92 protein-coding genes and 1 riboswitch (2 of these 93 running past the window's edge) are annotated in these 115,343 nt (G+C 66.6%); of the genes, 30 read left to right on the plus strand and 62 right to left on the minus strand.

All coding sequences use genetic code 11. From position 1 onward, the window contains the following. The 7 genes from pglX to G7Y50_RS02160 form a co-directional block, all read right to left on the minus strand. Positions 1 to 386: the beginning of a BREX-1 system adenine-specific DNA-methyltransferase PglX gene (pglX, locus tag G7Y50_RS02130; RefSeq protein ID WP_165048976.1), read on the minus strand. 2,182 nt of this gene lie to the left of the window's left edge; only the first 386 of its 2,568 coding nucleotides appear in the window; the start codon lies at positions 384 to 386; the stop codon falls past the left edge of the window. Between the two features lie 12 nt (positions 387 to 398). After that, on the minus strand, positions 399 to 3,965 hold the full coding sequence (brxC, locus tag G7Y50_RS02135) for a BREX system P-loop protein BrxC (RefSeq protein WP_165048948.1): 3,567 nt from the start codon (positions 3,963 to 3,965) through the stop codon (positions 399 to 401). Between the two features lie 9 nt (positions 3,966 to 3,974). Next, positions 3,975 to 4,643: a DUF1788 domain-containing protein gene (locus G7Y50_RS02140; protein ID WP_165048918.1), complete on the minus strand. Its 669-nt coding sequence runs from the start codon at positions 4,641 to 4,643 to the stop codon at positions 3,975 to 3,977. 2 nt (positions 4,644 to 4,645) lie between these two features. Then, the gene (locus G7Y50_RS02145) at positions 4,646 to 5,332 is read right to left on the minus strand and encodes a DUF1819 family protein (RefSeq protein ID WP_370457958.1); all 687 of its coding nucleotides are present in this window, start codon (positions 5,330 to 5,332) and stop codon (positions 4,646 to 4,648) included. Between the two features lie 445 nt (positions 5,333 to 5,777). Next, entirely contained in the window at positions 5,778 to 6,803 is a 1,026-nt protein-coding gene (locus G7Y50_RS02150; protein WP_165048900.1) for a DUF5662 family protein, read from the minus strand. Between the two features lie 279 nt (positions 6,804 to 7,082). Beyond that, on the minus strand, positions 7,083 to 7,418 hold the full coding sequence (locus tag G7Y50_RS02155; RefSeq protein ID WP_165048890.1) for a hypothetical protein: 336 nt from the start codon (positions 7,416 to 7,418) through the stop codon (positions 7,083 to 7,085). Next, the gene (locus G7Y50_RS02160) at positions 7,418 to 9,598 is read right to left on the minus strand and encodes a molybdopterin-dependent oxidoreductase (RefSeq protein ID WP_165048877.1); all 2,181 of its coding nucleotides are present in this window, start codon (positions 9,596 to 9,598) and stop codon (positions 7,418 to 7,420) included. Before G7Y50_RS02160 ends, G7Y50_RS02155 begins: the two co-directional genes overlap by 1 nt. A 154-nt stretch (positions 9,599 to 9,752) precedes the next feature. Here G7Y50_RS02160 and G7Y50_RS02165 point away from each other — a divergent pair, with 154 nt between their 5' ends. Further along, entirely contained in the window at positions 9,753 to 10,724 is a 972-nt protein-coding gene (locus G7Y50_RS02165) for a LysR family transcriptional regulator (RefSeq protein ID WP_165048850.1), read from the plus strand. A gap of 112 nt (positions 10,725 to 10,836) precedes the next feature. Here G7Y50_RS02165 and G7Y50_RS02170 read toward each other — a convergent pair whose 3' ends face one another. Then, positions 10,837 to 11,358 (minus strand): HD domain-containing protein, encoded by a 522-nt coding sequence (locus G7Y50_RS02170; RefSeq protein ID WP_165048843.1) that lies wholly within the window; start codon positions 11,356 to 11,358, stop codon positions 10,837 to 10,839. A 239-nt stretch (positions 11,359 to 11,597) separates the two neighbouring features. Here G7Y50_RS02170 and G7Y50_RS02175 point away from each other — a divergent pair, with 239 nt between their 5' ends. Both G7Y50_RS02175 and brnA read left to right on the plus strand, forming a co-directional pair. Then, complete coding sequence (locus tag G7Y50_RS02175; RefSeq protein ID WP_206214732.1) at positions 11,598 to 11,867, plus strand: BrnT family toxin; 270 nt, start codon at positions 11,598 to 11,600, stop codon at positions 11,865 to 11,867. After that, positions 11,848 to 12,096, plus strand: a complete 249-nt coding sequence (brnA, locus tag G7Y50_RS02180; RefSeq protein ID WP_165048832.1) for a type II toxin-antitoxin system BrnA family antitoxin — start codon at positions 11,848 to 11,850, stop codon at positions 12,094 to 12,096. Before G7Y50_RS02175 ends, brnA begins: the two co-directional genes overlap by 20 nt. 75 nt (positions 12,097 to 12,171) lie before the next feature. Here brnA and G7Y50_RS02185 read toward each other — a convergent pair whose 3' ends face one another. The 9 genes from G7Y50_RS02185 to G7Y50_RS02225 all read right to left on the minus strand — a co-directional run bounded on the left by G7Y50_RS02185 (position 12,172) and on the right by G7Y50_RS02225 (position 32,004). Continuing rightward, entirely contained in the window at positions 12,172 to 13,902 is a 1,731-nt protein-coding gene (locus G7Y50_RS02185) for a nuclease-related domain-containing DEAD/DEAH box helicase (RefSeq protein WP_165048823.1), read from the minus strand. A 12-nt stretch (positions 13,903 to 13,914) separates the two neighbouring features. Beyond that, positions 13,915 to 18,984, minus strand: a complete 5,070-nt coding sequence (locus G7Y50_RS02190; RefSeq protein ID WP_165048811.1) for a DEAD/DEAH box helicase — start codon at positions 18,982 to 18,984, stop codon at positions 13,915 to 13,917. Positions 18,985 to 18,994: 10 nt separating this feature from the next. Continuing rightward, positions 18,995 to 20,413 (minus strand): hypothetical protein, encoded by a 1,419-nt coding sequence (locus tag G7Y50_RS02195; RefSeq protein WP_165048782.1) that lies wholly within the window; start codon positions 20,411 to 20,413, stop codon positions 18,995 to 18,997. A 14-nt stretch (positions 20,414 to 20,427) separates the two neighbouring features. Beyond that, positions 20,428 to 22,176 carry a hypothetical protein gene (locus tag G7Y50_RS02200; RefSeq protein ID WP_165048773.1) on the minus strand — a complete coding sequence of 583 codons (1,749 nt, stop codon included), beginning with the start codon at positions 22,174 to 22,176 and terminating at the stop codon, positions 20,428 to 20,430. A gap of 147 nt (positions 22,177 to 22,323) precedes the next feature. Next, the gene (locus G7Y50_RS02205; protein ID WP_165048767.1) at positions 22,324 to 23,859 is read right to left on the minus strand and encodes a DUF2779 domain-containing protein; all 1,536 of its coding nucleotides are present in this window, start codon (positions 23,857 to 23,859) and stop codon (positions 22,324 to 22,326) included. After that, on the minus strand, positions 23,856 to 27,605 hold the full coding sequence (locus tag G7Y50_RS02210) for a UvrD-helicase domain-containing protein (RefSeq protein WP_165048760.1): 3,750 nt from the start codon (positions 27,603 to 27,605) through the stop codon (positions 23,856 to 23,858). Before G7Y50_RS02210 ends, G7Y50_RS02205 begins: the two co-directional genes overlap by 4 nt. Next, positions 27,602 to 30,529: a PD-(D/E)XK nuclease family protein gene (locus tag G7Y50_RS02215; protein WP_165048734.1), complete on the minus strand. Its 2,928-nt coding sequence runs from the start codon at positions 30,527 to 30,529 to the stop codon at positions 27,602 to 27,604. Before G7Y50_RS02215 ends, G7Y50_RS02210 begins: the two co-directional genes overlap by 4 nt. A 142-nt stretch (positions 30,530 to 30,671) precedes the next feature. Next, complete coding sequence (locus G7Y50_RS02220; protein WP_165048726.1) at positions 30,672 to 31,667, minus strand: tetratricopeptide repeat protein; 996 nt, start codon at positions 31,665 to 31,667, stop codon at positions 30,672 to 30,674. Then, positions 31,660 to 32,004, minus strand: a complete 345-nt coding sequence (locus G7Y50_RS02225; RefSeq protein ID WP_165048715.1) for an HIRAN domain-containing protein — start codon at positions 32,002 to 32,004, stop codon at positions 31,660 to 31,662. The genes G7Y50_RS02220 and G7Y50_RS02225 overlap by 8 nt, the downstream gene beginning before the upstream one ends. A gap of 110 nt (positions 32,005 to 32,114) precedes the next feature. Here G7Y50_RS02225 and G7Y50_RS02230 point away from each other — a divergent pair, with 110 nt between their 5' ends. Further along, a complete protein-coding gene (locus tag G7Y50_RS02230; RefSeq protein ID WP_165048707.1) occupies positions 32,115 to 33,269 on the plus strand; it encodes a YafY family protein in 1,155 nt (384 codons plus the stop codon). On the opposite strand, the gene G7Y50_RS02235 is transcribed toward G7Y50_RS02230, so the two are convergent. Next, on the minus strand, positions 33,266 to 35,302 hold the full coding sequence (locus G7Y50_RS02235) for a RecQ family ATP-dependent DNA helicase (protein WP_370457965.1): 2,037 nt from the start codon (positions 35,300 to 35,302) through the stop codon (positions 33,266 to 33,268). The genes G7Y50_RS02230 and G7Y50_RS02235 overlap by 4 nt on opposite strands. Before the next feature lie 567 nt (positions 35,303 to 35,869). Between G7Y50_RS02235 and G7Y50_RS02240 the strand changes: the two genes are divergently transcribed. Together G7Y50_RS02240 and G7Y50_RS02245 are read left to right on the plus strand one after the other, a co-directional pair. After that, positions 35,870 to 37,057 (plus strand): aldo/keto reductase, encoded by a 1,188-nt coding sequence (locus tag G7Y50_RS02240; protein WP_165048697.1) that lies wholly within the window; start codon positions 35,870 to 35,872, stop codon positions 37,055 to 37,057. 139 nt (positions 37,058 to 37,196) lie between these two features. After that, positions 37,197 to 37,646 (plus strand): hypothetical protein, encoded by a 450-nt coding sequence (locus G7Y50_RS02245; protein WP_165048688.1) that lies wholly within the window; start codon positions 37,197 to 37,199, stop codon positions 37,644 to 37,646. Positions 37,647 to 38,214: 568 nt separating this feature from the next. Here the strand turns inward: G7Y50_RS02245 and G7Y50_RS02250 are convergent. Further along, the gene (locus tag G7Y50_RS02250; RefSeq protein ID WP_165048679.1) at positions 38,215 to 39,459 is read right to left on the minus strand and encodes a hypothetical protein; all 1,245 of its coding nucleotides are present in this window, start codon (positions 39,457 to 39,459) and stop codon (positions 38,215 to 38,217) included. Between the two features lie 581 nt (positions 39,460 to 40,040). On the opposite strand from G7Y50_RS02250, the gene amaP reads away from it, so the two are divergent. From amaP to G7Y50_RS02270, 4 genes are all read left to right on the plus strand, one after another. Beyond that, positions 40,041 to 40,634: an alkaline shock response membrane anchor protein AmaP gene (gene amaP, locus G7Y50_RS02255; RefSeq protein WP_165048668.1), complete on the plus strand. Its 594-nt coding sequence runs from the start codon at positions 40,041 to 40,043 to the stop codon at positions 40,632 to 40,634. A gap of 10 nt (positions 40,635 to 40,644) precedes the next feature. Then, positions 40,645 to 41,223, plus strand: coding sequence for a DUF2273 domain-containing protein (locus G7Y50_RS11880; protein ID WP_206214733.1), 579 nt, complete (start codon positions 40,645 to 40,647; stop codon positions 41,221 to 41,223). Further along, positions 41,220 to 41,981: an Asp23/Gls24 family envelope stress response protein gene (locus G7Y50_RS02265; RefSeq protein WP_206214734.1), complete on the plus strand. Its 762-nt coding sequence runs from the start codon at positions 41,220 to 41,222 to the stop codon at positions 41,979 to 41,981. The genes G7Y50_RS11880 and G7Y50_RS02265 overlap by 4 nt, the downstream gene beginning before the upstream one ends. A gap of 186 nt (positions 41,982 to 42,167) precedes the next feature. Further along, entirely contained in the window at positions 42,168 to 42,548 is a 381-nt protein-coding gene (locus G7Y50_RS02270; protein WP_165048646.1) for a hypothetical protein, read from the plus strand. 236 nt (positions 42,549 to 42,784) lie between these two features. Here the strand turns inward: G7Y50_RS02270 and G7Y50_RS02275 are convergent, their stop codons facing one another. From G7Y50_RS02275 to G7Y50_RS02290, 4 genes are all read right to left on the minus strand, one after another. Beyond that, positions 42,785 to 43,975, minus strand: coding sequence for a CynX/NimT family MFS transporter (locus G7Y50_RS02275; RefSeq protein ID WP_165048635.1), 1,191 nt, complete (start codon positions 43,973 to 43,975; stop codon positions 42,785 to 42,787). Positions 43,976 to 44,064: 89 nt separating this feature from the next. Continuing rightward, positions 44,065 to 44,529 carry a VOC family protein gene (locus G7Y50_RS02280; RefSeq protein ID WP_165048624.1) on the minus strand — a complete coding sequence of 155 codons (465 nt, stop codon included), beginning with the start codon at positions 44,527 to 44,529 and terminating at the stop codon, positions 44,065 to 44,067. Positions 44,530 to 44,604: 75 nt separating this feature from the next. Beyond that, positions 44,605 to 45,348, minus strand: coding sequence for a 4Fe-4S dicluster domain-containing protein (locus tag G7Y50_RS02285; protein WP_165048615.1), 744 nt, complete (start codon positions 45,346 to 45,348; stop codon positions 44,605 to 44,607). Further along, on the minus strand, positions 45,345 to 47,849 hold the full coding sequence (locus tag G7Y50_RS02290) for a molybdopterin-dependent oxidoreductase (protein WP_165049309.1): 2,505 nt from the start codon (positions 47,847 to 47,849) through the stop codon (positions 45,345 to 45,347). Before G7Y50_RS02290 ends, G7Y50_RS02285 begins: the two co-directional genes overlap by 4 nt. A 265-nt stretch (positions 47,850 to 48,114) precedes the next feature. Here G7Y50_RS02290 and G7Y50_RS02295 point away from each other — a divergent pair, with 265 nt between their 5' ends. Beyond that, positions 48,115 to 49,335: a Fic family protein gene (locus tag G7Y50_RS02295; RefSeq protein ID WP_165048610.1), complete on the plus strand. Its 1,221-nt coding sequence runs from the start codon at positions 48,115 to 48,117 to the stop codon at positions 49,333 to 49,335. Positions 49,336 to 49,532: 197 nt separating this feature from the next. Here G7Y50_RS02295 and G7Y50_RS02300 read toward each other — a convergent pair whose 3' ends face one another. After that, positions 49,533 to 49,766, minus strand: coding sequence for a hypothetical protein (locus G7Y50_RS02300; RefSeq protein WP_165048605.1), 234 nt, complete (start codon positions 49,764 to 49,766; stop codon positions 49,533 to 49,535). Between the two features lie 373 nt (positions 49,767 to 50,139). Here G7Y50_RS02300 and bilQ point away from each other — a divergent pair, with 373 nt between their 5' ends. Further along, positions 50,140 to 50,592 carry a bilirubin utilization transcriptional regulator BilQ gene (bilQ, locus tag G7Y50_RS02305; RefSeq protein WP_165048598.1) on the plus strand — a complete coding sequence of 151 codons (453 nt, stop codon included), beginning with the start codon at positions 50,140 to 50,142 and terminating at the stop codon, positions 50,590 to 50,592. Continuing rightward, complete coding sequence (locus tag G7Y50_RS02310; RefSeq protein WP_165048575.1) at positions 50,576 to 51,127, plus strand: hypothetical protein; 552 nt, start codon at positions 50,576 to 50,578, stop codon at positions 51,125 to 51,127. The genes bilQ and G7Y50_RS02310 overlap by 17 nt, the downstream gene beginning before the upstream one ends. Positions 51,128 to 51,313: 186 nt before the next feature. On the opposite strand, the gene G7Y50_RS02315 is transcribed toward G7Y50_RS02310, so the two are convergent. Further along, a complete protein-coding gene (locus tag G7Y50_RS02315; protein ID WP_165048570.1) occupies positions 51,314 to 51,565 on the minus strand; it encodes a GlsB/YeaQ/YmgE family stress response membrane protein in 252 nt (83 codons plus the stop codon). Between the two features lie 338 nt (positions 51,566 to 51,903). Here G7Y50_RS02315 and G7Y50_RS02320 point away from each other — a divergent pair, with 338 nt between their 5' ends. Continuing rightward, positions 51,904 to 52,077: a type II toxin-antitoxin system HicA family toxin gene (locus G7Y50_RS02320; protein ID WP_165048563.1), complete on the plus strand. Its 174-nt coding sequence runs from the start codon at positions 51,904 to 51,906 to the stop codon at positions 52,075 to 52,077. A gap of 28 nt (positions 52,078 to 52,105) precedes the next feature. Further along, positions 52,106 to 52,549 (plus strand): helix-turn-helix domain-containing protein, encoded by a 444-nt coding sequence (locus G7Y50_RS02325; protein WP_165048554.1) that lies wholly within the window; start codon positions 52,106 to 52,108, stop codon positions 52,547 to 52,549. Between the two features lie 94 nt (positions 52,550 to 52,643). Here G7Y50_RS02325 and G7Y50_RS02330 read toward each other — a convergent pair whose 3' ends face one another. Further along, on the minus strand, positions 52,644 to 53,327 hold the full coding sequence (locus G7Y50_RS02330) for an NADPH-dependent FMN reductase (RefSeq protein WP_206214735.1): 684 nt from the start codon (positions 53,325 to 53,327) through the stop codon (positions 52,644 to 52,646). Positions 53,328 to 53,481: 154 nt separating this feature from the next. Here G7Y50_RS02330 and G7Y50_RS02335 point away from each other — a divergent pair, with 154 nt between their 5' ends. The 4 genes from G7Y50_RS02335 to G7Y50_RS12235 all read left to right on the plus strand — a co-directional run bounded on the left by G7Y50_RS02335 (position 53,482) and on the right by G7Y50_RS12235 (position 62,317). Next, positions 53,482 to 54,165: an ABC transporter ATP-binding protein gene (locus tag G7Y50_RS02335; protein ID WP_165048548.1), complete on the plus strand. Its 684-nt coding sequence runs from the start codon at positions 53,482 to 53,484 to the stop codon at positions 54,163 to 54,165. After that, a complete protein-coding gene (locus tag G7Y50_RS02340) occupies positions 54,162 to 57,266 on the plus strand; it encodes an ABC transporter permease (protein WP_165048537.1) in 3,105 nt (1,034 codons plus the stop codon). The genes G7Y50_RS02335 and G7Y50_RS02340 overlap by 4 nt, the downstream gene beginning before the upstream one ends. Positions 57,267 to 57,491: 225 nt before the next feature. Continuing rightward, positions 57,492 to 59,051, plus strand: coding sequence for a sodium-dependent transporter (locus tag G7Y50_RS02345; RefSeq protein ID WP_241156411.1), 1,560 nt, complete (start codon positions 57,492 to 57,494; stop codon positions 59,049 to 59,051). A gap of 746 nt (positions 59,052 to 59,797) precedes the next feature. Continuing rightward, the gene (locus tag G7Y50_RS12235) at positions 59,798 to 62,317 is read left to right on the plus strand and encodes a DEAD/DEAH box helicase (RefSeq protein ID WP_165048508.1); all 2,520 of its coding nucleotides are present in this window, start codon (positions 59,798 to 59,800) and stop codon (positions 62,315 to 62,317) included. Positions 62,318 to 62,360: 43 nt separating this feature from the next. Here G7Y50_RS12235 and G7Y50_RS02355 read toward each other — a convergent pair whose 3' ends face one another. Further along, positions 62,361 to 62,591: a hypothetical protein gene (locus tag G7Y50_RS02355; protein ID WP_165048480.1), complete on the minus strand. Its 231-nt coding sequence runs from the start codon at positions 62,589 to 62,591 to the stop codon at positions 62,361 to 62,363. 296 nt (positions 62,592 to 62,887) lie between these two features. On the opposite strand from G7Y50_RS02355, the gene G7Y50_RS02360 reads away from it, so the two are divergent. From G7Y50_RS02360 to G7Y50_RS02375, 4 genes are all read left to right on the plus strand, one after another. Beyond that, on the plus strand, positions 62,888 to 63,508 hold the full coding sequence (locus G7Y50_RS02360; RefSeq protein ID WP_165048469.1) for a TetR/AcrR family transcriptional regulator: 621 nt from the start codon (positions 62,888 to 62,890) through the stop codon (positions 63,506 to 63,508). A 265-nt stretch (positions 63,509 to 63,773) separates the two neighbouring features. Next, a complete protein-coding gene (locus G7Y50_RS02365; protein WP_165048460.1) occupies positions 63,774 to 64,247 on the plus strand; it encodes a zinc ribbon domain-containing protein in 474 nt (157 codons plus the stop codon). A gap of 972 nt (positions 64,248 to 65,219) precedes the next feature. Beyond that, complete coding sequence (locus G7Y50_RS02370; protein ID WP_165048431.1) at positions 65,220 to 65,444, plus strand: helix-turn-helix transcriptional regulator; 225 nt, start codon at positions 65,220 to 65,222, stop codon at positions 65,442 to 65,444. Between the two features lie 77 nt (positions 65,445 to 65,521). Beyond that, the gene (locus tag G7Y50_RS02375) at positions 65,522 to 66,055 is read left to right on the plus strand and encodes a hypothetical protein (protein ID WP_165048420.1); all 534 of its coding nucleotides are present in this window, start codon (positions 65,522 to 65,524) and stop codon (positions 66,053 to 66,055) included. A 208-nt stretch (positions 66,056 to 66,263) separates the two neighbouring features. On the opposite strand, the gene nrfD is transcribed toward G7Y50_RS02375, so the two are convergent. The 3 genes from nrfD to G7Y50_RS02390 are packed head-to-tail and all read right to left on the minus strand — an operon-like array spanning position 66,264 to position 69,872. After that, positions 66,264 to 67,130, minus strand: a complete 867-nt coding sequence (nrfD, locus tag G7Y50_RS02380; RefSeq protein WP_165048408.1) for an NrfD/PsrC family molybdoenzyme membrane anchor subunit — start codon at positions 67,128 to 67,130, stop codon at positions 66,264 to 66,266. A 5-nt stretch (positions 67,131 to 67,135) separates the two neighbouring features. Next, positions 67,136 to 67,672, minus strand: a complete 537-nt coding sequence (locus tag G7Y50_RS02385) for a 4Fe-4S dicluster domain-containing protein (protein ID WP_165048386.1) — start codon at positions 67,670 to 67,672, stop codon at positions 67,136 to 67,138. A 1-nt stretch (position 67,673) separates the two neighbouring features. Beyond that, positions 67,674 to 69,872, minus strand: coding sequence for a molybdopterin-dependent oxidoreductase (locus tag G7Y50_RS02390; RefSeq protein WP_165048374.1), 2,199 nt, complete (start codon positions 69,870 to 69,872; stop codon positions 67,674 to 67,676). 320 nt (positions 69,873 to 70,192) lie between these two features. Between G7Y50_RS02390 and G7Y50_RS02395 the strand changes: the two genes are divergently transcribed. Further along, on the plus strand, positions 70,193 to 71,710 hold the full coding sequence (locus tag G7Y50_RS02395; protein WP_241159487.1) for a helix-turn-helix transcriptional regulator: 1,518 nt from the start codon (positions 70,193 to 70,195) through the stop codon (positions 71,708 to 71,710). 251 nt (positions 71,711 to 71,961) lie between these two features. Further along, positions 71,962 to 72,813: a nitrilase-related carbon-nitrogen hydrolase gene (locus G7Y50_RS02400; protein WP_165048335.1), complete on the plus strand. Its 852-nt coding sequence runs from the start codon at positions 71,962 to 71,964 to the stop codon at positions 72,811 to 72,813. Positions 72,814 to 72,856: 43 nt separating this feature from the next. Here G7Y50_RS02400 and G7Y50_RS02405 read toward each other — a convergent pair whose 3' ends face one another. Next, positions 72,857 to 74,212, minus strand: coding sequence for a chloride channel protein (locus G7Y50_RS02405; protein WP_165048324.1), 1,356 nt, complete (start codon positions 74,210 to 74,212; stop codon positions 72,857 to 72,859). After that, on the minus strand, positions 74,209 to 75,198 hold the full coding sequence (locus tag G7Y50_RS02410; RefSeq protein WP_165048312.1) for an ion transporter: 990 nt from the start codon (positions 75,196 to 75,198) through the stop codon (positions 74,209 to 74,211). Before G7Y50_RS02410 ends, G7Y50_RS02405 begins: the two co-directional genes overlap by 4 nt. A gap of 276 nt (positions 75,199 to 75,474) precedes the next feature. Between G7Y50_RS02410 and G7Y50_RS02415 the strand changes: the two genes are divergently transcribed. From G7Y50_RS02415 to G7Y50_RS02435, 5 genes are all read left to right on the plus strand, one after another. Next, positions 75,475 to 77,085 carry a DUF2130 domain-containing protein gene (locus G7Y50_RS02415; protein ID WP_165048302.1) on the plus strand — a complete coding sequence of 537 codons (1,611 nt, stop codon included), beginning with the start codon at positions 75,475 to 75,477 and terminating at the stop codon, positions 77,083 to 77,085. A gap of 332 nt (positions 77,086 to 77,417) precedes the next feature. After that, positions 77,418 to 78,503: an Abi family protein gene (locus tag G7Y50_RS02420; RefSeq protein ID WP_165056923.1), complete on the plus strand. Its 1,086-nt coding sequence runs from the start codon at positions 77,418 to 77,420 to the stop codon at positions 78,501 to 78,503. A 37-nt stretch (positions 78,504 to 78,540) separates the two neighbouring features. Next, a complete protein-coding gene (locus G7Y50_RS02425; RefSeq protein WP_165048290.1) occupies positions 78,541 to 78,843 on the plus strand; it encodes a hypothetical protein in 303 nt (100 codons plus the stop codon). 158 nt (positions 78,844 to 79,001) lie between these two features. Beyond that, positions 79,002 to 80,333 (plus strand): NADP-specific glutamate dehydrogenase, encoded by a 1,332-nt coding sequence (gdhA, locus tag G7Y50_RS02430; protein ID WP_165048286.1) that lies wholly within the window; start codon positions 79,002 to 79,004, stop codon positions 80,331 to 80,333. A gap of 268 nt (positions 80,334 to 80,601) precedes the next feature. Beyond that, positions 80,602 to 81,345, plus strand: a complete 744-nt coding sequence (locus G7Y50_RS02435) for a glycoside hydrolase family 25 protein (RefSeq protein WP_370457961.1) — start codon at positions 80,602 to 80,604, stop codon at positions 81,343 to 81,345. A gap of 11 nt (positions 81,346 to 81,356) precedes the next feature. On the opposite strand, the gene G7Y50_RS02440 is transcribed toward G7Y50_RS02435, so the two are convergent. The 30 genes from G7Y50_RS02440 to trmD form a co-directional block, all read right to left on the minus strand. Next, positions 81,357 to 82,364: a hypothetical protein gene (locus G7Y50_RS02440; RefSeq protein ID WP_165048281.1), complete on the minus strand. Its 1,008-nt coding sequence runs from the start codon at positions 82,362 to 82,364 to the stop codon at positions 81,357 to 81,359. A 130-nt stretch (positions 82,365 to 82,494) separates the two neighbouring features. Beyond that, the gene (locus G7Y50_RS02445) at positions 82,495 to 83,373 is read right to left on the minus strand and encodes an ABC transporter ATP-binding protein (RefSeq protein WP_206214736.1); all 879 of its coding nucleotides are present in this window, start codon (positions 83,371 to 83,373) and stop codon (positions 82,495 to 82,497) included. Between the two features lie 3 nt (positions 83,374 to 83,376). Beyond that, positions 83,377 to 84,441: an ABC transporter substrate-binding protein gene (locus tag G7Y50_RS02450; protein ID WP_165048274.1), complete on the minus strand. Its 1,065-nt coding sequence runs from the start codon at positions 84,439 to 84,441 to the stop codon at positions 83,377 to 83,379. Continuing rightward, positions 84,441 to 85,211, minus strand: a complete 771-nt coding sequence (locus G7Y50_RS02455; protein ID WP_206214737.1) for an ABC transporter permease — start codon at positions 85,209 to 85,211, stop codon at positions 84,441 to 84,443. The genes G7Y50_RS02450 and G7Y50_RS02455 overlap by 1 nt, the downstream gene beginning before the upstream one ends. 182 nt (positions 85,212 to 85,393) lie before the next feature. After that, positions 85,394 to 85,696, minus strand: coding sequence for a thiamine-binding protein (locus tag G7Y50_RS02460; protein ID WP_165048264.1), 303 nt, complete (start codon positions 85,694 to 85,696; stop codon positions 85,394 to 85,396). 68 nt (positions 85,697 to 85,764) lie between these two features. Then, positions 85,765 to 85,873, minus strand: a riboswitch (TPP riboswitch). Positions 85,874 to 86,071: 198 nt separating this feature from the next. Beyond that, the gene (uvrA, locus tag G7Y50_RS02465) at positions 86,072 to 89,002 is read right to left on the minus strand and encodes an excinuclease ABC subunit UvrA (protein ID WP_165048251.1); all 2,931 of its coding nucleotides are present in this window, start codon (positions 89,000 to 89,002) and stop codon (positions 86,072 to 86,074) included. A 628-nt stretch (positions 89,003 to 89,630) separates the two neighbouring features. Next, complete coding sequence (locus G7Y50_RS02470; protein ID WP_165048219.1) at positions 89,631 to 90,674, minus strand: tyrosine recombinase; 1,044 nt, start codon at positions 90,672 to 90,674, stop codon at positions 89,631 to 89,633. Then, positions 90,671 to 92,113, minus strand: a complete 1,443-nt coding sequence (gene trmFO / locus G7Y50_RS02475; protein WP_165048198.1) for a methylenetetrahydrofolate--tRNA-(uracil(54)-C(5))-methyltransferase (FADH(2)-oxidizing) TrmFO — start codon at positions 92,111 to 92,113, stop codon at positions 90,671 to 90,673. Before trmFO ends, G7Y50_RS02470 begins: the two co-directional genes overlap by 4 nt. Before the next feature lie 36 nt (positions 92,114 to 92,149). Further along, positions 92,150 to 92,305 (minus strand): hypothetical protein, encoded by a 156-nt coding sequence (locus G7Y50_RS02480; RefSeq protein ID WP_165048172.1) that lies wholly within the window; start codon positions 92,303 to 92,305, stop codon positions 92,150 to 92,152. Then, positions 92,302 to 92,838 carry a hypothetical protein gene (locus G7Y50_RS02485; protein WP_165048166.1) on the minus strand — a complete coding sequence of 179 codons (537 nt, stop codon included), beginning with the start codon at positions 92,836 to 92,838 and terminating at the stop codon, positions 92,302 to 92,304. The genes G7Y50_RS02480 and G7Y50_RS02485 overlap by 4 nt, the downstream gene beginning before the upstream one ends. Before the next feature lie 61 nt (positions 92,839 to 92,899). Further along, positions 92,900 to 93,865 (minus strand): DNA-processing protein DprA, encoded by a 966-nt coding sequence (locus G7Y50_RS02490; RefSeq protein ID WP_165048159.1) that lies wholly within the window; start codon positions 93,863 to 93,865, stop codon positions 92,900 to 92,902. Between the two features lies 1 nt (position 93,866). Beyond that, positions 93,867 to 95,378 carry a YifB family Mg chelatase-like AAA ATPase gene (locus G7Y50_RS02495; RefSeq protein WP_165048150.1) on the minus strand — a complete coding sequence of 504 codons (1,512 nt, stop codon included), beginning with the start codon at positions 95,376 to 95,378 and terminating at the stop codon, positions 93,867 to 93,869. An 18-nt stretch (positions 95,379 to 95,396) separates the two neighbouring features. Next, positions 95,397 to 95,858, minus strand: a complete 462-nt coding sequence (locus G7Y50_RS02500; protein ID WP_241156409.1) for a YraN family protein — start codon at positions 95,856 to 95,858, stop codon at positions 95,397 to 95,399. A gap of 383 nt (positions 95,859 to 96,241) precedes the next feature. Then, positions 96,242 to 97,030, minus strand: a complete 789-nt coding sequence (locus G7Y50_RS02505; RefSeq protein ID WP_165049239.1) for a ribonuclease HII — start codon at positions 97,028 to 97,030, stop codon at positions 96,242 to 96,244. A gap of 165 nt (positions 97,031 to 97,195) precedes the next feature. Then, positions 97,196 to 97,543 carry a 50S ribosomal protein L19 gene (gene rplS, locus G7Y50_RS02510; RefSeq protein WP_165048132.1) on the minus strand — a complete coding sequence of 116 codons (348 nt, stop codon included), beginning with the start codon at positions 97,541 to 97,543 and terminating at the stop codon, positions 97,196 to 97,198. 227 nt (positions 97,544 to 97,770) lie between these two features. Then, a complete protein-coding gene (locus G7Y50_RS02515; RefSeq protein WP_165049228.1) occupies positions 97,771 to 98,379 on the minus strand; it encodes an ATP-binding cassette domain-containing protein in 609 nt (202 codons plus the stop codon). Positions 98,380 to 98,399: 20 nt separating this feature from the next. Then, complete coding sequence (locus G7Y50_RS02520; protein ID WP_165049207.1) at positions 98,400 to 99,512, minus strand: ATP-binding cassette domain-containing protein; 1,113 nt, start codon at positions 99,510 to 99,512, stop codon at positions 98,400 to 98,402. Positions 99,513 to 99,525: 13 nt separating this feature from the next. After that, positions 99,526 to 100,383 carry an ABC transporter permease gene (locus G7Y50_RS02525; protein ID WP_206214738.1) on the minus strand — a complete coding sequence of 286 codons (858 nt, stop codon included), beginning with the start codon at positions 100,381 to 100,383 and terminating at the stop codon, positions 99,526 to 99,528. After that, positions 100,380 to 101,363, minus strand: coding sequence for an ABC transporter permease (locus tag G7Y50_RS02530; protein ID WP_165048125.1), 984 nt, complete (start codon positions 101,361 to 101,363; stop codon positions 100,380 to 100,382). The genes G7Y50_RS02525 and G7Y50_RS02530 overlap by 4 nt, the downstream gene beginning before the upstream one ends. Before the next feature lie 23 nt (positions 101,364 to 101,386). Continuing rightward, a complete protein-coding gene (locus G7Y50_RS02535; protein ID WP_165048119.1) occupies positions 101,387 to 103,051 on the minus strand; it encodes an ABC transporter substrate-binding protein in 1,665 nt (554 codons plus the stop codon). 264 nt (positions 103,052 to 103,315) lie between these two features. Beyond that, a complete protein-coding gene (locus G7Y50_RS02540) occupies positions 103,316 to 103,618 on the minus strand; it encodes an AzlD domain-containing protein (protein WP_165049193.1) in 303 nt (100 codons plus the stop codon). 17 nt (positions 103,619 to 103,635) lie between these two features. Further along, the gene (locus G7Y50_RS02545; RefSeq protein ID WP_165048116.1) at positions 103,636 to 104,376 is read right to left on the minus strand and encodes an AzlC family ABC transporter permease; all 741 of its coding nucleotides are present in this window, start codon (positions 104,374 to 104,376) and stop codon (positions 103,636 to 103,638) included. 138 nt (positions 104,377 to 104,514) lie between these two features. After that, complete coding sequence (locus G7Y50_RS02550; RefSeq protein ID WP_165048113.1) at positions 104,515 to 105,558, minus strand: deoxyguanosinetriphosphate triphosphohydrolase; 1,044 nt, start codon at positions 105,556 to 105,558, stop codon at positions 104,515 to 104,517. 3 nt (positions 105,559 to 105,561) lie between these two features. Next, entirely contained in the window at positions 105,562 to 106,698 is a 1,137-nt protein-coding gene (gene mtnA / locus G7Y50_RS02555; protein WP_241159489.1) for an S-methyl-5-thioribose-1-phosphate isomerase, read from the minus strand. Between the two features lie 191 nt (positions 106,699 to 106,889). Continuing rightward, positions 106,890 to 109,607: a pyruvate, phosphate dikinase gene (ppdK, locus tag G7Y50_RS02560; RefSeq protein WP_165048108.1), complete on the minus strand. Its 2,718-nt coding sequence runs from the start codon at positions 109,605 to 109,607 to the stop codon at positions 106,890 to 106,892. A gap of 108 nt (positions 109,608 to 109,715) precedes the next feature. After that, on the minus strand, positions 109,716 to 110,606 hold the full coding sequence (locus G7Y50_RS02565; protein WP_165048103.1) for a pyruvate, water dikinase regulatory protein: 891 nt from the start codon (positions 110,604 to 110,606) through the stop codon (positions 109,716 to 109,718). A gap of 141 nt (positions 110,607 to 110,747) precedes the next feature. Next, positions 110,748 to 112,841 carry a glycine--tRNA ligase subunit beta gene (gene glyS, locus G7Y50_RS02570; RefSeq protein ID WP_165048099.1) on the minus strand — a complete coding sequence of 698 codons (2,094 nt, stop codon included), beginning with the start codon at positions 112,839 to 112,841 and terminating at the stop codon, positions 110,748 to 110,750. Between the two features lie 5 nt (positions 112,842 to 112,846). Then, positions 112,847 to 113,791 (minus strand): glycine--tRNA ligase subunit alpha, encoded by a 945-nt coding sequence (locus tag G7Y50_RS02575; protein ID WP_165048096.1) that lies wholly within the window; start codon positions 113,789 to 113,791, stop codon positions 112,847 to 112,849. Positions 113,792 to 113,854: 63 nt separating this feature from the next. Further along, positions 113,855 to 114,436 carry a signal peptidase I gene (lepB, locus tag G7Y50_RS02580; protein ID WP_165048091.1) on the minus strand — a complete coding sequence of 194 codons (582 nt, stop codon included), beginning with the start codon at positions 114,434 to 114,436 and terminating at the stop codon, positions 113,855 to 113,857. A 99-nt stretch (positions 114,437 to 114,535) separates the two neighbouring features. Then, positions 114,536 to 115,343 carry the 3' portion of a tRNA (guanosine(37)-N1)-methyltransferase TrmD gene (trmD, locus tag G7Y50_RS02585; protein ID WP_165048084.1) on the minus strand. It continues 143 nt past the right edge of the window, so the window shows 808 of its 951 coding nt (coding positions 144–951); its start codon lies off the right edge, out of view — the gene reads right to left on this strand; its stop codon occupies positions 114,536 to 114,538.

Below are 115,343 nucleotides of genomic sequence, written 5' to 3' on the forward strand. Positions count from 1 at the left end.
ATGCGCACGTCAAGCGCGCGTGTGAGCACCTGCGGGGAAAACGAGCCGTCCTCGCCCGACAGGATGCGCACGCGGCGCGGAATGCGGTCGTTCAGCTCCATGAAGCGGATGGCCGCCATGCGGTTGAACCACGTGTAAGCCGCCTCCTCCATGAGGCGCTCGAAGCTGTCCGCGTAGCCCGCGCCCGCGGCCGGCCCCAGCTTGTCGATGAGCAGGCCGCGCCGGCGCTTCTCGGCACCTGAGAGCACGCGGCCCTCTATGACGTCGGCGTCCTTCGGGTCGTGCCCGTCCTCGCGGATGCCCCAGTAAAGCGCCCGCTGCCTCACCTGGCGCAGAAGCTCGGCGCGCGCCCAGGTGCAGAAGTTCTTGACGGCGGTGTCGTTCATGATCTCCCCCTCCTAGCGCACGCTCACGGAATCGGCGTCGCGCAGGGCCTCCATGAGCTTGGCGCGGATGGCCTCCACGTACGCGTCCACGTCGTCCTCGCTGGTCAGGCGCTTGACCGGGCACAGTTCGGCGCGCGATACCGTCTTGGGCTTGCGCGGGCGCGGCGTCGGCTCCTTCGCTTCGCGCTCCTGCGGCTCGACCAGCCGGTTGTCAACGCTTCGCAGCTGCGCGATTCGCCACGCCTCAAGCTGCGACTTCAACGCGTCGAGGTCCTTGCAGAGCCGCGCAGCATGAACCTCGGACTCAAGGCGCTCCGCGCGCTCGCCCACGTCGGCGACGAGCGCGGAGGTTGCGGTGCCCACGGGGTCCGCCTCCTGCGCGTACTTCCTCACCTCGTCGCACACGGCGCCGACGAGCGAGAGCACGTCGCCGCGCTTGGCGCGGACGGCCTCGTCGTGCGCGCTTGAGATCGCCCGGGTGAGCTCGTTGAGCTTCGGAATGCGCTCATAGGGCGCGTCCATGCCCAAGATCTCGTCGAGGGCGCTGGCCGCTTCCTGCGCCGCGGCGTCGCCCGCCAAGTACACGGACTCCTGGCGCGCAAGCTCGCGCGCCGCGCGCGCCTCGTCGAACAGGCGCTGCTGGTTCGGGAAGAAGCCGCTCACCTTCTCCATGTCCTCCTGCCAGTCGAGCAGGTCGTCCTCCTTGGCGGTGAACTCCTTGAGCAGCGCCTTCTCGTCGGACGCGCACCCCAGGATCTCCTGCGCGAGACGGGCGCCCTGGGTCACCACGTCCTTGCCAGGGTACGGGGCGCGCGCGTACTCCTTCGCCAGAAGCCCGCGGCAGCCCTCCTCCTGATCCTGCAGCGCCTCGCGCACCGCACGCGTGAGCGAGTCGACGTCCTCAGGTGCCGCCTTGTGCGTGAGGTCTGACAGCAGGCCTCGCGCCTGGCTCACCAGCGCCGCCGAGGGGAGCTCGCGCTTCTGCACCGTCGCCTGGTCGGCCTCGCGTTCACGCAGGACCTTCAGCAGCCTGCGCTGGTCGGACAGGTCGCGCGGGTCGAGCAGCTTCCCCGCCTCCCGCACCACGGCCTTCTGGTCCGCCACCAGGCGCGCCACCGTCGCCGCGATGTCGAGCTCGCGCCAGCCGAAGGGCGCCGCGGCGAACTTGCGGTGGATGTCGCCCATGCTCGTGGGCTGGTGCGTGCGGTGCTGCAGCTCCAGGAACTTCGCCACCTCCTCCAAGGCGCGCTCGTTGCCGCCGCCCATGCCGGCAAGCCCCGGCTGCGCCTCGCCGCGCAAGGCCCGGATGAGGTCCTCGTCGCCCAAGGCGGGCGTGACAACGTAGTCGGCCTTCGTGAACGTGGAGGTCACCAGCTCGTCGAGCACGCCTTCCATGACCTGCTTCGCGGTGGTCGCGCGCGGGCGCACCGCGTGGCCGGCAACCGCGCAGCGCGCGTGCAGCAGCGCGTCCTCCAGCATGGCGCGCGCCTCCTTCTCGCTCGCGCGCGCCTGGCTCTGCTTGCCCCTGATGATGCTCTGCCGGCCCTCGGGCAGCTGCGCCACGTTGAGGCGCTTGACGTACTTGTCCACCTTGGCCGCGTACGAGAGCGCCTCGAAGTAGTCGGACTCGGTTGACAACACCACGAGCGCCTGACCCGCCTGCGCCGCCGACCTGAGCGCCAGCTGCCCATCGTCGGCCTGCGCGAGCGCGTGGGCCACCGTGATCACGTTGAGCTTCATGCCGTTGGAGGTCGGCCCATAGGGGCTATCGTCCACGAGGCGGTCGAAGGGGAAGTCGTTGGCGCCCTTGCGGTGCTTGCGGCTGTTGCAGATGTCCTCGAACAGGATGCGCTTCACGCGCTCGAGCACGAGTGCCACGTCCACCTCGGTGTCGTTGATCTCGCGCGTGACGTCCTGCTCCTCGTCCGTGAGGAAGCTGTATGCGTCGCCGTTGCGCGCCACGTAGTTCTCGCGCACCAAGCGCTCGAGCGACAGCTTCACCTGCTCGCGCAGGGAGATCTTGTCGGCGTTCACGTCGTCGACCATGAGGATGGCGATGTTGCCCACCGTGGGCTTCACGTCGTTGACGTAGCGGATGAGGTAGAGGGTCTTGAGCACCTCGACGTCCTGCAGCTGCAGTCCGTGCGACTCCTCCGCCGCGCGCTGGCAGCGGTCGATGACCTGGCGGATGCCGTGCTCGAGGAAGGTGGTGATGGTGTCGTAGAAGCGCCAGAACGGCACGAGCGCCGCGGTGTCGCGGTCCTGGACCTTCTGCGCGGCCTCCTGGAAGCCCGACAGCATGCTGCGCTCGCCGCCCGAGAGGTGCTTGCCCGCGTTGCCGTGCTTGCGGATCTCGGCCAGCACGTTGGGCATGAGCTTGAACTGGTAGCCCACGAACGGGTAGCTCTCCGCGAAGTCGGCCGCACTGGCGTATCCCCGCAGGTCGCTTTGGCTCTCGTCGAACGTGAACAGGTTCTTCAGCACGGCCGACAGGCCCGCGTAGTCAGCCTCGAGCTGCAGGCGCGCGGCGTCGGTCTTCTCCAGCACGCGGCGCCTGATCACCTCGTCAACGCTGCTCGACGAGAGCGACAGGCGCGTGTTGAAGCGCCCCTGGATCTTCGAGAAGTCGTTGCCCGCCACGCGGGTCACCTCGTCGATGGCCTCCTGGCTGGTGACCATCACCCACACGCGGCCTCTGCACTTCGTGCCGAGCTCCTCCACGATGGTCTGCAGGTTCAGCATGAGGTTCACGTCCGAGCCGATGAACTGCCCCACCTCGTCGGCCATGAACAGCAGGCGGAACTTACCGCCGCACGCCGCGGCGCGCGCGTCCACGTAGGCACGCACCTCGTCGGTGAGCTGGTCAACGCTGATGGCGTCGCTCTCCGTGCCGTCGAACCAGTGCTGCGCGGCCTCGCGGCTCATGCCCAGGACCTCCACGAGCGTCTCCACCACGTCGTCCTCGAAGAACACGTAGTCGCTGCGCGCCTCAAGCCAGCTTGCGCCGTTTATGCGTTCGAACGCAGCGCGGAACTCGCCCGTCTTGCGTGCGCGCTCCACGAACTGCTCGAGGCGCGCGAGCTTCAAGTCCTCGCCGTAGAAGCCGCGGTGCTCGTAGAACACGCGCGCGAACGAGCGCAGAAGCGCCGTCTTGGCCTCCGCGCCCTCCTTCCACTGGCCGCCCTTGTTGTCGATGTTGAACAGGATGGCCTCGGTGGGCACCGAGCATGCGCGCCTCATCTGGCTGTACACCAGCGGGTCGGCGACCTTGCCGTCGAAGTAGTCGATGGCCTGCCTGCCGCCCACCTCCTGGTTCGACAGCAGATACGAGAGCATCTTGAGGAAGTGCGACTTGCCGCTGCCGAAAAAGCCCGAGATCCACACGCCGATCTTGTCGGTCGGCACGTCGATGGCGCGCGTGTAGCTCTCGAAGAAGTCTGCGAAGTGGCGCTGGAGCTCGCGCGTGATGACGTACTCGGAAAGCTCCTGCCGCGTGGCTTCCTCGTCGGTTTGCGCGACCTTGACGACGCCGTTGATCGAGCGGTTGATGTCTTTGGAGAAGAGGGATTTAACCTGCATGGGAGCTCCTTACACCAGGTCGAAGGCCCGATAGTAGTTTCCGTCCGTCAGCTTGTTGAAGAGCACGAGCGACTGCCCGTCAAACGACCCGGGGTACATCAGCACCACCGGCATGTCCTCGAAGAGGTGCTGGATGTTGTCGAGCAGCACGTGCGCCCGCAGGAACGGGTACACCTCCCCCACCCCGGTGATGAGCAGCACGTCGCCGGGCTGGTGGTCGGGGTAGTTGACCTCGCTCACGAACGCCTCGGGCGTCGCGGTTTTCTGCAGCTGCTTGAGCAGGCCCTCCTGCCCGCGCTTCTGCTCCTGCTTGGGTATGGCGTCGAGGATGCGCTTCCTTCGGCAGATCTCGAGCAGCGCATCGTAGAGGTTGCGCTCGACGATGCGGCAGGGAAGGATGCCCGCGTCCGCCTCGTGCTTGAGGCGGACCACGAAAGCCCGCATCTGCAGCTCGAGGGCGGGGTCGTAGCAGAAGGTGAAGATGCCCACCTCGTTGCCGAGGCCGCGATTGCCCAGGAAGTCAGGCTGGGCGAGCCGCTCGCGCAGGACGGCGCAGCGGTGATCGAAGTCCGCCTGCGCCTTCTCGCGGCGCGTACGACAGGACGCGGGCTCAGAAGAGCGGCACGACGTGGATGAGCCTGCGGACGGACGGCGCGTGCCAGACACTTGACCTGCCATGCTCACGCCCCTTCCGTGCAGTTGAAGGCGGGCAGCAGGCAGGCGTCGCCGTTGGCGACCATGACGCGCTTGAGGTCAGGGTCGAGCAGGATGGGCTCGAGGGCGTGGTAGCGCACCTGGGAGAGCATGCCCGCCTGGAGCAGGCTGTTCGCCAGCGTGCTCGCGACGCGCTGCGCGGTCGACTCCGACAGGCGCGCCCCCGGCTCGCGCTCAGCCTGGTAGCGAGCGAGAAACGCGCTCATGTCAGCGCGCGTGAAGCGGTAGTCCAGCGTGCGGTAGCGCACGGCCACCTCGTCGAGCAGCAGGCGGTAGACGATGTCGAATACGCGCGCCATGCCGTAGAGGTTGGCCTGCGCGGCCTGGTCGTGCGCGCCACGCGCCACGAGCTCGACGAGTTCGTCCGACTGCAACGCGTCGAGCCGCCGCGCGCAGGCGCGTGCGATGCGCGGAACGGAGTTGACGGTGGGATATTGGAAGAGGTTCTCGCCCTTGGCGAGGGACACGATCTCGGGAGTGCTCTTGCCTTGCAGCCGCAGCTCGGCCACAAGCCTCATCTCCCTTAGGAGGAAATGCTCTCTACTGAGAGACCCCCCCCCATGACTGTTTCTTCGTTTAGCACCACAGCACCACTCCGCACGTGTTGAAGATGAGCATTCCTCACAATTATAGCGCACGAATCGGTTCCCCACCTAACAGCCTCCTGCTCAGTCTCGCCCGCGAAACCAACTCGCGTTCGCTCGATGCCCAAAGCAGCTTGACGGCGCAAGACGCCCCCTGCCCGCAGGCAGACTGACGCTACAGCCGAGAAGAAGCTGCGATTTGAACGTTTAGTTTTAGGTAGCATAACCCGAGAAACGCGAATAATGTTGCGCAACAAATCGTGGCGCACGCAGGCACATCGCGCTGAATCAAGGGCTTGTTTCAGCGCTGTTCACGGCAACGATAAGCGCAAAGAGGGGTCCTGGCTTCGCAAAAGAACGCGTATGCTTGCTTGGCGACTTTGGCGCGAAGGTCGCCTTCGCCCCGCGCGCCTCTTTCGCCCCGCGCGCTGCCTTCGCCTTGCGCGCCTCTTTCGCCCCGCGCGCCTCTTTCGCCCCGCGCGCCGGCTGCCTTCGCATCTTGCCCCTTCGCCGCTTAGAAGCGCCCCTGGGCGCCGCTCGTGTAGCGGGCGCGCACGATGTCATCGCGGATGATGCGGAACGCCTCGTCCTCGCCGCGGTCGGCGAGCAGGTGCAGCATGTACTCGAGCAGGTTCGCCGTCTCGGGATGCATGGTGTAGCGGGCGCGTCCCTCCTCGTAGTACGCGAGCGCGCTCGCGTCGGTGTAGGCGTCGCCCTGGTACACCTTGCAGGCGGCCACGCGGTCGCAGAACATCTCCACCACGTAGCGCGTGGGCATGGGCGCGCCCACGATGCGCCCGTCGCCCTTGCCGCGCACGTCGGTCCAGTACTCGTAGTGGTGGCGGTTGCGCCCCTTGTGGTGAAGCCACGCCTCGCAGAAGCCGCGCTCCTCGCGCTCGGCGGTGTTGGGGCTGCGCGTGCCCTGGTAATAGCGCATGCCCGTGCGAAACTCGGTGGGCGTGTACTTCGAGAGGTCGTGGAGGAGGCCCTGCTTGTAGAGCCCCACGCGGAAGCAGTGGCGCATGACCTGGATCTTGTGCGCGTTGATGGTGCGCAGGTGCCGGCGCGCCATGGAGAGGGTGCCGCGCGGCGGCTCATAGCGTTTTCCCAGATGGAGGGGGAGCTCCGCCTCGTCGATGACGAAGACGTTGCGGTCGCGCAGAAGCTTCGCGGTGACGCCGTAGCCGGGGCGCAGCGTGCCGGTGAACGTGCCGTCGTACACCTGGCGGCTGCCGCACGAGGGGCTCTTCGCCTTGAGGACGGCCATGCGGCACCCCTCGCGCCGCATGAGCGCGAGCGTGGCCTCGGCGCCGCGCACGAACGCGTCGGTGACGTCGGCGCCGTCGCGCGCCGTCACCTGCCAGCGCGCGCCCGCGTGCGTGATCTCGCTCGGCTCGCGCGGCGTGGGCAGGCCGCCCGCCACCTCGGGGCAGACGGGGATCACCTCGACGTCATCGCGGTCGAGGAGGGCGAGGGCGGCCTCGCATGGCTTGGAGGCGCCGTCGTAGCGGCACGCCTGCCCCAGCAGACACGCGCTCACCGCCACCTTCATGCGCGGCTTGCACGGCCTGCGCGGCCCCCCGTGCGATGCCGCCTCCCGTGATGTCACCTGACGCAACCCTCCGCCTTCCGCTCATCCGAAGCCCTGTCGTACCGTGCCGATGGTAGCACAAAGCGGGGGCGTGCGCTCCAGGCGCACGCCCCCGCCCTTGCCAGCGAAGTCATCGAAGGGGGCCGCTCGCACCCGCGCTCAAGTCGTAAGCCGCGAGCCGCAAGCTGCAAGCGCGGGCCGCAGGCTGCGGGCCGAGCGCTCGACGCGTCAGGCCGAGAAGATGGCCACGTGCTTGCCCTGCGCCTCCTGCGCCAGGTCAGCGAGCGCGCCGATGGCAAGCGCACCTGCGGGGCAGCCCCTCACGCACAGCGGGTCGGGGTCGACGGCGTAGCAGGCAGCGCATTTGTCCAGCTCAGGCGCTACCAGATGGTACTGGCGCAGCTTGCCGTCAACCAGGTAGGGCTCGCGGCGCACCACGCGCATCCAATCCTCGTCGTACGGATAGCGGTGCGTCTCGCGGCAAGCCGCCTCGCAGCCGAAGCAGCCCAGGCAGTCGTCGAGGTTGACCATCATGGCGATGTTGGATCCGGCAACGCTCTTCATTACATATCACCTCTTCCGGCTTCGATCTTGCACAGCGACGAGCGCATCGGCGTAGCGCCGTATCCCGGCTCAGCGGGCGTGGAGGGCACGAGGATGTTGCCGTTGGCTTTGTCCCAACCGTAGCCCGGAAGCCCGAGCTCGGGGCACGCGTCACGCCACCCGGGACGCGGAACCGCCACGACCCCCTTCTTCACCTCGCGGGACACCTGCGCCTTCGAGATGATCTTGCCACGCGGCGAAGTGATGGTGACCCACTCGCCGTCGGTGATGCCGTAGGTCTGCGCGTCCTCGGGATGAATGACCACGAACGGGTCGGGGTAGAACTTGCGCTGCGCAGGGACGTTCGTCCATGCCGAGTGGAAGAACGAGTACACGCGATGCCCCGTTATCACCGTGAGCGGGTACTCCTCGGCGAGCTCGGGCTGACTGATGGGGCTCTCGAAGGGCTCCGTGTAGTCAGGCAGAGGGTCATAGCCGAACGCCGCCATCGTGGGGCAGAGGAACTCGATCTTACCCGAGGGCGTGGGGAACCCAGGCTGGCCGTCGGGGCGCAGCATGCCCAGCTCGTACTTCTTGTACACCTTCTCGCCCGCGCCGCCGCCAGGCTCGGTGGAGCGCACCGGCACGGCCTGGAACTCGTCCCACGTGAGGTCGAAGCCGTAGAACTCGCGCAGGCGCCAGAGCACCATCTCCTTCTCGTCCTTCCACCACCAATGCTCGGGGTCGATGCGACGACCCCACTCCAGGAAGAACTTCCAGTCGTCCCAGCACTCGCCCGGCGCGGCCACGGCCTGGTCGAACGCAAGGATCACGTTGCCGTCGAGCTCCTCGTCGTACGTGCAGCGCTCAGACCAGTCGCAGCTCGGCAACACAATGTCGGCAAGCTGGGCCGTCGGCGAGAAGTAGAAGTCCTTCACCACCACCAGGTCGAGATTGGGGCTGGTCATGGCTTGGTACGTCAGGTTCGTGTTCTCGTAGCACAGAAGCGGGTCGTTCGCGATGGCAACGAACATCTTCACAGGACGCGGCTCGCCGGTGATGATGGCCTCGAACACCGCATGCGGATCGTTCGAGCGGCCGAACGACTTGTAGAGCGGATGCTCCTCGCCGCCGAAGGTGAAGAGCTCCGGGCGACCGGGGTCCTTCATCGAGTCCCACAGCGTGATCTTGTCATCGAGCATCACCGAGAACGACAGCGGCACGTTCACGCCGCCGGGCACGTCGATCCAGCCGAGCAAGCCCTGCAGGCAGGCGATGGCGCGGCCGTTCTGGATGGCGTTGGTGTGCATGCAGCCGGGCCCGAGCCCTACCATCATGCCCACGGGGCCCTCCTCGCCCATCAGGCACGCGGCCTCGCGGATGTCGTCGGCGTCGAGCTCGCACACCTCGGCAGCGCGCTCGCACGTCCAATCCTCCACACGCGCTGCCAGCTCGTCGAAGCCCTGCGTCCAGTTCTCCACCCACTCCTCGCTGTACCAGCCGTGCGCGATGACCTCGTGGATGAAGGCGAGCGCAAGCGCGCCGTCGGTGCCGGGACGAGGCTGCAGAGCCACGTCAGCGTGCTTGGACATGTCATGGAAGCGCGTGTCAATGACGATGAGGTTCGCACCGCGCTTCAGGTTCGCCAAGATGTGCTTCATGCCGCTTCGCTCCATGGCGGGGTTCTGCCCCCACAGCACGACGGTCTTCGACTGCGCGATGTCGCCGTCAGCTGGCGAGAAGATACCGAGCGAGATGGCGTTGGGCAGGATGTGGGGCATGAGGCAGACGTGCGTGGGCACGAGCGACCAGCCCTCCAAGCCCAGCGACGAGTTGAGGCGGCAGTGCCAATGGTTCGACGTGCGGCCCGTGCCCTGGCCGGTGACGATGGCCTCGGGGCCGTACTCGGCGATGATGCGCTCGCACTCCTTCGCGATGACGTCGAGCGCCTCGTCCCAGGTGATGCGCTCCCACTCCCCGCTTCCGCGCTCGCCGACGCGGCGCATGGGGTACAGGATGCGCCCCTCGGTGTTGTTGTGCACCTCGCGCTGCGACATGCCCGCGCCGCACACCACGCCCTGCGACTTCGGATTGCCCGGATCACCCTCTACCTTGAGGATCTTGTCGCCTTCGGAGTACACGAAGACGCCGCAGCGGGCGTGGCAGGTGGTGCACTGGGTTCTGGTCTTCTTGATGGCCATGCTTCCCCCTTCCGCGTTGTGGACTACTCCCCCTATTATGGAGGGGCGCGAGGCGCAGGGCATAGAACCGAATGGTTGCCGCGCCCTGCAACAAACCGCTGCTGCGACGCATGGTAGAATGAGGTCATCAGGCACGTCGACCACGGGGGATCTCATGCACATCGACGGATTCCGCTACTTCATCGCCCTGAGCCAGGCGGGGTCCTTCAACCGCGCCGCCGAGGAGCTGTTCATCTCGCAACAGGGACTCAACCGCGCCATAACCTCGCTTGAGAACGAGCTGGGAGCCAAGCTCGTCACACGGAGCCGCAAGGGCGCGCGCCTCACGCCACAAGGCGAGGCGTTCCTCGCGCACGCACGCGTGATCGTGAGCGAATACGATGCGCTGACCGCCGAGATCGGCGACAGCCTGCTTGACGAAGGCGAGGCCGCGAGCCCCCTGACGCTGGTCACCACATCGTACCTGTCTCAACTTGGACTTGCGCCCATCCGCGGGACGCAGCTGGCCAAGCGCGCCCAGACGCGCGAAATGCTGCTGAACCGCCTGCTCGAGCGCTTGGAAGCCGGCGCGTCTGACGAGCTGTACCTCGTGGACCTGTTTCCCGACACCATGGCGAAGCTCGCACGCAGCGGCGCGCTCGCCTTCGAGCCTTTGTTCTCCAGCACGCTCGGCGTGATCTGCCACGAGAGCTTCCCCTTGCAGCCCCGCGGGCCCGTGCACCGCGCCGATTTGGCGAAGGTGCCCATGGCCTACAACTGCGACAGCGCCGTCGACCGGTTCGTGAGCCGCATGTTCGCCGACGCACCGCTGACCAACGTACGCCTGACCTCGACGAACGGCACCTCGCTCATCGAGTACGTGGGAACGGGCGAGGTGATGAGCCTGTTCGACTCCTACGCGTATCACGTCGGCATGCGCAGCAGCGAGTTTCGCGCGCTGCATCTGCGCTTCACGCCGCTCGCCCACGAGGAGGCCGTCACGCGCGTGGGGTTCCTCTACCGCACCGACGCGCCTCCCTCGCCGCGCGAGCGCCGCCTGATCCGCGAGGCGAAGCGGTGCTTCGAGGCGGAGAACGCCGACTACCTTCGAGACCGCCGCCTGACCTGCGTGAGCCCGCTGGGGTGACGTGCGAGCTGGCTGGCCGAGGCTCGACGCGAAACAGGCGAAACGCCCGACTGACGACACACGGATGCTCCAGAATGCGGCTTAGATGCGAGGTGGAGACGCGCTGGAAACGCTAGCGCGTTGGCGGCTTGGGAGCTGCGGGAGCTGCGAGAGCCGTTGGCGCTGCGGGAGCTGCGGGAGCCGTTGGCGCTGCAGCCTCGCCCTTGCCGTCGAGGATGGCGAGCGCCTCGAGGTAGCGCGCGCGGCGCTTCATGTCCACCGCGGTGAGGCGGCGCTTCAGGCGCTTGGGGTCGAGGTTGTGCTCGAGGTCGGCGCGCTTCACCTTGACGGCCACGGGGTTCTTCCGCACCCCGCGCACGTAGTCCAGATAGTCCACGCGCTCGTCATGCGTGAGCAGCTCGACCGCCGCGATCACGCTCTCGGGCATGCCTGCCGCGCGCAGGTCTTCGGCCGTGAAGCCGGAGTCCTCGAGCACGTCGTGCAGAAGCGCCACGCACGTCTCCTCTTCGGTGTCCATAGCCTCCGCCACGTGCAGCGGATGGTTGATGTAGGGCTCGCCCGCCTTGTCGAGCTGCCCCTCGTGCGCGCGCCGGGCAATCCCCGCCGCAGCCGCCGTCAATGCCGTGCTTATCATAGACCGAGCTCCTTCCTGCCTTTTCCCTTGATGGTAGCACGATGAGGTTTTCTTGGTTTCCGTATTGAAATAAGAACATATGTTTTATATAATTGTGGTAACATCAATTTCGGTTGGAACAATCCTAACCTCACGGGACAGCCTCCTCTTCGAAAAGCGGTGATGTCCTATGTTGCTTCCCTTTTAATAGCATTTTCATACCTCAGTTATATTGAATCAGTATATTGGAGGAGCGTATAATGCTATTCGTGTTCGATCCGAAGAAGAACGCCACCAACATCGAGAAGCACGGCATGAGCTTCCTTGAGGCACAAGCACTGTGGAAAGACGATGATGCGATCCGCTTACCGGCAAAGGATCGGGGCGAACCGCGCTATCTGGTCGTCGGCATGATCAGCGGCAAGCATTGGACCGCCATCGCAACCAATCGGGGAGACGCCGTGAGGATCATATCCGTTCGTCGGTCACATGAAGAGGAGGTCAGGCTTTATGAGCGCCGTAAACGTTAACACTGCAAACTTAGAAGGACTCTTCGACGAGGGCGCGGACGTGCTCGACTACTTCGACACCGCAGCAATCGAGCACTTGAACTGCGAGGTGAAGCGCGTCAACGTCGACTTTCCGCAATGGGTCGTCAACGAGCTTGACAAAGAGGCCGCGCGCATCGGCGTAGGTCGGCAAGCCATCATCAAGACGTGGATCGTAGAGCGCCTTGACTCCATGGGAAAGCCCGCCTAGCAAGCATGCAGGAGGCAAAACCGGAAAGCGAATGGAGTGGGCAATCGGCCAAGCAGAATAGCGCAAAGCCGACGTCTACGACTCAATTGCCCCAAGCGCTTTGCAGAGACGCTTCACAGGATTATTTCGCGCCAAAACGCCCAGTCGCTCCAATACATCTATGCAACCGTCATCACCCATGCTCGCCGCTATGCGCAGCTCATGTTTCGCGCGAGAGGAAGCCGTGTAGAAAGCGAGACCAGGCTCAGTTCCGTACTCTGTCTCCGGAGGAAGCCACAGACGCTCGTCGACATCAATGAGGATGACAGCCTGAGCTTCCATTCCTTTGAATTGTCTATGTGTGTATACCTTCACGCCAGTGTTTTTCCAGCGAAACGTCTTGCTCTTCCTGCTGAAGCAGCGATCAAAGCGAGACTTATCAATGGTCGAGCATGTCAAGACAACGATGTCTTCCAGTCCAGACCGTACCAACGCGTCTATCTGCTCATCCACGAAAGACTCGAGGTTAGACACGTCAGTTGATACACGCATAAGAGGCGGTCTGCCCGTCTTCGTTCGACGCTCCTCACTCGGAACGAATTCCTCTCTGAGAGATCGCAACGAGCATCTGGCAATACTTTCAGTGTTGCGGCAGTTCACATAGAGGGTAAGCTTGCAGTCGGCTTCATTGATAAATTCCGGCATGTTCGTACCTTGGACGAACTGCCGCCTGTCGTAGAACATATAGAGCGTGGCGTCCTTACTTCTCACCACGTCGAGCAAGTAGCTTAAAAACCCCGCCTCTTCGATGTCTTTGAGCCCAAAGTCTTGTCCTTCGTCTATGACAACGTGGTCGTAGACGAATCGCTCGGGATGATCGCTCAACATCTCGCTGAGGACATAGTAGTCCGGCACGGGCGTATCACAGAAACGACAGGCGAAGCTGGCGATAGTCCGCACCTCGATGCGCGGCACCTTTGCGCATCGGCGTTTAATGTCCTCCGCAATAAGCGCATTGAAGCACAGAAACAAGACCTTACCGCTCCGCGCTGCTTGCTTTGCGCGCTCTATGGCGATTAGCGTCTTGCCTGTACCGGCAGCACCGGCGATTACCGCAATCTTCTGGTCCTGCAGAAATCCGAGCACACGCGCCTGCGAATCGAGCAGGCGCGCAAAGACGAACTCGCTGTAACCGTAATCCATCATGCCCGTTGGGACGATGTTGAAGGTTGGACAAAGAACCTTATCGAGAATCAACCCGACCTCTTCGTCAGACAGACGCGTGACGATGTCACCCTCGTCCCTGACCCTGAGGGAGAAAACCCTGTTGATAGGACGCTGCGGATCACCCAGATCAGACCGACTGAAAGTCAACCCTCTGCATGAGTTCATATCATAGCGAAGATCATCAAGATCACATGACGACAGACTCGGAAACCACACGGCGTGAACGAACTTACATCGCTTCTTCAGATGACTCAAGCCCATCTCATCGAAGCGGTCAGATAGCATCCACTTGTTCTGCTCAGCCTGATAATATGGGCCCCGGTGCTTCATGGGCCTGCCGTCGGCGTACACCCACTCACCGCCATCGCATCTGACCCGACCTGCCTTCACCTCAATGACAAGAATCCCGAGCTTTCTGTGAAACACGACGAAGTCAGCCTCCGACTCCTCCACCTTGTTGTTTTTCACCCGCGACTGCTTAAGCGAGTGGATGACGAGATACTCGTCATCAAGACCCCTCGCGAGAGCCTCGTAGATCTCGCCCTCCCTGCTTCTCTCATCGAATTCACCGGGACCGAAGCTCGGTATCATGCGCGCCATGGCCAGCCCTTCTCACAAGCTCGTGATTATTTCTTCGGCAGTACACTCCCCCGCAATGAACACCTTCCACCCGCAGCCTTGGCTCCATCCTTCGCCGAGTTCCTCGTCGAAACTGCGCGCGTCGTCCTCACTGAGCACCATCACCGCAGCATCAGCCCACGCGAGAGAAGCAAAAGCGGACTTCCCAGAGCCATCGCCCACCTCAATGTCAACACCTGGCACCTCAGTCTCCCTATCACCGATCTCGCCGAGCTTCATTGCAAGCGAAGCCCACTTGTCACTCGAAGCCGGACGAATAGACCTCTCACAAGCCTCGCGGAAACTGCAGGACCCCCAGTCTGCTCCGCCCTCAATTACGCGAAGCGGCTCCCGCGCTTCCGCAGGAGTGCTGATCTCAACGCACGCACACCCCCGTTCAACGGCAGGAAGGATGCCCTCGATGAGCTCTTTAGCATATCGGCGGCGCAACGAGGCATGATGCGCTTGGTTGTAGTAGCTGCGCAGACAGTTATAGCACGACGTATCCTCGTCACAGCAGCTTTGCGACACTTTCCGCAAAGCTGCCTGGAGCGAGGAGATAACAGCTTCCTTGTCCGTTAGCCTCTTCACCAGACCAGCGCCGCCGGGAACGTCATCGTACATAAGAATGTCGTAACTATCGGTCTTCAAGCTCATCTCAAGAAGCGCGCTCACATTGGTCCGCTCAATCTCAAGCGCCTCACAGACGCCTTCCAGCATCGCGTACATGAACGACAGCGCCTTGGGCTTCGCCCTCTCGACCGACAAGGACAGCGCCGGTATGCGGATGCGCGCAACGTCAGTTTGGAACCGATGGCCAAGATAGGCGCGATCCAGCGAAGCGTTCTTGCAGTCGAAGCCGCGACAGTCCTTGTGTTTTTCTTCCTTCTTGGGAACCCCGGAGAACGGATCGGCCACTTCCCCGTACCCGCATTCCTTGCAGAGGAAAAAGGATGAGCGGTTCATCACAAGCAACACGTCATTTGAGGATGTCTCAACTGACAGCACCCCCTCGATAGCAAGAGTTAAGCCTTCCTCGTCGCTCCTCTTGATGTAGGTCACTTCACCCGCATAGGATCGCTTTGGCTTGAGAAGAGCATCTTTTTTCGTCTCGCTGGCTTTAAACCCAAACACCGGCTCATAGAAGTAGTTTTTCTTGCCCTTCTTCATCTCGGTACCACAATGCTGACACGTGTTCAAGGACCCAGCAGTCGGAGAAATGCTCACCTTCTCGCATTTTGGACACGTGCAGTAATACTGGCGCGGCAGCTTTGCTATCCCCCCTCTTGGCAAGGAGACATATTGCGACACATATTTCTTCTTGTCGACAACGATCTCCGAGCCAGGAGCATATTCAGATATGGCTATCTTCAGATCGCGACTAAGCTTGTCATCCTGACCCCTAGCTGGTCTGCCCTTATCGTAAACGACAAGGCCGACCACGTCGATGGGGAAACCGTACTTCGGAATAACACAGTATTCCGAAAGCGCGTTGATGACCTTCCGATCATGAAGAGAATCAATCTGCGACTTGAAACACGCCGCCAAGTTATAGTCCTTCTCGCGCGCCGCACGCTTCTGGGCAGCATCATATTCCTTGTCAAGCTGGAGGATTGAGGCCTCAAAATGTTGGAGCTTCTCGTCGTTGCCCTTCACCTCATCAAACCACCTCAAATTGTGAAACGAAGCATACTCCCGCTCTGGAATTACTCTCTTGTCCAAATAGTCGACAAGCGCCGGAGGCTTCTCGCTAAGGTAGTGCTTAAACGCGTCAATGCCCCCGTCAAAGACCAAGCTGTGCACCGACTCGAAATAACCCGGATTCTCGCGAAAGAAGAACCCCAGGCACGCCGCCATCAAGTGGCGTACGATGATCTTCCGATTGAGAACATCGAAATAGGGTGGCTTTATGGCGCCTGATATCATCTTCTCTGGTGCAGCGAAGTAGGTATAGTCATGGGACACTGCGCCGCAGTACGTCAGAACAAACGCTGAGCTGTCAGCCCTTCTCCCGGCACGTCCAGCGCGCTGAACATAGTTCGCGGGTGTCGGCGGAACATTGCGCAGAAACACTGTCTCCAAGCTGCCAATGTCAATGCCCATCTCAAAAGTCGTTGAGCAGCTGAGTACGTTGATGCGCTTGCTCTTGAAGTCGTTCTGGTACCGCTTCGCCGTTTCCTTGTCGATCTGCGCGGTATGCTCCTGCACCACGAGCCGCTCAATGCGCTTCGTCTTGTACTGATTCCGGTAGTAGCTCTCCGCAAGCTCAACATCGGGATCAATGAGCTTCAAAGTGCCGTCGCACTTGTTCGCAACGCACACATCATGCAGGTTATGCGGGGTAATGCGCCCACATTTCGAACACCGGTAGTAACTCATATTGCGATAGTTCTTCAAGACGTATTGTTTGGCCGCAATGCGGTAGCCATCGCTTTTTGCATCGCGAGTAAAGAGCCCACTTTCTACCCCAAGATTAAATAGCATCTCAAGAATATTGCACGCCTCATCGGAGTTGCATCCGAATACCCGCTCAACATACCAAACGAGCAGGTTTTCCTTACCCTTGACGGGAAGGAAACTACGCACGCCCTTCACGGCCTTCGATCCTTTGAGCCTGACGGCGCTGAGTGCATCGCGATATGGCAGATGCTCCGCTCGCTCTTCAAATGAGAGGCCCGCCATGCTCGTATCGACGGAGAACGTTCTATAAACCGCTTGAAGAATCCTCGCCAAATCTTCTTTGGTGGTGAAGCCATACTGGCCAAAGACCTCTGAAACCGACTCGTCATCCACCTCATCGAGGATGGGAGACAGGTTGACCTCAAAGTGATACAAGCCGTTTCCCTCGCAGCTGTTCTGTCCGTCGATCTTCAGCAACTCAGACAGAATGGCTATCCACGCGTTTTTGAAAGGAGTGAGGCCGTTGTCGAAGAGGTTGTCGTTCTCTATGAGCGACTGAAGTGTCGCCTCAAGCTCCTCAACAGGCATCTCGCGATAGCCATTGTCTTCCAAGACTCGCCAGATAAGTCTCTTTCTTAGGATGCGAGAGTTATTCGCGTCGAAGTACATCGCGAAGTAGCTTGCCTGTGATCTACTGTCAGAGAACGCGAGAAACTGCTTCACCGCCTGGTTGTTATCCTCGGCTTTGTCTCTCTCGCTCTTTTTCAAGCTGAGCAAGAGCCTTCGCTTCTTCTTCGTAGACTCCGAGTGGTCCATCGATTCTAAGAGCATCTGAGCGAGAATGGCAGTTGACTCATCTTTGCCGAGGCTGAGATTCTTGACAACGCCCGCATTACGCGACCGACCACAGCACGGGCACATGCCAATGTTGTTGTGCCTCGTGGCACTCGCATCGTCTTTGCTTTGCCGGACACGATACGCGACGACCTCATCAGCTTCTGCGCATGTACACCACAATGCCGTAAGGCTATCGGCAGGACGAATTGCTCCACATCTTGAGCAAATGACGTGCTTCTCAAGAGACTCGACGTCCACCTCCTGCTCCTCGACAGTCTTTTCTAGCAAGAAATAGTCGACCTTCATATTAGAGTTGTCGCCATAGTTCTCATAAATATCCACCTCATCGTTTTGAAGCAAATAGACAATCCCGCTGCCGTCTATCTGACACATCCTCCCGATGAGGTACGGCGCGCTGCAATAACGGCAGTTGCCAACCTCGAACGCCTTGTCTTCTTCAATCTGGTTTGTCTTGATGAGACTAAGCGAGGAGCGTTTGCCTAGGGACACGAAAGCCCCCGCCAAGGGCCTCGCGAAGGAGTGATACTTCAAGCTAAACAATTCGATCCCATTGCGCTGGGCGATGTTAATCAAGTCGATCAGAGCCGTTATCTGAGCCTCATTCAAGCTCGGCAGGCATTCGACGACCTCCTGTATGTTCCTGCTTCCCAGCCGCAAAGCATCGTAGACCCGGTAGACGCTCTCATCGCTCGACAGTAGATCATACAGGATTCCCCTGAGGTCACGCTCTCCAACGGTGACGCCGAGCCGCAAACCAACATCGCGTATCGCCTCGCGATCGCGGCGCATTGAGATGTAATCATCACCTGTGAGGACAAGGGGTGACTGGGGTGTCTTGAAGGGAACCCTCTCGGCAAAGATGATGTCATCTTCACTGAACCGAGAGGATGTGAGCTTGTCCGCGAAGCTCACGATGCCTTCTTCGCTCGTTCCTTTCTCGCCCAGTGTCGCGCTGCTGAGGATGAATCGTGGCTTCTTCTCGGCCATGGCCGTGAGACGACGCATGAGATAGGAGATTTCAATGCCAAGCGTGCCGTTATAGGAGTGAGCTTCGTCCAGAACAACGAACTTCCAGTTTGCTAAGCGCTCAGGAGAAAATATCGCATAGTCGTTTGGCCTGATTAAGAGATATTCAAGCATCGAGAAGTTCGTGAACAAAAGATGAGGGGGATTGTTTCTTATCTCCTCGCGAGAGAGGATCTCGTTGGACGGCACCTCCGCGCCCATCCCCCTCTTGTATCTCTCACGATGGCTCTTGCTCGGCTTCTCCGGCGTGTCTCCCGTAAAGAAGCCAAAGGTGATTTGCGGAAAGGCTCGCACAATCTCGCGCACACGAGAAACCTGGTCGTTTACCAGGGCATTCATAGGATACAGGAACAAAGCACGAATACCCGTCTCCGTGTTTCCGCCCTCGATTTCACGCATCAGCTCATTGAGGATCGGATAGAGAAACGATTCTGTTTTGCCTGATCCCGTACCTGTCGTGATGATGGCATTTCGACCAGAGCATATACGGCGAACGCTTTTCTCTTGATGCGCGTAGAGAGGTCGGTCGAGATCCACTCCTTCGAGCGAGAGAAAAAGATCCGACACAATCCCCTCTTCGATGAGTCCGCGCAGCGTCTTTCCCCTCTCAAAGGGCAAACCCAAGTCAAGAAACGGGCCCTTAAACAGATCTTCGCTTTCCAGCTGATCCTCAAAGAGCCTTTGGAGGCGCTCACTACCAAACTTGAATGAGGAGCGGATGTACTCCTTATAATGCTCGTTGATGTAGCGAGAGCGATCAATGGGGCTTCTCTTCTCCATGGCATATCTCCTAATGCTCGGCAGACGTAAAATAGGTAACGACAAACGCGCTCGGGTTCGTTAGCGAATCAAGAACGCCAGTTTCGTCTTTGTCGAGGAGCAGCCCGTCTCCATCCTTCGTGATAAAGAGCTTCGGGAGCCCATCAGACGCGCAGCCGCAGATCTCAATGTCCACGAGTCCGATGTTTAGCGGATTCTTCATCCTTCCCTTTTGACGATAGATGTATCCTACGAATTTGTCGTTGTCGATCTGTCTTTCAAACATGACATAATCATGCTCAAGCAGCGTGCTCCGGGGAACGAAATGGTCTCGCCGGTACTGCATGAAATGAGCTGTCTTCAGTCTGAATGCACGACCAGGAAGACCCTCCCAAGAAAAAAATATTCGGGTTACCTCGCACATGGTTCTTTCCCTGCCGAGCATCAGCCCACGAGCCCGCTCGACAAATGAGAACGTATACCTCTCGAAAGGCATTACTCCAAGTATGTTGAGCTCCCCTTCGCTGTCGAGCCGATCGCTCCGATAGAACTCACGGCCCTCACTATCCTTGGCAACGAGAGCAACGTCGCCCTGACCCATATAGCGCCATCCGATACACAGCTTTCGATTGACGGCATCGAACGCAAAACCGACATCATCTGGCTTCATGCAGCTCTTGTTGCGAACGACGATCCGCCCAACCTGTCGGGAGCCTTTGACGGGACGCAACACGACGAAGTCGTTACCGGTCTTATAGGAAAGCAAGCTGCCGATTTCAATCGCCTGATGAAACGAATGAGCTGATCGGCAGCTCAGCTGATCGACTAGCCGTCCGCGACCGTCGACAACGTTGATGCCGTCATAGTTCGCATTGTATAATTCCAGCTTTCCCCGGTTAGCAACGTCACCGATCCAAATCTCCTTGGAGAAGCAGCGCCACGAGCGCTCGTCTATCCGATAGAGATCAAGATCGAGGGCGATCTTGTATGTATACCTTCTTCCACGACTCATAAAGTCGACACGCATCTCGCTGAACCCCTCCAAAGCAATTTCTGCACGAGAGGGAGCGCTGAACAAGGAACTCTTCATTACAACCGACACGAGCCCCTCGTCTTCCATGCTACCGCTTTGTTTTATACTCAATTCAGGGTCATATACAAACATCTCGGGCAGAAGCTTCTTTTTTGACGAGTCCGATAACTCGAACACGCACAAGTCATGCACGCCGGGACTGAGATGTCCCATATCGATAATGTACTTCCTAAATCCTCGGCGCTTTACTACGGTATATTCAAAGTCGTCTAGGCGAAGCGACTTCCCCGAAATGTTGATCTCGAAGTTCTCGACAGCATCGTCTGACTCGAACACATAAAGGCTCACATCCGTGTAAACCGGTATATTGGCCCCTCCGGACGCCTCAACCACACAGGAATCCGCAAGAACGCCCATTATCCCCGGCTTTGTTACTTTGACGAAGTGAACACTTCATCGCCAACTGTCAGCGCGTCGCCGATCTTCGCATCATAAGTCGCCAAAGCGTAGCCATCGCATTGATAATACGGCTGCAGATCCTTCGTCTCGCCGCGATAGCACACGATGACAGTCCCATCATAATCGGTGTTGTTCTTCACCTCGTTTCCGTCAAGGTCAAAGACGAGCAGGGGTCTCCGAAGCTTGCATGCGCTATCGAACAGAACGTCCGCTTTTGCCGTAATACGATAGCGAACGTTTCCCAGCGGATCGTCGAGGGGAAACTCGTCAATGATTAACCGATAGCCGCCGATAATCGATCTGATTTCCATCGGCACAGGTATAATGCGATCATCACCCAGAAGAACACACGCCCCAAGATCCCGATAGTCATAGCAATCCCCGACAAGGTGCTCGGGCGGCGCAAGGTGAACTATGTTCTCCTTTAATGTGAAACGCGGCTCCCATCGCGAGCTCCCTGCGAAACGCCCCTTAGCACGCGCTCGACGGGCGTTCTTCCCCGATATCGAAGACGCCCACCTCTCGTACCCATACCGAAAATAGGGATTATGGGGCCGAACATCGAACCCCCTCATATGACCGTCGATTATCCGAGCCACCATCACGCTCAGAGCTACGGCCTCATCAAGCGTATCCTCGTTGGCGATGACATCCTTGGTGGAGCGAACGAGCCTGTAGGTCCTCTTCGTAACCTCGACCTCTAGGTCATCCCCGCCATCAAGCAACTTCTCGTGCAGACCCTCGAAGGCGAACCGAAAATCCTCCTTTGGATCAGCAGAGAGCCTGCAGCCCAAATTCAAATCATAGATGTCGAAAACAAAATCAAAAAAGGCCGGAAGATAGTACTGCGGCACAATTGCGTTGCGCAAGGCAACGTTGATATACCGGCTCTCGCTGTATTCGCCCTGCTGCGTCTGAAAATGACTCAAGACGTCTCTGATGAGGCTCTCAACCTTGGCATCCGAGTAATTCTGATAAAGACTCGGATAGGCCTTCTCCACTCCTTCATAAAACGCAGAGTCATATTCGCAGAGACCGATGAGTACGAGAGATATAAAGACTATCTCCTTGTCCTTCACGATACCGGTAAACGACCTCAACGCAGAATTAAGCTGACGTTCGGCCTCAAGGTGCACCCTCTCGATCGAGCAATCGCCGTTCAGCGCATTGATGAGGTCAAGCCCTATGAGCTCTCCCCGTCGCACTTTTTTCTTGAGATGCTCAACTGCATACCGGTATCTCACATACCTCAACCGCTTGGAGAGGACACTGAACAGCCCCCTTGCCTCATCAGGTGTGTAGACGCCGTCTTCCAAAACAGCGCTTACCTGCTCCTCGACGAAATCATATGCTTCAATGCCTTTGAGATCTCGACCGTCCTCAAGCCATGCGCGAAGCGCGTGCACCTCTTTTTCATTGACCACGCCATCACAAAGTAATCCATCTACTATGCCAGCAAGCTTGAGAAGCCGAGGTTCGACATGGGACAAACTTTCGCAACTCGCGCACGCGAAAAACAGCTCTTCTTTCTCCTGCTCAGTGAGAAACCCATCCTCCAGAACCTCGTCCACAATCCTGACCAGCTCAACCTCACGCGGCTCGATTGCCACGTCACGATTTCTATCCGCCCACAAACGAAGCCGCGCGATCTCCTTTTCGTTGATCTCTCGATCCAAGTCGATGCCGTTGATTATTCCCTCAAGCTTTTCGACCTCGTACATAATCCGAGTCCTAACCTAGATATGCAGCCAAGCAAACAGCCCTCCCCATTCATAATGAGTATCTATGTATTTTAAATGAACATTTTCACATAGCATTGCGCAACATATTTTCGTAGCACGAAAGGATAGCCCCTTGGAGCTTTGTCGCTACGCGACGGCCTCTTGGAGCTTCTGCCAGATGCGCACCATGGCGAGCGTGTCGAGCTCGCAGTAGCGCAGGAGCGCCTCCCGGGTGCGGGCAGCCTCCTCAGGCGGCATGCGCACCAGGTCGGTGAACGCCGCCGACGCCTGCGCTCCGTTGTGCACGCCGTCGAGGGCGTGGTAGTCGAGCTCCGGGTCGTCCGGGAAGAGCGCTGGGAGCACGGACTTAATCGAGAACGAGCCGCCCTGCGCCGCCGCGTAGTACGCCCCGTTGCGGAAGGGGACCATGAGGTCACGCATGTTCTCGCGGATGGCGAGCAGGTGAGCGGCGAGGTCGGGGAACTGGCTGGCGAGGTCCTTGAGCACCATGCGCTCGAAGCTCATGTTGTAGGCCACGGTGCGCGCGTCGCGCGGGATGGCGCGCACGAGCGCCTCGGCCACTGCGCGGCGCGGGTCGGTCCCCTCGCGCGCGAGGAACTCGCGATGCTCGAAGGCGCCCTCCGCGTCGCTCACGACGTGCAGCGAGAACTGCGTGGGGATCTGCTGGTAGGGGCGCACGCCGTCGAAGGGCGGCACGGCAGGCTGGTACGTCTCGAAGTCGAGGAAGTACAGCGGCGGCGTGAGCTCGGCGAGAAACCTGCGCACGAACGCCACGTCGACAAGCGGGCTCCTTCCCGTACGATGTGCCTCGATCTGGCGCTGCGGGATCGCCTTGAGGCGCAGGCCCGAGGCCGCCACGTCGTCGAACGTGATGAGCCCCTGGTCGACGAGCTTGAACGCCTTGACGAGCCCGTAGCCGCCCAGGTCGAACACGCTCGGATGCGGCACGTAGCGCCAGCACCACCGCCGGTAGCCGCACGGGTAGGGACTTGTGCAGTGCGGGCCGATGGAGCAGCAGCCACGTGCGCCGGGCTCCATGCCGAGCGCCTGGGAGAGCGCGCCCGCCTCCCCGGGCTCGGCGGGATCGTCCGCCACCTCCTTGAGGAAGGCCACGCGCTTTCCCACCTGATCCCGCAAGCCGAGCACCACCTCGGTGCAGTCCTCCACCGTGAAGAGTCCGTGCAGGTCAAGCTCTCCCTCACGCACGTAAGAGCTGTTCACGTGCATGAGACCAGCGCTCTTCACCGCGTACCCGCACCGGTCCAGCAGCCAGCACTGGTAGGCCATGTCATGCAGGTAGATGTCGTGGAGGTGCGTGGAGGACTTCACCTCCACGAGGCGCACGCCATCAGGCTCGTTGAGCAGGATGTCCACCATGCACAGGTTGCCGTCGCTCTCGAAGGTGGCTTCGCAGATCACGGGCTCGCCCGCCTCCATGAGCTCGCGCGTGAGGCGCGCCATACCCGCGAAGTCGTGCGCGTCGAAGGGGATCTCCGTGAAGCGGCCGTAGTAGCCCATGGCGAGGTCGCCCACCTCGTTTCCCGTGGCGAGCACAGCTTGGTTCAACACCGTTTCGTCGAACTGCTCGGGCAGGTGCGCTTCCATCCAGAGCATCTTCGGGCACTGGACGCCGCGCGTGTAGCGGGACTTCGAGAGGTTCATGCATGCTTCCTTATGACGTCTTCGAGTGCTTCGACGTCCGACGCGTCGAAGCGGTAGGCTGCCACCTGCGGCTGCGCAGGGTTGTATCCGCTGCGGTGCTCCACGCGCACGAAGCACGCCTCAACCTCAGAGAGCCCTTCCTTGAGCAGGGCGTACGCGTAGCACTGGGCCTGCAGCTCGTGCTTCGCGCGCACGAACGCGTCCGTCTCGGCCGGCGAGCCGCCCGTCTTGTAGTCGACGACGAGCGCGCGCCCCGCATCGTCGAGCGCGAGCGCGTCGAGGGCGCCCTCGAGGTAGAGCGGAGGCGCGCCTGCGGGCCCGACCTCGACTATGAACGGGACCTCGGCGGCGATCTGAGCGCAGCTGCCGAACGCGCGCGCCACGTCGCTTCCCACCCAGAGGTCGAGCGCCTCGTCGAGGCGGCTTGTCTGGTCGGGGGTGAGGCCTGCGCGCTGCGCCTGCGCGCGCACGACTTCGGGCGCGGGCTTCTCGAGCACGCGCGGCGCCGGGCGAGCCGCCGCCTCGAGCACCATGCGCTGCGCGAGGCGGTGAAACGCCGTGCCGAGGGCCGTGGCGTCGTCGTCCTCCGCCGCGCAGGCGGCGACGTCCTGCGCGACAGGCGTGGCGGCGGATGCAGCCGACGCGGGATCGCCCTGCGCAGCAGGCGTGGTGGCGGACAGGGCAGGTGCGGCGGGCGCCTCCCCGAGCTGCGCGGCGCCGCCGAGCAGCTCCCAGGGCAGCGGGTCGTGCTCGAGCGAGGAGTAGGAGCGCACGTCCTCGCGCCCGAACGCATGGGACGCGGCAGAGGGCATGCGCGGCGCCGGGCGCTCGGGCACGCGGAAGACCGCGGACCTCGCGCCCTCCTCGCCTACAGAGGTGCCGTCGCCGACAGGCGCGACCGGCGTGCTTCCGGCAACACCCCCGTCCGCAGCGTCCCCGCCCGCAGGCGCATTCTTGCCGGCGGGAGCGTCCTCGCCCGCAGGTGCGCCTTCCCCACCAGGGGCTTCTCCTCCGTCAGGCGCGGTGAGATACTCGAGTGCCACGCGGGCGGGCGCGCTGCCCCCGTAGTCGACCATGCTGACCGACCTCTCGGACTCGACGTCCCACCCGAGCGCCGCGTGCAGGTCGCCGTAGATGCCCGCCTTCTCGTAGCCGTCCTGCGGCTTCGACCCGAACACGCCGCTCAGGAGCAGCGAGCGGCTCGCGCGCGTGAGCGCCACGTAGAGCAGCCGCTGCGCCTCGGCGAGCGACTGGGAGCGCGCGTAGGCGGAGAGCGCGGCGTAGAGCTCCCCGGGCGTGCGCGCCGCCGCGGCGTCCTCGCAGAGCGCGTCTTCGCGCTCGAAGCCGCGCAGCTTCGTGATGGCCTTCTCGCACTCCCCCGCGGCCGGCGCGCTTGCGGCGACGTAGGTGCGCTGCCCGACGTTCTCCACCACGAGCGACGAGCGCGACGCGACGCCCGACCCCAGCTCAGCGATGGCCACGTGCGGGAACTCGAGGCCCTTCGAGGCGTGCACCGTCATGATGCGCACGAAGTCCGACTCGACCGTGGCGAGCGCGCCGGGCGCCTCCTTCGCGCAGCGCAGGTGGTCGGCGTACGCGAGGCAGACCGACGATGCGCCCGAGCACGCGTCCTCGAAGCCGCGCACCAGACTGAGCGCCTTGGCGAGGTTCCCCGCCGCGGCCAGGCCGGGCGCGCCCGCCTCCTCCAGGCGGTCGAGCAGGCCCGTCTCCGCGAAGAGCCGGCGCAGCGCCTCGGCGACGCCTCCCTTGCGCGCCCGCGCCGCGAACCGCCCGAGATGCTCGCGCGCCATCCCGAGCGCCTGCTCGTCGGCAGGCGCAAGGCCTGAAACCGCGCCCTCGTGCGCATCGGCGAAGCCGCGCGAAAGCGCGCGCGGGCACGCCTCCCCCGCCTCGTCGCGCGCGGTGGCGAGCGCGAGCAGCACGTCGTCGGTGAGGGCGAACAGCGGTGAGGTGAGCACGGAGAACAGCGCCGGCTCGTCGCCCCCGTTGACCGCGACGCGCAGCAGGCTGGCGACGAGCTGGGCCTCCTGCGAGGACGAGAACACCGACCCGCCCGCGATCACGCTCTCGAGGCCGGCGCGGCGCAGCTCGCGCGCGTACACGCCCGCGTTGCCCATGCTGCCGAGCAGAAGTGCCATGTCGCCTGCATGCGCCCCGCGCTCGCGCAGGCGCGCGAAGTGCTGCGCCACGTGGCGCGCCGCCACGACGACCGCCTCGGCCTTCGAGACGCCCCGCGCCTTCGACGTCGAGCCCTTGTAGTGCACGAAGTCGAAGCTGATGCGCGGCTGGTCGGCGAAGACGGGGTCAGCTGCGGCGTTTACCGCCCCGCGCGGCTCGAGGTGCAGGAACTCGCGCCCGAACACGCGCTGCTGCGCGAACACCACGTCGACGAGCTTGAGCACGTCGGCGTGGCTGCGGAAGTTGTCCGGCAGCGACACGAACCGCACGTCCGGGCTCTTATGGCGCAGGCTGTCGCGATACGCGAAGAACACGTTCACGTCCGCCCCGCGGAAGCGGTAGATGCTCTGCTGGGCGTCGCCGACCGTGCACACGTTCGCGAGCCCCGGCGCGGCGAGCGCGCTGATGAGGGCGACCTGCAGCTTGTCGGTGTCCTGGAACTCGTCGACCATGATGAGCTTGAACTGGCGGCGGTAGCGCTCCGCGAGCGCCGGGCGCGTGACGAGCGCGCGGGCGCACTGCGCGAGCAGATCGGCGTTGTCGAGCCGCGACGGCCCCTTGAGCCGGGCGAACTCGTCGGATATCAGGCGGGCGAAGCCCACGAGGGCGCGCGCGGCCCGATACGCGCAGCACGCCTCGGCCTCCTCGCTCAGGCGCGCGTACTCGCTGCGGTAGCTCGCGAAGAAGCCGGCGTCGTCCTTCTTCGCGTGGAACTGGGGCGACGTGGGCGGGAACGCGTAGAACGCGCGGCGGAACGCCTCCGCGTCGAAGGCGGGGTCATCGAACGCCGCAGATGGCGCGTCTTCAAGCCACGCCTCGGCGCCTTCGAGGGCGCGCTCGAGCGCATCGAGCGCCTGCGATTCGGTCTTCGTCGGCTTCGCCCACGCCGCGGCGGTCGCGCGGAAGTCCTGCCCGAGCTCGTAGAGAGCGCGCATGAGGTCGGCGGGGCGCGCCTGCGGCCTTGCCAGGGCTATCCCGTCGAACCCCTCGGGCATGGCCTCCACGCGGCTCAGCACGCGCAGCGCCTGGCTCGTGGCGCTCGGGCCCCGCCCCTCGTCGGAAAGCGGCAGGCCGCTTGCCAGAAGATCGCGCACGAGCGGGTCGGACGACTCCCGCGCGCGGCGCACCACCGCGTCGACCGCCTGCGTGCGCAGAAGCTCGGCGTCGGCTTCGGGCAGGACCTCGAACGCCGGGTCGAGCCCGAGCTCGAGCGCGTGCTCGCGCAGGATGCGCGCGGCCATGCCGTGGATGGTGGAGATCCACGCGCCGTCCACGGCGAGCGCCTGGTCGCGCAGACCCTCGCTCACGAGCAGCGCCTTGATGCGCCCTTTGAGCTCGCTCGCCGCCTTCTTGGTGAACGTGATGGCGAGCACCTGGTCGATCGAGTCGAGGTAAGGCGCGCGCCCCTGCGCCGGCGCGAGCGCATGCACGACGCGCTGCGTGAGGGTGAAGGTCTTTCCCGAGCCGGCGCCCGCGGCCACCAGAAGCGGCGCGTCGAGCGTGGTCACGATCTCACGCTGGCCGGGCGTGCAGCGATCAAGGTTCACGAGAGCCTCCTCTCACAGGATGCGACGGGGCAGTACGCGCACGCCTCCTTGGAGGCGGGGTCGGCCTCGATGCGCCCCTCCATGAGCGCGCGCACGTGCGGGGCGATCTTCTCCTCCACCAGGTCGAGGAAGCGGGCGAAGCTCATGTGCACGCACGAGGAGTCCTTCCCGAACCCTCCCAGGTCAAGGGCTGCCTCGTCGAACGACCCCGCCGCGAACGCGCCGTCCGACCTCGCGCGGTAGCCGAGGTAGAGCGCGCCGGCGCACGCCAGGCCGTCGAAGCGCCCGCGCAGCGCCTGGGCGTAGACGAGCGCCTGCACCTTGCGCGGCAGCGCGAAGGCCGCCGGGTCGGCGTCGTCGGGAAAGCCCGCCGCGTGCCTCTCCGACGAGCCCTTGTAGTCGAGCACGAGGTAGCGGCCCGCCGCCGCGTCGACGTCGACGCGGTCAACCCGGCCGTTCAGGCGCGCGCCCGCGTAGTCGACGCCCTGGTCGGGCTTGATCTCGAGCTCATGGGCGCAAACCGCATAGGTCGGCGCGAAGCGCGCCTGCCGGCGCACGCTCTCGCGCAGAACCTCGCGCAGGCGCTCGACCGCAAGCGCCTCGGCCTCGGTGCGCGCAACGAGGCGCGAGGAGGCCGCGGGGTCCTGCGCGGGCTGCGCGGCGACCTGCGCGTCGAACACCTCGTCGAACAGGGCGCTCGCCTCCTGCCAGCCCGCGGCGTCGGCCGGCACGCGCGCGCAGCCGCGCGCGGCGAGCGCGTCGTAGAACGCGGCGAGGACCGCGTGCGCGAACGAGCCCGTCTCAAGCGCGCCGAACCCCTCGTCGAGCTCGTTCAGGCGGATGCGGCGCGTGACGAACCACTGGTACGGGCAGCCCAGGTACGCCTCGATGGCCGAGGGCGAGAGCACGGGCAGACGGCGCGTGCACTCGACGGCTGAGGGCAGGTGCTCGGCCAGGTCAAGCGTCGCGAGCACGCCGCGATGCGCAGGGGCAAGCTCGACCGCGCCCGCAGGCGCGGCGAACGCGCGCCCCATGCCGCGCGCAAGCACGTCCTCGCCGAAGCGGCACGCGGCACGCGCGAGAAAGCCCGGGAGCGTGGCGTTGCCCTCTTCGACCGGCTCGCCGCCGCCCCCGCGGGCGGCAGCAAGCGCCTCGACGTACTCGTCAAACGCGAAGGCGGGGTACGTCTCCTCCTGCGCCTCGTTGCGCAGCGGCAGCACGCAGGTGAAACGCCTGCGCGCCGCCGAGGAGGCCGCCGCGAACGCGCGGCGCTGACCGTCAAGCGGGTCAGGCGCACCTGGCAGGCCGAGCTTGCAGGCGAGCACATCGAGCGCGCCTGCGCCCGGCGCGGCGGGGAAGCTCGCGTCCGTCACGTCGGCGAGGATGACCGCGTCGGCGCTCTTCGGCGCGAGCGAGCCCGGCGTCGGCAGGCCCGTGAAGCGCACGGACGCGGGTTGGGCAAAGGACGGAGACACGGCCTGGACGGACTGCGGAGGCACGGCCTGCTGGCCGTCGCGCTGCCGCTGTTCGCCCGCACTTCCCGGCGCGGCGGTCGCGAGCGTCGAGAGGGGCACGCTCAGCGTGGGGGCCACGTCGCGCACCACGTCAGAGAACGCGTCCCCCGCAGCGAGGCTGCGCGCCGTCTCAAGCAGGCCTCGTAAGGCCGCCAACGCGCCGCGCTCCTCGGGGCGAGCAAGCGGCGAGCTTCCCCCCGCCTCCTTCGCAAGCGCCTCGATGGCGTCGAGCGCGCAGCGGGCCTCCTCGGAGCCGCCACACGCGAGCGCCTCGAAATGCGCGAAGGAAGGCGAGGCCGCGCGCAGGCGCTCCCGCGCGTCAGCGCAGGTGAGCAGGCGGTCTCTGCGCAGCTCCGCGTTGAGCCGCTGGGCCTCGAAGGCGCGCATGCCCGAGAACGCCCCGTAGGCGAAGTCGGTGGCCGCCGCGATCCAGCGCGCGTCGTCCTCGACCAGCGCGCGCGCGCTCGCCCAGGCGTGCCCGAGCGCCGTGGCGCCGAACGGGACGCGGCACTCAAGGCCGCATGCGATCCCCGCCTCCGCCAGGTGCGGCGAGAGCGCACGGTAGAGGTCGCGCGGGTCAGGCGCGCACACCACCACGTCGAGCACGCGGGGCGCCACAGCGTCACCCTCCTTCGCGCCGACGGTGGCGGCATCCGCTTCGCCTGGCAACGCGGCGACGGGGTCCGCGCCATCCTCCCCCGCTCCCCCGTCAGCTCTGCCTACGAGGCACATGATCTCGTCGAGCAGGGCCGCGGGCGTGGCCGTGGCACCGGCGGGGATGAGCAGCCCGGGCTCAACCCCCTCGTCGAGCGCGGGGATGGAAAACGGCGCACGCTCCTCGCGCTCCCATCCCAGCGCCGCCAGCAGCCGCTCCACGGCGGGAGCCATGTCGAGTCCGGGCGCGCACGTGATGCGATACGCCATGCCGGCCGCGCCCAACCCGTCGCCCAGCTCGCCGCCCAGCGCATCGCTCAGCACGCGCGCCGCCTGGCCCATCTCCACAAGCCCGCGCGCATCGAGCGCTGCCTGGTACGCGCGCACGAGGTCGAGCACGGCGCGCTCGTGCGGCGTGACGTCCTCGCCCGAAAACGTGCCGCGAAGCGCCTCGTCGAGCTCGTGCGTCCCTGCAGAGCGCCCGATGAACCGCGCGATCAGGCGCGCGGTGCCCAGCGTGCGCGCGAACGCGTCCTGCCGCGCGAGCGCGGCGCGCACCGCCACGAGCCGCTCCTGCGCGCTCACGATGCGGCGCGCATCGCCCCAGACCTCCCACAGGTCGGCGACGAACGCCTCAGGCGTGGTGAAAGTGGCTCCTAGAGAGCACGCATCCTCCGCGTGAGCGCACGACTTGCGCGCCGCCAGGGCGGCGTCAAAGCTGGGATGCAGGTAAACCCGCGCGCAAAGCTCTACCACGAAGCCCTCCTCACTCAACGATCACGCCTCGCCATTATAGTGGTTTGCCGGCGCGGCGCCGCCCGACGCGCGCTGACGGCGACCCGTCATCCAACTCGCACACCCGCGCCCGCGCCTGGCGCGGCGCCGCCCGGCATGGCGCTCAGTACGCCCCGCTGATCTCCTGGCGCATGCGACGAACGCCCGTCCTCGCCTCGTGCAGCTGCCGCTTGTAGCGCCAGCTGCCGTCCTCCACCGCCTGGCCGAGCAGGTCGGCCGCCATGCGGTACCACGAGAGCGCCACGTCGAAGCCGTGCGCGCATCCGCGGCCGAGCTCGTGGCAGCGCGCCAGGCGCAGCGCCGCCGCGCCTGCCTGCGCGAGCGCCAGATCTCCCTTGTGCGCGGACACGTCGAACGCGCGGCGGTAGAACCGGTAGGCGCGCGGCAGGTCAACCGCGCAGCCGCGGCCTTCGACCAGCAGGTCCCCGAGGGCGCAGCACGCCTCGGCGTGCCCGCGCAGCGCCGCCTGCATAAGCCACGCGAACGCGCGCTCCTCCGGCGCGGCGCAGGCCGCGTGGCGGGCGCGCTGCTCGAGCAGCCCCTTCCAGCGCGCGGCGTCACGCAGATCGCCCAAGTACAGCAGGCCGAGCTTCGCGCACGCCTCCACGTTGCCGCGCTGCGCCGCGTGCAGGTACAGGATCTCCGCCGCGCGGAAGCACTCCGTGCGCAAGGCCTCAGCCGCGGCGCCCTCGTACCCGCGGGCCTCGCCGCAGTAGCGTTCGGCCAGCTCAAGCGCACGCCAGCCGCCGCGGTCAGCGTCGCAGGGGTACACGCCCACGTACGCGCGCCCCAGATACGCGCCCGTCCGCTCGTCGAAGGCGGGCTCGGTCACCCAGATGCGCGGGAGGCGCTCGGACGCCTCGGCGCCCTTGCGGTCCACCTCAAACACCGGCGTGCTCGCGCGGCGGGCACGCCACGCCTTCGTGCGCAAGGCGCGCGGCGTGAAGCTCGCCTCCGCACCGCCGTTGGCGCGTCGCGCGCTCGGCGAGCCGAACACCGCCGCCGAGAGGCGCTCGGAGGCGCTCAAGTGGCTCGCGCGGCGGGCGCGGTAGGGCTGCACCGCATAGGGTGCCAGCGTGCAGGCAGCAGCGTTAGTCATCGAGATACACCCCTATCTCCACGCGCGTCCAGCTCTCGACCTGGCTTGCGCCCTCGAACACGCCGAACACGTGCTTCCCGCCGTCCATCAGGCGCGCCACCACCTCGTTGCACTCGCACGAGACGTACCCGATGCGGTTGCGCGCGCCGTCGAGCACGCGCACCGCCCACTCGTCGTAGAGGTTGTCGCGGTCGCGCTCGAAGGCGAGGCGCGTTCCCGCCTGCAAGCCGCCCACCAGGTCCCTCACGCCCGCCACGTGGCGTGTTCCTGCCACCGTCGTGCCTTTGACCAGGCATAGGGCGCGCGCGGTGCGCGCGGGTGCGAGAGTGGTGACCATGGCTGCTTCCTTTCCGCTGCGTTTTCGACGAGGACATGATATGATGCGAGCGTGAGCTTGCGTGTACCACCTGAGGTACACGCAAGGCAGAAGATGAGAAAGGTCGCGCCATGCCGAGAAAGCCGTCCGCGAGAAGCGCCGCCCCCACGTCGTCGAGAAAGCCGTCCCCGGGAAGCGCGGGCGCGTCCGCACCGCGTGCCGCCGCGTCCGCCCCGCCGCGCCCCGCCGAGCCGCAGAAGCTCAAGCTGCTCCACCTCGCGCGCATGTTCTTCCAGGAAACCGACGAGGACCACGGACTCACCATGCCGCAGATCCTCGAGTACCTGCAGGAGCGCGGCATCACCGCCGAGCGCAAGGCGATCTACCGCGACGTCGACGCGCTGCGCTCCTTCGGCCTCGACATCGTGACCCTGCCGCGTCGGCCCGTCGAGTACGCGCTGGCCACGCGCCGTTTCTCGAAGGCCGAGCTCTTGCTCGTGGCCGACGCCGTGCAGTCGTCCCGCTTCCTCACCAAGACGCAGGCGGCCTCGCTCATGCGCTCCATCAAGGCGCTCGCCTCGAAGTACGACGCCAAGGCGCTCTCCTCTCACGTGCACGTCGAAGGGCGCGTCAGGACGCAGAACGCGAGCGTCTTTCGCAACGTCGACGTGATCCAGGAGGCGCTGCGCACCCGCCGCAAGATCACCTTCCACTACGTCAAGTACGACGTGCACGCGAAGGAGCAGCTCCAGCACGGCGGCGACGCGTACGTTGAGACGCCCGTCGCGCTCATCTACAGCAACGACTTCTACTACCTGGTGGTGCACAACGAGAAGCACGCCGGATTCGCGCACTACCGCGTCGACCGCATGCGCTCGCTGATCTGCCTTGATGAGCGCGCCGTGAGCAACGAGGCCACGCGCGCCTTCGACGCAGGCGAGTACCTGAGCTGCGCGTTCGGCATGTACCACGGCAAGCGCCAGCCGATGACGCTGCTCGTGCACGAGCGGGCCGTAAGCGGCGTCATCGACCGCTTCGGCAAGGGCGTCGCCATCACGCCCGCCCGCGACGTAGGCGGGGGCGAGGGCGCGTGGGCACGCGTGAGCACGCCGGTCATGCAGAGCCCGGCGCTGTTCGGGTGGCTCGCGCAGTTCGGGGGCCTCGTGCGCGTGGAGGGGCCGCGCGAGCTGGCCCGCGCCTACGCGGCGCACCTCGAGGAGGCCCTCGCGGCGTACCGCGACCCCACGCAGCCCGAGCCGGCCCCGGACGCCGAGCCCGACCGCTAGCCCTCCTTCTCGAAGGCCCTGATCTCGGCGAGGAAGTCCTCGCCGTAGCGCTTGAGCTTGGCGAGGCCCACGCCCGACACCTCGAGGAGCTCCTCGTCGGTCGCAGGGCGCTTGGCGCACATATCGCGCAGGGTGGCGTCGGAGAACACCACGTAGGGCGGCTTGCCCATGGCGTCGGCCAGGCTCTTGCGCAGCGCCCGCAGACGCTCGAAGAGCTCGTCGTCGCCGAAGGACCCCGCGCCGAAGACGCGCCCGGCGCCCGTGCCGAAAGACGTGCCGAAGGCCGCGCCCGAACCGGCGCCTGCCGACCTCTCGCGCGCGCGGCGCCTGCGGTCGGCAGGTCGCAGCGCCTTCTTCATGGTGAGCGAGAAGTCGTCGCGCGCGGCCGCGCGCCCACGCGGCCCCAGCCCCACCGTGGGGTAGGTGCCCTCCGTGATGACGAGGTACTCGCCCGCGGCCAGAAGCTCGATGACCTCCTTGACGAGCGCCGCCGAGGCGTCGAGCGCGCCGTACGTGCGCGCGCCGTCGAGGCCCAGGCTGCGAATGCGCTTGGTGTCTGCGCCGCGCAGCACGTCGACCACCATGCCCTTGCCGAACCGCCCGCGCAGCTCGTGCACGCAGCGCATGACGGCGCGCGCCTCGTACGTGACGTCGACGGCTTCGAAGTCGCCGTCGCAGTTCGAGCAGTTGCCGCAGAAACGGCTCGCGACGGCAGCCGGATTGCCCGCAGCCGCCTCGCTTGCAGCCGCCTCGCCCGCTAGCGCCAGCTCGCTCGCCTCCCCTTCGCCGCCCGCCTCGGCGGGCTCCTTCTCCCCGAAGTAGCGCAGGATGTACTCACGCAGGCAGGAGGTGGTGTAGCAGTAGCCCACCATCACCTCGAGCATGCGGCGGCGCGTGGCGCGCACGGCCTCGGCCTCCTCGGGCGTGAGCTCGTCGTTTCCCGACTCCTGGTCGATGAAGAAGCGGCACGTGGACACGTCGCCGTCGCTCCAGAGCAGCAGGCAGCGCGCGGGCTCGCCGTCGCGCCCGGCGCGGCCGGCCTCCTGGTAGTACGCCTCAATGGAGCCGGGCATGTTGTGGTGGATGACGTAGCGCACGTTCGACTTGTCGATGCCCATGCCGAACGCGTTGGTGGCCACCATCACGGCCGCGTCGTCGGTGATGAACGCGCGCTGGTTGGCCTCGCGCTCGGCGGCGGGAAGCCCCGCGTGGTAGCGCACGGCCGCCACGCCTGCCCCCACGAGCGCGTCGCACACGCGCTCGGTGTCCTTGCGCGTGGAGCAGTACACGATGCCCGCGTCGGCCGGGTTCGCCAGCGCATGCGCCGCGATGCGCGCGAGCTTGCGCTTGGGCTCGAGCCGCTCCACGCCGAAGAAGAGGTTCGGGCGGTCGAACCCCGTGACCAGGACGAGCGGGTCACGCAGGCCGAGCAGGCGCACGATGTCGGCGCGCACGCGGTCGGTCGCCGTGGCGGTGAGCGCCGCCACGGCGGGGCGCATGGGCAGGCTCTCGATGAACGCGCCGATGGCCAGGTACGACGGGCGGAAGTCCTGCCCCCACTGGGACACGCAGTGCGCCTCGTCAACCGCCAGAAGCGGGATGGCGGCGCTCGCGGCGAACGCGCGGAAACGCGGGTCGGACAGCCGCTCGGGCGCCACGTACATGACGTCGTAGGCGCCCTCGAGCGCGCGGCGCATGACAGTGGACTGCTGCGCGGGCGTGAGCGTGGAGTTGAGGTACGCGCCGCGCACCCCCGCGTCGAGCAGCGAGCGCACCTGGTCGCCCATGAGCGACACAAGCGGGCTGATGACGAGCGTGACGCCCTCCATCACCACCCCCGGCACCTGGTAGCACACCGACTTGCCCGCGCCCGTGGGCATCACGCCGAGCACGTCGCGCCCCGCGAGCACCGCCTCCACGAGCGCGCGCTGCCCCGGCCGGAACTCCGCGTAGCCGAAATGGTCCCGCAGCGCCTGCTCAGCCGCCCGCACGCCAGACGCTTCGTCATGCATGCTCGCCGCGCCGCTGCGCATGTTCGCAGCGCCGCCGCGCGTGCTCGCCCCGCCGCTGCGCACGCTCGCCGCACCGCCGCGCGTGCCTTCCCCCCGCTCCTGCGCACGACGATCAATCCCCTCATCGGTCAGGGCATGCCCGCCAGCAAGCTCACGCTCAACCATCCGCGCTCCCCTCTCAGATTTTCTTGGCAGGTCTTCTCCTGCTCTATTCTACTACCGAGGCGGGCCTCGCCCGCGCACGCGCCGCATCACTTCGCGCAAGCTCTTCCCGCTGCTGGCCCAAGCTCTCCCCGTTGCCGGCTCAGGGTCCCGCCGCTGGCTCAGGGTCCCGCTGCCGGCCCGCTTTCCGCTGCCAGCCCAGGGTCCCGCTGCCAGTTCGTTTCCTGCTGCCGGCCCGTTCCCCGCTGCCGGCCCGCTTTCCGCTGCTGGCTCAGGGCCCCGCCCTTGGCGCCCTCTTCTGCGAAGATCATGCCGAAGGCCATGCCCATGGGCATGAAGGCGGCAAAGCCGACTATAGTGTTTGGCAATCGGCTGCGCATGGCAACGTGCTCTCAAGAAACGCATTCTCAAGAAAGGGCGAGCTCGGTGCAATTCAGAACTGACCAGAAGGGAAGCAAGGAGCTCTCGGCTTTGGGGTTTGGGTGCATGCGGCTTCCCACCGCCGGCGGGCGCATAGACGTCGACGCCGCCGAGAAGCTCATCGTCTCCGCGGTGCAACGCGGCGTCAACTACCTCGACACCGCTTACATCTACAACGGCAGCGAGGCCACGCTGGGCGAGATCTTCGCCCGCAATCCCGGCCTTCGCGACAAGGTCAACGTCGCCACCAAGCTGCCGATTTCCCGATGCCAGGCGCAGGAGGACTTCGACAAGTACCTCTCGCGCTCCCTCGAACGGCTCAAAGCCGACCACGTGGACTACTACCTGGTCCACAACGTGACGAGCGCAGGCGCTTGGGAGCGCCTGGAAGAACTCGGCATCGAAGAGTGGGTTTCTCGCCAGAAGGAGGCGGGGCGCATCGGCCAGATCGGGTTCTCGTACCATGGGCCCGAGGCGGACTTCCCCGTGCTGCTCGACTCCTATGACTGGGACTTTTGCCAGATTCAGTACAACTACCTGAACGAGCACTACCAGGCTGGAACGGCCGGGCTTGAAGCTGCGGCGAAGCGGGGTGTTCCCGTCGTCGTCATGGAGCCGCTGCTCGGCGGCAAGCTTGCAGGCGAGCTTCCGCGCGCGGCGAAAGCCGTTCTCGAGCGTGCGGGGATCAGCGCCGATCCCGTCCGCCTGGCCCTGCGTTGGGTGTGGAACCACCCGGAGGTCACCCTGGTTCTCTCGGGCATGAACACGATGGAGCAGCTCGACCAGAACATAGAGACAGCCGACGGCGCTTCGCCCTGCTCTCTTGCGGCGGAGGAGGTTCGCGCGATCGAGATGGCGCGCGAGTCCATAGCCAAGAGCTACCGGGTGCCCTGCACGGGCTGCGGGTACTGCCTGCCTTGCCCCAAGGGCGTGAACATCCCCATGTGCTTCGCCGCCTACAACGCGTCTTTCGCCCATGGCTGGTACCAGGGCATGCAGCAGTACATCACCGCATCGGGCGCCATGGAAGGCAAGGCGCGTTTCGCGGGCGACTGCGTGCAGTGCGGGGCATGCCTGCAGAAATGCCCCCAGCATATCGACATACCCCAGGAGCTCTTCCGCGTGAAGCGAAGGCTTCAAATCCCCGGGCTTCCGGCCATCGTTCGCATGGGCACGCGCGTGATAACGCGCTAGGCTGGTTGACTGCCCTTTCTGGTTCATAGGATATGCTACTAATTTAGTAGTATTTGTGGTGAGCGCAAAAGTTAACCAATGGTGAGTTTTCCCGATCGCCCAGCTGGTAGACTGGCCGAAAAAGCGAGAAAGGCTCATCATGACGAAGAAGAACGACGAGAAGCCCGGCAAGAAGAGCGCCGACGAGACGGCGGAGAAGGGCGCTGGCAAGGGCAAGAAGGGCGCGAAGCCCGGCAAGAAGAGCGCCGACGAGACGGTGGAGAAGAAAGCGAAGCCACAGAAGGCCGCAAAGGAGAAGAGCGGGGCGCTTGACAGCAAAGGTGTGGAGAAGGGCGCGAGCAAGGGCAAGAAGGGCGCCGGCAAAGACGCGAAGAGCACCGGCAAGGGAAAGAAAGATGCTGGCAAGAGCACAAAGGACACCAGCAGGGGCAAGAAGAGCGCGAAAACATCCGGCAAGGGCGGCAAAGGAGCAAAGAAAGGCGGCAAAGAGAAGGCAGCGCTCAGCGCGTGCCCCTGCTGCTCGAAGCACTGCCCACTTGCGAAGCCTCGCTGCTCGAAGGGCCGACGCCTCGTGGCGAAGATCGCATGAGGTTTGCCGACAACGCTGCTTTTGCAGACGCCCATCACCGACAACGAAGATTTTGCAGACGTCCATCACCGACAACGCCGGTTTTGCAGCCACCTTTTGGAAAACCTGGATGGAAAAGGGCCGTTGTCGGTGGTTTGAAGGGCTAAAGTGGATGGAAAAGCCGCGTTATCGGCGATTATGCTTGTGCAAACCACCGACAACGGCCCTTTTCCATCCAGAATCTCCCACCCTCAGCCTTCCGCTCCCCGACTTCCCGCTCCCCGACCTTCCGACCCTCTGACTCCCCATTCGCCTTAAAGGGAAGGAGCTCAGCTGGACTGCGCCCACATACTTGGACGGCCCGAATGGCGCCGAAGGTGGAGAGAGCACGCGAAGCTGGAAACCGAGTTGCGGACGAGAGGTTGAGAAGGCAGGGGTGAGCCCCATCCCGGAAGCCTCCCGTTTCTCGTGCCCGAGAAGCGGGAGGCAGCTCAGACGCGGGGGACGGCCCGCTTGGCTTACGACTGGCCTGCTGCGCAGCCAGTGGATGACGACTGATGCCCTAATCGAGACGAACGGACTGCCTGGCTTACGGCTGGCCTGCTGCGCCCTCGCCGGGAGCCTTGTGGGGCCTCGACTGCGCACCCGCCGAAGCTGACGATGAGGCCGCCACGTTCGCCGAGCTTGAGGCGCTGCTCGAAGCCGAGGAGCTCGCGCTCGACGAAGGCTTCTGACCCTCGCCATCGGCGGAACCCGCTGACGAGGAGCCTGCTGATGAGCTCGCCGAGCTCGAGGCGCTGCTTGACGCCGAGGACTCCTGGGCCGAAGAGCTCGAACTCGCGCTTGACGAGGACACCTTCGCGCCTTCGCCATCCTGCGCAGCGTCCTTCTTGCTGCTGGCATCAGAGGAAGCCGCCGACTGAGCCTGCGAAGGCGACCACGGGGGATGCGGCTTGGCACCGAGGCCCTCGCCGCCCGTCACGAGCATCACCACGCCCGCGGTCACGAGCACCGCCGCGAGCGAGGAGGCCACGGCGACGGCGAGGATGCGGCGGCGCTTGCGGTTCTCGCGCTCGATGCGCGCCCTGACCACCGTGGCCGCGGGCGTCACCTGCGCCTCGTCGCTCGTGACGTTCAGCGGGCCGAGCACGTCGGTCTTGCTGGGAGAGACGCCCTGCGTGGTGCCCGCCGAAGAGGCCGCTTCCGCACTCTTCGCCTGCCGCCCGCCTTCCGCGTCCATACGCGCACCCGTGAGCTCGCCTTCCGCGCCTGCGTCGGTGCCTGTGCCTGCGCCGACATCCGCACCGGTCACGTTCGCCTTTGCGTTCGCGCCTCTGTTTTCCGCATGCGCTGTCGCACTTGCGCCGGAGCCTACGCCCATCACACCTGTTTCTTCGTTCGCACGCTCCGCCGCGCCTGCATCCTCATTTGCGCGTGCCGTCGCTTTCGCGTTCGCGCCCGCGCCTTCCGCACGCTCCGCCGCGCCTGCATCCTCATCCGCTCGTGCCGTCGCCTTCGCGTCCGTTTCCACGCCTGCGTCTAATCCCACGCTCGCCGCAGCTGACGTCATGCCTGGCATCACGCCGACCGCCGCGGGGATCTCCTTGATCTTCTCCGCCGAGGCCGCGAGGAACTTCTTGTAGACCTGCGACGACACGGCCGACACCACCGAGCCCACCGCCACGCCGATGACCGATCCTGCGATGCCAATCTGCGACGAAAGCAGCATGGAGGTCACCGCCGCCAACGCACCGGCTCCCACTTGCGCAAACGACAGGTCGTCGAACAGCGCCCTCAGCGCCCGCGCCCTCTCGCCCCTGTTCGCGTCCGCCATGCGCTCACCCCTTCCGCTCGCTTCGCACCGCCGATTCCAACCGATCGGCCGTCAGCTGCTCATAACTCCAGTTGCGCGCATGTCAGCCATCCGCAGCCTGCATGCCAACTTGCATGCCAACAACCTGCGCGCATCAGCCACCTACTGCCAGCCACCCGAGGCTCGCACGCCAGCCACTTGGCCATCCAGCCGCCCAGCAGCCCGCAACCTGCATGCCAGCCGTCCGCAGCCCGCACGCTTGCAGCCCAGCTGCCAGCCGCCTGCAGCCTGCATGCCAGCTGCCAGCTAGCTGGCCGACGCGCCTTCATACCCTCCATTGTCCATGCCGCGCGCGCCACACGCGCAACCGACACCAAAACGTCACCACCCCCACACCCGCGCTCCACGTTTCCCGCGGCGGGCTACGGGACGGCCCCGCGTTCTCAACAGGGCGGTACAGAGGGTTCTCGCGCCGCGCGGCGCACCCTAGAGTGGGGCGTGTCATTCAGTGCACGCGTCGGGCAGCGGGCCGGGAGCAGGCGACGGGCGGCCCTCGCGCCCGCGCCCGACGCTCGACGCGTACGAAGAGAAAGGTGGCACCCATGCGAAAGATCACCCGCGCGGCCATGATCGTGTTTGCGCTGGCTACCTGCGTAGGCACGGGATTGCTCGCGACGCTGTGGTTCTCCTGGGACCCGCTGCTCCCCTTCGCCATCTGGCTCGCCCGCATGGGCTGGTTCGACGCGGCGCTGCTGGTGCTCCTGTCCGTCACGGCCCTCGGCGTGGCGGCGATGCTCGTGGCGGCCATCGCCGCGCCGGGCCGAGGCGCGCAGCTGAGCCTCGAGCAGGAGGGCGGGCACGTGGCGATCACGAAGGAGGCCATCAGTTCCACCGCCACGCGCACCATCGAGAGCCACCGCGGCATGACCTGCAAGAGCACGCGCGTGGACATCCGCGGGCGCCGCAACCCGCGCATCCGCATCCGCGCGAAGGTCGACCCCTCCTCCAACGTGGGCCTGACCACGCTCGGAACCGCGATGCAACGTGAGGTAGCCGAGAGCGTGGGCGCGCTGGCGGGCTACCCCGTCGAGAGCGTCGACATCACCTTCACTAGCACGTCCGGCGCCTCGATGGCCGCGCGCGACGCCCATGCCGCGCCCCATCCCGCGCGCATGACGACCCTGACCACCGCCTAGGAGGTGAACCATGTCCAGCACCAACGTGAAAGTGAAGATGCGCCCCTCCGCCGAGCGTGAGCGGAGCACCGGCGCGAAGCCCTACGTGACGAAGGCGGGCGAGGTGTGGCGCGCGACGCCGACCTCGTGCGACCTCGGGCCCGGCAACTCCTCGGCCCAGGACTTCGACGCGGGCGACCCCTGCGACGGCGAGCCCGGCGAAGCTGACGAGCCTACGGCCCGCGCCGGCCGCGGCAGCCCCGCATCGCGGACAGCGTCCTCCCCCGCAGCCGACGGACGCGCGGCCCGCGCGCAACACGGCTCCGCGCCGCCCGGAGGCTCCGCGCGCGACGTGCTCGAGGACGTGCGCGCCGCCGCCAAGCCGTTCCTGAGCAGGCACGAGCACGCCGTGGCCTACGGCCTCGTCGGCCTGGCGGCGGCGCTCCTCATCATCGGGATCGGGCTTCTGCCCACGCTGCTCATCGCGCTGTTCGCCGCCGTCGGCTTCGCCATCGGACGCTACCGCGACGGCGACGCGGGCATGCGCAGCGCAGTACGCGGCATCGCCGCCTCTCTCGGAAAGAAACCACAGGAAAGGAACTCCCTATGACCGACACCTTCACCACCCGCGACAAGCACGACAAGCACGCCGCCGGCAGCGGCGGCTCCGGCAGCCCCACCAGCGGCGGCCACGGCAGCCACGGCGGCCCCGCCGGCAGCGGCCCCACCAGCGGCCATGGCAGCCACGGCGGCCACGGCGGCACCGGCCCCACCGGCAACGGCGCTGGCGCTACCAGCACCGACCCCACCGGCGGCAACTCCGCCACCACCCCCGCCGGGGGCAAGGCCGAGGACGGCACCACGCTGCACGTCACCTCGCCCGCAACCGCCGCCGACAAGATCTCCGACGCCGTGACCTCGCTCACCTCCGACGCGGACGGCCCCACGGCGCGCGAGCCGAAGTACACCCTCACCATCGACGAGGGCGTGGTCGAGAAGATCTCGTCGCTGGCCGCCCAGAAGGTCGACGGCATCGTCGACATGAAGGGCAGCGTGTTCTCCATGATCCAGGAGGGCCTCGGCGGCAGCGCCGACAAGAAGGGCGTCGACGCCGACGTCGACGACGGCACGGCCACCGTCGAGCTCTCGATCATCCTGGAGTACGGCAGGTCGGCCATCGAGGTGTTCGACGCCATCAAGGAGACGGTCGTGAGCCAGGTGCACGACATGACCGGCCTCGAGGTGGTCGAGCTCATCGTGAACGTGGTGGACGTGGCCGACAAGGCCGCGTGGGATGCCGAGCACGCGCCCGCCGACGACGAGAAGAAGCCCGACCGCCGCTCCCACGTGACGCTCGCGCAGGACTAGCCCGAGCGGAGCCGGAGGCAACCCCGCCGAACCAGGCCAAGCCAAACCAAGCCTCGGCAAGCCCAGCCGAACCAAAACAGGCTCAGTCGAACCAAGCCGAACCGAGCCGAGCCGCGCTCCACCTGGCGCGCCGAATCCAGCAGAATCCAGCAGAATCCAACTGAACCCGACCGAAAGGAAGCCCACATGACCTCGCTCATCGACAACATCAAGGACACCGCGCATGCCGCCAAGGTGGCGGCGCAAGACGCCGCGCACGACGCGAAGAACGCCGTGGAGGACATGGCGCACGACGCGAAGAACGCGGCAAAGGACGCGAAAGCCGAAGCCGAGCTGAAGCGCACCGAGCACGAGCAGCACAAGGAGATCGCCCGCGAGGCGCGCGAGGAGGAGCGCGAGGCGAAGCATGCCGAACGCGAGGCCGAGCGCGACTTGAAGCACGCGCAGCGCGAGGCGAAGCGCGAGATCAAGCAGGAAGCGCGCGACGCGCGTGACGAGATCGACCAACTCGACGAGATCGAGAAAGTCACGGCCTGCAGCATGAGGGACGACTCGCTCGTCCTGTAGGCCAAACGCGCGGGACGACGGGACAACGGGGGCGGAGCCCTTTCCCGCACGCCTTTTCCGCACGAAGAGGGACGCGTCAGTCCCCTCACGTGAGATGAAGCACGTCGGCCTCATCGCAGCTCATACGGGCAAAAGGTTCCGTCCCCGTTGTCCCGCGCACACCCGAGAGGGGCCGGAGGCACTGCCTCCGGCCCCTCTGCGCGCACGCGCACGGCAAAAACGCTCGGAGCTCAAGCCTACTTGAACTTGCAGAGCGCGACGCACGCCGTGCCCGCAAGGCCTATGACGCACATGACGATGCCGAGCGTCATCCACTGGTCCATGTTGGCGCCGAGGATGAGCGGCGCCACGAAGGTGCCGAGGAACTGGCCGAGGCTCTGGATGAGCATGAGAAATCCCATGCCGATCGACATGAGCTCCGGCTTGCCCAGAACCTGGCCAAACGACGTCAACGCCATGACCGGAACGCCGAGGCCCAAAAGGCCCATGATGACGGCGCCGACCCACAGCGCGGGACCCGTACCCGTGAGCAGCAGAAACGCGCTCGGGCCCATGGCGAGCATGCCGATGATATAAAGCGGCTTGCAACGCCCTATCTTGTCGGACAGGGTGCCGAACAACGGGGACGAGATGACGGCCAGAAGCATCGGAAGCGTGCTCAAAAAGCCCGAGAGCGAGGCGTCCATGCCCTGGCTCTGCATCCAGGTCGGCGAGAAGCCGAGCATGGCGAGGAGCACGAGGTTGAAGAGCAGAAACGCCAGGAAGAACAGAAGCGTGTTGGGCTTGAGGAGCTCGGCGTAGCTCACCTTCTCCGCTGCCGCCTGCTCCTGCTGGGCCTCGGCCCCGTCAGCATCGTCGGCGAACCTCACGACAAAGGCGACGAGGACGGCGAAGATAGCGGCGAAGACCGCGTAGACCATCCACACGCCCACGAAGCCCAAAGTCGCCGAGACGGTCGGCGTCACGATGCCTCCGACCACGGAGCCCAGGCACACCCACAGCGCCCAGATGCCCGTCGCGGAGCCGATCTTGTCAGGAGCAACGTACTTCTGCACCGCAAGCGGGCCGCAGATGGTCACGAGGATGAACGCGACGCCCTCGATCGCGCGCGAGACGATGAGCATCGTGCCGTCGGTCGCGAAGACGCCGACGAGCGAGCCGACCAGCAGGATCCCGCCGGCGGCGAGCAGCAGCGCCTTGGGCCCGAACTTCTTGGCCAGCGCGCCCGTGGGGATTGCCAGGATGATGCCGACGAACGTGAAGATGGACATCAACCACGACGCGCTCCCGGCGTCCATGTTGAACTGCTCCATGAGGCCCGTCATGATGACAGGCACCTTGTACTGCGACGAAGCCACCGCCGTGCCGAAGAGCAGCAGGACGACGGCAATGAGCGCCCAGTTGCGATACTTTCTTACAACGCCCATGAATACCCCTCCTTATTCAGTTTTGAAGCTGCTTTGGTTGCTTGGTAGCGCTATTCGGTAGCGCCATTTGGTAGCGCTGTTCGGTAGCGTCAGGGCAGCGGCGCTATGTTGTCCTGGAGCACTTCGAAGCGCTCGCCCCCCGGCCCGCGGAAGAACATGATGCGCAGCTGCGTGCCGGCAGCGCCGTGCTTCACGAACAGGTCGGCGTCCTCCTCGGCGAGCGGCCGGTCGAACTCCAAGGGCGGGTCAAGCGGCCCGGCCTCCACGGCGATGCCCTTTCCCTCAAGGTGCGCGACGAACGCGTCCAGGTCGTCCACGCGCAAGGCGATGTGGTTGCTGTCCTGGGCAGCCGCATCGCAGCTCGCCTTGTCCTCCGCTTCGAGCAGCTCGAACGCCATGCCGAGCCCCTTGACCCAGGCCATCTTGAGCGGCTTGTCGCCCTCCATGGCATCCGCCCTGAACAGCAGGCGACAGCCGAGGACATCCTCGTAGAACGCGAGCGACTCCTCTATGTCGCGACAGTAGATCCCCGCATGCTGAAACTCAAGCTTCACGTCTGACACCCCCTCGCTTCTCTGGCGGGGGCGCGGCCCCGGTGCAGCCGCGCCCCCGCCGAACTCACTCTGCGTCTAGCCCTGGTCGCTCGCGGTTCTGGCCATGACCTCGGCCACCGTGGCGTTCTTCATGCACAGCTCGGTCTGGGCGATGACGTCGCCGTCGAAGTCGGTCAGGTTCTTGTAGTCCGAGTACACGTCACCGGCGGCGTTGCGCGGCTTCGTGAGCTTGATGGCCTTCTCGACGTCGTAGGGAATGAGCTGCTCCTTGGGAGGCTTCGCCTTCGCGAACCAGTTGGGAGCCGTCGTCTCGGGAGACGGCATGGTCTCGATCTGGCGGCAGTCGCCGTACTTCTCGATGAGCTCGTCAACGGGCCCGAAGTCGAGCGCGCGCATCGGGCAGCTCGCCACGCACTCGGGCAGCTTGCCCTTCTCGAGGCGGTCGATGCACATGGTGCACTTGCTCATCTTGGTGCCGGGCTCGTCGCTCGCGAACTTCGGGGCGCCGTACGGGCACGCGTTGAAGCAGTTGCGGTCGCCCTCGCACAAGTCGCGATCAACCAGCACCGCTCCGTACTTCTCCTCCTTGATGATGGCGGAGTGCTCGCATGCGGAGACGCACACCGGGTTGTCGCAGTGCCCGCAGTTGAACGCGAGCATGCCGATGGAGACGTTGGGGAACGCGCCGGTCTCCCACATATAGACGCTCATCCACTTCTCAGGCCCCGGCCCGATGTCGTTCCAGTCCTTGCAGGCAACTGAGCACGCCTTGCAGCCGTAGCAACGGCCCTGGTCGAAGAAGAATCCATACTGAGTCATCGCTCATCACCCACTTTCCTGACCTCAACAAGGCCCGCCGTCAGCAGCGCTCCCACGATGTGGGGAAGATGCGCGTCGCCGATGAGGAGGTTGCAGTTGCCCGCCGTGTCAATGCCGTAGCGCATCGTCTTCGACTTCCTCGTATGGTCGAACTTCGACCACTCGCCATGGCCGATGGAGACCGTGCCGGGAAGCAGCTTCGACGAGACGTACGCGGTGATCTCGATCTCGCCGAACTGGTTGTAGACCAGCACGCGGTCGCCCGACTTGATGCCGCGATCTGCCGCGTCCGCGGGAGACATCCTGATCATGTGCTCGTAGCAGTCGCCCTTGAGCCACGGGTTCTGGTCGTTGGCGGAGTGCTGGCGATACGAGGACACCGGGGTCACCATCGAGAGCGGGAAGAACTCCGTCCACGGATGGTAGTAGCTGTCGTTCGCCGTGGTGTCCTGGTAGGTCGGCTGCCAGCGCGGATACGAGTCGTAGTGCCCGCCGTAGCGCGTCTTCGTGAGGTCGGTCTCCTTGACGTAAGTGCTGTCGAACTCGATCTTCCCCGAAGGCGTCTTGAACGGGGACCTGCCGTACTCGACGGTGTTCTTGAAGGGATAGAACCACTCGCCCGGCTCGCCAGGGACGCGCACGATGGGCATCTTCTGGAACTCTTCCCAGGTGGGCGGCTCGTAGTCATAGTACGCGAGATAGCCGTACTCGTCCTTCGCCCACTCCTCGTACGCGGGCTTGTAGATGCGATCGATGACCTGCTCGTCCCAGTCGCGCCAGTCCGTGACGTCGAGCATCTTCGGGTTGAACTTGTCGGCGAAGCCGAGCCTGCGCGCGAGCTCCATCCAGACCCAGTCCTTCGAGCGAACCTCCCCGGGAGGGTTCACGCCCTTGCCGGCGAACAGGAAGTAGTTGCTCATGCCGGAAGGAGCGCCCCAGAACCGGTTGATCCCGAAGAAGTGCATGTCGGTGGACTCGAACTGGATGACCGGCGAGGGCAGCACGATGTCGAGGAACTCGATGGACGGCTGGTCGTGGAAGTACTGCCAGCCCCAGGAGAACTCCAGGTCAGCGAAGCCGGCCATGCGCTTGCTCACGTGGTGCTGGTTGTTGATGTAGTTGTTGGGCACGATGGCCATCTTGATGTGGGGCAGCGGGTTGCCCGGCGGGCAGCCGATGCGCCTGCGGAACTCCTCCTCGGTGATCTCGCCGGCAGCATAGAGCTTCTGGCAGTGCATGACCTCGGTGACCTTGTTGTTGTTGTTGGTGATCGGGTTCTCGACGTCCCCGAGGATCTGGCCGGTCTGGGGAACCGGCGCGAAGATGCGCGGCTGCGTGACGAGCAGAGCGCCGCCGCCCTCGCACCCGCCGGCGATGGAGAGGTTCCCCGTCATGGCCTGGAGCAACATCGCCACGGCAGCGGCGTAGTCGCCCAGGTTGCGCTTGGAGACGCTGTACATCTGGTGCAGGTGCACCGGCTTCATGCTGGCGTAGTACCGCGCGAACTCCGTGATGGTCTCGGCGGGAATGCCCGTGATGGGCTCGGCCCACTCAGGGTCGTGGACGACGCCGTCGACTTCGCCGACGACGTACTTGCGCCACTCCTCGAAGCCCTCCGGCTCAACCCACTTCTCCACGTACTCGTGGTCGTAGAGGTCCTCGGTGTAGAGGACGTAGGCGACCGCGAGGCCGAAGGCCGTGTCGGTGCCCGGCCTGATGGGGATCCACTGGGCGTTCAGGCACTCGGCGCTCACGTTGTAGACGGGGTCGATGAGGATGAACTTGCAGCCGCGCTCCTGGGCGAGCTTCATGTAGTAGGGCACGTGGCCGAACCAGCTCACCATCGGGTCGAAGCCCCAGAGGACGACGAGCTTGGAGTTGAGCAGGTCGGGGGCCTCGAAGCCCGGATAGGCGTCGCTCGTGCCCTTGATGAGGCAGTCCGTGAGGCGCACGCCGAGGTGGAAGTCCTCCGCCGCCGCGCCGCCCGAGGTCGAGTGGTCGCCCCAGCCGGTGATCGTGCCCTTCATGTACGAGGCGAACGGGAAGTCAGAGCTCTCGAACGCAACGTAGTAGCAGTAGTAGAGCCAGGGGCGGTCGGGGTTCTCCTCGGCCATCTTCCTCATCTTGTCGGCGATGGTGTCAAGCGCCTCGTCCCACGAGATGCGCTCGAAGTGGCCCTTCCCCGAGCCCTTCTCGCCCACGCGCTTCATGGGGTACAGCAGGCGGTTCTCGGAGTACAGCTCTTGGCGCCACGCATGGCCCATCGGGCAGGCGCGCGCCTGGATCATGCCAGTCTGGATGGCGTTCTCGTCGTCATCCTCGCGCGCGACGCCCGGGTTGACCGAGTCGTCCGGCTCGATGGAGACGACCTTCCCATCCTTGATACCGCACTTGATCAAGCACGTTGCGTCCCAGCACCCATTGTTGTGGCACGTCGTGTAGAAGTACTCGACCCCTTCATGTCGCGAGCTGAGCTCTTCAACAATCGACTCTCTGGACATCATGCCCCCTCTCTCGCTATGCAGTTGTCAGATGCGCGCTTTTGTCGACAAATCACGCTAGGCTTATTATTGGAAGGCAGGCGGCGAGCGGCAAGCTTGTTTCAGTTTCTGGACGACCCCGAAACCTGGGGCTTCCGCGAAATCGCCGTTCCCCGCCGATATTGAAATCTCCTCGCTTTTATCGGCTCAAAGCCTTATAACATAGATGGTTTGTGCATGTGATTGTCTCGTTGCGGAGATAATCACGGGGGAGAGGCGCAGCAACATGACATACCTTGACACGTATCACTACTCCGCGTCGACGCAGGCCGCTTTCTACAAGGCGGAGTCGGAGATCATTCGGCTTGACAGCAGGCTCGCGCGCAACGAGCTCGCCCAGTACATAAAGGAAGCCCTGCTCGCAATCGACGCCGTCTTCGCGATGCGCATCTCGCGGGACGCCGAGATCCCGATCGTCCCCCTCCTCGCCGCGTTCCAGCTGTCAAAGCGCAAGGGCGGCAGGAACAACCTGAGGAGATGCTACTGGAGCGCCTGCATCGGCTTCCAGCCGTCCGACGAGGAGCTCGAGCTCGCGGTGGAGGCGCTGCATTACATGCAGACCATCGAGTGGATATCGGACAACATACGCGCCGACACCACCGTGACCATCGAGACGGTCCTGCGGCTGCACGAGTACCTCATGAGCGGCTTCGAGAACGACGGGTACTTCCGGGGGTTCAGGAGCGAGCATCTGCCGAACATGAGGGGGGCGGACCCCTCGACCATCCCCTCCGCGATCAACGACCTGTGCAGCTTCATGAACAAGGAGGTGTTCTCCCCCTTGGGGCAGGCGTCGGCGATCAACCACAGCTTCGAGCGCATCGTCCCGTTCGACACCATGACGAACCTCTGCGGCCTCGTCCTCGCCTTCTCCGCGCTGTTCAAACGCGGCCTCTTCCTCAACGGGTTCATGGCGCCGATCTGCTGGGGCGCGTCGGCCAACCGGGAGGACCGGACGAAGATGCGCATCTCCTCCCGCGACGAGACCACGAGCGAGACATACGAGTCCTACCGCGAGGACTGGGCCATGTTCAACGCGCGCAACACCTACTACTCGGTGCACATAACGGAGTCGTTCCTCGATGCGACAGAGCTCCTGCATTCCGCCTGGAAGTCAAGCAGCCTGCGCATCCCGTCGAACTCGGCCATCGAGAAGCTCATCAACGTGATACTGGGGGCGCCGCAGCTCTCCATCAAGCATGCCGCCAGCATAATCGGAAAGAGCTACGGGGCGACGAGCGAGGCGATACACCAGCTGACGGTCGCGGGGATCACCCGGGAGGTCGCGCTCGACAACCGGGAGCGCGTCTTCGTCTGCGACCAGGCATCGGATCTGATCAACAGCTTCGTCGAGCACCTCACCGACATCTGCCAGCACTCCGAGCTCAACCCCGTGCAGATGACGCCCTTGGCGTGGAAGCTCACGGAGGACAAGCTGATGTCCTAGGCGCGCGCGGGCGGGCGGGCTCGCGCGAGCGGGTGCGGGGCCAGCGAACCGCCCGGATGCGCGCGTCACGTGGCCCGCGCGAGCCTGAAGGGGCAGGCTGCCCTGCGGCAAGCGCAAAGAGAAGGCGGCTGTCGGGATGCCGGCGGCCGCCTTCCTGCGAAGATCACGATATCCGAGCGACGCGCGGCTTGCAAACCTTACTTCGCGGAGTCAGCCGTGACGTCGCTGTGGAAGTTGGAGTATCCCCCAACTGCATTGGACTTGAACCGGCCGGCGGTCTTGTTGTAGAACACCTGGGCCCTCATGAGGTCCTTCTTCGTGATCCCGAACTCGGCCATAGCCTCGTCTTCGGTCTTGCCAGCATCCATGAGGGCATTCAGCGCATCAGCCTTCGCGGGTGATTCGAGCGCCATGAATTCGTCGCGAGTCATACAAGCTCCTCCTTGTCTGAGTGGTCTGACAAAGCTCGACGCTATTGTACGGACAGCCCCCTGCCTTCGCCAATATATGCCCGTATCGAAGAGCGCCCGAAGCATATCCGCGCCCGCACATGCCCGTATCTTGCGTTTTCCGCAATGTGCGCGCCCCTCCGAGCCGCACGCGCCGGCCGCGCCCATGCGCGCCCCTCCGAGCCGCACGCGCCGGCCGCGCCCATGCGCGCCCCTCCGAGCCGCACGCGCCGGCCGCGCCCATGCGCGCTCCTCCGAGCCGCACGACGCTACCTGAGCCACCCTAAAAGCACTTGACAAAGTCAAATGATCATTCAATAATTGACTTTGTCAAATAAGAAAGGAGGGTAGTCGCATGGATCACGGGTCATTTGCTTTCTATGTCGCAATGCTCCGGAAGAGCTTCGTATCGTATTGCACCGAGAGAATTCCCGATCTGGGTGTGACGTATGTTCAGTTGTTCGTCTTGATCTACATCAGCAAGAGAAGCAGCTGTTCTTCAAAGGAAATTGCGGAATACCTCAGATTAGACGCAGGGCAGTTGAATCGCATTCTGACGAAGCTCATAGCAAAAGACCTCGTTACCCAAAGGAAGAGCAGCACCGACAGAAGATTCAACGTTCTGAGCTTGACGAAGAACGGCGAGAGAACGGTCGAGGAAAGCCATGGCCTTTTTCATTCATGGGATGATCAGGTGTTATCCGACATGGATGATGACAGCCGCCAGGAACTGACAGATCTGATGAAAAAGCTGGTTCTCAAATCCAATGAAAACATGGGAGGAAGACGAGATGGGCAAACTGAATGACTTCATGGATCTGCTGACAGGAAGCTTCGACAATGCCGAGCAGTCCAAGAGGATGAGGCAAGTCAACGCGGACTTCCCTTACGCAGAGCACGTCAACACGATCTGCAATGGCAAGATCACGGACTTGCCGAGGGACTTCGAAGGATTCTTCATGGTTGAGGAGAGCTATTACACGGCGAACGGGAACACGCATCTCTCGCCTCACTTGTTCTTGTTCACGGAAGAAGAGGGCGGAATAAAGCTGACTTCTTACGAGCTGCCAGATGGATACGACAAGAAGACGTTCACGTACAAAGACCTCAAGCCCGTCAGCTATCATGACTTGAAGCCGTCCGAGAAATTCACCCCTGCGCTGTTCGTCGAGAGAGACGGCGTCTGGGAAGGCGGGAGCACGAGCATGTTCTCCCCGGTGCTCAAATTCACCTTGCATGAGCAGTTCTCAAGAGAATGCCTCGAGGTCAGCGAGAGCATGGAAGTCAGAGGGAGGAAGACCTTCGGATACGATGAGCCCATCCTCTACAGGAGGGTCGTTTAGCAGGCAAGCTCGTTGTCTGGCTTCTGCCTGCCAAGCCCCACGCGGCGTTTCTTTATGAGGCTTGTTATCCTCGCATTCGCATGGCGTTTCTGCTCGCGCTGCGCGTTGCGGGTTGCGCGTTGCGAGCAGGAAACGGGAAATGGAGTGGCAGCGTCTCTGACGTCGCCACTCCATACTTGAGCTGCGTCAGACGGAGCGCTTGGTGAGGGCGTTCATGATGGCGATGAGCACGACCGAGCCCAAAAGCGCCACGAAGAACGACCAGAAGTTCAGGCCCGTGAAGCCCTCGGCGCCGATGAAGCTCATGATGAACCCGCCTATGAGCGCGCCGATGATGCCCGTGATGATGTTCTTCACCAAGCCGCCCTCGCGGCCCATGAGGGCGCCGCCCGCCCATCCTGCCAATCCGCCGATGATAACCCAAACGATGATGCTCATGAGGTTGCTCCTTTCGCGTTGCCGACGAGGAACAGCTTAGCGACCCCCGGCGGCGCGCCCGCGCCAAACTCCCTGCTCGTCGCCGCGTCGTTGGCAGGCTGTTGGCTTGCCGCGAGGTGCCGTGCTTGGCAGGCTGCCGGCTTGTTGCGAGCGCAGCAAGACGCCAGCTGACGGCAAAGCACAAACGCTCATTTACGCTTCTGCTATCCTGATGTAATACACAAACAATAGTTCGTTTAATGGGTAGTGATGCGAACTTTTGTGCTATAATTACGAAATAAGCTCCCTGCTTTGTTGAGAATATCATTAGCATATGTTAATGTTTTTAGGGGATTCCCATGACCAAGCGACGCGACATCGTGAGGGCGCTCGTCGAGGGCGGCTACGTCAGCGACGGAGGGACGAACCACGAGCACTTCGTCAAAGGGACGAAGGTGGTCATGGTTCCCCGCCATCGGGAGATACCCGACGAAACGGCGAAGCGCATCTTGCGCCAAGCGGGCTTGAGATGAAAACCTCCGCGTGTGACCAGGAGCTGCCATGATCTACCTCAACGAGTTCGAGTTCTACGAAGCCGAGGACATGATATGCGCCGTCCCCTTCGGTCGTGACGGGGCAACGTGCGGCAGCAGCCTTGACGAAGCTGTCTTCATGGCGACGGATTGGCTGCGAGGCGAGATCGAGTACGCGCTCATGCGCGGAGAGACCCCTCGAAGCGGGACCTTCGGACATGCACCCGAGCATGGCGGCATCGTCATAGCCGTCTCGGTTGACTGCGACCTCGCCCGCGTCGACGCTGTGAGCGCCGCCGACGCGGCGCGCCTGCTGGGCGTGAGCACCGCGCGGGTATCGCAGATGTGCGAAAACGGGCAGCTGACCTCGTGGAAGGAAGGAGCCCGCAGGCGCGTGCTGCGCGCTTCCGTTGAGGCGCGCCTGGAAGAGCGCCCCAAAGCCGGGAGGCCGCGCAAAAGCGCCCTCGGCTGAGCGGGAGCAGCGCGCATCGACGCCGCGAACGCTGCCGCACACCGCCTTGCGCCGTGCCGAACTGCGCGCACTTACACCGTGACGAGCCGCGCACTTACGTGACCGAGCGGCAGACGAGGGGACGGGGCACGCCCATGTGCATGAGCAGAAGGTTCGCCTGCAGCTCAAGCGACTCGCGGTCGCGCTCGGCAAGGACGAGGCGGTCGGTCGAGTACGCGCGGCGGTCAAGCAGGACGCCCGTGGGCATGACGTCGATTACGTCGGCGCCCATGAAGTCGAGCGTCGTCCACAGCGAGGCGAAGGCGTAGCGCGCCTGCGAGGAGCCGGCCGCGCCGCTGTAGGTGACGGGCTTGCCGCGCATGACCGACGTGCCGTCGGCATAGACCGGGCGCGAAAGCCAGTCGAGCAGGTTCTTCAGCACGCCGGGCAGGCCGTGGTTGTACTCGGGCGTGACGATCCACAGGCCGTCGGCCGCCTCCACCGCGTCGCGGACGCGCTGCACCGGCTCGGGCACGGGGACCTCGACGTCCTGGTTCATATGAGGCAAATCGGCGTACTCGAGGAACGACACGCGCACGCACCCGCGCAGCACCGCGGCGGCGCGCTCGGCGAGCTGGCGGTTGAGCGAGCGCGCTCGCAGCGACCCGACGACCATGAGCACCGACTTCTCGGCAGCGCAAGCGGCAGCGCCCCTCGTCTCCGCGTCCACGGCAGCGCCTCTCACCTCGGCGCCGCCGCCGGCGCCGCCCTTCCCCATCTCGACAGCTTTGCTCTCCATAGAAGCGTCCTTTCACGCGTCATCATGCTCCCTCCCATGATAGGGCTGCGCGCGCTTCCATTACACTTCTGTAATGCGCGCGTTAGGAGCGCACAAGGCGCATGCCCCATGCTGGAAGCAGTTGTCCTGCGAGGAAACGAAGGAAGGTATGCACATGGACATCCTCACCGTCAGCCACCTCACCAAGGTCTACGGGGAAGGCGCTTCCGCCACGCGCGCGCTCGACGACGTGTCGTTCTCGGTGGCCCAGGGCGAGTTCCTGGCCATCGTGGGCTCGTCGGGCTCGGGCAAGTCGACGCTCCTGCACCTGATGGGCGGCGTGGACCGCCCCACGTCGGGCACCGTGCTCATGAACGGGCAGGACGTGTACGCCCGCACCGACGAGGAGCTCAGCGTGTTCCGCCGCCGCGAGGTGGGGCTGGTGTACCAGTTCTACAACCTGATCCCCGTGCTCAACGTGGCGGAGAACATCACGCTGCCCGTGGCGCTCGACGGACGCGTCGTGAACCAGCAGCGCCTCGACGCGCTGCTCGACGCGCTCTCCCTGCGCGGGCGCGAGCGGCACCTCCCCAACCAGCTCTCGGGCGGCCAGCAGCAGCGCGTGGCCATCGGGCGCGCGCTCATGAACGCGCCCTCCGTGGTGCTCGCCGACGAGCCCACCGGCAACCTCGACTCGAAGAACAGCCGCGACATCATGGCGCTGCTCGCCGCGTCAAACAGGGAGAGCGGGCAGACCCTCGTGGTGATCACGCACGACGAGGAGATCGCGCTGTCCGCCGACCGCATCATCTCCATCGAGGACGGGAAGATCGCCTCCGACGAGAGGATCCGCCGATGAGCGTCATGTCGAACTTCACGCTGCGCTCGCTGGCGAAGAACCGCGTGCGCACGGGCGTGACCATCGCGGGCGTGGCGCTGGCCGCAGCGCTCCTCACCGCCGTGCTCACGAGCGTGACCAGCCTGAACGCTTACCTGTACAACTGCGAGGTGGCCGACAACGGCATCTGGACGGCCAGCGCCTGGACCGAGGGCGAAGACGAGATCGCCCACGCCCGCGCCGACGCGCGCACGTCTGACCTGGCGGTCATGCGCGACGTGGGCTTCGTCGACCCCGGCGAGGCGCGAGCGCGCTACGGCGCGTACCTGCCGTTCGTGAGCACGGAGGGCGACCTTGCGCGCATCTGCGCCGTCAAGCCCGCGGAGGGACGCGCGGCGGAGGGGCCGGGCGAGGTGATGCTGCCCAGCTCGTGGAAGGGCGTATCCGCGTTCGGAGCCGAGTCGATCGGCGTGGGCTCGACGCTCGAGGTCGAGCTGGGGCAGCGCGAGCTCGTGGCGGCCGGAGCGGATGCGGGCGATGAGCCCAGCGCGCTCGCCGGGCACGACCGCACGCGCTCCGGCGAGACGCCCATCGAGGGCACGGGATACGAGCCCTACGAGGCGGGCGACCGCCTGGACTCGGGAGACGCCTACCGCGATCCGCAGTCTGACGGCGGCGGCTTCGGCGAAGAGCTCGTCGAGCTCAAGCCGTACGCGTTCACCGTGGTGGGCTTCTACGACACGCGCAACATCGCCAGCTCGACGGGCGTGGGGTACGCCGCGCTCACGACGGGCTGGGGCGCGGGCGGCGCGGGAGCGACAGGCGCGGCCAAGGTGTACGTGGCGACCGCGGGACTTCGCACCGTCGACGAGATCAACGAGGCCATGAAGAGCTCGTTTGACTCCACGGGCATCGCGCACCACGACGCGCTGCTGCGCTATGCGGGCATCACGAGCGACCGCGCCTTCTGGAACACGTTCTTCCAGCTGGCGGGCGTGCTCGCCTGCGTCATCGCGGCGGCGTGCGTGTCGCTCATCTACAACGCGTTCGCCATCAGCGTGGCCGAGCGCACGCGCCAGTTCGGGCTCCTGTCCTCCATCGGCGCGTCGAAGCGGCAGATCAGGCGCGCCATCGCGTTCGAGGCCGCCGTCATCACCGCGGCGGGCGTCCCGCTCGGCCTGCTCGTCGGCATCGGCGGCACCGCCGCGGTGCTCGGGATCCTCGGGCCGTCGCTCGAGAGCATCATCGGAGAGCGCGAGGACGTCGTCTTCGGCGTGGCCGTTGACCCGGCGATGGTCTGCCTGGCCGCCGTCCTCACGCTCATCACCGTGATGGTGAGCGCGTGGCTGCCCGCGCGCCGCGCCGGAAACGCAAGCGCCATCGACGCCATACGCCGGACGCGCGACGTGCGCGACGTGCGCCCCGTGCGAGAGCGCGCCGGAAGGGCGGGCGCGGCAGATGCGGCGACCGATGACGTCTGGAAGCCGCGCGGGTTCGGCATCCACCGGCTGTTCGGCGTGCCGGGCCAGATCGCCTGGGCGAACCGCAAGCGCGGGCGCGCCCGGGGCCGCGCCGCCAGCGTGTCGCTCGCGCTCGCCATCGTGCTGCTCATGACGGCTGGCTCGCTCAGCACCACGCTCGACGTGATGACCGGCGCCGCCAGTGCCTCCTCCGAGACCTGCGACATCACCGTCAGCACCTTCCGAAGCTACTCGCCAGGCTCAGACGGCGAAGGCACGAGCGCGAGCGACGGCGGGTCAGGCGCGGCCGGCGATAGCGCCGAAGATGCGGCCGGCGCCAGCGCGGCCGGCGCTTCGAACCCCTTCGAAACCTATGCCGCGCTCTACGCGAAGCTCTCGAGCGTCGAAGGCGTGCAGCCGCTCGGCTGGCAGATGGTGGCCTCGATACCCGCCCTCATGCCCGCCGACATGGTCGGCTCAAGCATGGTCGATGACGGCAGCGGCCCCTCCCGCAGCTCGTCCCCCGTCGTCCGCCAGCCCGACGGAACCTACTTCGGCTACGTCAACCTGTGCTTCCTCGACGACGAGGCGTTCGCCGCCTACGCACGCAGCGTCGGCGCGAACCCCGATGCGCTCTCCGGCGACGTGATGCGCGGCATCGCGCTTTCCACCGGCTATTCGAACAACGGGAAGGCGTACGTGCAACGCGAGATGCTCAAGGCGCCCGGCACGATGAGCTGCATTACCGACACGACGTTCGAGGGGGCTCCCATCGGGGGCTTCGCCTACAGCGGTGGGAGCGCGGGCTCTGGCGGCAGCGCGGATGCGCGCGAGGCCGCCTTCTCCGCCTTCATGCCCTCCGACATGCCCTCCGACAACGCCGCAGCTGACGAGGAGCCTGAGGGCCAGCCGCTCTCCGCGCTCGACCTGACGTACCTGCCCGTCGAGGTGGTCGCCGTCACCAGCCAAGCGCCCGACGGGATAAGCTCCGACGTCCCCACCGTCATCCTGCCCTCAAGCGCCGCCGGCACGCTCGCCGAGGCCACGAGCAGCGCCGCCTGGTCCCCCCTGTCGTCAGTCCAGCTGATCGCGCGCTTCAACGCCGATGAGCACGTCATCGCCGCCGCTGACCTCGAAGCCGCCGGCAGGGAGTTCTTCGACCTCGACCCCGAGGGCTCCAGCGCACACGGGGGCGCGTACCTCTACGTGGGCGACAACGCGGCCACCCAGGAGGGCTACGAGACGCTCGTCGTCGTGGTGAACGTGTTCTCGCTGCTGTTCACGGGCATCCTCATGCTGATCGCCATGAGCAACGTGTTCAACACGGTGACCAACGGGCTCGCCCTGCGCCGCCGCGAGTTCGCCGTGATGCGCTCAGTGGGGATGGGCAGCCGCGCGTTTCGGCGCATGATCGCCTGCGAATGCGCCGGATACGCCGTGCGCGGCCTCGTCCCCGGCGTCATCGTCGCGGCTATCGTGTCGTTTCTGCTGTTCGACGCGATGGCGAAGTCGGTCGAGGGGGTTGCGTTCGCGCTGCCGTGGGGGCATATCGCGCTCGCCTGCGCGCTCACGCTGCTCGTCATGGCGGCCAGCGTCGCCTACGGGCTGCGCCGCTGCCGGACCGACAACGTGGTGGAGGCACTGCGCATGGACATGGCCTGAGAGGCCTGAGGGAAGGGGCCGCCCCGCTTTCGGGGCGGGGCGGCCCGCCGAGGAGCGCCGAGATGGGCGGGCGGACCGCCGCTGAGCGCCGAGATGAGCAGGCGGACCGCAAGCTGAGCTTTCCCTGCCCGCAGCCGGGTTGATCGGGTAGAATGAGCCCTTGCAATTTCGTCCAAGACGCGGGGGCTTCCGCCGCGCGTCCCGAGGCAGAAGAAGGAACGGCTCATGGCAGGCAAGACGATGACCGCCGACGCGCAGGGTTCGCGCATGTCGGCTCCGAGCGCCGCAGCGCCCGCGGCACCCGCTGCGGCCGCGGACAACAGCCCCGAGGCGCCCGCTGACGGCAGCCCCTCAGCCGCCGGCACCCCCGCCGGGGCCAGCGGCAACAGCCCCGAGGCGCCGCGCGAGCACTTCGCCTCACGCCTCGGCTTCATCCTCATCAGCGCGGGCTGCGCCATCGGCCTGGGCAACGTCTGGCGCTTCCCCTACATCACCGGCGAGTACGGCGGCGCGGCGTTCATCCTGCTCTACCTCGTGTTTCTCGTGATCCTCGGCCTGCCCGTCATGGTGATGGAGTTCGCCGTGGGCCGCGGCAGCCAGAAGACCTCGGCGCTCGCCTTCGACACGCTGCAGCCCTCGCGGCGCTGGCACTGGTTCTCGTGGTGGGGGTACGTCGGCTGCATGCTGCTCATGATGTTCTACACCACGGTGTGCGGCTGGATGCTCGCCTACGTGGCGAAGATGGCCACCGGCACCTTCACGGGGCTCGATGCCGCGGGCGTCGGCGACGTGTTCTCCTCCATGCTCGCAAGCCCCGTCGAGCTCGTAGGCTGGATGCTCGCCGTGATCGTGATCGGTCTCACCGTGTGCAGCTTCGGCCTGCAGAAGGGCGTCGAGCGCATCACGAAGGTTATGATGCTCGCGCTGCTCGGCGTGATGGCGCTGCTCGTAGTGCGCAGCGTCACGCTGCCCGGCGCGGCCGAGGGCCTCGCGTTCTACCTGATCCCCGACTTCGGGCGCATGTTCTCCGGCGGCCTGGCCGGCTTCGGCGAGGTGCTGTACGCCGCCATGGGGCAGGCGTTCTTCACGCTGTCGCTCGGCATCTCGGCCATGGAGGTGTTCGGCAGCCGCATCGGGCCCGAGCGCTCGCTCACCGGCGAGGCCATCCGCATCTGCACGCTCGACACGGCCGTGGCCATCGTGGCGGGCCTCATCATCTTCCCCGCCTGCTTCGCCTTCGCCGTAGCCCCTGACCAGGGGCCTGCGCTCGTGTTCGTCACGCTTCCGAACGTGTTCAACCAGATGCCGCTCGGGCAGCTGTGGGGCGCGCTGTTCTTCGTGTTCATGAGCTTCGCGGCGCTCTCCACCATCATCGCGGTGTTCGAGAACCTCATCTCGTTTTCCATGGAGAAGTGGGGGCTCACGCGCAGGCAGGCGCTCGCGCGCACGGCGGCGCTGGTCACCGTGCTGTCGCTCCCCTGCGCGCTCGGGTTCAACGTGCTCTCGGGCGTGACGGTACCGGGCATCGGCGACATCCAGTCCGTCGAGGACTTCATCGTGTCGAACAACCTGCTGCCGCTCGGCAGCCTGCTCTACGTGCTGTTCTGCCTGAGTCGCGGCGGCTGGGGCTGGGAGCGCTTCCTCGCCGAGGCCGACAAGGGCGCCGGCGCCCGCTTCCCGCGCTGGACGCGCGGCTGGCTCACCTTCGGGCTGCCGGCGCTCATTGCGATCATCTTCGTCATGGGCTACGTGCCGAAGATCGCGCTCTGGTTGGGAATGGCCTAAGGGCACGCAAGGCGCGGATCCTGCCGTAGAGCATGCCGTCGCAGAGCCACTTGGGCAACCTAGCGTAAGGGCACGCGAGGCTGTGACATCCTTCGTGTCCTGAGCGGAGCGCCCGCAGGGCGCGAAATTGGGAAGGCCGGTAGCTCAGACGGACGTCTCTCCCCCCGCGTCATCCTGAGCGGAGCGCCGCACCCCGCCTCCCTCTCGTGTCATCCTGAGCGGAGCGCCGCAGGCGCGGAGTCGAAGGATCTGGTCGCGAGCAAGTTGCACATGCGAGCGCACCGTGCCCGGGGCCGGATCCTTCGACTCGCTTCGCTCGCTCAGGATGGCACGGGATGGGCGCCTGACGCGGGCGCTTCGCTCAGGATGGCACGAAGGAGGCGCTGAAAGATGAAGCCTCGCGCTCTGATCGTGGAGATTTGGGGGCTTTCGGCACGTTTTTTCTCTTATCGCCCCTTGCGACGGGCTCATCCGTCATACTAATCGGCTGCTTCACGCGAAATTCTTTCTCGTTTCTCTTCACGCTCAGGCGGTCATGTGGAAACCGCCCTCGCTTGCAGATTTCAGAAAGCGGCTCGAGTAAAGCAAAGAGCACCCCACGGGGATGGGTGCGACGGCACCGCGCAGACGCGGGCCGGAAGAGAAACGACGCAATCACCAAGCCTGCGAGCACGCGAGGCGGCGCTGTGCCGCGCGCGCTGCATGCCTTGGCACGTGCGTCATGAGAGAGAAGGAGCAACTCCCCCATGACTGAACCTATCGAGAAGGATCTGACCAGCGAGGCCGCCGAGGCCGCAGCCGATTCGGCTGCCGAGGTTGCTGAGTCCGCCGCCGCGATTGAGGTCGCGGCCGAAGCTGACGAACCGGCTGCCGAGACTGCGGCCGAGCCGGCTACCGGCGTCGCGACCGAAGCAGATCCCGAAATCGCGGTCGAATCGGCGATAGAAGCTGAATCCAACTCCGAAGCCATTGTCAGCCTCAGCGACGACACCGACGTCGCCGACGCTGACGTCACCAACCCCGACGACTCCGCCGAAGCTGACGCCGACTCCGAGGACGAGGCGGACCTCGACGACCTCGATCCCGAGGAGGCCGCGGCCGAGACTGAGGAGGCCGACGTCGACGTCGCGGTCACCTTCGCCGACCTGGGCCTGTCCGAGGACGCCCTGCGCGCCGTGGAGAAGCTCGGCTACGAGAACCCCACACCGGTGCAGGAGCAGGCAATCCCCGTGGTCCTCGAGGGCCGCGACCTCATCGCCGCCGCCTCCACGGGCACGGGCAAGACGGCCGCCTTCCTGCTGCCGCTCCTGAGCAACCTCTCCCGCGCCGGCCGCGGCAAGCGCGCCCCGCGCGTGCTGGTGGTCACGCCCACGCGCGAGCTCGCGCAGCAGATCGCGTTCACCTGCATCAAGGTGGCGCGCGCCACCGGGCACTTCGCCACCACCGTCTACGGCGGCACGCCCTACGCCCCGCAGATCCGCGAGATCAAGGGCGGCACCGACGTGCTCATCGCCACGCCCGGGCGCCTGTGCGACCTCATGGAGCGCGGCGTGGTCGATCTCACGCAGATCAGCGCGCTCGTGCTCGACGAGGCCGACCGCATGCTTGACATGGGCTTTCTGCCCGACGTCACCACCATCGTGGAGGCGCTGCCGAAGCAGCGCCAGACGCTTCTGTTCTCCGCCACCATCGACCAGTCCATCGAGAAGAACCTCGGCTCGCTTCTGCACGATCCGGTGATGGTGCAGATCGCGCATCGCGGTGAGACGGCGGCCACCGTCGACCAGTTCATCATGCCGGTCCCCTACAAGGAGAAGCAGGCGCTGCTCGAGGCGGTGCTGCACGAGAAGGGCCACGAGCGCGTCATCGTGTTCGCGCGCACCAAGACCCGCTGCGAGGAGTGCGCCCAGGCGCTCATCGACGCCGGCTTCACCGCCGAGTCCATCCACTCCGACAAGAAGCAGGGGCAGCGCCGCCGCGCGCTCGACGCGTTCCGCAAGGGCCGCACCGACATCCTCGTGGCGACCGACGTGCTCGCGCGCGGCATCGACGTGGTCGGCGTCGACCACGTGATCAACCTGGACCTGCCTGACATGCCCGAGGACTACGTGCACCGCATCGGCCGCACGGGCCGCGCGGGCGAGTCGGGCTACGCCATCTCGTTCGTGAGCGCCAACTCGCGCCGCATCCTGCGCGAGATCGAGGACCTGATCGGGCGCGACATCCCCGTGATGCCGATGGAGACCTACGAGTTGGACCTCTCCATCCTCGAGAAGGGGAAGAAGAAGCGCAAGCCGAAACGCGCCGAGGGCGAGCGCAAGGGCTACAAGGGCGAGCTCGACTGGCAGCGCGAGCGCGCCCGCGAGGAGCGCGAGGAGCGCCGCGAGCGCCGCATGCTCGAGGAGAAGGGCATCATCCCCCGCGAGGACCGCAGGCGCGATGAGCGCGGAGACAGCCGCCACGGCGAGCGCTTCGAGCGCGGGGAGCGCCGCGACGGGAGGCGCTTCGAGCACGACGACCGCCAGCATGGCGAGAAGCGCGGCGGGTTCGGCGGACGCGACGAGCGTCGTGACGGCGAGCGACGCTTCGACCGCAAGGACGACCGCCATGGTGAGCGCAGCTTCGACCGCGACGACCGCAAGGGCGGCTTCAAGGGCCGCGACGACCGCGGCGAGAAGCGCGGCGGGTTCGGCGAGCGCAAGAGCGGGTTCGGCCGGAAGGGCGATCGCCGCGACGGAGAGCGCCGCTTCGACCGTGACGACCGCAGGCGCGATGACCGTCGCGGCGGGTTCGGCAAGAAGCGCGAAGACGAGCGCGGCGGACGTCGCTTCGACCGCGATGACCGCAAGGGAGGCTTCAAGGGCCGCGACGACCGTCAGCATGACGACCGCGGGCGTGGTGGGTTCGCTGGCAAGAAGCGCGATGACCGCCGCGATGGCGAGCGCCGCTTCGACCGCAAGGACGACCACCGCGGAGAGCGTCGCTTCGACCGTGACGACCGCAAGGGCGGCAAGGGCGGCTTCAAGGGCCGCGACGACCGCCATGGCGGAGAGCGTCGCCTCGACGACCGCGGGCGCGGCGGGCGCGACTTCGACAAGAAGCCCCGTCGCTTCGCCAGCCGCGACGGACAAGGCTACCAGGGCGCCAAGAAGCACGACGCAGCCAAGGGCAAGCCGAAGCGCAGCACGGGCGCACCCGCAAACCCCAACGGCATCCGCGCGTTCGGCGAGCGCAAGCTTCGTGAGAAGTACACGCGGATCAAGTAGCGCTCGTCACGCGAACTGGTAAAGCGAACGCGCCAACCAGCGCTCAAGCCATGCGAAGAAAAGGGAAGGAGCCCCGCGGGGCTCCTTCTTGTCTCATCTGATCGCGCCAGCTGCGCTTGGCTCTTGCGCGGTTGTACTTCACGTCGCCTTGCGCGCCGTGCCCGCAAGCGAACCCGTTGTAACGCGGCTTCCTCGCCAACGTGGCCTCCTCGGCCGACTGCCGCCACACCACGTTCGAGCTGCCGCGCGCACCCGCGCGTCGCTTCTTCGACATGCACCCCACCTCCTTCAACTATCCGGGGACATCAGCGCGATCATATCACATGCAGCCCCCTTCGGCTATCGCACCCTGATTCAGATTCAAGGAATAACAAGCAATCATTAGGTTATGGCAATGAACAAGCGATTGCCCGGTTAAAAATGATTGGGCAGTTGACATACGTTTTGGGGAAAACAGCTGCTATAACCAGCATCTTCTATGATTATATCTAGCATCTGCTTGTTTAATCTTTATACTAGCATTGTCTAGTTATAGTAAGTTTTGCGAAACGTAACGGAAGGAACATCCCCATGCCGAGACCAGCAGGACCTGCGCGCGACACGCGCAACGACATCCTCAACGCCGCCATGGATCTCTTCGCAACGCGGGGGTTCGCCGCCACCACCGTGAAGGACATCGCAACGCGCGTCGGCATCAAGGACGCGTCGCTCTACAACCACTTCAAGAGCAAGCGCGCCATCTTCGACGCCATCATCGAACGCGAGCTCGCACGCCTCCAGACGCTCCTCGACCAGGACAGCGCGTCCCGCGAAACGACTAACGACCCCGATCTCTCTTACACACGAAGCGAAGATGACCTCGAGGCCTTCGTCTTCAGTAGCTACCGCGCCTTCTTCGAAAAAGCCGGGCTCATCTGCCTGCGCAAGATGCTCACCGTCAACCAGTTCGAGGACCCTCGCGCAGGCGAGCTCTACCAAGCCGTATTCATCGAGCAGCCCCTGCGCCAGCAGACTGCGCTCTTCGACTGCATGGTGTCCCGAGGGCTCTTCGCGCAATGCAACACGCGCCTCGCCGCCTACGAACTCCACGGCGCCGCGTTTGTCCTCCTCAGCCAGAACCTCTCGTGGGCCGAGGCCATGCCGCGCCTGAGAGCGCTCCTGCGCGCCTTCGAGCGAGCACATCGTGCCTGACGCAGCGGTGCCCTGCAAACCGCGCACGCAATCTATCGCAACCGTTTGGACAAAGCCCGCAGCTCCTATCAAAAACAAATCCGCTCATACATTCGCCTTTTCATCCACGAATGTTTCACGTGAAACATTCGTTCGCGCAAGGTAGCGGCAACGGTCCACAGGCTGCAGCAGACTGCATACGTCATCTGGTGCGCAACAGCGCGTTGCTTTACGCAAGCTGCGTATCATGGTTGAATGTGAGGGCATTCTCATGAAAGGAGCCCCCATGGCTATCGGAAACGCCATCGCAACGCATCGCAAGGCACGCGGACTCACCCAGGAGGAGCTGGCGCGCAAGCTCTACGTCACGCGGCAGGCCGTCTCGCGCTGGGAGAACGACGAGACGACACCCGGCATCGACATGTGCAAGCTCATCGCGGTCACGCTCGACGTGCCGCTCATGCACCTCGTGGAGGCGCCGGAGAGCGTCGACGGGTACTGCCAGAGCTGCGGCATGGGATTCTTCGGCAATCCCGAGACGCACGGAACCAACGCCGACGGAAGCACGTCGGACGAGTACTGCACGTGGTGCTACCAAAGCGGCGAGTTCCAAGGCGACGAGTCGATGGACGACCTCATCGAGCGCTGCGCGCCCTACATGATGGAGTCCACCCACGTCAGCCACGAGGAAGCCGTCTCCATCATGGGAGCCATCCTCCCCCACCTCAAGCGCTGGCAAGAGGAGGGCACCTCCGCCTAGTCGCGCCAACACGCACAGCCTGCAATCTGCAATCTGCAATCTGCAATCTGCAATCTGCAATTCGCATCCGCTTTGCAAAACGCATTCAGCGAAGCGTGTTTCGCGAAACACGCTTCTCGTATTGCGACTCATGGGGTGTGAGTTGTGATGCACGAGTTGCAACCCACCGTTCTGCTTTGCAGATTGCGCTCTACGAATCACGTTGAGCGAAGCGTATTTGATGCAAAGTCGTGTTTCGCAGGTTGTGTTTCGCAGGTTGCGTTTCGCAAAATGTGTTTCGCGAAACGTAACCGCTAAAACTGCCCTGTTTACGGCACCCGCCTGCTTCTCAGCTGGCGGGTGCCGCTTTTTCCGAACATAAGAGATCCAAGGATCAAAAGGAGTGAGCGAGGGCGGCGGGGAGAAATGGACGATAACGTAAGAACGGCAGCGCATCAGAAGGATCGAACGCACGAGAAGAAAAGCGTATGGGAAGCAGAAGAGTTCTAAACGAAAAAGAAGAAAAGCGCATGGAAGCAGAAGAGTTCTAACCGAAGGAGAGTCAAAGACGAGCCAAGAGGCTGAAAGAACTTGCACGCAATTTGTCATATATAGTTGACATGATTCTCAGAATGTCATATATTTCCGACATCGACTTGTGAACGACAGCGAAACGCCGCGCAAACGGCCGCTGTCCTACCGCAAGCCGAAACCCAGCGTCAACGACACAGACGTTACCGCGGGCTTGAGCACGGCGCCACGGAGCGGACACCACCGCGAGCCGAGGACTGACGCTACCAGAGGCGGACACCACCGCTAGCCGAGGATTGACGCCACCGGAGGCGAACACCACCGCGAGCCGAGGATTGCCGCCGCCGGAGGCGGACGTCACCGCGAGCTGGAACTTGACGAGATGCAACAACGCTTTTGCTCCGTCCTGCCAAGCTCCACGCAAGCAGGAATCCGCTCGCGCGATGCGCAGGAAGGAACTACATGGAGGGAACCAAGAACGCACGCCTCAAGGAGGCGCGACGCGCGGCGGGGCTCTCGCAGGCCCAGCTGGCCGCCGCCGTGGGCGTCACGCGGCAGACCGTCTGCCTCATCGAGTCGGGCAGCTACAACCCCACGCTCAACCTGTGCGTGCACATCTGCAAGACGCTCGGCAAGACGCTCGACGAGCTCTTCTGGGAAGAGCCTGCCCCTCCCCCGCAAACCTGAGCGCCCGCAAAGACCACCAACGCAAGCGCACAAGCGCATCCCGATCCCATCGCTTCGCACTTCACGAAAGGAACCCCATGAACACCCTCAAGCGCCTCTTCACCCCCTCGCCCAAAGACGAGCGCGTATCCGCGCAACTCGGCCCCATCTACAAAGCCGGCTTCTACGTGCTCGCGTTCGGCATCCTCTTCGACGTCTTCACGCGCTACAACTACCTGGCGCAGACCGACGCCGACGGCACCCCGCTCGCGACGAGCTCCCTCGAGCTCGCCTTCCTGATAGCCGCCTGCACCCTCGTCGCTCTCCTCATGGCGAGGCGCGGCATCTACAGCGACTCGCTGCGCTACCTGGAGGCGAGAAGCTTCCTCGACACGGGCGCCATCGCCCCCACCCTCGGCATCACCGCGCTCATCTGCATCGCCGCCGTGGGCGGGCGCCTCTACAACGAGGTGGCCCTCTTCGGCTGGGGCGAAGTCACCTGGGCGGGAGACATCGCCATGTTCATCTTCATGTTCGGCATGTTCGGCACGCTGTTCCTGGCGGCGCAGTACTTCACCTGGCGCAGCTACCGCGCGCGCGAGGACCGTCTCGCCCAGCAGGAAGAGGAGTAACCCGCAAGCCCGCCGCGAAGCAGATCCCACAACACCGCGGGCCCGCGCCAGGCGGGCCCGCGGACTCCGAAAGGTAGAGGGGAGTCGGAGGGAAGGGGGACGGCGGGCGCTTCGCAAACCGCAAGCGCAATCGCGAATCGTCCCTCAAGCGCCCCACAACACCGCGGGCCCGCACCAGGCGGGCCCGCGGACTCCAAGGCGGAGAGCGCTACAAGAACGCCACCGGCAGCGCCGCCATGATCACGAGCAGGCGCAGCAGGAAGCCGCCCACCAGCACGCCGGCCTCGCCGATCACGCTCACCACGAGGGAGGTCATCGACGTCTCCACCTTCTTGGTGATGAACACCGGATAGCCCTCGATCATGAACGGGGCCACCAGGCCCAGAAGCACCAGCCCGCCCCAGAACGCCGGCGCGTACTGGCCCGTCACGAGCGAGGCCACCGACGCCGCGCCCTCGAGGCTGCCCGAGCTCACGATGACGAGCATGGTGAACAGCACCACCAGCTCGATCGCCGACAGGATGACGTGCGTCTTCTTCACGAGCCACATGTGCTCGAAGCGCGTGCGGTCAACGAGCAGCCCCACCATGCTCGTCGCCGCCAGGCCCGCCGACAGCGCCGAGACCACGAACAGGATGGGCAGGATGGCGTTGTTCCACAGCGGGAAGGTCTGCACCACGCCCAGCAAAAAGCCCGTGTAGGCGGCCACGGCAAACGCGAACACGATGCCCACCCACGTGAGCCAGCTCGGCACGCGGCGATGCATGAGCTCGAGCACCGCCTCCGCCAGCGCCACCGGCATGAACACGCAGATGAAGTACACGCCGAGCGTCATGACCGAGCCCGGATTCATGACCAGGAAGAAGAACCGCAGCGGGTTGTGCAGGCCGGCCTCGGCGTCGATCATGAGCATGATCAGGCCGATGCCCAAAAAGATCGGCGCGATCAGGCGGCCCGCCACACGCATCTTCACGCTGTCAGGGTACTTCTTCTCGACGAACGCCGCCGTCAGAAACGCGCCCGCCGACGCTCCGGCCAGGAAGAGATACCATGCGATCAAAGGTCCCCATACCATCGTAATCACCTCACGTAGAAAATCTTGGAGTCGGTCAGGTTGCCCGCGATGGGCCGTGCGTTCAGGCTCACGATCTCGCGGCTGATGTCGCTTCCGGGATCATCCAAGTCGCCGAACGTGCGAGCGCCCGAGATGCAGGTGCCCACGCACGACGGAGGGTTGCCCACGTCCTCGCCGTCCCAGCAGAAGCGGCACTTCTCGATGACGCCCGTCGCCTCGATCTGGACGCGCGCGCCGTAGGGGCACGCCGCCATGCAGTACTTGCAGCCGATGCAGCGGCTCTCGTCGACGAGCACCACGCCGGAGTCGGTGGTGTAGGTGGCCTTCGTGGGGCACACGCTCTGGCACGGCGCGTCGACGCAGTGCATGCATTGCGTCGGCACCACCTCGGCGTACACGCTGGGGTATTCGCCCTGCTCGAGGGTGTGGAACTTGATGAACGTCTCCTCGGGCTCGAGGTGGTTCCGCATCTGGCACGCCAGGCGGCAGGCGAAGCACCCCACGCACTTCTTGGTGTTGATGAGCATTCCGTAGCGAGTCATGTTACGCCTCCACCTTCTTCACCGTCACGGCCACTTCCTGGCTCATGGCCGAGCCCACGCCGGGCTCCATGCGGAAGGGGACGAAGTCCATGTGGTTGATGCCTAAGCCGCGCGCATGCGTCTGGTACGGCGACGTGATGCCGTAATGCGTCGGGAGGAACAGCACGCCCGGCTTCACGCGCTGGGTCACGTGCACGCGCACCTTGCCCGCATGCTCGCTCGACGCCACCTCGACCAGGTCGCCGTCGGCGATGCCGCGCGCGGCCGCGTCGGACGCCGCCATCCACAGGCGCTCCAGGTCGTAGTCGCGCGAGACCGCGTTGAGCGCGGGGATGTTCATGGTCATGGTGTGCGAGTGGATGCCCTGCTTGCCGCCGATCAGGTACAGCTCGCCTTCCTTCGCCTCCACCAGGCGCGGCGCGAAGCCGATCACCGCGCTGCGGCCCGCCTCGGCCGCCTTGTCGCTCTTGAACTCGAACTTCCCCGACGGGGTCTTGAACTTCGGCACGCCGTAGGTGAAGTGCGGGTCGGCGAGCTCCACCACGCCCTTCTCGCAGACCTCCTCGAGCGTCACGCCCACGCTCTCGAGCTGCGCCGAGGCCAGCTCCTCCAGCGTGAAGTCGAAGTACTCGCCCACGCCGCACGCGCGCGCCAGCCCGGTGAAGATCTCATCGCACGAGCGCGTCTCAGGATGCACGCGCTCGAGCGCCGGCGTGCGCATGCCCACGTAGTGCTTCTTGCCGCCGATGAAGTCCGGCAGCTCCATGCGCTCCAGGTACGTGCACTCGGGCAGCACGTAGTCGGAGAGCACCGCCGTCTCGCTCATCTGCACGTCGATGGTCACCACCAGCTCGGCCTTGTCCAGGCCCTCGCGCCACACCTTCGGCTGCGCGTAGCCCTGCGCCGCGTTGGAGTTGTAGAAGAAGAACGCCTTCATGTCCCCGTCGAGCGCCGCCTGCAGGGCCGCCAGGTTGCTGCCCATGCCCGAGGGCACCAGCGGAAATGCCGCGTCGCCCACGCGCTTCTTCGCGGGCTTCGGCACGGAGGGGAACTTTTGCGCGTCGAGGCTGCCGGGCTTCGGCGAGGAGGTGATGAGCGCGCCGCCCTTCTGCCCCCAGCTGCCCAGAAGCGCGTTCACGGCCGTCACGCCGCGCGCCGTGTCGAACGAGTTCGCGTACGAGCAGCCGAACGCCGCGCGCCACGAGGGCTCGATCGCCGCCGCCGGGGCGGCCTTCGCCAAGGCGCGCGCCAGCTCGGTGATGGTGTCGGCCGGAACCTCGCAGACGCCCTCGGCCCACTTGGGCGTGCACGAGGCGATGTTCTGAGCGAACTCCTCGAAGCCGACGGTATGCTCCTCCACGAACGTGCGGTCGTAGAGGTCCTCGGCGATGAGCACGTGGGCGATGCCCATGAGCAAGGCCAGGTCAGTGCCGGGCTTGATGGGCACCCAGTCGGTGGCGAACACGCCGGAGTTGCTCAGGCGCGGGTCCACCACCACGATGCGCTTGGCGGCGTCAGCCGCGTCGGCGAGGCTCTTCACCGACGACGGGCGGATGGCGTCGCCGTAGCTGCGGCCGATGAACACCACCATCTTGGCGTTGGCGAAGTCCACCGAGAAGTTCGACGCGCCCGTGGTGTGGACGATGCCGCTCTCCTTCGACGAGTTGCACGCCGCGCCGTGCGTGTACACGTTGGCCGACCCGAGCGCGTTCATGAAGCGCGGGCCGTAGTACTTGCCCGACGGGCGCGGGTCGTGGATGAGCGCCACCGACTCAGGGCCGTTCTTCGCGATGATGGATTGCACGCGCTCGCCGATCTCCGCGAACGCGTCATCCCAGCTGATGGGCTCGAACGTGCCGTCGTCCTTGCGGCGCAGCGGCTGGGTGACGCGCTCGTCCGAATACGCCATCTGGGCCAGGCCGTGGGCGCGGCCGCAGACCGTGCCCTTCGAGTAGGGGTGGCCCTTGAGCCCCTCAACCGTCCACAGCTTTCCGCCGACCGTCGTGGCCGTGAGGCCGCACTTGCTCGAGCAGCCGTTGCACAGCGACGGCGCCGTGCGAACGTCCGGGGCGGCCTCAGCCGCGTGCGCGCGCTCGGTCATCAGGCTGCCGACGGGCGCGGCGACGGCGCCCGTCGCCGCAAGCGCCGCCGTCGCGCCTGCGCCCTTCACGAACGTGCGCCGAGACATGCTCTCTGTCATCCCGCATCCTTTCTCTCGTCCGAAGCGAGGCCGCGCACCCGGGCGGGCAAGCCGCCGCAGCGTCGCGACGCGCCTAGCGGGCCTGCCGCATGCGAGCCGCAGCCGCCGGCCGCCGCGTGCGAGCCGCAGCCGCCGGCCTGCCGCAACCGCGCAGGTGGCGCAACCTCTTTCCTCCTAAGGCGCATCATAGGGAGGGGCGCGGGGGCCATTATCATCAGTTTCTGATGATTCCCGCGTTTGCGCAGATGGTAAGCTGTGCGTAAAGCGAGAAGGATACGCGGGGGAACGAGTGCCCGCAGAGGGGCGCAGAGGGGGGATGCATGGGGGAGGCAGCCGTCGCCACGCCTAGCAGAACGAGCATGCGGCAGACTTGGAGGGCGCTGCGCCTGCGGCACGTGGGCATGGCGTTCTTCTGGGCTTGCAGCATGCTCACGTTCCGCAGCTCGATCTTGCTCCAAGGTCCGGCCGACACGCCGGGCATCGCGACGCTCGTGGTCGTCGTCTCCTTCGTCGTGAACATGACCGTGCTGTTCGCGTTGGCCGCGCGCGCCGAGCACAACCCGCTGTTCTTCCGCCGCATCCCTTTGCCCGCCGTGGGCGCCGTCATCGTGGCAGGGCTCATACTCGTCGAGGAGTCGGGGCGGCTCTCCTGGCCGCCGGCCCTCTACGCGTGCCTGTGCGCAGGAGCCATGCTCGCCGGCGCCGGCTACGGCTTTCTGTGGGGAAGCTGGGCCGAATGCTTCGGCCGCATGCACCCCTCGCGCACGGCGCTCTACATCCCCTTGGCCTTCCTGCTGACGGCGCTGCTGTTCCTCGGCATCACGCTCCTGGCCGACAGCACGCCCGTGCCCGCGCTGGCCCTCGTGATCCCGTTGCCGCTCATCTCGCTGGGATGCCTTGCGCGCTGCCGCGACGAGTACGCCGCCGCCGTGGTGTCGAAGGCCCCCGCCGTCGCGCAGAGCCGCGCGGCGCTCAACTCGCTTCTGGGCCTCATCATAGCCGTCATGGTGCTGTCGACCCTGTTCGGACTCGTGTGGGAGATGGCCGTGCTCTCGGTGCGCTCCGTCACCAACGCGCACCAGATACCCCTGTTCGGCAACTTGATCATCGCGATCGGGATCATCGTGTTCGTGCAGGCGGCGCACAAGCACATCAACCTGACCACGGCGCTGCGCGTCATCATTCCCGTCCTCGTGCTGCTGTTCGCCGTCTTCCCCTGCCTCTGGCAGTCGAACCCCGTCTTCCTCAACGCCGTCATGAGCACCTGCCACGGCCTGTTCGACGTGGTGCTCTGGTACGCCGTGGCCACCGCGGCCTACGACTTCGGGGTGTCCGGCTTCGTGACGGGCGGCATCGTGCGCGCGCTGTCCATCCTCATGCGCCTCATCGGGATCGGCATCGGATACGTGATCATGCTCGTCCCCGAGAGCTCGACGATCCTGCTCGTCGCCACCTCCGCCGCAGCCCTCTACGCGCTCTGCATGCTGCTCGCGTTCCTCTACACGCAGCGGAGGCGCTCGCGGAAAGACGCCCTGGAGGAAGCCGAGAGGCGGGAGGCGGAAGAGGCGGCGAAGAAGCAGGCGGAGGAGAAGGGCGCCGCGCGCGACGCGCACGAGGCGCAGCCCGACGTGTTCGCCGCCATCGCCGAGGACTACGGGCTCACGCGCCGCGAGGCCGAGGTGCTCCCCTTCCTCGCGCGCGGGCGCTCGGCGCGCGTCATCGCCGATGCGCTCTTCGTGTCGGAGAGCACCATCCGCACGCACACGCGCCGCATCCTCGAGAAGACCGACCTGCACTCGAAGCAGCAGCTCATCGACCTCATCGAGCACTACGAGTAGCGGGCGGCGGCGTGCCGCCACCCGCAAGTGCCCGTGCGCGGGCGCGGGAGCGAGCGGCTCTGCCCGCAAGTGCCCGCGCGCCCATGCGCCGCAAGCGCACAGCGCTCCCCGAAGGAAGGCGTTGCGCCCGCGTCCGCATGCGCTACCATGGGTCCAAGACCGCACACGCGCGAACCGTCGCGCGCGTTCAGGCGAAAACTGCCGCATCCCTGACCGCGCACGCCGGCGCGCATCGCGAAAAGGAGGCGCCCATGACGTTTCGACTCGGACTCGCCCAGTGCACGCACCCCGCCGACGGCGACGTGATCGCGCTCGTGGAGCGCTGCGCCCGCGACGCACAGGCAGCCGGCGTCGATTTGCTCGCCTTCCCCGAGTGCCTCATGACGCCGTTCGAGAAGACGCGCGAAGACTTCCTCGCCTCGGCCGAGCCGCTCGACGGCGCCTTCTCCCAGGAAATGAGCCGCATCGCCGCCGCATATAACCTCTGGATGGTCTACACGATGAACGAGCGGGCCGACGGCGCGGAAGAGGGGCTTGCGGGAAGCAGGGCGGCGGCCGGCAGCGACGCGCCCGCAGCCGACGTGCGCCTCCCCTACAACACGGCGGTGGTGGTTGACGGTGCGGGCACGCGGCGCGGGTTCTACCGCAAGATCCACCTGTTCGACGCCGGCGACTGCCGCGAGTCGGAGCGCATGGCGGCGGGCGGGGAGCTGTTCGCGCCCATCGACACGCCGTTTTGCAAGCTCGGACTCGCCATCTGCTACGACCTGCGCTTCCCCGAGGTGATGCGCGCCGCCGCCTGCGCCGGATGCGAGCTGTTCGTGCTGCCCGCCGCGTGGGTGGACGGCCCGCGCAAGGCCGACCAGTGGACGGCGCTCCTCACCGCGCGCGCCGTCGAGAACGAGATGTACGTGGCGGGCCTCTCGCGCGCCGACGAGCGCTGCATCGGGTGCAGCCGCGTGGTCGACCCCTTCGGCGCCACCGTCGCCGAGGCGCCCGGCAAGACGCCCGCGCTCCTCACGGCCGACATCGACCTCGCGCGCGTGCGCGCGGCGCGCGCAGCCGTACCCGTGTTCGAGCACCGCCGCCCCAGCCTCTACTAAAAGAAGGCAACCGGGCGTATCCCAGCTACCCGGGCAGCCCTGGTCAGCCGCGCGCCTCGGCCCGTGCATCCGCCCCTTCGGCACCTTCCGCCTGCGCGTCCGCACCTTCCGCGCCCTGCGCGCCTTCGGCACCCTTGCCCTTCGCGCCCTGCTCGCCCAGCCACGAGCGCGGCACGGGCACGGCGGCGCCGATGGCCGCGGCCGCCAGCATCACGAGCACGCCCTTCACCGGGAAGCACAGGAAGAGCAGCAGCGCCACCATGATCGGCTGGCGCATGACGCAGCCCAAGAGGCCCGCCGTGCACGCGCACAGGCAGAACACCGCGTCGGCGCCGGTGAGCGCCGCGAAGCCGTAGCCGAGGCTGATGCCGGCGAAGATGATCGGGAAGAAGTGCCCGCCGCGCCAGCCGAGGCCCAGGCACACCTGCGTCACCACGACCTTCACGAGGCACGTGACGATGAGCACGCCCGCGCCGAGCGCCGTCCACATCCCCTCGAGCTCGATGGCCTGCTCCTCGCCCGCGAACATCGCGAAGGGCAGGACCACGCCCGCGCACCCCAAGATGACGCCCGCGACCAGCGCCTTCACCACCGGGCGGTCGCCCATCGCCCGCGCGACGGCGCCCACGAGAACGCCGCTCGCAAGGTAGAGCGCGCCCGCCGCCGCCCCCGCGAGCGCCAGCGGCACGCCCCACGCCAGCTCGTAGGCGCCCACCTCGATCCCCGAGAAGTGCGGAAGGCCGCCGCCCATGCCGAACAAGTCGCCCAGCAGCATCATCATGCCGAGGGCGCCGGCCACCGCGCACAGGTACACCGCCGTCTTCGTCGCGCGCGGCACGTTCAGCTGCATCCCGCCGCGCGCGTCGCGCGCCCCGTCGGCGCTGCCCACCAGCGGCACCGCGAGGCCGAACAGCGGCGCAGCGAAGATGGCGCTCACCACCGCCGAGACGCCCACCGACGACAGCTCGCGGAACTCCGCGCCCAGAAAGCGCAGGCGGTCGCCCACCCACGTGCACAGGCCCGCGATCACGCCCGTGAGCCCCGCCTCGGGGCCGATGCTCCCGCCGAACAGAAGCGGCAGCAGCGCGCCGAAGAACGACGCGCCCATGTGGTTGTACTCGTAGCGGCTGTCGCGCTTGACCTTGCCGAGCACCTCGTTGAGCCCCTCGGGGTAGTCGCCGAACCGCTTCGTGAACAGCCCGACGGCAAGCCCGCCTGCCGCGCACACCACGACCGGGTACCATATCGGGGAGCCCAGCGCCTCGGGCACCGTCCCCCACAGAAACCCGATGCCGCTGTTCATCAGGAAGAAGAACGCCCACGCGAACGCGCCCGCCGCGGCGCCGAGCGCCACCGCGCACACCACGAAGATCGTCCAGCGCACTGCCTTGCCTATCATGGGAGCTCCTCCCCTTCCGCGCGCGCCGACACGCCCGCGCCCGCGCGCTCATCTTCCTCAGCTGGTCGCGCCGCAGGTGCCGCGCCTGCGCGCGCGTCCTCTGCGCGCTCTGCTTCCACCGCGCGCTCCGCTTCCGCCGCATGCCTCTCCGCTTCCGCCGCATGCCTCTCCGCTTCCGCTTCCACGCGCTCCGCTTCCGCATCTGCGCGCTCCGCGTCCTCTGCGTCCGCCTTGCGCCGGTCCTCCTGACGGAACTCCGCCACGAATCCCGCCGAGAAGATGCCCGCCGGTATCGCCACCACCGCAATGGAGAGCGCCATGGTGGCGAACCCGATGAGCCTTCCCGCCGGCGTGATGGGAACCAGATCGCCGTAGCCCGTCGAAGTCACCGTCGTCATCGCCCAGTACAGCCCCGTGAGCACGCTGTCGAACTGGTCAGGCTGCACCGCGTGCTCGGCCTCGTACATGAGCACGCTCGCCGCGATGCACAGAAGCGCCAGGACCATGAGCGACGCCACGATCTCCTGCCGGTGCTTGACCAGCACGCGCGAGAGCGACTTCAGCCCGCGCATGTAGCGCGTGACCTTGATGAGGCGCACGAGGCGGATCACGCGCACCGCGTCCGTCAGCGCCACCGACTCGGGGGCGAGAAACGCGAAGAGCGCCGGGAGAAACGCCAGCACGTCGACGATCCCCATGACCGAAAAGATGTAGCGCAGCCGCGCCCGCACCGGCGTGCACTCGGGATGATCCTTGTCAGCCACCCACACGCGGCAGAGGTACTCAACCGCGAACACGCCGGTGGAGCAAAGGCTGACGATGCTCACGGCTCCCGTCGCAAGCGGAGAGAGGACCTGGCCCGTCGTGCCCACCAGAAGCGCGTTCGCCACGATGAGCGTCACCAGGGCGAAGCTCAGGGCGCGCCCTGCGGCGCTCGCCTCCTCGGGGCGCTCGAGCGCCAGATAGATCCACTGCTTCGCCGTCATGGGCACCTCCTTCGCCCTCCCTTGTCTCGCCCGGCCGCGCCGAGGCACGCCGGGCTCTCCGACCCCTCCGGGTGCGCCGGGCCGCGTCCGCCAGGCCCGCTCCACCGAGCCCGCCCGGCCGGGCCAGGCCCGCCGGACCGCGCAAACCCCTGCATTTCGTCACAACCTCTTATGGTAAAGCAAAAGGCGCGCGAGGGCACGCACGTTCGCGCATCACCGCGCCGCTTCGCACTATAATAGGCAGATCGAGACAACGAGAGCGACAGGACGTGACCCATGAGCGAGATCAAGTGCCCCCACTGCGGGAAGACCTTCGTCGTCGACGAGAGCGGCTACGCCGAGCTTCTGCGCCAGGTGCGCAGCGAGGAGTTCGCCCGCGAGATCGCCGCGCAGAGAAAGCAGGTCGAAGCAGCCGCGAAGGCGCGCGAGGAAGCCGCCGCCGCGCGCGCCCAGGCGGAGCTCGCCGAGGCCGTCACTGCGAAGGACGCCGAGATCGCCAAGCTCGCCTCGCAGCTCGACTCCCAGCGCGAGGCCGCGCGCGCCCAGGTCGAGCTCGCCGCGCGCGAGGCCGCCGACGCGCAGGCCCGCGCGCTGCAGGAGGCCGAGCGCGAGCGGGACGCGCTCAAGGCGCAGCTCGAAGCGCAGGCCGCGCGCGCCGAAGCCGAGACGAAGCTCGCCCTGCAGCAAGCCGAGCACGAGATCGGCGCGCTCAAGGCCCAGCTCGCCTCCCAGGCCGATCGCGCCGAGGCCGCAGCCGAGCTCGCCCTGCAGAAGGAGCGCGCCCGCGCCGCCGAAGAGGCCCGCGCCGCCGAGCGGAAGCGCGACGAGCAGGCCCGCGCCGCCGAGCGCGCCTGGGATCAGCAGTCCCGCGCCGCCGAGCGCGCCATCGCCGAGCTCAAGTCGCAGCTCGACCTCGCCAAGCTCGACCAGGAGCGCGTCGCGGCGCAGCACCAGACCGAGCTCGCCACGCGGGAGGCCCTCATGCAGGAGCAGATCGACGCGCGCGACCGCGAGATCGACAACATCAAGCACATGCGCGCCGAACTGTCGGTGAAGATGATCGGCGAGAGCCTCGAGCAGTTCTGCGAGAACGAGTTCAACAAGCTGCGCGCCACCGCCTTCAGGACCGCCTACTTCCAGAAGGACAACGACGCGAAGGACGGATCGAAGGGCGACTACATCTACCGCGAGCGCGACGAGGACGGCAACGAGGTCGTCTCCATCATGTTCGAGATGAAGAACGAGGCCGACGACTCCACGCACAAGAAGCGCAACGAGGACCACTTCGCCAAGCTCCATCGCGACCGCACCGCCAAGGGCTGCGAGTACGCCGTGCTCGTGTCGCTGCTCGAGCGCGACAGCGACCTGTACAACACCGGCATCGTCGACGTGTCGTACTCGTCGGGCTTCGAGAAGATGTACGTGATCCGCCCGCAGTTCTTCATCCCGCTCATCACGCTCATCCGCAACGCCGCGCTGCGCTCGCTCGACTACCGCCGCGAGCTCGCCGAGGTGCGCCAGCAGAACGTCGACGTCACCTACTTCGAGGACCAGCTCGAGGACTTCAAGGGCAAGTTCGAACGCAACTGCACGCTCGCGCGCACCAAGTTCCAAGCCGCCGTCAAGGACATCGACGCCACCATCAAGAAGCTCGAGAAGATCCGCGACGAGCTCACGAGCTCGGACAACAACCTGCGCCTGGCCAACAACAAGCTCTCCGACATCACCGTGAAGCGCCTGACGCGCAAGAACCCCACGATGAAGGAGAAGTTCGCCGAGGCGCGCGCGGCGAAGGAGTCCGGCGAAGTGCCCCCCTACGCCCCCGAAAAGGAGTGGGAGGAAGTCGTGGAGGCCGAGCTCATCGAAGTGGAGGACGCCGAAGGATAGCAAAGGGTAGCGGCGCCCGCCCAGAGCAGACGGCGCTTGAAGAAGCTTGGGGCAGCAAAGTAACCTACAATTACAAGCGGTCAGATCAGCCCACCTGGCTTTGCTTCATCGAGCTGCCGAGGCAACGGGGACATGCTTGCTAAGCGTGGTGCTTTTGGTTGACCCTCGCCTCGCACGCGTCAGATCAACTTTTCATCGCCTGTCACCAAAGTCTGCGCCCCCTAACGTTGCGCCAAGTATGGAAAGTTAGGGCTGACTATGATATGCAGTAAGCGGAGGCTTTAAGTACCAGGCATCGAAGATTCGTTGACATTCGAGAGGATGATGGTAGGATGAGCAATGACAGAGCCGGGGGTATCCGCCATAGCGCGCGTATAAAGCCCCCGGCCGTTTCGTTTTCTGAGATGTTCGAGCCAAAGACGAGCGAGCCTTCTCCGCTCCGCATCGCAGACCTCGGATCCATGGCGAAGCGTCGCGGCTTCTCCGACGGAGAAGCTCCTCAGAGTACCGCAATTCTGAATCGCATCGGGTACCAACATGCGAGCAGCTATTTCGACCTCTTCAAAAAACCCGATGGGACGGTAGAAAACGACGCCTCCATGAAGGAGCTTAACCGCGTTATCCTGTTTGACAGGAAATACCAGGCTTTGCTATTCGAGCATATAGGCTTGTTTGAGCTGCAATTCAGGGCGCAGTATGCCTACCACATGTCAGAGAAGAGAGGGGCCTTCGCCCATCGCAATCCAAAGAACTTCAAGGATAGGGATCACTTCAACGAATTCCTCAAAAGATACGGCAGTGAGTACAACAGGCAAATCAGAAACCACAATCCCGATATCACGAAGGCGAACGAAAAATACGGGGACGCCCCCACTTGGCTCGCCGTTGAGATAATGTCCTTCGGAACGCTATCGATGCTTTACAACAACACCAAGAGCAAAGACGTGAGGAAGGGCGTCGCCATGTCCTTCGGATGCACTGCAGAAGAATTGTCGAGCTGGGCAAGGTGTCTGTCAGGAGCGCGAAACACGTGCGCACATTTCGGAAGGCTCTGTGGGACGCAGCTGACGTCGAAGCCAAGGACAATCAGCGGGACGAAGGGATGGGACAATGGGAGCCCGTTCTATGTCGCCCTGATCCTGCTTTACGTATTCAGAACATGCGATTTCTTCGACGATGACGCCACGCTGTCCTACAACCTCTCGATGATGTGCGACCTGCTGCAGCTGTTCAACGACTTCGACGACGTCTTGACTCGATGCGGCGTACCACGGAACTGGCTCAGCATGATGATAGACAAGCGCGTCACTGGACTGGACATCGCCTTGGCGAACGACTTCGCGCAGAACAGGGGAAAGCCAGGCAGAACGTGGCTGACCGTCAAAAGGGAGGACGGAACGGTGTCGAGACTTGCTTAATGCAGCAAGCCCTGCGCATGTGGGCTGACGTCCAGTCGTGGCTATCAGACTCGCCAAAAGCCTAGCCAAGCTTGCAATGACCACGCTCAGGAAGATCGGAGGCTTCGCAGTGCAAAACGAGGTCACGGAGACCAACAAGCTCAGAATATCCTGCGTCATACCGATCCGGCGCTACCGCCCCAAAACGCCCGAGGAGCGACTCGAGCGCCTGCTAGACGAAGCCGAGCGTGACATCTGCGCAGGGAGCGTATCGGACGCCCGTGCCGGCCTTGCAGCGATAAGGGACCGCAACGGGTTGCGCAGCCCGCCTGCGCGCCTCGGGCGCCGCCGGCCTGCGTGAGCGGCGCCTTTTTGTTTCTGGTTTATTAAAAGATCGTCACGCGGGAAAGCGCGACCATATAATGGCGGCATCCGCGTAACGCAAGGATACTGCACTTGCAGCCCGCAAGCGCAGCGTACGCGCTCGCGGGAGGTCAATCATCCATGAGGAGGTCCGAATTGAGTTACGTTGAGAACGTCATCGAGCAGGTCAAGGCGAAGAACGCCGAGCAGCCTGAGTTCATTCAGGCCGTCACCGAGGTCCTGCAGTCCTTGGAGCCGGTCATCGAGGCCCATCCCGAGTACGAGGCCGCCGGCCTCCTCGAGCGCATCGTCGAGCCCGAGCGCGTCATCATGTTCCGCGTCCCCTGGGTTGACGACGAGGGCAAGGTCCAGGTCAACCGCGGCTTCCGCGTGCAGTTCAACAGCGCCATCGGCCCCTACAAGGGCGGCCTGCGCCTGCATCCGTCGGTGAACCTCGGCATCATCAAGTTCCTCGGCTTCGAGCAGATCTTCAAGAACAGCCTGACCACGCTGCCCATGGGCGGCGGCAAGGGCGGCAGCGACTTCGACCCGAAGGGCAAGTCCGACGCCGAGGTCATGCGCTTCTGCCAGTCCTTCATGACCGAGCTCATGCGCCACATCGGCGCTGACACCGACGTGCCGGCCGGCGACATCGGCACCGGCGCACGTGAGATCGGCTTCATGTTCGGCCAGTACAAGCGCCTGAAGAACTGCTTCGAGGGCGTCCTCACCGGCAAGGGCCTCCCCTTCGGCGGCTCGCTCGCCCGCACCGAGGCCACCGGCTACGGCCTCATCTACATCGTCGAGGAGTACCTCAAGTGCCACGACGACTCCTTCGAGGGCAAGACCGTGACGGTGCACGGCTCGGGCAACGTGGCCATCTACGCCACGCAGAAGGCCCAGCAGCTCGGCGCGAAGGTCGTCACGCTGTCCGACTCCACCGGCTGGATCTACGACGAGAACGGCATCGACGTGGCGCTCGTGCAGCAGATCAAGGAAGTCGAGCGCGGCCGCATCTCCGAGTACGCCGCCCGCCGCGAGGGCGTCGTCTACCACGAGGGCCGCTACGACTGGAGCGTGGCCTGCGACATCGCGCTGCCCTGCGCGAGCCAGAACACGCTGCTGCTCGAGGACGCCAAGCGCCTCGTCGAGAACGGCTGCAAGATCGTGGCCGAGGGCGCGAACATGCCCACCACGCTTGACGCCACCGAGTACCTGCAGGACGCCGGCGTGGTGTTCCTGCCCGGCAAGGCTGCCAACGCTGGCGGCGTGGCCACCTCCGGCCTCGAGATGTCGCAGAACTCCGAGCGCCTCTCCTGGACGTTCGAGGAAGTCGACGCGAAGCTCAAGGGCATCATGATCTCCATCTACCATGCCGCCGACGACGCCGCGAAGCGCTACGGGCATGAGGGCAACTACGTGATGGGCGCCAACATCGCCGGCTTCGAGAAGGTCGCCGCCGCCATGATGGCCCAGGGCATCGTGTAAGGCCCCGCCTTCCACGTCGCATGCGCCGCGCGGGTGCCCCCGCCCGCGCGACCATGAGCCCCCGCCTCGGTCACGAGACGGGGGCTTTTTCGTGCATTCTGCCCCCACCGCGACGCGCCTGCGCCAAGCCTGCGCTAAGCTTCTCGGCATGAGAAAAACCACTCGGAGAAAACCTGCGCGAAAGCCCGCACGAAGACCCGCGCGAAGGCTTGCGCGATCACCGCTTATCATCCTCGTCGCCGCCATCGTCGCGGCCCTCGCCTGCGCGATGCTCGCCTTGGGCACGTGCGCCGCCGAATCCCCGCGCGCGACCGGTCCCTCCGCGGCCTTCGTCTCCGACAAGATGTACGACTGGGCGAACCTGCGCGACGTCGGCGGACGGCTCGTCTACGAGGAGGGCGGGCAGGTCACCTCGCGCGCGGGGATCGACGTCTCCGAGCACCAGGGGTACATCGACTGGGAGGCCGTCGCAGCTGACGGCATCGACTTCGCCATGGTGCGCGCGGGCAGCCGCGGGGCCACGGAGGGCGGGCTCGCCGTCGACGACTACTTCGCCTACAACCTCGACGGCGCCACGCGGGCGGGGCTTGACGTGGGCGTCTACTTCTTCTCGCAGGCCGCCACCGAGCAGGAGGCCGTCGAAGAGGCCGACTTCGTGCTCGAGCTCCTCGGCGGCGCGGCGCTCTCCTACCCCGTCGCCTACGACCACGAGCGCATCGCTGGCATAAGCGGGCGCGCCGACGCGCTCACCCCCGAGCAGATGACCGCGAACGCGCGCGCCTTCTGCGACCGCATCGCGCAAGCGGGCTACGCCGCGATGATCTACGGGAACGCGGGCGACCTGGCCCGCTACCAGCTCGCCGAGCTCGGCGGGTACGGCGTGTGGTTCGCCGAGTACGGCGTGAGCGCGCCGAAGCGCAACCGGGACCTGGCCATCTGGCAGTACAGCAACGAGGGCCGCGTGGCAGGCATCGACACCGTCGTCGACCTGGACATCCGCCTCGCCGGCTGACGCGGAACTCCTTACAGCGAGGTTATCACGCGCGCCGAGGGGACGTTGTTGGAGCTGAGCAGCACGACGCCGACCTGCCCCTTCTCCGGCGAGCGCGTGACGAGCGTGCCGTCGCGCGTCTCGCCGTCAACCGAGATCCCCTCTGAGTCGGTCGTCACGATGACCACGTCAGTCCCCTCGTACGTGGCGAGGTAGGAGGCGCGCGGCGTCAGGCACACCACCACGTCGACGTCGCGGCTGTCGAAGTACGCGAGGTAGCGCTTGAGGCGCACGCTGTTCGTGTACGTGTTGATGGAGTAGACGCCCACGCGCTTGCCGTTCACGTAGAACACCTGCAGGTCAGCGTAGTAGTCGGCGTCGGCGACGTTCAGCGTGAGCGCATGCGCGCCCTTGTCCTCGTACAGACGGCACACGTCCGACGCATACACCGCCTCCTCGCCCTCCTCGACGGGACGCGGGACGATCGACAGGATGCCGAGGCCGATGCTGTCCGCAGCCGAGGGAGGCTCGTCCTTGGCGGCCTCGGCGCTGCGGTCGGGGAACACGATCGAGAACCCGGGCGGGTCGGGAACGGGAATGGAGGAGCCTTCGGGATCGGCAGCGCCGGAATCGCCTGCGGCTGAATCAGAGCCGGCGGAACCCTCAGGGCTCTCGGCAGGCGCGCCAGCCGCGTCGGGTGAAGGATCGTTCGCAGGATCAGTCGCTCCCCCAGCCGCGGCGCCTTCGGGATCGGCAGCGGCGCCAGCTGCACCCCCGGCCGCTTCGCCCGCGTCAGCAGACGCGGCAGGCTCGGCGGGACCCGCGGCGACGACCTTCTCAGGCTCGGGCTCGGGTTCGACCACGCCCGCATACACGATCGCCGTGTAGCCGTCCATGCGCCCCATCGTGTCGTCGACGAACGACGCAGCGATGCTCCACGAGCGGCCCGTCGTGAAGTAGCTCGTCAGCACCACCCCCGCGAACGCGACGAGCAGCACGAACAGGACGAGCGCTATTTTCTCCCGTGTCCGTTTTTGCATAATGGCTCATTATAGAGCATCGAGCCAGCCAATCAGCGAACACGCCCCCGACCTGCGATTGTATTACCAAAAGGAGAACGGCGGGGACGATGGAGCCAAGGACGGCCAAGGGCGGCAGCCGCCCTTGGCCTTAGAGAAACTCCCGTACCTGGCGCTTGCACTCCAGGAACTCGGGCGTGAGGGCGAAGTCGGGAGTGCGCGCCGCCGGCCCCTCGACAGCCACGTCGGCGGCGATGCGGCCCTCGGCGAGCACGAGCACGCGGTCGGAGAGCAGCACCGCCTCGTCGATGTCGTGCGTGACGAACAGCACCGAGAGTCCCAGCCGCCGCTGCATCTCAAGGAACCACGCGTGCAGCTCCGACTTGGTGATGGCGTCGAGTGCCGAGAAGGGCTCGTCGAGGAGCATCACGTCACGCGAGAAGAGGTACGTGCGGGCGAGCGCCGCCCGCTGACGCATACCGCCGGACAGCTGGGACGGCCACAGGTCGCCGGCGCCCGCGAGGCCGAAGCTGGGCAGGAGGGCCTCGGCCTCGGCCCGCGCCGCCGCCTTCGCGGCGCCGCGCAGCCGCAGCGGCAGGCCCACGTTGTCCGCCACCCGCATGCTCTCCAGCAGCAGGTCCTTCTGCATCATGTAGCTCACGTGCCCCGTCAAGCCGTCGATCGGCCGCCCGTCCAGCAGCACGCGCCCCTCGTCAGGCGCCAGCAGGCCGGATATCACGTTGAAGAGCGTGGTCTTCCCGCCGCCGCTCGCGCCCAGCAGGCTCACGAGCTCGCCGCGGTGCAGCTCAAGCGACACGCCGCGCAGCACAGGGCGCCCCTCAAAGGAGACGGCCACGTCCTGCACGTGCAGAAGAGGGCGCTTCTCCTCCGGGCGCGAGGCGCTGCCGCCGGTGGTCCCAGCGGCAGCGGCCCCAACAGCGCCGGCAGCGCCGCCGGCAGCCCTGGCGGCAGCGTCGCCTCCGACGGCCCCAGCCCCAACGACGTTCGATATAAGGCGCTCCTCGCCCATGGGCTACAGGTACTCGTTGGTGAAGCCGGACGTCGGGTCGAGCGCGGCGTCGATCAACTGGTTGTCCAGCAGCCACTGGTAGAAGGCGCTCCAGCGGCCGGAGTCGATGACGCCCCACGCCGCCGCGTCCGCGCGGTACTGGTCAGCCAGGTAGCGCTGGGACGCGCGGATGAGGTCCTCGGAGCCCGCCAGCTCCGGCACCTGCTCCATCAGGATGTCCGCCGCCGCATCCGGGTCGTCGATGGCGAACTCGTACCCCTTCTTCAAAGCCGCCAGGAACTTCTTGGCCACGTCCGGGTGCTGCTCCAGGTACTCGTCATTGCCGATGACCACCGGCGTGTAGTAGTCGAACACCGGGTCGATGTCGGCGAAGCTGAAGTAGTCGGTGTCCAAGCCGGCCACGTCGCAGGCCACGCCGCCCCATCCGCGGAACACCCAGATGGCGTCAACCTGCTTCGACTGGAGCGCCGAGACCTCGTCGGTCACTGACTCCGGGTACAGCTCCACCTTGGCGAAGTCGCCGCCGTCATCCTTCATCACCTGAGCGATCGTCGCCTGCTCCACCGGCATCTCCCACGTGGCGTACTTATGCCCCTCGAGGCCGCGCGGACGGTCCATCCCCTCGCCCGCCCGGGAGATGATGCCGGACGTGTTGTGCTGGATGATCGCCGCCACCGCCGTGATGGGCATGGCGTCATCGCCGACGAGCGCCGGCGCCAGGGTGTCCTGGAAGCTCACCCCGAACTGGGCCTTCCCCGAAGCCACCAGCGGCTCGGCCGCGCCGTCGGGAGGCTGGACCACCTCGACGTCCAGCCCCTGCTCGGCGAAGTAGCCCTTCGCGGCGGCCACGTAGAGGCCCGTGTGGTTGGTGTTGGGCGTCCAGTCCAGCGCGAACGTGATCTTCTCCGTCGGCTGGGAGGTCCCGCCTGCGCTCTCGCCGGACGCGGCCGACGAGCCCGAGCCCTGGGGCGCCTGCCCGCCGCAGCCGGCGAGCGCCAGGGCCAGCACGGTCCCGCACGCCGCGGCGGCGATGAGGGCCGCCCTCTTCAAGTGCCTTGAACGTTTCATCATTTCTCCTTTTCGGAATGTACGTGACGCCACGGCATCGCGCGCCGCTCGACGAGGCCCACCAGCATCATGAGCACGAGCGAGATCGCCGACACCACGAATATCACGGCAAACATCTTGTCGAAGGCGAACGCCTTCTGAACACGGGTCATGTAGACGCCCAGCCCGCTGAACCCGCCCAGCCATTCGCTGACGACCGCCCCCACCACCGCGTACGCGGCGGCGATGCGCAGGCCCGAGAAGAACTCCGGCAGCGCGCCGGGAATCTTGACGAAGCGGAACACCTGCCAGCGGCTGGCTCCCATGGAGCGCATCAGGCTCACCTCGTCCGGGTCGACCGACTGGAACCCCTGCAGCAAGCCGACCGCCACGGGGAAGAACGTCACAAGCGCCACGAGCACCACCTTCGGCGCGATGCCGTAGCCCAGCCACAGCACCAGAAGCGGCGCGATGGCGACCACGGGGACCGTCTGGCTGAGGACCAGCAGCGGGTAGACGGCGCGGCGCAACGTTACGAACGCGTCCATGAGCACTGCGAACGCGAAGCCCGCCGCCACGCCCGCCGCCAGGCCGAGCGCCGCCTCCTGGAGCGTCACGAGCGTGTGGTGCGCGAGCAACGCGCCGTCCTCGGGGAACACCGCCAGCACGTCTCCCGGCGAGGGGAGCATGTAGCGCGGCACCGCCCCGCTCGTGGCCAGCACCTGCCACAGCGCCAGCAGCGCCACGAGCGCGATCGTCGCCGGAAGGTATTTTTTCGCAAGTCGCTTCACGTTCAGTCCTCATGTGGTCGAAGGAGGGCGCCAGGGCACGGCGGCGGAGCGGAGGCAAGCCAAAGGAGGCCTGAGATCCACTCCGCCGAAGGCGGAGTTAGCTCAGGGCGACGACGCGTCGGAGCGGAGCCGCCGCGTCCTGGCGCCCGGACAGCCCCGAGGCGGCATCAACGCCGACAACGCTAGCCGATATGGTGCTTCGTGACCTTGCGGTCGATCGAGAGCACCTCGCCCTCCGGCTTCCACTCCACCTTGATGTAGGCGGTCACCTTGGGGGCGCCAGCGGCGATGGCCACGTGCTGGCACTCCTTCAAGACGTCCATCAGCTGGTCGTAGTCGTCCCCCTCGATGGTGGTCTCGAACGGCCCCACGTAGTAGGACAGGCCGGTGGACTTGATGTAGTCGATCACCTCGTCGACGATGCGCACCACCTCGTCATCGTCGAGCGTGGCGGGCAGCACCTGGATGGCGACGCTTGCTTGCATGGAAAACTCCTCACGGTCGAGAAAAACAAAGGCCCCGCCTGCGAAATGCAAGCGGGGCCTCATGCGCTCAACCGGTGTCACGCTAAGTCCCTACGCTGGCATTACCCAGATCAGGTTCGCGGGTCGCAGGAGCACCTGCCTCTCAGCCCTTCAATTCGGGCTCCCCGTAGCAAGGGCCATTGTGGGCGATGCGCCCCGGCTTGTCAAGCGGCCTTCGGCATGCGGACGAAAGAGGCCCGGGCGGGCGGCACGCGCGACCAGCGCGACCAGCGACCAGCCGCAGGCGCCCGGCGCACATGCGGATGCAAGCTGCCTCCCCTCTTCCGGCAAACGATGAAGCACGTCCTCGCCCCGCCAGCGCAGGCCTATGGGGCATTACCTCTCGTCCTGGCGCTCCTCCGCCTGTGCGAAGCGGCGGTCCTGCTCGAGCATCCGCTTGACGAAGGCGCCGGTGTAGCTGCCCTCGACCTCGGCCACCTCCTCGGGCGTCCCCGTGGCCACGATGCGGCCGCCGCGCACGCCGCCCTCGGGCCCGAGGTCGATGAGATGGTCAGCGCACTTGATCACGTCGAGGTTGTGCTCGATCACGAGCACGGTGTTCCCCGCGTCAACGAGGCGCTGCAGCACGATGAGCAGCTGCCGCACGTCCTCGAAGTGCAGCCCGGTGGTGGGCTCGTCGAGGATGTAGAACGTCTTGCCGCTCTGGCGCTTCTGCAGCTCGCTCGCGAGCTTGACGCGCTGCGCCTCGCCGCCCGAGAGCGTGGTGGCGGGCTGACCCAGGCGGATGTAGCCCAGGCCCACGTCGAACAGCGTCTGCAGCTTGCGGCGGATGCCCGGGATGTTCTCGAAGAAGGCGAGCGCCTCCTCGACCGTCATGTCAAGGACCTGCGCGATGCTCTTGCCGCGGTAGGTGACCTGGAGCGTCTCGCGGTTGTAGCGGTTGCCGCCGCACACCTCGCATGGCACGTACACGTCGGGCAGAAAGTGCATCTCTATCTTGATCTGCCCGTCGCCCTTGCACGCCTCGCAGCGTCCGCCGCTCACGTTGAACGAGAAGCGGCCCGGGGCGTAGCCGCGCGCCTTCGCCTCCGCCGTGGAGGCGAACAGCGCGCGGATGTCATCCCACAGCCCGATGTAGGTGGCGGGGTTCGAGCGCGGCGTGCGCCCGATGGGGCTCTGGTCGATGTTGATGACCTTGTCGAGCTTCTCCGTGCCCGTGATCTTGCGGTACGCGCCCGTGCGGCGGTGCGCGTGGTTCAGCCGGTTGGCGAGCGCCGGCGCCAGCGTGTCGGTCACGAGCGAGCTCTTGCCCGAGCCCGACACGCCCGTGACCACCGTCAGCGTGCCGAGCGGCACCTCGACGGTGACGTTTCGCAGGTTGTTCTCGGCGGCGCCCGTCATCTTGAGCGACCCGCGCCTGGGATGGCGGCGCGTCGGCGGCACCGCGATGCGGCGGCGCCCCGCGAGGTAGTCGGCCGTGAGCGAGCCCTGCGCGCGCATGATCTCCTCGGGCGTGCCCGCGGCGATCACCGCCCCGCCGTGCTCGCCCGCGCCCGGCCCCATGTCCACCACGAAGTCAGCCGCGCGGATGGTGTCCTCGTCGTGCTCAACCACGATCACGGTGTTGCCCAGGTCGCGCAGGCGCTCGAGCGTCGCGATCAGGCGCTCGTTGTCGCGCTGGTGCAGGCCGATCGAGGGCTCGTCGAGGATGTAGAGCACGCCCATGAGGCCCGCGCCGATCTGCGTGGCCAGCCGGATGCGCTGCGCCTCGCCGCCGGAGAGCGTGGCCGTGGCGCGCTCGAGCGTGAGGTAGTCGAGCCCGACGTCGACCAGGAAGCGCAGGCGCGCCTTGATCTCCTTCACGATGGGCCCCGCGATGACGCCGTCCTGGCCCGCGAAGCTCAGGCCCTCGAAGAACTCGAGCGAGTCCTTCGCCGACAGCTCGGTGACGTCGTGGATGGACTTCCCGCCGACCGTCACCGCCAGGATCTCGGGGCGCAGGCGCCGCCCCTTGCACGTCTTGCAGGGGATGGTGGCGAAGTACGCGGAGAGCTTCTCGCGCTGGGAGTCGCTCTGGGCCTCGGAGTAGCGGCGCTTGACCGCCTCCAAGACGCCCTCCCACTCGATGAACCAGTAGGTGTCGCGGCCGTCCACCGTGACGTAGTCGACGCGCACCTTCTCCTTGCCCAGGCCGTGCAGAAGCGCCTTCTGGCTCTGGGGCTTCATGTCCTCCCATGGCGCGGAGGGGTCCTCGCCCAGGTGGATCGCCACGGCGCGCAGCACCTGCGGGTAGTAGTTGCCGCTCTTGAACGGCGCCACCGCGCCCTCCGCGAGGGACAGCGACGGGTCGGGGATGACGAGTGACGGGTCCACCTCGTCGCGACTGCCCAGGCCCAGGCAGTCGGGGCAGGCGCCGTACGGCGCGTTGAACGAGAAGTCGCGCGGCTGGAGCTCGTCGAGGGAGTGGCCGTGCTCGGGGCACGCGAGCGCCAGCGAGAACAGGTGCTCGCCCGCGCCCAGGCCGCCCGTGGCGCCCGACGACGTGGCCGCGGCCGGCCCCTGCGGCTTGCCGTCAGGCCCCATGACCTGCACGAGCACGCGCCCCTCGGCGAGCTTGCAGGCGAGCTCGACCGCCTCGGCGACGCGGCTTACGGCCGAGGGCTTGAGCGTCACGCGGTCGACCACCACGTCGATGAAGTGCTTGATCTTCTTGTTGAGCGTGAGCGGCTCGTCCCCGAGCCTCATGATCTCCCCGTCCACGCGCACGCGCGAGAAGCCCTCCTTCTGCAGGTCGGCGAAGAGCTTGGTGAACTCGCCCTTGCGGCCCGTGACCACGGGCGCCATCAGGATGGCGCGGCGCTCCTCGCCCATCCCGAGCTTGACGATCTCGTCAGTGACCTGGTCAGTGGTCTGCTTCTTGATCTCGCGCCCGCACTCGGGGCAGTGCGGCACGCCCACGCGCGCGTACAGCAGGCGCAGGTAGTCGTAGATCTCCGTGGTGGTGCCCACCGTGGAGCGCGGGTTTCTCGACGTGGTCTTCTGGTCGATGGAGACCGCCGGCGACAAGCCGTCAATGGAGTCGAGGTCGGGCTTGTTCATCTGCCCGAGGAACATGCGCGCGTAGCTGGAGAGGCTCTCGACGTAGCGGCGCTGCCCCTCGGCGTACATGGTGTCGAAGGCCAGGCTCGACTTCCCCGATCCCGACAGGCCCGTGATGACCACGAGCTGGTCACGCGGTATGGTGAGGTCGACGTTCTTCAGATTGTGCTCGCGCGCACCCTTGATGACGATTTCGCTTTGTCCCATGAGCTTCGCTTTCCTGCTCGTTCGTTTTCTCGAACACGCATTGTAGCTCAAAAAGCGAAACTTTGTTCGTAAAATATGCGGCGTTTTCCGCGACTTCAGCGATTTCGCACATCTCGCTCGGCGCGACGCGGGCGCACGCTCAGCGCGCTGCACCGCGCTCGACGTGACGCACCCGCACCTTTGCCCTGCGCCTCTGCAGCTGGAAGCGTCGGCACGTTCGCTGCGGGGGAAGCGGCGCGCCTACATGAAGAACGGGGCGAACGACAGGGCGGTCAGGGCGGCGGCGAACAGGGCGCGGGCTTTCTTGCGGCTCATGGCGACCTCCTTTGCGACGAGGCGTTTCCGATGCCGCCAGCATACGGGGAGCAGAGCGCGCCCACGGGACGCGGCCGGCATCCGTCAGCGCCCCACCGCCAACCCGTAACCGCCCCGGAATGTCCTGGGGCTAGACGACGGTCGGCCCGTAGACCAGCGCGAGAACGTCTACCACCTCGCCGTCGAAACGATAGGCTATGACGAACGTGGAGACGGGTATCTTCCCAAGCCACTTCCGTATCGCGCGCGCAGGCTCTCGCGCACATCACCGTTTCGGGGGTCTGAGAGCGACCTGGCATGACGCTCGGCGCCCCTACCCGCGGGGGTGAGCCTGGGCGTGGACGGCACGCAGGCGCTCGGGCGAGACGTGCGTGTAGATCTGCGTGGTGGACAGGCTCGCGTGCCCGAGCATCTCCTGGACGCTGCGCAGGTCGGCGCCGCCGGAGAGCAGGTCGGTGGCGAAGGTGTGCCGCATAGCGTGGGGCGACAGGCTCTCGTCGAGCCCTGCCGCGCGCACCGTCGCCTTGAACATCTTGCGGATGGCATCGGTCGACATCCGGTTCCCGCGCGCAGAGACGAAGAAGAACTCGGATTCCCTCCCCCTCAGCAGCTGGGGTCGGCCCTTTGCGGCGTAGGCGCGCATGGCTTGCGCGGCGAGCTCGTGGATGGGGATGATGCGCTCCTTCGCGCCCTTGCCGAACACCTTCACCTGGCCGCGCGCGAGGTCGACGTCGGCCGCCTTGAGGCCCGACGCCTCCGACACGCGCGCGCCGCACGCGTAGAGGAGCTCGAGCAGGGCCAGGTCGCGCAAGTCCTCGCAGGTCTGATCGCGCGGAGTGCCGTCGAGGGCGCGCGGGGCATGCACCGACAGAAGCCGCGCCATGTCAGCCGGCTTGATCACCTTCGGCAGGCTCCGGGGCGTCTTGGGGCCCTGCAACACGCTCGCGGGATCGGCGTCCACGCGGCCCTCGCCCACCAGCCAGCGGAAGAAGCTGCGCAGCGCCGACAGGCGCCGGTTCACCGTGGTGCGACGGTAGCGCGCCTGGTCGAGCTCGCCCAGGTAGAGGCGCAGCTGCTTGTGCGTGACGCGCAGCGGGTCAAGCGAGGCGCGCGCGGCCCAGCGCAGGTAGTCGGTCAGGTCGACGCGGTAGTTGCGCACGGTGTGCGCGCTCGCATTGCGCTCGACGACGAGCGCGCGGCAGAAGCCCTCGACGTGCTCCGCGCCGGGAAGCGCGGAGGCGTGCTCGGGCGAGCATGCGAGCGCTTCGGATGCGCGCGCGGATTCGACCTCGCCAGCGGCGGTCGCCTGCTCTACAGCCGCAGCCTCAGCCGCGGGCCCATCAGGGCCGGACGTCATGCGCCCTCCCCTTCGCCCGCCAGCCCGCATCCAGCGGGCGAGTCCGCGTCCGCCGCGCTTCGCGAGGCCCACGCGGGGAGGAGCCCCGCCGCCTCGAGCGCGCTGCGGTAGCGCGCGAGCGCCTCGTTCGCGCGCACGGCGTAGGCGTGGTAGCGCGCCGCCTTGTTGCGGATGCGCTCGGGCAAAGGCGGCATGATGCCGAAGTTCACGTGCATGGGCTGGTAGTCGGCGGTCGCCGCATCGGTCGCATAGGCCAAAAGCGCGCCGTACACCGTCTCGCGCGGCAGCGCCGGCAGCGCAGCTCCGCGCAGGTCGGCCGCCACGGCGAGCGCCACGTGCAGCCCCGAGCGGATGGCCTCGCAGTACCCCTCCGTGCCCGCGAGCTGCCCCGCCACGTACACGGGCGCGGGAAGGGCGCGCGCAGCGGGCGTGGTCAGGCGCCCGTGCGCGTCGAGCAGGCGCGGCGCGTCGATGAACGTGTTGCGGTGCATGACGCCGAACCGCGCGAACTCGGCGCCCTCGAGGCCGGGGATCATGCGGAACACGCGCTTCTGCTCGGGGAAGGTGAGGTTGGTCTGAAACCCCACCAGGTTGTAGCTCGAGCCGAAGGCATCCTCGGCGCGCAGCTGCAGGGCCGCCCATGGGCGGCGCCCCGTGCGCGGGTCGGTGAGGCCGACCGGCTTCAAGGTGCCGAAGCGCGGGGCGTCATGTCCCGCGCGCGCGATCTCCTCAATGGGCTGGCAGGCTTGGAACAAATCCTTGCTCTCGAAGTCCTTCGCGATCACGCGGTCGGCGGCGAGCAGCGCCTCGATGAAGGCGTCGTACTCCTCACGCGTGAACGGCGCGTTGAGGTAGTCGCCCGCGCCTCCCGAGGCGTCCTCGTAGCGGCTCTGGCGGAAGAGCTTGCCGAAGTCGAGCGAGTCGGCCATGACCACCGGCGCCGCCGCGTCGTAGAACGCGAGCGACTCCGTGCCCGTGAGGCGCGCGATCGACGCCGCCAGCGCATCGGAGGTGAGCGGACCCGAGGCCAGCACCACCGCGTCGGCGCGCGCGGCCTCCGCCTCCACGTCGACGACTTCCTCGCGCACTACCTCGATGAGCGGGTGCGCCTCGACGAGCGCCGTCACGTCGCGCGAGAACTCCGTGCGATCCACCGCGAGCGCGCCGCCCGCCGCCACCTCATGGCGGCGGGCCGCCGAGAACACCTGCGACCCGAGCGCCTCGAGCTCGGCCTTGATGAGCCCCGCCGCGCTGTCGGGCTTCATGCTCTTGAGCGAGTTCGAGCACACGAGCTCGGCGAGGCCGTCCGTGTGGTGCACCGGCGTGGGAACGCGCGGGCGCATCTCCGCCAGGCGCACGCGCATGCCCGCGTCGGCGAGGGTGAGGGCGGCCTCGCTCCCCGCGAGGCCGCCGCCAACGATTGTCACGAGTTTTTTCATGCCGAGAAGGATACCAAACGAACGGCCGTCAGACCGCTATACTGCGGCCTTTTGCTCATCCTTGACGACAAAGCGCGCGATAACCTCATCAAGCTCCGCACGAAGCTGAGGCGAAATCTCCAGTGAAGGCGCGTCCTTGTACTTCATTTCAGCGCGATCATCATGCACAAAGTAAAGCTCTTCGTCCGTCATCTCAACCTCCTCATCTCAAATGAGCGGTGCTTTTTATCAATTCGGAGAAGCTCCTTCAAAACCTCCACGTCAGCTCGATCACCATAGCTCGCCTTAAAGCTCCTCCGCAGGGCTTCCGCAAAACGAACGTCTAAACCCTTGGCCGCATAGTACCATACACTGCCGTCATGCCCTACGACAACCCCACCGTGAACGCACTCATAGGCCGCAGCTGTCATGACGTCGGCAAACGAAGGCTGCGTGCTCGCAGGGTGGTTGTGTACGAAGAGAACACCGTTCTCGCAGGCCAGCACAGCTTTCGCCTCCCTTATGCCGAAGCCTGTCCGGCCTTCGCCTTTAGGATCGCGGCTCAGGTTGTCAGCCACCAGAGCCCCTGTGCGGGCGTCAACCGCAACGAGATACTCGAACTGCGTGCCATCGGCGCGCTGCAAGACCCGACCCGCCTGCGTATAGACGGAATGCGCAACGGCCTTCGAAACGGGAATTCTCATGAATGCATCATGGTACGCCTTTGCGTTAACGACAGGAGCCACCGAGAACGCATTTCCCCCTTTTCCCAAGCGCACAAGGGACTCATTGTGCCTCATATCTTCATCACCCGGCGTTCTTGAGGTAGGGGCCGTACCTGCCATCGGGGTACTGGGCTACGAGGCCGTCGCGCTGGGCTTGGGCGAGCCACACCATGAGCCAGGTGAGGGCGTCGTCTTGCGGACCCGCCTGGGCGGCGAGGTTCCGCAGCGCCTCCATCCCCAGAGGCTCGGCGCGCAGCGCCTCCAAGATCACCCGCGCCCGTTCGTCGCGCACGAGCGCGCCCGCCTCCCCGCGGCCCGTGCCGCCGACGTCGGGCGCCCCTGCGCGCGCGTCCTCCTGCTTGAGGCAGCCGAACAGGCTGAAGAGCTGGTCGGCGAACGTCTCGTCGTCCACCACGGGCGTAGCGCCCTGGTACAGCAGGCGGTTGGCCCCGCGCGAGTTCGCCGACGTGATGGCGCCGGGCACCACGAGCACGTCGCGGTTGGCGGCCAGCGCCTCGTCAGCCGTGGAGAACGTGCCCGAGGGCAGCCCCGCCTCCACGATGAGCGTCGCCTTCGCCAAGCCTGCGATCAGGCGGTTCCGCTCGCGGAACGCGAACGGCAGCGGCTTGAAGCCCCAGTCGTGCTCCGAGGCCACCGCTCCGCCCGCATCGACCACGCGCTGGAAGAGCCCCGCGTTCTCCGCAGGGTAGAGCTCGTCGCACCCGCCGCCGAGGAACACCACCGTCGGCGCGCCCGCCGCGAGCGCCGCCTCGTGCGCCACCGCGTCGCACCCGCGCGCGCCGCCCGAGATGATCGCGATGCCGCGCGCAGCCGCAAGCCCCGCGAAGCGCCGCGCGCAGCTCTTCCCGTACGGCGTCGCCTTGCGCGCGCCCACCACGGCCAGCCCCTCCTGGAGCGCCTCGGGGTCCCCCACCACGCGTAGGCACGCAGGCGGGTTCTCGATCACCTCGAGCGCCGCAGGGTAGCCCGCGTCGCCGCGCCTGATCTCGTGGCGCTCGCCCGAGAGCGCCGGCTTTGCCATGGGCATGTCAGCCTCCTATCCCCTCGCGCAGGCGGAAGCCCAGCGCCTCCGCCAGATGGTCCGCGCCCACGGCGTCGCGCTCGGCGATGTCGGCTATGGTGCGCGCCACGCCGAGCACGCTCACGAGCGCGCGGCCGCTCATCGAGTACGCCTGCGCCGTGGACACGATGAACGCCTCGGCCTCCGGCGAGAGCCGGCACGCCGCGATCACCTCCTGCGGCCCTCCGCGGCGCGCGCCCGCCGCCGCGCCGCCAGCCTCGGCCGCGTCGCGCGCATGCCGCCAGGCCGCGAACTCCCGGCCGCGCATGACGCCTTCGCGCAGCTGCGCCGAACTCGTCCCGCGCCCTGAATCGAGCACGCCGCTCGGATCGAGGCGCGCCACGTCGAGCTGCAGGTCGATGCGGTCCATGAGCGGCCCGCCGATGCGCCCCTGGTACTGCCTGATCTGCGGCAGCGTGCACGTGCAGGCGCGCTCCGGGTCGCCGAAATACCCGCAGGGGCAGGGGTTCGACGCCGCCACCAGCATGAAGCGCGCGGGAAACGACACGTTCCCGTCAGCGCGCGTGAGGCACACCACCCCTGACTCCATCGGCTGGCGCAGCGCCTGGAGGGCCGCGCCCTTGAACTCCGCGAGCTCGTCGAGAAAGAGGACGCCCTGGTGGGCAAGGGATATCTCACCTGGGCGCAGCGGGTTTCCGCCTCCGACGAGCCCCGCCGGGGTCGCTGAGTGATGCGGGTGACGAAACGGCCGCTTGCCCGCCAAGATGCCGGAGACGTCCTCCCCGGCCACCGAGTGCACCACCGCCGCCTCGAGCATCTCGTCTTGCCCGAGCGGCGGCAGGATGGAGGCGATGCGCGAGGCGAGCATGGTCTTGCCCGATCCCGGAGGCCCCATCATGAGCAGCCCGTGCCGGCCGGCTGCCGCTACCTGCAGCGCGCGCTTCGCCGCCTCATGGCCCGACACATCCCTGAAATCGGGGGCGGAAGCGTCGGTCGGGCGCAGCTGCGCGGCGCTCGAGCACGCCACGGGCGCAAACGGCTCCTCCGCGTGCAAGCGGCCCAGCGAGGGCAGCGCCAGCTGCACGAGGCTGTCGAGCGGCACCGCCTGCTCCCCCGAGCTCACCAGCGCAAGCCCCTGGCGCGCGGCGCAGATCCCGAAGGCGAGCGCACCCGCCACCGACCGCACGCTCCCCTCGAGCGAGAGCTCCCCCACGAAGAGCCGGCCCGCGAGCAGCCCCAAGTCCACCTGGCCCGTCGCAGCCAAGATGCCCAGCGCTATAGGCAGGTCGAACCCCGATCCCGTCTTGCGCACGTCCCCCGGCGCCAGGTTCACGACGATCTTCTCGTTCGGCATCGCAAACCCCGACGCCCGTATGGCGGCGCGCACGCGCTCGCGCGCCTCCTGCACGGCCACGTCGGGCATGCCCACGATGGCCATGCCGGGAAGCCCGCTCGACACCACAACCTCCACGGCCACGGGCCGCGCCTCCACACCCCGCAGCGTTGCACCCACGACCATGCACTGCGCGCCCACCTCTCACGCCGTCCCGAACGCGCTGATGATGTGACGCACGAGCGCCCGATCGGGCGAGACCGCCACGATGGACACCACGTCGAACCGCACGGGCAGGTCGACGTCGGTCTCGTAGCGCGACAGGAAGGCGAGCGCGATCTTCTCGTACTTGTCGCGCTTGCTCGCGCTCACCGCCTCGGCGGGGAACCCTTTGCTGCAGTTCGAGCGCGTCTTCACCTCCACGAACACGAGCGCGTTGCTGTCGCGCGCGATGATGTCAGCTTCGCCGAAGCTGCACGCCCAGTTGCGCGCCACGATGTCGTAGCCGCGGCGGTACAGAAAGCGCGCCGCGGCGTCCTCCCCGCGCTGGCCGAGCTCGCGGTTGCGCTGGCCGCGGCTCCTCCCCCTCTTCTTGGCGGCGACGTCAGCGCACCCTCGCTCCTCGGGACCGAGCTCGACGTACTCCGCCTGACTTGACCGTGCCATAGCCTGCCTCCTTGTCTCTCGCAAGGCAAGCATAGAGGCGTCGTCTGACGCGCATATGGCGCAGGTCGGGCAAAAAGGCGCGCGAACTTCGCCCGCCATGCGGCAGCCAAGTCGCGCAAGACCGGCAGCAGCGCGCCGCCGCGACGCCGGCAAGCCGCGCGCATCTGGCGCGTATCAAGCGGAGGCAGCATGCGTTTCGGGCGGAATCATCCGCGCAGCCTGGCGGAAGCTCCGAAGGCGACGAGGCGGAAAGGAGGAAGGAAGGAAGGAAGGAAGGAAGGAAAAAGGGGAAGCGAGGCGGCAAGCTGCGCCTGGGGCTCGCCCTTTGCTGCGCCCCAGGCTCGCCTCGAAAAGAGCTTCGGAAGGAGAAGAGGGCCGCTCTCCTAGAACAGCGTCGGCTGCGTGAAGGCCGTGCAGAACGACGCACGATGCGCGGGGCTCAGCCCCCGCTCCTTGATGGCGCGGATGTGCTCCTCGCTCCCGTAGCCCTTGTTGGAGGCGAGGCCGTAGCCCGGGTACTGCGCGTCGAGCTGCGTCATGAGGGCGTCGCGCTCCACCTTCGCCACGATGGAGGCGGCGGCGATCGAGGCGCACCGGGCGTCGCCCTTGACCACGTTGACCTCGCGCGCGTCCAAGTGCAGCGGGTTTCCGTCGAGCAGGATGACATCGGGGGCAACACCCGCCGCCTCGACGGCGGCCACCGCGCGCCTGAACGCCGCCGTGAGCGAGGCCGTCATGCCCGCCGCGTCGATCTCGTCCGGCTGCACGTACTGGACCGTCCACGCGAGCGCGCGCTGCCTCACCTGCGCGGCGATCGCCTCACGCTGCTCGGGCTTCACCTGCTTGGAGTCGTTGAGCCCCTCGATCACGTCGCCCTCGCGCAGCACCACCGCGCCCACCGCGAGCGGACCCGCCAGAGGCCCGCGGCCCACCTCGTCGAGCCCCACGCACACGCGCCCGCCGCGCTCGGCGGCAAGCGCGCGCTCGAAGGCGTACATGCCCGCCACGCGCTCGCGCTCGGCGGCCTCGGCCTCGAGGCGGCGGCGCGCCACCTCGACCGCGCGGCGCACGCCCTTGCGCGTGTCAGCTACCAGCGAGCGCTCGAGCACCGCGAAGGCCGCCTCGTCGGCCTCCTGCAGCTTGCGCTTGATCTCGGGAACCGTCAGGTCCAGCACGTCTTGACCTCCTTCGTCACGTCTCGCCTTGCGCCCCGCCGCGCGCGTCGCGGAAGGCGGGGCGGAAACAAGCGCCGCATGCCACCGCCCTGCGCTTCATCGCACCTCAAACAAAGAGCTCCCCCAAAGGAGAGCTCTCAGACAGGTTATGCGGCGTGAGCCTTAGCGGAAGGACTTCTCCTTGATCTTGGCAGCCTTGCCCACCTTGTTGCGCAGGTAGTAGAGCTTGGCGCGACGCACGTCGCCGCGGCGGGTGATCTCGATCTTCTCGATCTTGGGGGAATGCACCGGGAAGGTACGCTCGACGCCCACAGAGAAGCTGATCTTGCGCACGGTGAACGTCTCGCGCGAGGAAGCGCCCTGGCGGCGGATGACGTCGCCCTGGAACACCTGGATACGCTCGCGGTTGCCCTCGGTGATGCGATAGTGGACCTTCACGTTGTCGCCCACGTTGAAATCAGGGATGTCCTGCTTGATCTGCTGTTGCTCGATAGCGCGAATGATGTCCATTGTCGATTTCCTTCTATATTCCCACGGTTACACTTAAGTATCGTTTAGGTAAAGACACGATTTGAAAGCATATCACCTCATGCCGCAGTTTGCAAGCAAAACGGCACGATCAACGGCGAATTTTTCCGAAAGGCGCGTTCCTGACTGGCCTTTTCGGGCGCACAGGCGAAAGCGACGAGGCGCTCGAACCCCGCGGGCGCCTCCCCCGTGCCTCCCTCGCGCCTCCCCTACCGCTTCCCCGCCGCCGCGTGCTCGGCGCGCGCGGCTGCCAGGTCGACCGTGCGCGTGGCGATGCGCGCGGTGAGCGCCGGCGAGTGCGAGACGAGCACGATCCCCATGCCGCGCTCGTCCGCTGCCGCGACGATGAAGCGCCACAGCTGCGCCTGGGTGACCGCGTCGAGCATGGTGGAGATCTCGTCGGCGACGAGGTAGCGCGGGCCCGCGGCGAGGGCGCGCGCGATGCAGAAGCGCTGGAGCTCGCCGCCCGAGAGCTCGTGCGGGAAGCGGCGCAGCCACGCGTCCCGGATGCCGAGCGCGTCGAGCAACTCGGCCGGCACCGCGCCCGCCTCGGCGAGCGACGCCTCCATGCGCATGCGCGGGTCGAGCACGCTCTCCGGGTGCTGGCCGATCAGCTGCACGAGGCAGGCGCCGCGGCGCGGCAGGGGCTCGCCGTCAACCGTCACCACGCCGCCCTGCGGGCGCTCATATCCCGCCAAGATGCGGCAGAGCGTCGTCTTGCCGAACCCCGAGGGCGCGCTCAGGGCCACGCGCTCCCCCGGCGCCACCTCGAGCGAGAAGCCCGCGTAGAGCGCGGGGCGCCCCGCGTACCCGAACATGATGTCACGCGCCGCAAGCGTCACAGCGCCTCGCCTCCCTCGCTCGGCGCAGCTGCGGCCCCAGCCGCGCGCCGCGCGCCTGCTTCCGCAGGCCCCTCACCAGGCGCATCCGCGCTCTTCCTGCTCGTCGCGGTCCCCGCGCCCGCGCCGGCGAACGCGGCGAAGCCGTGCTCAGGCAGCGCGTGCCAGAGCGCGCGCGAGAAGGGGTGCTCGAGCAGCTCGGGCGCGGCGAAGTTCGCCACCGCCGTCTCCTCGACCACGGTGCCGTCCTTGAACACCGCCACGCGGTCGGCCACGCGCAGCGCGAGCTCGATGTCGTGCGTGATGAGCATCACGCCGCCGCCCGCGTCGGCGAACGCGCGGAAGTCGTCCATGGCGCGCACGGCGAGCTCCAGGTCGAGCCCGGGCGTGGGCTCGTCGGCCACGATCACGCGCGGCGCGTCCATGAGCGCGCAGCACAGAAGCACGCGGCGCGCCATGCCGCCCGAGAGCTCGTGCGGGTAGAGGTCCTCGACCTCGGGAGCCAGCCCGTAGCGCGCGAAGAGCTCGCGCTGCCGGCGGGCCCGCTGCGCCGCGTCCTCGCGCCGTGCCCGCCCGCGCCCGCACGCCGCGCCGCGCACGAACGCGCCCACCTTCATGAGCGGGTCGAGGCTCGCCACGCTCTGCGGCACGAGCGCGATCCCCCGCCCGCGCACACGCGCAAGGGCCGCGGCGTCCATGGGCTCGCCGTCGAACCAGATGCGCCCCGTCACCGTGGCGTTCGGCTCGAAGAGCCCCATGACGGCGTCAGCCAGAAGCGACTTCCCCGAGCCGCTCGCACCGACCACAGCCACGATCTCGCCTGCATGCACCGAGATCGACAAGCGCTCGATGGGCCGCACCTCGCGCTGCCTTGCCGCAAGGTAGGGCTCCTCGGCGTCGTACATGCGGAACGACACCGTGAGGTCCTCCACCTGCAGCAGGTGATGCCCGTGCGCATGCCGCGACGCAGGCGCGTGCGTGTGGTGGTGGTGCGCCTGCGCGTCCTCGTGCCGCGTCTGCTCGTGGCGTGCGTCCTCGTGTCGCATTCGCTCGCGCTGCGCATCCTCACGTTGCGCGTCCTCGCGCAGGGCCCTCTTCCCGTCCTCGGTCATCTTCCCCACCTGCCTACTCCTGGGCCGAGTGCGGATCGACGAGCTTGCGCAGGCTCGATCCCGCCACGTCGAACAGCATCACCACGCCGATGAGCGCCAGGCCCGGGAACAGCGCGAGCCACCAGGCGCCCGCCGACAAATACGTCATCGACTCCGACAGGATGATGCCGATGGCCGGCTGCTCGGGCGGCAGGCCGAAGCCCAGAAACGTCACGGCCGCCTCGTGGAGGATGGCGTGCGGGAACATCAGCACAAGTCCCACGAGGAACTGCGGCAGCACGTAGGGCAGCATGTGGCGCAGCGCGATGCGCACGCGCCCCACGCCGAGCTGGCGCGCTGCGCCCACGAAGCCGGCCTGCTTGCACTGAAGGATCTCGGCGCGGATCACGCGCGTGAGGCTCGGCCAGTGCGTGAGCGCCACGCCGACGGTCACGCCCCAGAACCCCTTCCCCAGCGCGAACGAGATGAGGATGAGCAGCACGATGTGCGGGACGCCCATCATGAGGTCCACGAGCCACGACACCACCGCGTCGGCGCGCCGCCCGCCGAGCGCCGCCGCCGCGCCGAGCGCCAGCGCGATCAGCGACGACGCCACCGCCGCGATCAGCCCCACGAGCACGCTGGTCGAGAGCCCCGCAAGCGTGCGCGTGAGCATGTCGCGGCCCATCCAGTCGGTGCCGAAGGGGTGCGCGAGCGAGGGCGCGAGGTTCTTCTGCGTGAAGTCGGTGGCCGTCGCCGCGTCGAAGCAGGCCAGGCCCGCGCCCACCACGCACGTCAAAAGCAGCGCCGACGCCGCGCATGCCAGAAGCGTCGCGCGGCGGTTCGCCATGCGCCGCGCCCGCGGCCGGTGGAAGGTGGTGACGGCGCTCATCGCGCACCTCCCCTTCGCCGCATGCGCGGGTCGACCACGCCGTAGAGCACGTTCGCCGCCAAGTTGCCGCCGAACACGAGCGCCGCCGACACGAGCGCAATGCCCGCGAGCAGCGCCACGTCGCCGCCGAGGCCCGCCGTCACGGCCGCCTGCCCGAGCCCCGGGTAGGAGAACACCTGCTCGACGAGGACCGACCCGCCGAAGATCTCCGAGATCTGCGCGAACTGCAGCGTGATGGCGGGAAGGACCAGGTTGCGCAGCCCGTGGCGCCGCGCGACCTGCCAGGTGCTCATGCCGCGCGCCCGCGCGAAGCGCACGTAGTCGCTCTCCATGACGTCGATCGTCTTCTCGCGCGTGTGCAGCGCCACGTTCGCCACCCCCACCACCGACAGCGTGATGGCGGGCAGCGCGATGTGGTGCAGGGCGTCGAGCAGCGTCACGTCGGCGGCGGCCTTGCCCACCGGCACCGAGAAGCCGAGCGGGAACCACCCCAGCCCCACGGCGAACACCATGAGGAACAGCAGCCCGATCCAGAACGTCGGGCTCGCCGCCAGCACGAAGCAGTAGCCCTTCACCAGCTTGTCCGCGAGGCTGCCGCGGCGCACGCCCGCGAGGACGCCGAGCGCAAAGCCGATCACCCCGCTCGCCACCCAGGCGATCGCCATGAGCGCCAGCGAGTTCGCGGCGCGCGCGGCGATCACTTGCGCCACCGGCGCGTTGTAGCGCAGCGACGTCCCCATGTCGCCCTGCAAAAGCGCCGACGCCCAGCTGAGGTAGCGCTCGGGGAGCGGCGTGCCCACGCCCCAGTACGCGTCGAGCTGCGCGCGCTTCTCGGGGCTCATGGAGAGGAGCGCCGCCTGCCCCACGTTCGCCTGCACGGGGTCAACCGGCGAGAGGCTCACCAGCGTGAACACGACCACGCTCACCGCCGCCATGAGCAGCAGGAACCTGAGCGCGTTATGTAGGATGTACTTCGCCATGGCGCGCTATCGTAGCATAAAAGCTAGCGCCATTCCCACTTGTCGACGTTGTTGACGAGCGACCACCCGTGGCCGTGCGGATGCGGCTTCTGCTCGGCCACGTGCAGGCCCGTGCGCTGGAAGTACAGGTGGTCGACGTTGGCGAGCCACACCCACGTGGAGGCCGCCTGAGGCGCCACACCCGTGTGAGTCTCGGAGTCCCACTGGGCCTTCTGGTAGAACGCGTAGGAGTCCTCGATGTCCGTCTGGGCGAGCGCGGCGTCGAGGTTGGCGTCCACCTCGGCGTTCTCGTAGCTCGCGTAGTTGCCCCAGCCCTTCGAGTGCGAGAGCTCGTAGAGCTCCACCGGGGCGTTGGAGCCCCAGCCCCACAGCACCGGGTCGCTGTACTGGTGGGGGTAGATGTCGTCCCAGCTCGCGCCCTTGACGCTCACCTCGATGCCGAGCTTCTTGCACTGGTCGGCGAAGTCGGCGGCAAGCGCCTGGCGCGTGGAGTCGCCGGCGGAGTAGTACAGGTCGAACGCCGCGCGGACGCCGTCCTTCGCGCGGACGCCGTCGGCGCCCGCCGTCCAGCCGCCCTCCTCGAGCATCTGCCGCGCGCGGTCGGGGTCCACCTCGACGCGCATGTCGGACGACGACCACGGCATGCCGTCGCCGACGCTCCACGCCTCGGTGCCGTAGCCGTTGAGCACGTGCTCGATCATGCGCACGCGGTCGACGCCGTAGTTGAGCGCCTGGCGCAGCGCGAGGTCGCACGTCACGTCGTTGCCCACCTGGTAGGTCGTGCCGTCCCCCTCCGCCTTGTCGGGGCTGCCCGCGGGCACGCACGGCAGCGAGATGCCGCGCGAGTCGACCGTCTTGCAGTCGAGCAGCTCGTAGCCTGCCGGAGCGGCGCCGGCGAGCGTCGCCGAGGTGTACGCCACGTCAACCTGGCCCGACTGCGCCGAGGCCAGAGACGCGTCCTCCTCCATGAACAGCACCACCACGCGCTTCATCAGGGGCGCTTCGCCGTAGTAGTCGGGGTTGGCCGCAAGGATCACCTGCTGGCCGCGGTCCCACTGCTCGAGCACGTAGCGGCCGGACCCCACGGGGTTTGACCCGTAGTCGGCGCCGTAGGCGTGCGCGGGCACGATGCCCACCACGGCGAGCGTATACAGGAGCGCGTTGTTGGGCTTGGCCATGGCCAGCTCGACCGTGACGGCGTCGAGGGCGCGCGCCTCGCGCACCGACGACAGGTCGGCCTCGGCCGCCTCGTTGTTGATGATGCCGTTGACGGTGAACGCCACGTCCTCGGCCGTGAGCGGCTGGCCGTCGGTGAACCTCACATCGTCGCGAATGGTGAACGTCCAGGTCATGCCGTCGGGCGCGCACTCGTAGGAGGTGGCGAGGTCGTTTTTGAACTCGAGGTTGACATCCGTGGTGATGAGCGTGGACTGGATGAGCGGCTCGTGCACGTGCTCGCCGCAGCCCCAGGAGTACAGAGGGTCGAAGCCGGCAGCCGGCTCGGAGCCCGGGGTCATGGAGACCACCACCTGGTCCTTCGTGCCCGCGTCACCCGCGGCGCCCGCCGAGGAGGCGCTCTGGCCGGAGGATCCCGCGCCCGCGCAGCCCGAAAGCGTGCCCCCGAGGGCCGCCGCCAAGGCGCTCATGCCGGCGACCTTCACGAACGATCGACGCGTTATCTCGGACATGTCCCGCTCCTTCCCTCGCACCCTGCGTACCGGCCACGCGGGCCGGCGCAGGGTGTTACCAATTCCATATGCGTAACACAGTATAGCAGGGAACGCCGACGGTGGTGTTACGAATTTTTGATCGGTAACCTGCGACGGGCGCGAGCGGCAAGGGGAAGCGGCAGGCGGAGGATCGCGCGGGCGGAAAGCCGCGGTCGAGACGCGCGAACGACAGGCGGCGCGAAAGGCAGGCGGCAAGCCGCCGCAGCTGAAAGCGCCGACGCGTCAGATCGCGAGCAGGAGCGCGTAGGCCGCCACGCCGGCGACCGCGCTCCACAGAAGCGAGCGCGTCTTGGCGGCGACGAGGACCACCACGAGCGCCGCGACCAGGGGCACCGCCGCGGGCCAGATCCCCGCGGCGAACATGCCGGGCGAGAGCAGGTCGTTCGCCACCAGGGCGGCAAAGGCGGCAGGCGGGATGAACCCGAGCGCGCGGCTCAGGGCAGGCGGCAGCTCGCGGCCCTTGAGGAAGAGCAGGGGCAGCGTGCGGCACGCGAGCATGCACGCGCCACAGATGACGAGCACCATCCAAAACTCTTCCCAGCTCACGAGCGCTCCTCTCGCCCCTGCTCGCCGGATGCGGCGCGGGCGGCGGCCACGATGCGCCGGTCGCGCGCGCCCGCGTACGCCATGGCGCCCGCCACGCCGAGAAGCGCGCCCACCAGGATGGCCGGGCCGGTGAGGCCCGCGGCCTTGCACGCGTACACGCCGAGCATCGCCAGCACGATGGCCACGATGTTCGCCGAGGTCATCTTCTGCGTGACGAGCAGGCAGATGAAGATGGACGTCATGGCGAACGCCGCGATGTCAAGCGGGATGCCGATGGCGCTCCCCACCAGCACGCCCACCACGTTCGAGACGGTCCAGGAGGTCTGCGAGAACAGGTTCACCATAAGCGCGCGGTCAACCGACCAGCCGCCCTCCGCGAACTTGGCCGTAGAGACGCCGTAGCTCTCGTCGGTCACGGTGGCCGCGAAGAAAAACGCGAGGCGGCGGCTCACGTTCTGGCACTCCGGCGCGAACGACGCCGCGTAGAGCATCTGCCGCGTGTTCACGAGCGACACGCTCGCGATGATGGAGGCCAGAGGCGAGGCCGCCAGGTACATGTTCGGGATCATGAACTGCCCCGCACCCGAGTAGAACAGCGCCGAGAGCAGAAGCACCTGCAGGGCGTCGAGGCCGATGGAGTCGCACAGGATGCCGCAGGGGATGCCGATGGCGACGTAGCCCAGCATGATGGGCACCGCCGCGTGGAACGCGTCTTTGATGTGGTCACGGGTAAACATAAGCCTAGCCATTATAGCCGTGCGGCCCGCCGTTTCCAAATTATTCCGCGAAAGGCGGCGAGGCCCTGGCGCGGCCCGCCGTGACTCGCCGCGGCCCGCTGCCGCCCTGCCACAGCCCGCCGCCTCTCGCCGCGGCCGCTAGTAGTGGATCGAGCTCGGCTCGAACAGCAGGCGGAACTGGCTCTTGGCGTAGCGGTCGGTCATACCGGCCACGTAGTCGGTCACGGCGCGCAGGTCATCCCCCGCCGAGATCGCCCGGTACTCGGCGGGCACCTCGCCCACGTGCTCCACGTAGTAGGAGAACAGCGCCTCGATCAGGCGCTGCGCCTTCTCCACCTCCTCGAGCACCACGCTGGCCTGGTACACGTTGTCGAACAGGAAGGCGCGCAGCTCCATCATGGCGTCCCACACCGGCGTGCTCATGCGGATGTCGTCCTCGCGCGCCGAGGTGACCACCATGTCGGTCACGAGCGTCTGGATGCGCGAGGAGTGGTCGGGGCCGAGCAGCGCGTGCGTGGAGGCGGGCAGGTCGCGCTCGCGCAGGACGCCCGCACGGATGGCGTCGTCGATGTCGTGGTTCACGTACGCGATGCGGTCCGCCACGGCCACGATGCGCCCCTCGAGCGTCTCGGCGCGCTCGCACCCGGTGTGGTGCACGATGCCGTCGCGCACCTCGGGCGTGAGGTTCAGCCCGCGCCCGTCGTTCTCGATCACCTCCACCACGCGCAGCGACTGCTCGTTGTGCCGGTAGAGCGCCGCAGCCTCGGGCGAGGCGGGGTCGATGCCCCGCAGGCGCGCCAAACAGCCCGCGAGGGCGTCTTCGCCCGTGTGCCCGAAGGGCGTGTGCCCCAGGTCGTGCCCGAGCGAGATGGCCTCGGTCAAATCCTCGTTCAGACCGAGCGCCCGCGCGATGGTGCGCGCGATCTGCGCCACCTCGAGCGTGTGCGTGAGGCGCGTGCGGAAGTGGTCGCCCTCGGCGGCCAGGAACACCTGCGTCTTGTGCGACAGCCGCCTGAACGACTTCGTGTGCAGGATCTTGTCGCGGTCGCGCTGGAAGTCGCCGCGCAGCATGTCAGGCTCCGTCGAGCGCTCGCGCCCCTCGCTCTCGTCGGAGAAGCACGCGTCCTCCGACAGGTTCACGTGCTCGAGCTGCTCGCGATCCTCGCGGTAGACGATGCGCATCTCTCACTCCTTCCTGTAAGCCTCCGCCAGCTTGCGCGGCGGGAACGCGCCGTGCTCGGTGATGATCTTGCAGACGAGGTCAGCCGGCGTCACGTCGAAGGCGGGGTTGAGCACGTCGACGCCGGGGATGGCCTCAGGGCACACCTCCGAGGCCGCGCGCTGCTCGATGGGGATGTCCGCGCCCCGCTCGAGGCTGAAGTCGATGGTCGATGACGGGGCCGCCACGTAGAAGGGGATGCCGTGGTGCGCCGCGAGCACCGCTACGCCGTACGTGCCGATCTTGTTGGCCACGTCGCCGCGCGCCGTGATGCGGTCGGCGCCGACCACCACCGCGTCGACGAGCCCGGCAGCCATCGCCGACGCCGCCATGTCGTCGCAGATGAGCGTCACGGGCACGCCCGCACGCGCGAGCTCCCACGCCGTCAGGCGCGCGCCCTGCCCCACCGGGCGCGTCTCGTCGGCGTACACGCGCTCGATCTTGCCCTGCTCGGCGGCCGCGTACACCACGCCGAGCGCCGTGCCGAAGAAGGAGGTGGCGAGGCTGCCCGCGTTGCAGTGCGTGAGCACGCGCGCGCCTTCGGGCAGAAGGCCCGCCCCGTGCGCGCCGATGGCGCGGTTGGCCGCCTCGTCCTCGGCGGCGAGCGCCCGCGTGAAGTCGAAGAGCGCGTCAGCCACCTCGCGCGGCCCGGAGCCCATGTCGAGCGCCGTGCGCGCCACCGCGCACGCGCGGCGCACGGCCCACGAGAGGTTCACCGCCGTCGGGCGCGCGTCGGCGATCATGCGCGCCGCCAGCTCGAGCGCGTCCCAGTAGAGGTCGGGGTCGAAGTCGCGCTCGTCGAGCACGAAGACCCGCTCGAAGTCGCCCGCGTCGGCGCGGTGGTCGTCGGCGCGCGCCCACACGAACTCTGCCGCGCGCAGCGCCACGGCCGCCGCTCCCGCGATGCCGATGGCAGGCGCCCCGCGCACGCGCAGCGCCTTGATGGCCTCGATCACCTCGCGCCAGTCGAAGATCTCGCAGTACACCTCGCGCGAGGGAAGCTGCGTCTGGTCGAGCAGGCGCAGCGCGGGCACGAACCCCTCGACGCCCGCAGCGCGCTGCCCCGTGCGCACGAGCTCGACGGTGCGCGGCAGTCGTTCCAAGTGAAGTTCCATAGCAACCATTCCCCCGAGAAAGTCAGCCAAGGTAAAACACACCCCATTTTAGCGCAACTGAGGAGAAACGCACCCCGCAGGCCGCTCCCGCCTCAAAAAGAAGCGCCCCCGCAGGGGCGCTTCCTGATGAAGCAGAATTCAAGCCGCCTCCCCGCGGCGTCAAAGCCGCGCGGACGCGCCTACTTCGAGGCGATCGCCGCCTGGGCAGCCGCCAGACGCGCCACCGGGACGCGGTAGGGCGAGCAGCTCACGTAGTCGAGGCCGATCGCGTTGAACGTGTGGATGGAGTCCGGGTCGCCGCCGTGCTCGCCGCACACGCCGCACATGATGTCCGGATTGCCCTCGTGCCCGAGCTCGACGCCCATCTTCACCAGCTTGGCGACGCCGGCGTCGACCGTGGCGAACGGGTTGTAGGGCAGCAGGCGCTGGCTGAGGTACTGCGGCACGAACTCAGCCTCGACGTCGTCGCGGCTGAAGCCGAACGTCGTCTGGGTGAGGTCGTTGGTGCCGAAGGAGAAGAAGTCGGCCTGGGTGGCGATCTCGTCAGCGGTGACGGCCGCGCGCGGCAGCTCGATCATGGTGCCGATCGGGATCTCCAGCTCGACGCCCTGCTCGGCGGCCACCTCGGCGATGACCTTCTCAGCCACGCCGCGCAGCTTCGCGAGCTCGGCCTTCACGGACACGAGCGGGATCATGATCTCGGGCTTCGGGTCGAGGCCCTCCTTCTTCAGGCGCGCCGCGGCGGTGGCGATGGCGCGCACCTGCATCTCAGGCAGGATGGGGTACACGATGCCGAGGCGGCAGCCGCGCATGCCCAGCATCGGGTTCTGCTCGGCGAACGAGTCGATCTTCTCCATGAGCTCGCGCCTCTCGGCGATGGCGGCCGCGTCGGCGCCGGTGGCCTCCATGCGGGCGATCTCCACGTCGAGCGCGCGCGGGCTCTCGAGGAACTCATGCAGCGGCGGGTCGAGCAGACGGACGATCACCGGCAGGCCGTCCATGGCCTTGAACATGCCGTAGAAGTCGCCCGACTGGGCCTCGAACAGGTCGTTCACGGCCTTCTCGCGCACGAGCTCGTCCTCGTTGAGGATGAACGTCTGGATGATCTGCTTGCGGTCGCCGAGGAACATGTGCTCGGTGCGGCACAATCCGATGCCCTGCGCGCCGAAGCTGCGGGAGAGCTCGGCGTCCTCGGGGTTGTCGGCGTTGGCACGCACGCCGAGCGTGCGGAACTCGTCGGCCCACTCGAGGATGGTGTCGAGGTCGCCCGTGAGCTCGGGCATCACGAGGTCGACCGCGCCGAGGACCACGATGCCCGTGGTGCCGTCGATGGAGATCATGTCGCCCTCGCGGACCACCAGGTCAGTGCCGGTGATGGCGGCCTCCTTCTTCTCAGCGTCGATCTTCAGGGCCTCGACGCCGCACACGCACGGGGCGCCCATGCCGCGCGCGATGACGGCGGCATGCGAGGTCTTGCCGCCGTGCGAGGTGAGGATGCCCTCGGCGGCGATCATGCCGGCGAGGTCGTCGGGCGTGGTCTCCCAGCGCACGAGCACGCACTTGCGGCCCGCCTCGGCGGCGGCCACGGCGTCGGCGGCGGAGAACACGGCCTCGCCCACGGCAGCGCCCGGGGAGGCGTTCAGGCCGCGGGCCACCACGTCGTAGGCGGCGTTCTTGTCGAACTGCGGGTGCAGGAGCTGGTCGAGCTGGTCAGGCTCCACGCGGCCGACGGCCTCCTCCTTGGTGATGAGGCCCTCCTTCTCCATCTCGATGGCGATGTGGAGCGCGGCGGCGGCGGTGCGCTTGCCCACGCGGGTCTGCAGCATCCAGAGCTTGCCCTGCTCGATGGTGAACTCGATGTCGCACATGTCGCGGAAGTGGTTCTCGAGCGTGACGAAGATCTCCTCGAGCTGGCGGCCCGCCTCCTCGAGGCCCGCGACGTTCTTGAGCTCGGCGATGGGGCTCGTGTTGCGGATGCCCGCGACCACGTCCTCGCCCTGGGCGTTCACCAGGTAGTCACCGTAGAACTCCTTGGCGCCGTTGGCGGGGTTGCGCGTGAAGGCCACGCCCGTGGCGGACGTGTTGCCCTTGTTGCCGAACACCATGGACTGCACGTTCACGGCGGTGCCCAGATCGTCGGCGATCTTGTTCTTCTTGCGGTAGAGGACCGCGCGCGGGTTGTTCCAGGAGCCGAACACGGCCTCGATGGCGAGCTTCAGCTGGATCATCGGGTCCTGCGGGAACTGCACGGTGCCGTCGACCACGAGCGACGGGTACGCCTCGGCGCTCACGTTCTCGGTGAAGATCTTCTTGAACTCCACGACGAGCTCGGTGAGGTCATCGGCGGTGAGGTCGGTGTCGGAGGCCACGCCGCGGTCGTTCTTCATGGCCGTGATGGCGTTCTCGAACAAATCGCCGTCGAGGCCCATGACCACGTTGGAGAACATCTGGATGAAGCGGCGGTAGGAGTCCCAGGCGAAGCGCGGGTTCTCCGTCTGCTTGATGAGGCCGTTGATGGACTGGTCGTTGAGGCCCAGGTTGAGCACCGTGTCCATCATGCCCGGCATCGACATGGGCGCGCCGGAGCGGACCGAGACCAGCAGCGGGTCCTCCGCGTCGCCGATCTTCTTGCCCATACGCTTCTCGAGGTCCTCACGATACTCGTGGATGGTGTCAAGCGCCCCCTCGGGCCAGGTGTTGTCTGCATTGGCGTACTCCATGCAGGTCTGGCACGTGATGGTAAATCCCGGAGGAACGGGCAGGCCGATGTTGGCCATCTCGGCGAGGTTCGCGCCCTTGCCGCCGAGCACCGCCTTCATGTCGGTGTTGCCCTCGGTCACGTTGTTCCCCTGGGCGTCCTTGCCAAAGGCGTAGACGCGCTTCACTTCTTCGCTCACCTTTTTCTCCTTATAATGCGTTGCACCAAAAGTGTGCGGTTGCCTACCTGCGCGCCCCACCTCCCGGCCGGGAGCGCGCATTGGAAATCCAGACCCGGTAAACGAGTCCTAGTCAATAGTACCAGTTAGCGGGGGGTGCGAGCGCTCGTAGTACCGTAAAATTTCCTGAGCGGTCTCCTCAACGGCGCGTTTTTCGGTGTGTACGATAATGCAGCCGAGCTGCCGCATGAGGGCGCGGGCGCGGTCGAGGTCCTCGAAGACGTACTCGAGCTCGGCGTAGCGGCCCGCCACGAGGCTCGCCTTGCCCGTGCCGAGCCGGCGCTGGCGGATGTCGACGAGCACCTCGGCCGTGGTCATGAGCCCGAACAGCCGCGTGCGGTCGACGTCGTAGATCTCGCGCGGCGGGGTGGTGGACGGGTCGAGCGGGATGTTCGCCACCTTGTAGCCCTGCTGCGAGAGGTAGATCGACAGCGGCGTCTTCGACGAGCGCGACACGCCGATGAGCACGATATCGGCCTCCGTGAGGTCCTGGGGGTTGCGCCCGTCGTCATGCTCGATGGTGAACTCGATGGCCTCGATGCGGCGGAAGTAGTGCGGGTCGGCCACGCGCAGCGAGCCCGGCTTGGAGGCGGGCTTGAGGCCGCTCATGCGCGCGATCGCGCCGACCGCGCCCGTCATGAGGTCGACCGCCACGATGTTGGGGTGCTCCTCCAAATACGCGAGCATGCCGCGACGCACGTCGTTGCTCACGAGCGTGTAGAACACGAGCATCTCGTCGTTGCCGAGGTCGTCGATGTGGTAGTGCACGTGCTCGTCGAGGAAGTCGCTGATCTCCTCGCAGGTCTTCACCTTCGACAGCGTCTCGATCTTGGGATTCATGACGCCGAACTGCGCGGCGGCGGCGCGCGCCACCGCCTGGGCGGTCGCGCCCACCGAGTCGGAGATGATGTGGATGGTGGGGATGCGCGCGGCGCGCTCCTTGGGGCTGTGGTTCTCCATGAGAGGCTCCGATCTCACAGGTCCAGCAATGACGGCAAGCAGGCGGGTAAGCGGATGAACGGGCAGGCAGGCGAACGAGCGGGCAGGCGGCAAGCGAAGAGGGGCCCGCCCCCGGACGCGGCCGGGGGCGGGCGGTGCGGGCTACTTCTTGGCCATGAGGCCGAAGTCGGCCACGTGGGCGAACACGCCCACGAAGCGGTTGAGCAGGCGCAGGCGGTTCGCGCGCAGCGCCTCGTCGTCGGCCATGACCATGACGTCCTCGAAGAAGCGATCGACGGGCGCCCGCAGCGCGGCGAGCGCGCGCAGGGCGGCGGCGTAGTCGTCGGCCGCAAGCGCCGCGGCGCAGGCGCCCTCGGCCGCCTCGACGGCGCCCACAAGCTCGCGCTCGGCGGCGTCGGCGAGCAAGCCGGCGTCGACGTCGGCGCCGAGCGCCTCGTCGCGCAGGTTGTTCGCGCGGGCGAAGGCCGTGGCCAGGTCGTCGAACGTCTCGCGCTCGGCGCGGCGCGCCACCTCGAGCGCGCGCACGCGCCTCACGAACTCCACCGGCTCCTGCACGCCCGCGGCGAGCACGGCGTCAACGGCGTCGGCGCCCATGCCGGCGTCGCGCAGCATGACCTTCGTGCGCGTGACGAAGAAGTCCACCACCTCGGCGCGCACGGCCGCGCGGTCGAACGCAAGGCCCGCCTCGGCGTAGGCCGCAAGCGACGCGTCGATGGCGGAGAGCAGCGACGCCTCGAGCGCGCCCTCCTCAGCGAGCAGCATGGTCATGATGCCGAGCGCGCTGCGGCGCAGGGCGAACGGGTCGGACGAGCCCGTGGGGCCCTGGCCTGCGGCGAACAGGCCGCAGATGGTGTCGAGCTTGTCGGCCGTGGCCACCACCTTGCCCACGAGCGACGCGGGGGGCTCGTCGCCCGAGAAGCGCGGGCGGTAGTGGTCGCCGATGGCGCACGCCACCTGCTCGCCCTCGCCCGAGGCGAGCGCGTAGTAGTAGCCCATGACGCCCTGCACGCTGGTGAACTCCACCACCGCGCCCGTGACCAGGTCGGCCTTGCACAGAAGCGCCGCGCGCTCCGCGTCGGCGGCGTCGGCGGCAGGCAGCTGCGCGTCGGCGGCGAGGTGGGCGGCCACGCGCGCGATGCGGTCGGCCTTCGCGCGCATGGTGCCGAGGCTCTCCTGGAACACCACCTCGTCGAGGCGCTCCACGTAGTCGGCGAGCGGGCGCTTGCAGTCCTCGTCGTAGAAGAACTTCGCGTCGTAGAGGCGGGCGGCCACCACGCGCTCGTTGCCGTCGACGATGTTGGCCTCGAAGGCCGGGTCGCCGTTGGACGTGATGAGGAACTTGTTGGCGAGCGTGCCGTCGGCGTTGAACAGCGGGAAGTAGCGCTGGTGCACGAGCATGGCGTCGACGGTGATCTCCTTGGGCACGGCCAGGAACAGCTCGTCGAAGGTGCCGACCATGACGGTGGGGTACTCGGCGAGGTTCACGACCTCCTCCATGATCTTGGCCGGGAGCTCGGCGACCAGGCCGGTTGCCGCCTCGGCGGCGCGCACCTGCTCGCGGATGATGGCCTCGCGCGCGTCCTCGCTCGGCACCACGAAGGCGCCGCGCAGCACGTCTGCGTACTCGTCGGCGCACGCGACCTCATGCGGGCCGGGGGCCAGGAAGCGATGGCCGCGCGTCAGGCGGTCGGCGGCGAGGCCCGCCCACTCGACCGGCACCACGTCCTCGCCGAACAGCGCCAGAAGCCAGCGCACCGGGCGGCTGAACTGCTCGGAGCGGCTCCCCCAGCGCTGGGTCTTGGGCCACGAGATGGCACCGATCACGCCCTCGAGCACCGCCGGGAGCAGCTCGACCACGTCGCGCTCGGGCGTGCTCTTCACGGCGTACACGTACTGGGTGCCGTTCTCGTCGCGCAGCTCGAGGCTCGACGCGTCAACGCCCTTGCCGCGCGCGAACCCGAGGGCGGCCTTGGTGGGGTTGCCCTCCGCGTCGAACGCGATCTTTGCCGCGGGGCCGCGGAACACCTCCTCGGTGGCCTCGGTGCGCGCGGGCACGTCGTGCGCCACCACCGCGAGGCGCCGCGGCGTGGTGTACACCTCAACCTCACCCGCGGGGATGCCCTCGGCGTCGAGCGCGGCGCGGAAGAGGCCCTCAAGCTTCCCCGTGACCGCGTGCAGGTCAAACGCCGGCAGCTCCTCGGTGCCGATCTCGAAAGCAAGCGTCTTGTTCGCCATCTCCCCTATGCCTCCTTCTCGTCTTCGGCAGCCGGCGCCGCGCCCGCCACATGCTCCAGGTAGCTCGCGCAGCACGCCTTCGCGATGGTGCGCACGCGCAGGATGTAGCCCATGCGCTCGGTCGCCGAGATGACGCCGCGGGCGTCGAGCAGGTTGAACGCGTGGCTGCACTTGAGCACGTAGTCGTAGGCCGGGAGCGGCAGGCCCTGCTCGAGCACGCGGTTGCACTCCGCCTCGTAGCGGTCGAACTCGCCGAAGAGGAGCTCGGTGTCGGCCACCTCGAAGTTGTAGGCCGAGAACTCGCGCTCGTTCTCCAAGAATACGTCGCCGTAGGTGAACACACGACCGTCGTCGCCGCGGCTCCACACGATGTCGTACACCGAGTCGACGCCCTGGATGTACATGGTCAGGCGCTCGAGGCCGTAGGTGATCTCAGCCGGCACGGGCCGGCACTCGAAGCCGCCCACCTGCTGGAAATAGGTGAACTGCGTGCACTCCATGCCGTCGATCCAGACCTCCCAGCCCAGGCCCCAGGCGCCGAGCGTCGGGCTCTCCCAGTCGTCCTCGACGAAGCGCACGTCATGCTCCTCGACGTTGATGCCGATGGCGCGCAGGGAGTTGAGGTAGAGCTCCTGCACGTTGTCGGGCGAGGGCTTCATGATGACCTGGAACTGGTAGTAGTGCTGCAGGCGGTTGGGGTTCTCGCCGTAGCGGCCGTCGGTGGGGCGGCGCGACGGCTGCACGTAGGCGGTGCGCCACGTGCCCGGGCCGAGCGAGCGCAGGGTGGTGGCGGTGTGGAACGTGCCCGCGCCCACCTCGTTGTCGTAGGGCTGCAGCACGACGCAGCCCTGGTCGGCCCAGTAGCGCTGCAGGTTCATGATGACGTCCTGGAACGTCGGCGGCATGCCCTGCGCGGCTGCGCCGGCTCCGCCCGTTGTTTCCGTTGACATGGCTCTCCTCGAATATGTCACGTGTGCCACTTCGCGCGCAGTGGCCGCGCCTGTCTCCTTGCGTCAGCCCTCGGACGAGAGCAGGCCGAACCGGCTGAGCGGCCAGTACGTGAGCACTGCCTTGCCGGTGACCGTGGAAGCGTCGATCGCGCCGAAGTAGCGCGAGTCCTGCGAGTTCGTGCGGTTGTCGCCCATGACCCACAGCTCGCCCTCCCCCACGGTGTAGGGGTAGGTGACGTCCTCGCCGTAGGCCGGGGTGAGCGGGTAGGAGGGGAGGTTGCGCGTGTAGGGCTCCACGAGCGCCACGCCGTCGACCACCACGCGCCCGTCGATGAGCTCGACCGTCTCGCCCGCGGTGGCGATCACGCGCTTGATGAGGACGCGCGAGGGGATCTCGGGGTCGGCGAAGGTGACGATGTCGCCGCGCTCGGGCTCGCCGAGGTAGTAGCTGACCTTCTCGGAGAACACCATGTCGCCGGTCATGATGGTCTCCTCCATGGAGCCCGACGGGATCTCGTAGGCTTGGAACACGTACGTGCGCAGGCCCCACGACAACGCGACGATCAGGGCGACCATGCCCAGCAGGGACACGAGTCGGCGTCCGATGCTCGGCTTGTGCGCGTCAGCGTGTTGACCGGAGTACATGTGGGCTCAAGCTCCCCTTTCAGAAAAACGCGCCGCGCCGCAGGCGCAAACGCGTGGAGTCGACAGGTTGCAGTAATCGCTTATGATAGCGCTTCGGGCCTAACTCCCCTGCTCACCTGCTAAAGTCTCCAGAAATTCCCGATCAGCGGGCGTAAGGTTGCCCGCGCGCTCGGCCTCCTCGAGCAAGTCGGGGCGCCACCGCGCCGTGCGCTCGAGGCTCATGTTCCGCCGCCAGCGCGCCACCGCGCCGTGGTCCCCCGAGAGGAGCACGGCCGGCACCTCCTGCCCGCGGAAGCTCGCCGGGCGCGTGTACTGGGGGTACTCCAGAAGACCGCTCGTGAACGACTCGTCGACGGGGCCGTCGGGGGCGCCGAGCACGCCGGGCAGCTTGCGCACCACCGCGTCGATCACCACCATGGAGGCGAGCTCGCCGGAGGTGAGCACGTAGTCGCCGAGCGATATGACCTCGTCGGCAAGGACGTAGGCGCGCTCGTCGATGCCCTCGTAGTGCCCGCAGATGAACAGCAGCCGCTCGCGCTGCGCCAGCTCGGAGGCGTACGCGTCGTCGAAGGGGCGGCCCTGCGGGGCAAGGAAGATGACGGTAGGCCTTGCATGCCCGGGGGCGTCGGCGCGCTCAGGGGAGCCCTCCCCGCAAGCAACGGCAGAGCAGCCCTGCTCCGCGGGCGGGGGTGTGCTCACCAAGCGAGTTCCGCACGAGCCGAAAGCGCCTGTGGCGCTTTCGCGCGAGCAGGACTGTCTGAGCGACTGAGCATTCCCCCGCTCGTGGAGCAGGGCGGCGGAAACAGGGGCGAAAGCACTTGCGCCGACTATGTCCTCGTAGGCTTCGAAGATGGGCTCGCACTTCATCACGAGGCCGGCGCCGCCGCCGTAGGGGTCGTCGTCGGTG

Origin of the sequence: Adlercreutzia sp. ZJ176 (assembly GCF_011038975.1) — a bacterium.
In the GTDB taxonomy this organism is placed as follows: Bacteria; Actinomycetota; Coriobacteriia; order Coriobacteriales; family Eggerthellaceae; genus CAAEEV01.

Excerpts from the sequence above, each read along its gene's own strand:
- G7Y50_RS02440 (WP_165048281.1), bottom strand. The coding sequence starts at position 82,364 with ATGCAAAAACGGACACGGGAGAAAATAGCGCTCGTCCTGTTCGTGCTG.
- G7Y50_RS02480 (WP_165048172.1), bottom strand. The coding sequence starts at position 92,305 with ATGACGGACGAAGAGCTTTACTTTGTGCATGATGATCGCGCTGAAATG.
- uvrA (WP_165048251.1), bottom strand. The coding sequence starts at position 89,002 with ATGGGACAAAGCGAAATCGTCATCAAGGGTGCGCGCGAGCACAATCTG.
- G7Y50_RS02535 (WP_165048119.1), bottom strand. The coding sequence starts at position 103,051 with ATGTCCGAGATAACGCGTCGATCGTTCGTGAAGGTCGCCGGCATGAGC.
- G7Y50_RS02385 (WP_165048386.1), bottom strand. The coding sequence starts at position 67,672 with ATGACTCGCTACGGAATGCTCATCAACACCAAGAAGTGCGTGGGGTGC.
- G7Y50_RS02550 (WP_165048113.1), bottom strand. The coding sequence starts at position 105,558 with ATGCGCATCGTCTACCGCGAGGATCGCGAGCAGCTCGAGCACGTGAAC.
- G7Y50_RS02360 (WP_165048469.1), top strand. The coding sequence starts at position 62,888 with ATGCCGAGACCAGCAGGACCTGCGCGCGACACGCGCAACGACATCCTC.
- G7Y50_RS11880 (WP_206214733.1), top strand. The coding sequence starts at position 40,645 with ATGTCCAGCACCAACGTGAAAGTGAAGATGCGCCCCTCCGCCGAGCGT.
- G7Y50_RS02415 (WP_165048302.1), top strand. The coding sequence starts at position 75,475 with ATGAGCGAGATCAAGTGCCCCCACTGCGGGAAGACCTTCGTCGTCGAC.
- G7Y50_RS02340 (WP_165048537.1), top strand. The coding sequence starts at position 54,162 with ATGAGCGTCATGTCGAACTTCACGCTGCGCTCGCTGGCGAAGAACCGC.
- G7Y50_RS02575 (WP_165048096.1), bottom strand. The coding sequence starts at position 113,791 with ATGTCAACGGAAACAACGGGCGGAGCCGGCGCAGCCGCGCAGGGCATG.
- G7Y50_RS02460 (WP_165048264.1), bottom strand. The coding sequence starts at position 85,696 with ATGCAAGCAAGCGTCGCCATCCAGGTGCTGCCCGCCACGCTCGACGAT.
- G7Y50_RS02310 (WP_165048575.1), top strand. The coding sequence starts at position 50,576 with ATGGGCAAACTGAATGACTTCATGGATCTGCTGACAGGAAGCTTCGAC.
- brxC (WP_165048948.1), bottom strand. The coding sequence starts at position 3,965 with ATGCAGGTTAAATCCCTCTTCTCCAAAGACATCAACCGCTCGATCAAC.
- G7Y50_RS02185 (WP_165048823.1), bottom strand. The coding sequence starts at position 13,902 with ATGGCGCGCATGATACCGAGCTTCGGTCCCGGTGAATTCGATGAGAGA.
- G7Y50_RS02165 (WP_165048850.1), top strand. The coding sequence starts at position 9,753 with ATGCACATCGACGGATTCCGCTACTTCATCGCCCTGAGCCAGGCGGGG.
- G7Y50_RS02520 (WP_165049207.1), bottom strand. The coding sequence starts at position 99,512 with ATGACCGAGGACGGGAAGAGGGCCCTGCGCGAGGACGCGCAACGTGAG.
- G7Y50_RS02355 (WP_165048480.1), bottom strand. The coding sequence starts at position 62,591 with ATGTCGAAGAAGCGACGCGCGGGTGCGCGCGGCAGCTCGAACGTGGTG.
- amaP (WP_165048668.1), top strand. The coding sequence starts at position 40,041 with ATGCGAAAGATCACCCGCGCGGCCATGATCGTGTTTGCGCTGGCTACC.
- lepB (WP_165048091.1), bottom strand. The coding sequence starts at position 114,436 with ATGTACTCCGGTCAACACGCTGACGCGCACAAGCCGAGCATCGGACGC.
- G7Y50_RS02445 (WP_206214736.1), bottom strand. The coding sequence starts at position 83,373 with ATGGGCGAGGAGCGCCTTATATCGAACGTCGTTGGGGCTGGGGCCGTC.
- G7Y50_RS02400 (WP_165048335.1), top strand. The coding sequence starts at position 71,962 with ATGACGTTTCGACTCGGACTCGCCCAGTGCACGCACCCCGCCGACGGC.
- G7Y50_RS02530 (WP_165048125.1), bottom strand. The coding sequence starts at position 101,363 with ATGGCGAAGTACATCCTACATAACGCGCTCAGGTTCCTGCTGCTCATG.
- bilQ (WP_165048598.1), top strand. The coding sequence starts at position 50,140 with ATGGATCACGGGTCATTTGCTTTCTATGTCGCAATGCTCCGGAAGAGC.
- nrfD (WP_165048408.1), bottom strand. The coding sequence starts at position 67,130 with ATGGTATGGGGACCTTTGATCGCATGGTATCTCTTCCTGGCCGGAGCG.
- G7Y50_RS02270 (WP_165048646.1), top strand. The coding sequence starts at position 42,168 with ATGACCTCGCTCATCGACAACATCAAGGACACCGCGCATGCCGCCAAG.
- G7Y50_RS02540 (WP_165049193.1), bottom strand. The coding sequence starts at position 103,618 with ATGGTGCTCGTCATCTGTGGCGCGTGCATGCTCGCGTGCCGCACGCTG.
- G7Y50_RS02175 (WP_206214732.1), top strand. The coding sequence starts at position 11,598 with ATGCTATTCGTGTTCGATCCGAAGAAGAACGCCACCAACATCGAGAAG.
- rplS (WP_165048132.1), bottom strand. The coding sequence starts at position 97,543 with ATGGACATCATTCGCGCTATCGAGCAACAGCAGATCAAGCAGGACATC.
- brnA (WP_165048832.1), top strand. The coding sequence starts at position 11,848 with ATGAGCGCCGTAAACGTTAACACTGCAAACTTAGAAGGACTCTTCGAC.
- G7Y50_RS02320 (WP_165048563.1), top strand. The coding sequence starts at position 51,904 with ATGACCAAGCGACGCGACATCGTGAGGGCGCTCGTCGAGGGCGGCTAC.
- G7Y50_RS02410 (WP_165048312.1), bottom strand. The coding sequence starts at position 75,198 with ATGACGGCGAAGCAGTGGATCTATCTGGCGCTCGAGCGCCCCGAGGAG.
- G7Y50_RS02395 (WP_241159487.1), top strand. The coding sequence starts at position 70,193 with ATGGGGGAGGCAGCCGTCGCCACGCCTAGCAGAACGAGCATGCGGCAG.
- G7Y50_RS02370 (WP_165048431.1), top strand. The coding sequence starts at position 65,220 with ATGGAGGGAACCAAGAACGCACGCCTCAAGGAGGCGCGACGCGCGGCG.
- G7Y50_RS02155 (WP_165048890.1), bottom strand. The coding sequence starts at position 7,418 with ATGAAGAGCGTTGCCGGATCCAACATCGCCATGATGGTCAACCTCGAC.
- trmFO (WP_165048198.1), bottom strand. The coding sequence starts at position 92,113 with ATGAAAAAACTCGTGACAATCGTTGGCGGCGGCCTCGCGGGGAGCGAG.
- G7Y50_RS02450 (WP_165048274.1), bottom strand. The coding sequence starts at position 84,441 with ATGAAACGTTCAAGGCACTTGAAGAGGGCGGCCCTCATCGCCGCCGCG.
- G7Y50_RS02515 (WP_165049228.1), bottom strand. The coding sequence starts at position 98,379 with ATGTTCGGGTACGCGGGGCGCCCCGCGCTCTACGCGGGCTTCTCGCTC.
- G7Y50_RS02365 (WP_165048460.1), top strand. The coding sequence starts at position 63,774 with ATGGCTATCGGAAACGCCATCGCAACGCATCGCAAGGCACGCGGACTC.
- G7Y50_RS02470 (WP_165048219.1), bottom strand. The coding sequence starts at position 90,674 with ATGACGTCCGGCCCTGATGGGCCCGCGGCTGAGGCTGCGGCTGTAGAG.
- G7Y50_RS02250 (WP_165048679.1), bottom strand. The coding sequence starts at position 39,459 with ATGGCGGACGCGAACAGGGGCGAGAGGGCGCGGGCGCTGAGGGCGCTG.
- G7Y50_RS02195 (WP_165048782.1), bottom strand. The coding sequence starts at position 20,413 with ATGGGCGTTCTTGCGGATTCCTGTGTGGTTGAGGCGTCCGGAGGGGCC.
- G7Y50_RS02190 (WP_165048811.1), bottom strand. The coding sequence starts at position 18,984 with ATGGAGAAGAGAAGCCCCATTGATCGCTCTCGCTACATCAACGAGCAT.
- G7Y50_RS02230 (WP_165048707.1), top strand. The coding sequence starts at position 32,115 with ATGCCGAGAAAGCCGTCCGCGAGAAGCGCCGCCCCCACGTCGTCGAGA.
- G7Y50_RS02325 (WP_165048554.1), top strand. The coding sequence starts at position 52,106 with ATGATCTACCTCAACGAGTTCGAGTTCTACGAAGCCGAGGACATGATA.
- G7Y50_RS02495 (WP_165048150.1), bottom strand. The coding sequence starts at position 95,378 with ATGGTCGTGGGTGCAACGCTGCGGGGTGTGGAGGCGCGGCCCGTGGCC.
- G7Y50_RS02405 (WP_165048324.1), bottom strand. The coding sequence starts at position 74,212 with ATGATAGGCAAGGCAGTGCGCTGGACGATCTTCGTGGTGTGCGCGGTG.
- G7Y50_RS02435 (WP_370457961.1), top strand. The coding sequence starts at position 80,602 with ATGCTCGCCTTGGGCACGTGCGCCGCCGAATCCCCGCGCGCGACCGGT.
- G7Y50_RS02315 (WP_165048570.1), bottom strand. The coding sequence starts at position 51,565 with ATGAGCATCATCGTTTGGGTTATCATCGGCGGATTGGCAGGATGGGCG.
- G7Y50_RS02545 (WP_165048116.1), bottom strand. The coding sequence starts at position 104,376 with ATGTTTACCCGTGACCACATCAAAGACGCGTTCCACGCGGCGGTGCCC.
- G7Y50_RS02275 (WP_165048635.1), bottom strand. The coding sequence starts at position 43,975 with ATGGGCGTTGTAAGAAAGTATCGCAACTGGGCGCTCATTGCCGTCGTC.
- G7Y50_RS02265 (WP_206214734.1), top strand. The coding sequence starts at position 41,220 with ATGACCGACACCTTCACCACCCGCGACAAGCACGACAAGCACGCCGCC.
- G7Y50_RS02420 (WP_165056923.1), top strand. The coding sequence starts at position 77,418 with ATGAGCAATGACAGAGCCGGGGGTATCCGCCATAGCGCGCGTATAAAG.
- G7Y50_RS02490 (WP_165048159.1), bottom strand. The coding sequence starts at position 93,865 with ATGCCCATGGCAAAGCCGGCGCTCTCGGGCGAGCGCCACGAGATCAGG.
- G7Y50_RS02295 (WP_165048610.1), top strand. The coding sequence starts at position 48,115 with ATGACATACCTTGACACGTATCACTACTCCGCGTCGACGCAGGCCGCT.
- G7Y50_RS02200 (WP_165048773.1), bottom strand. The coding sequence starts at position 22,176 with ATGTACGAGGTCGAAAAGCTTGAGGGAATAATCAACGGCATCGACTTG.
- G7Y50_RS02140 (WP_165048918.1), bottom strand. The coding sequence starts at position 4,643 with ATGGCAGGTCAAGTGTCTGGCACGCGCCGTCCGTCCGCAGGCTCATCC.
- G7Y50_RS02500 (WP_241156409.1), bottom strand. The coding sequence starts at position 95,858 with ATGGCACGGTCAAGTCAGGCGGAGTACGTCGAGCTCGGTCCCGAGGAG.
- G7Y50_RS02345 (WP_241156411.1), top strand. The coding sequence starts at position 57,492 with ATGGCAGGCAAGACGATGACCGCCGACGCGCAGGGTTCGCGCATGTCG.
- G7Y50_RS02300 (WP_165048605.1), bottom strand. The coding sequence starts at position 49,766 with ATGACTCGCGACGAATTCATGGCGCTCGAATCACCCGCGAAGGCTGAT.
- G7Y50_RS02525 (WP_206214738.1), bottom strand. The coding sequence starts at position 100,383 with ATGAGCGCCGTCACCACCTTCCACCGGCCGCGGGCGCGGCGCATGGCG.
- G7Y50_RS02235 (WP_370457965.1), bottom strand. The coding sequence starts at position 35,302 with ATGCGCAGCGGCGCGGCGAGCATGCATGACGAAGCGTCTGGCGTGCGG.
- G7Y50_RS02335 (WP_165048548.1), top strand. The coding sequence starts at position 53,482 with ATGGACATCCTCACCGTCAGCCACCTCACCAAGGTCTACGGGGAAGGC.
- G7Y50_RS02160 (WP_165048877.1), bottom strand. The coding sequence starts at position 9,598 with ATGGCCATCAAGAAGACCAGAACCCAGTGCACCACCTGCCACGCCCGC.
- G7Y50_RS02290 (WP_165049309.1), bottom strand. The coding sequence starts at position 47,849 with ATGTCCAGAGAGTCGATTGTTGAAGAGCTCAGCTCGCGACATGAAGGG.
- G7Y50_RS02565 (WP_165048103.1), bottom strand. The coding sequence starts at position 110,606 with ATGGAGAACCACAGCCCCAAGGAGCGCGCCGCGCGCATCCCCACCATC.
- G7Y50_RS12235 (WP_165048508.1), top strand. The coding sequence starts at position 59,798 with ATGACTGAACCTATCGAGAAGGATCTGACCAGCGAGGCCGCCGAGGCC.
- G7Y50_RS02285 (WP_165048615.1), bottom strand. The coding sequence starts at position 45,348 with ATGACTCAGTATGGATTCTTCTTCGACCAGGGCCGTTGCTACGGCTGC.
- G7Y50_RS02330 (WP_206214735.1), bottom strand. The coding sequence starts at position 53,327 with ATGGAGAGCAAAGCTGTCGAGATGGGGAAGGGCGGCGCCGGCGGCGGC.
- G7Y50_RS02390 (WP_165048374.1), bottom strand. The coding sequence starts at position 69,872 with ATGACAGAGAGCATGTCTCGGCGCACGTTCGTGAAGGGCGCAGGCGCG.
- G7Y50_RS02170 (WP_165048843.1), bottom strand. The coding sequence starts at position 11,358 with ATGATAAGCACGGCATTGACGGCGGCTGCGGCGGGGATTGCCCGGCGC.
- G7Y50_RS02220 (WP_165048726.1), bottom strand. The coding sequence starts at position 31,667 with ATGACTAACGCTGCTGCCTGCACGCTGGCACCCTATGCGGTGCAGCCC.
- G7Y50_RS02225 (WP_165048715.1), bottom strand. The coding sequence starts at position 32,004 with ATGGTCACCACTCTCGCACCCGCGCGCACCGCGCGCGCCCTATGCCTG.
- G7Y50_RS02375 (WP_165048420.1), top strand. The coding sequence starts at position 65,522 with ATGAACACCCTCAAGCGCCTCTTCACCCCCTCGCCCAAAGACGAGCGC.
- glyS (WP_165048099.1), bottom strand. The coding sequence starts at position 112,841 with ATGGCGAACAAGACGCTTGCTTTCGAGATCGGCACCGAGGAGCTGCCG.
- G7Y50_RS02205 (WP_165048767.1), bottom strand. The coding sequence starts at position 23,859 with ATGAACCTCTCGAAGTCCCGCTACACGCGCGGCGTCCAGTGCCCGAAG.
- G7Y50_RS02245 (WP_165048688.1), top strand. The coding sequence starts at position 37,197 with ATGACGAAGAAGAACGACGAGAAGCCCGGCAAGAAGAGCGCCGACGAG.